The sequence below is a fragment of the Embleya hyalina genome, assembly GCF_003967355.1.
In the GTDB taxonomy this organism is placed as follows: domain Bacteria; phylum Actinomycetota; class Actinomycetes; order Streptomycetales; family Streptomycetaceae; genus Embleya; species Embleya hyalina.
Genome location: NZ_BIFH01000033.1, coordinates 114979 through 218614 on the forward strand (window position 1 = coordinate 114979; position 103636 = coordinate 218614).

Genomic DNA, 103636 nt, shown 5'->3' on the forward strand with positions numbered 1-103636 from the left:
CCCGCGTGCCGCCTGGGCGCGCTACGCGCTGGACGCGCCGCTGTTGTGCCTGCGCGGCGCCGCGGCGGCCGACTGGAACGCCCCGGAGGGGTTGACCTTCCGCTCCTGGCTGCGCGGTGTGCCCGGAGTGCGGCCACCCACCCTCGACGACCTCGACTACCACCTGACCACCCTCTTCCCGCCGGTACGCCCCCGCGGCTGGCTGGAGTTGCGGATGATCGACGCGCAATGCGGCGAGGACTGGATCGTGCCCGCCGCGATGGCCGCCACCCTTTTGGACGACCCGGTCGCGGCCGAGGCGGCCTGGGCGGCGACCGAGCCGCTGTGCGCCGACGGCGCGACCGTACCGACCGAGGCGGTCTGGCACCGCGCCGCCCGGCTCGGCCCCGCCGACCCGGTGCTCGGCAAGGCGATCCTCGCCTGCTTCGCCGCCACCGAGAACGCGCTGGCCGACGCCGACGCGCCCGGCCCGGTCCGTGCGGCCGTCGCCGAATTCACCCGGCGCTACGCCGAACGGGGCCGATGTCCCGCCGACGATCTGCTGGAAAGGACCTGTCGATGACGTCGCTGAAGCCATCGGAAACCCCGACATCCGCGAAATCGATAGCCCGGGCCGCGTTGGCACGGGCCCGGCGCCGGACGCTGGCCCTGACCGAGTGCCTGACCGACGAGGAACTGACCGCCCAGCACTCCCCGTTGATGTCGCCGCTGGTCTGGGACCTGGCGCACATCGGGAACCAGGAGGAGCTGTGGCTGGTCCGCCGGGCCGGCGGCCGCCCGGCGCTGCGCCCGGATCTGGACGCGCTGTACGACGCGTTCCGCCACCCTCGCGCGAACCGGCCGGCCCTGCCGCTGCTCGCGCCCGATCCGGCCCGGGACTACGTCGGCGAGGTGCGGGTCCGGGCGCTGGAGGTGCTGGAGGGCGCCGACTTCGACCCCGACGGTGATCCGCTCCTGGCGGAGGGATTCGTGTTCGGCATGCTCGCCCAGCACGAGCAGCAGCACGACGAGACCATGCTCGCCACCCACCAGCTGCGCGCCGGGCCGGCCGTCCTGGACGCCCCCGAACCGCCCGCCGCGCCGCCGGACGCGGCCGGGTTGCCGGGCGAAGTCCTGGTCGCGGCGGGGCCGTTCGAGATGGGCACCGATACCGACGGGTGGGCCCTGGACAACGAGCGGCCCGCGCACGTCGTCGAGGTGCCGGCGTATTGGTTGGACACCGTGCCGGTGACGAACGCGGCCTATCTGGAGTTCATCGCCGACGGCGGATACGACCGGGACGACTGCTGGGCCCCGGAGGGGCGCCGGCATCGGGACGAAGCCGGGCTCCGCGCACCGCTGTTCTGGTGGCGCGAGGGTGACACGTGGCTGCGCCGGCGGTTCGGCCGCACCGAGCCGGTGCCGCTCGACGAGCCGGTCGTGCACGTGTGCTGGTACGAGGCCGACGCCTACGCGCGCTGGGCCGGGCGGCGGTTGCCGAGCGAGGCCGAGTGGGAGAAGGCGGCCCGGCACGATCCGGCCGAGGGACGGTCGCGGCGGTATCCGTGGGGCGACGCCGCACCCACGCCCGAGCACGCCAACCTCGGCCAGCGGCATCTGCGTCCGGCGCCGGCCGGGGCGTATCCGGCGGGGGCCGCCCCGTCCGGGGCACGGCAGTTGCTCGGCGACGTCTGGGAGTGGACCGCCTCCGACTTCACCGCCTACCCCGGGTTCGCGGCGTTTCCCTATCGGGAGTATTCCGAGGTGTTCTTCGGGCCCGGACACAAGGTGCTGCGCGGCGGCGCGTTCGGCGTGGACGAGGTGGTCGCCCGGGGCACGTTCCGCAACTGGGACCTGCCGATCCGGCGGCAGATCTTCGCCGGATTCCGCACCGCGCGCGACGCGGCGCCCGGGGAGGCGGGCTGATGTGCCGTCACCTGGCCTATCTGGGGCCAAAGATCCCGCTGGCGTCGGTGCTGGTGGAGCCGACGCGCGGGCTGTACGAGCAGTCCTGGGCGCCGCGCCGGCAGCGGTACGGGACGGTCAACGTCGACGGGTTCGGCTTCGGCTGGTATCCCGACGCGGACCCGGAGACGGATCCGGCGGACGTCGAACCCGCCCGCTATCGGCGCGCGTTGCCGATCTGGGCCGACCCGAACCTGCCCGACCTGGCCCGGACCGTGCGCAGCGGCGCGTTCCTGGCCGCCGTGCGCAGCGCCACCGCCGGCACCAGCCAGGAGGAGGCGGCGGCCGCGCCGTATCGGGACGGCGCGTGGTTGTTCAGCCACAACGGCGCCGTCCCGGACTGGACCCGCCTGCCGACGGGGCCCGCGCTCGACCGGGCCGCCCTGCTGGAGATGGAGGCGCGCTGCGACTCGGCGCTGATCTGGGCCCTGCTCGCGCGCCGGCTCCGGCAGCGCGAGCCGGTCGGCGGCGCGCTGGTCGACGTGGTCCGGCGGATCGCCGAGGCGCGCCCGACGGCCCGGCTCAACCTCCTGCTCACCGACGGCCGGACCGTGTTCGCCACCCGATACGGGGACACCCTCTGGTACCGCACCGGTCCCGGCCGGGTCCTGGTCGCCTCCGAGCCCGACGAGCACCCGGACCCGACCTGGGGCGGGTGGCGGGAGGTACCCGACCACTCCCTGCTGATCGCCACCCGCGACGGCGTCCGCATCGCCCCGATCCGTCCCGTGCGACCCGTCGCCGCACGTCCGTCATCCGCACCACAGGAACGGCGTCCCATGAACAGCCGATTCACCCTCGACCACCGGCTGCCGGCCGACTACTTCGATACCACCCTGCGCGCCGACGTGCGCCTGGGCCTGACCGCGCCGAGCAAGTCGTTGCCGCCCAAGTGGTTCTACGACGCGCGCGGCAGCGAGTTGTTCGAGGAGATCACCCGGCTGCCCGAGTACTACCCGACCCGCGCCGAGCAGGAGATCCTGACCCGACGCGCCCCCGAGATCGCCGCGGCGACGCGGGCCCACTCGCTGATCGAATTGGGCTCGGGCTCGTCCCGCAAGACCCGACTGCTCCTGGACGCGCTCACCGCGGCCGGCACGCTGGAGCGCTATGTGCCGCTGGACGTGAGCGATTCGGCGCTGGTCCAGGCCGGTGAGGCGCTGTGCCGCGACTACCCGTCGCTGCGGGTGGCGGCCACGGTCACCGACTTCGAACAGGAACTCGCCCTGGCGGACGAGCCGGGACCGCGCCTGCTCAGCTTCCTGGGCAGCACGCTCGGCAACCTCGACCCCGCCCAGCGCACGGACTTCTACCGCATTCTGCGCCGCGCGCTGAGCGCCGACGACACCCTGCTGCTCGGGGTCGACCTGGTCAAGGACCCGGCCGTGCTGGTCGCCGCCTACGACGACGCCCGGGGCGTCACCGCCGAGTTCAACAAGAACGTCCTGCAGGTGCTCAACCGCGAACTCGACGCCGACTTCGACCCCGACGCCTACGACCACGTGGCGCTGTGGAACGCGGACGAGGAACGCATCGAGATGCACCTGCGCTCCAGGATCGACCAGACGGTCAAGATCCCGCCCCTGGACCTGTCCGTCGACTTCACCCGAGGCGAACACCTCCGCACCGAAATCTCCACCAAATTCCGCCGCGAGCCCCTCGAAGCCGAACTGGCCGAAGCCGGCTTCACCATCCGCCACTGGTGGACCGACCCCCAAAACCGCTTCGCCCTCCTCCTCGCCGTCCCGACCCGCTGATCCGGGCGACGCCGCCCGAGAACGCCGAGACGGACCGGACCCCGCCGGGGTCCGATCCGTCTCGGCGTCTCACCGATGCGGCGCTCAGTAGCTGGTGGCGACCGGTTCGCGGGTTTCGGCTTCTGCTTCCGGGGCGGGATCGGCGTGGTCGTCTCGGATGCGGAGGGCGAAGAGGGCCCTCGTCGTGGTGACGACCGTGAGGGCGGCGCCGAGCATGTGGGTGAGGACCATCCACTCGGGGAGGCCGTTGAAGTATTGGATGTAGCCGATCAGGCCCTGGGGGATCAGGACGGCGAGCAGCCACCACACGCGCGTTTGGGCGGCCTGCGGGGCGTCGGTGACGCGCAGGGCCAGGGCCAGGGCGACGGCCGCGCCCAGGAGCAGGAAGGCCAGGTCGGCGTGCAGCCAGGCGATCTGGTCGATGTCCACGTCGAAGCGCTTGGCCTTCAGGTCGCCCGCGTGCGGTCCGGAGCCGGTGACCACGGTGCCGATCACGATCAGCGCGCCCGCCAGGCCGAGGGTGCCGTAGCCGAACCAGCGGATCTCGGGGCGGACCGCGAACCGGGCCGGCGCGTCGCCCTCGCCGGAGCGTTCGTACAGCGCCACCGCCGACGCGATCAGCAACATCGACAGGAGCAGGTGGCTCGCCACCGCCATCGGGTGCAGGTCGGTGAGCACCGTGATGCCGCCGAGCAGGGCCTGGCCGACCACCGTGCCGATCTGGATCCAGGCCAGCGTGGTGATGTCCTTGCGGCGCACGGTCATCCGGTACGCCGCCACCACGCACGCCACCGCGATCGCGCCGACCACGTAGGTCAGCATGCGGTTGCCGAACTCGATGTACGCGTGGTGGCCGACCGCCTCGTGCGGCGTCCAGTTGCTGGTGTCGCTGTCGCATCGGGGCCAGGTGTCGCATCCCAGGCCCGAGTCGGTGAGTCGGACGAGACCGCCCGTGACGACGATGCCGATCTGCGCCACCAGGTTCGCGAGGAACACGCGGCGCGCGACGAGTGGGGAGACGGCCTGCAGACTCATGCGCGACATGCTACGTCGTGAACGAATTCACAAGCGCACCAGGGGTGTCGGTCGACGTGCGCCCCGACCCCGCCCCGGCCTCACTCCCAGCGGAAGAAGCGCGCCGCCGCACCCAGGCCCAAAACCGCCCAGACCGCCAGGATGGCCAGATCGCCCAGCGGCAACCCCGATCCGTCCCGGAGCACGTCGCGCAGCCCGTCCGACAGTGCCGAGATGGGCAGCAGCGCGAGCGTGTGCTCGACCCCGGAGGGGAACTTGTCCAGCGGCACGATCACCCCGCCGCCGAGCAGCAGCAGGATGAACACCAGATTCGCGCCCGCCAGGGTGGCCTCGGCCCGCAGCGTGCCGGCCATCAGCAGGCCGAGCCCGGAGAACGCCGCCGTGCCCAGGAGCAGCAGCAGGATCACCCACACGGGGTTCCCGTGCGGCGACCAGCCCAGGCCGAACGCGATCGCCGTGAGCAGCGCCACCTGGAGGATCTCCACCACCAGGACACACGCGGTCTTGGCCACCATCAGCCCCCACCGGGGCAGCGGGGTCGAGCCCAGCAGTTTGAGCACGCCGTAGCGCCGCTCGAACCCGGTCGCGATCGCCTGCCCGGTGAACGCGGTCGACAACACCGCCAGCGCGAGCAGCCCCGGCGCCAGGAAGTCCACCCGGTCGCCGTCCCCGGTGTCCACGAGGTCGGCTGAGCTGAACACCACCAGCAGCAGCGTCGGAATGATCACCGTCAGCAACAGCTGCTCGCCGTTGCGCAGCAACATCCGGGTCTCCAGCGCGCTCTGCGCCAGGATCATCCGACGCAGCGGCGCCGCCCCCGGCGCGGGCGTGAACGTCCCGCGCGCCTCGTCCCGCGTCGCCGCGGCCTTCGCCACCGCGCTCAACTCCGCAGCTCCCGTCCGGTCAGCTCCATGAAAACGTCCTCCAGGCTGCGCCGTTCCACCGTCAGCCGCTCCGGCATCACCCCGTGCTGCGCGCACCAGGAGGTGACCGTGGCGAGCAGTTGGGGGTCTATCTCGCCCTCGATCCGGTACGCGCCGCGCGAGACCTCGAACGCCTTGGCGCCCTCGGGCAGGGCGTTGAGCAGCGAACCCATGTCCAGACCGGGCGGGCCGGAGAAGCGCAGCGAGTTCTCCGCGCCGTCGTGGCACAGCGCCTCGGGCGAGCCGGACGCGATCACCCGGCCGCGGTCCACGATCGCCACCTCGTCGGCCAGCTTCTCGGCCTCGTCCATCAGGTGCGTGGTGAGCACCACGCTCACCCCGTCGGCGCGCAGCTCGCGCACCAGGTCCCACGTGGCGTGCCGGGCGTGCGGATCGAGGCCGGCGGTCGGCTCGTCCAGGAACACCAGTTCGGGGCGGCCGACCACGGCGAGCGCGAGCGCCAGGCGCTGCTGCTGGCCGCCGGACAGTCGGCGGTAGGTGGTCCGTCCGCACGAGCCCAGGCCCAGGCGTTCGATCAGCATCGCCACGTCCAGGGGGTGTGCGTGCAGTTTGGCGACGTGGCGCAACATCTCCTCGGCGCGCGCTCCCGAGTACACGCCCCCCGACTGCAACATCACCCCGATCCGTGGCCGCAACGCGGCGGCGTCGCGCACCGGGTCCAGGTCGAGCACCCGCACCTCGCCCGCGTCGGCGCGCCGGTAGCCCTCGCAGATCTCGATCGTGCTGGTCTTGCCGGCGCCGTTGGGGCCGAGCACCGCGGTGACCCGGCCGCGTTCGACGGTGAGCGAGAGCCCGTCCACGGCGGTCTTGTCGCCGTAGCGCTTGACCAGGCCCGTGAGCGCGACTGCCGGCGACGAGGAGTCCATGACGAGTCAGTCTAGAAAGCCCCGGGCACCCGCCGTGCCGGGGTCGGCGAGAACGGCCGGAACACCCTGGGACTGACGGATCGTCAGATGAATCCGCAGGTCGAACGCCATGCCGAGAGGGTGTGTGATGTTAGGTACACCTAAGTGATGGACTCCACGCGGACGCCGTTTGGCCTGGCGCGCTATTAACGCAACAATGGTGTTGTGGAAAACGCGCGGACGAGCGAAGAGGCACCGAGGCGGGCGACCGTCCCGGGTGCCGGCACGCCCGAACACGACGGCCACGAGGGCACCCGTCACCGGGTCACCCGATCGATCGTCGAACACGGTCCGTCCACCGCGGCGGACCTCGCCGAGCGGCTGGAGCTGACCCCGGCGGGCGTACGTCGCCACCTCGACGCACTGCTCGCCGAGGGTGTGCTGGTGGCCGGCGAGCAGCGCGTCTACGGGCGCCGGGGCCGGGGTCGTCCGGCCAAGCTGTTCGCGCTGACCGACGCCGGCCGCTCCGGTTTCCACCAGGAATACGACGAGCTGGCGGCCGAGGCGCTGAGCTTCGTGGCCGAACGGCTCGGCACCGAGGCGGTGGCAACTTTTGCCCGCGAGCGGCTTACCGCCCGCGAGGAGAGGTATCGTCCCTCGGTCGAGTCCGCGCCCACCGGGGAGCGGGCCCGAGCGCTGGCCGAGGCGCTGTCCGCCGACGGGTATGCCGCGAGTGCGCGGCCCGCACCCGGCGGAGAGCAGCTTTGCCAGCACCACTGTCCGGTGGCGCACGTCGCCGAGCGGTTCCCACAGCTCTGCGAGGCCGAGGCCGAGGTGTTCGCACGCCTTCTCGGCACGCACGTGCAACGGCTGGCGACCATCGCCCACGGCGACGGCGTCTGCACCACGCACGTTCCTGCTGTACAGGCTGAAACGGCCGGTCCGACCGGTCGCAGGACCGGCTCGTCCGGTCCGCCGGCCGCACCCTCTGTTTCGAAAACCAGCGAAGACCAGAATCCGCCGCGCCGGGGCCCTTCCCGTTCGCGGGAATCGACCGCCGCCGACCCGGCTTCCGGGAGGACTACTTCATGACCACCGACGCTCGCCCCGAGCTCGAGGGCCTGGGCACCTACGAGTACGGCTGGGCCGACTCGGACACCGCCGGCGCCTCCGCGCGCCGGGGCATCTCCGAGGAGGTCGTCGCCGACATCTCGGCGAAGAAGTCCGAGCCCGAGTGGATGTTGAAGCAGCGCATGAAGGGCCTCCGGCTCTTCGGCAAGAAGCCCATGCCGACGTGGGGCTCCGACCTCTCCGGCATCGACTTCGACAACATCAAGTACTTCGTCCGCTCCACGGAGAAGCAGGCCGCCTCGTGGGAGGACCTGCCCGAGGACATCAAGAACACCTACGACCGGCTCGGCATCCCGGAGGCGGAGAAGCAGCGCCTGGTCGCGGGCGTCGCCGCCCAGTACGAGTCCGAGGTCGTCTACCACCAGATCCGCGAGGACCTGGAGGAGCAGGGCGTCATCTTCCTGGACACCGACACCGGGCTGCGCGAGCACCCGGAGCTGTTCAAGGAATACTTCGGCTCGGTCATCCCGACCGGCGACAACAAGTTCTCCGCGCTGAACACCGCGGTGTGGTCGGGCGGCTCGTTCATCTACGTCCCGCCGGGCGTGCACGTGGAGATCCCGCTCCAGGCCTACTTCCGGATCAACACCGAGAACATGGGCCAGTTCGAGCGCACGCTGATCATCGCCGACGAGGGCTCCTACGTGCACTACGTCGAGGGCTGCACGGCGCCGATCTACAAGTCCGACTCGCTGCACTCGGCCGTGGTCGAGATCGTGGTCAAGAAGAACGCCCGGGTGCGCTACACGACCATCCAGAACTGGTCGAACAACGTGTACAACCTGGTGACCAAGCGCGCGGTGGCCCACGAGGGCGCCACGATGGAGTGGATCGACGGCAACATCGGTTCCAAGGTCACCATGAAGTACCCGGCCGTGTGGCTGCTCGGCGAGCACGCCAAGGGCGAGACGCTGTCGATCGCCTTCGCGGGCGAGGGCCAGCACCAGGACGCCGGTTCGAAGATGGTGCACTGCGCCCCGAACACCTCGTCCAACATCGTGTCCAAGTCGGTGGCGCGCGGCGGTGGCCGCACCTCCTACCGCGGCCTCGTGCAGATCGAGGAGGGCGCGCACGGCTCGACCTCGTCGGTCAAGTGCGACGCGCTGCTCGTGGACACGATCAGCCGCTCCGACACCTACCCGTACGTCGACGTCCGCGAGGACGACGTGTCGATGGGTCACGAGGCGACCGTCTCGAAGATCTCCGACGACCAGCTGTTCTACCTCATGAGCCGCGGCATGACCGAGGACGAGGCCATGGCGATGATCGTGCGCGGGTTCGTCGAGCCCATCGCGCGCGAGCTGCCCATGGAGTACGCCCTCGAGTTGAACCGCCTGATCGAGCTTCAGATGGAAGGGGCTGTGGGCTAGTCCATGGCTGCGAACACCAACACTCCCGGTAGCACCACCGCCGGATCGATCGCCGTGCGCGAGGCCGGGGCCGAGAACGTGCTCGCCGGCCCCGGCACCGGCCGCTCGGTCGCCCAGCCCGCCGACGCCCGCCAGGTCGCCGCCGCGTCCTACGACGTGGCCGACTTCGCCGTGCCGACCGGCCGCGAGGAGGACTGGCGGTTCACCCCGCTGGCCCGGCTGCGGGGTCTGCACGACGGCACCGCGGCCGCGGCCGAGCGCGGCGAGGTCACCGTCTCGGTGACCGCCCCCGAGGGCGTCACCGTCGAGACGGTCGACCGCTCCGACGCGCGCATCGGTCGGGCCGGCAAACCCGTCGACCGGGTCGCGGCCCAGGCGTACGGCTCGTTCGAGAAGGCCACCCTCGTCGTGGTCGGCAAGGACATCCAGCTCGCCGAGCCGATCGTGATCGACCTGCGCGGCGCCGGCGGCACCGCGTTCGGCCACGTCGCGATCGAGGTCCAGCGGTTCGCCGAGGCGACCGTGGTGCTCGACCACGCCGGCTCCACCACCTACGCGCAAAACGTCGAGTTCATCGTCGGCGACGGCGCGAAGCTCAAGGTCGTCTCGATCCAGGACTGGGACGCCGACTCGGTGCACGTGGGCGCGCACCTGGCCCGGGTGGGCCGCGACGCGTCCTTCACCTCCGTGGTGGTCACCCTCGGCGGCGACCTGGTCCGGCTGTTCCCGCGGGTGGTCTACGACGCCCCGGGCGGCGACGCCGAGCTGTACGGCGTGTACTTCGCCGATGCCGGCCAGCACCTCGAACACCGGTTGTTCGTCGACCACGACGTGCCGCAGTGCCGCAGCCTGGTCACCTACAAGGGGGCCCTGCAGGGCGCCGACGCGCACACCGTGTGGATCGGCGACGTGCTCATCCGCGCCGCCGCCGAGGGCACCGACACCTACGAGCTCAACCGCAACCTGGTGCTCACCGACGGCGCCCGCGCCGACTCGGTGCCCAACCTGGAGATCGAGACCGGCGAGATCGCCGGCGCCGGGCACGCCAGCGCGACCGGCCGCTTCGACGACGAGCAGCTGTTCTACCTCCAGTCGCGCGGCATCCCGGCCGACGAGGCCCGCCGCCTGGTGGTGCGCGGCTTCTTCGCCGAGGTGATCGCCCGGGTCGGCATCGCCGACCTCCAGGAGCGGCTGATGAAGCAGATCGAGGCGCGGCTCGAGGGCGGCGCCCGATGAGCTACCTCGAGGCCTGCGCGGAGGGCGACCTGCACGAGGACACACCGCTGCGCGTCGTGCTCGACGACGTCCCGGTGACCCTCGTGCGCACCGAGGGCGACGTGTACGCGATCAACGACGTGTGCTCGCACGCCAACGTCTCGCTGTCCGAGGGCGAGGTCGAGGACTGCACGATCGAGTGCTGGCTGCACGGCTCGCGCTTCGACCTGCGCACCGGTCGCCCCTCGGGCCCCCCGGCGAACCTGCCGGTCCCCGTATACCCCGTGAAGATCGACGGCGGCGCCGTCTACGTCGAAGTGAACCAGGAGTCCTGAGTCCGTTATGGCAACGCTTGAGATCCGCGACCTGCACGTCAGTGTGGACGCCGAGAACGGTCCGCGCGAGATCCTGCGCGGCGTCGACCTGACCGTGAAGCAGGGCGAGACCCACGCCATCATGGGCCCCAACGGCTCCGGCAAGTCGACCCTGGCGTACTCGGTCGCGGGGCACCCGAAGTATCGGGTCACCGGCGGCAGTGTGCTGCTCGACGGCGAGGACGTGCTGTCCATGACCGTCGACGAGCGGGCCCGCGCCGGCCTGTTCCTGGCCATGCAGTACCCCGTCGAGGTCGCCGGCGTCTCGGTGTCCAACTTCCTGCGCACCGCCGCCACCGCCACCCGCGGCGAGGCCCCCAAGCTGCGGCTGTGGGTCAAGGAGGTCAAGGAGGCCATGGAGCGCCTCCAGATGGACCCCGCCTTCGCCGAGCGCAACGTCAACGAGGGCTTCTCCGGCGGCGAGAAGAAGCGCCACGAGATCCTGCAGCTGGAGCTGCTGCGGCCGAAGATCGCGATCCTCGACGAGACCGACTCCGGTCTGGACGTCGACGCGCTGCGCGTGGTCTCCGAGGGCGTCAACCGTGTGCAGGCCACCGGGCAGATCGGCACCCTGCTGATCACCCACTACACCCGCATCCTGAAGTACATCAGGCCCGACCACGTGCACGTCTTCGCGGGCGGCCGGATCGTCGAGTCCGGCGGTGCCGAGCTCGCCGACAAGCTGGAGGACGAGGGCTACGAGGCGTACACCGGCAAGGGGGAGTCTGCATGACACTGCACCTGCCGGGGCTGCTCGACACGGATACGATCCGCAAGGATTTCCCGATCCTCGAACGGCTCCTGCACGACGACCGACCGCTCGTCTACCTCGACAACGCGGCGACGTCGCAGACCCCGCGTCAGGTGATCGACGCCATGACGCAGTACTACGCGAGCAGCAACGCGAACGTGCACCGCGGCGTGCACGTGCTGGCCGAGGAGGCCACCGCGCTGTACGAGGGCGCCCGGGACAAGGTCGCGGCGTTCATCAACGCGCCCAGCCGGGACGAGATCGTCTTCACCAAGAACTCCTCCGAGGCGATCAACCTCGTCGCGAACATGCTGACCTGGGCGGACGAGCCGTTCAAGGTGGGCGTGGGCGCCGACGTGGTGATCACCGAGATGGAGCACCACTCGAACATCGTGCCGTGGCAGCTGCTCGCGCAGCGCACCGGCGCCCAGCTCAAGTGGTTCGGGCTCACCGACGACGGCCGGCTCGACCTGTCGAACATCGAGCAGGTGATCACCGAGGAGACCAAGGTCGTCTCGGTGGTGCACACCTCGAACATCCTCGGCACGGTCAACGACCTGGACCCGATCGTGCGCCGCGCGCACGACGTCGGCGCCCTGGTCGTGGTCGACGCGTCGCAGGCCGCGCCGCACATGGTGCTCGACGTGCAGGCGCTCGGCGCCGACTTCGTCGCGTTCACCGGCCACAAGATGTGCGGCCCGACCGGGATCGGCGTGCTGTGGGGCCGGCTCGGTCTGTTGGAGGAGCTGCCGCCGTTCCTGGGCGGTGGCGAGATGATCGAGACGGTGACGATGAGCGCGTCCACGTACGCGCCCGCGCCGCACAAGTTCGAGGCCGGCACGCCGCCGATCGCGGAGGCGGTCGGGCTCGGTGCGGCCATCGACTACCTGTCGGCGATCGGCATGGACCGGATCGCCGCGCATGAGCACGCGATCACGGGATACGCGGTCGACGCGCTGAACGGCGTCGAGGGGCTGAAGATCATCGGCCCGGCCGACAACGTGGCACGCGCGGCGGCGATCTCCTTCACCTTCGGCGACATCCACCCGCACGACGTGGGCCAGGTGCTCGACGAACAGGGCATCGCGGTCCGGGTGGGGCACCACTGCGCACGTCCGGTCTGCCTGCGCTACGGCGTGCCGGCGACCACCCGCGCCTCGTTCTACCTGTACTCCACACCGGCCGAGGTCGACGCGCTCGTGGCCGGGCTGGAACATGTTCGTCGGTTCTTCGGCTGATACGGGGGGAGGCGAAGATGAAGCTTGACGAGATGTACCAGGAGATCATCCTGGATCACTACCGGCACCCCCACAACAAGGGGCTGCGGGATCCGTTCGACACCCAGGTCCACCACGTCAACCCGACCTGCGGGGACGAGGTCACACTGCGCGTGAAGCTGGACGGCGAGAAGGTGCTCGACGTCAGCTACGAGGGCCAGGGCTGTTCGATCAGCCAGGCCAGCGCGTCGGTGATGACCGACCTGGTGATCGGGCACACGATCGAGGACGCGATGCACGCCGGGGACGAGTTCCTGGCGCTGATGCAGTCCAAGGGTCAGGGCGAGCCGGACGAGGAAGTGCTCGAGGACGCCGTGGCGTTTGTCGGTGTGAGCAAGTATCCGGCGCGGGTGAAGTGCGCGCTCCTGGGGTGGATGGCCTTCAAGGACGCCACCGCGCAGGCGCTGCAGACGACGGAAGGGCAGAAATGACCGAGACTCAGGCGGCCGGCGTGGCCACGCCGGAGGACGTCACCGAGGCGATGTACGACGTCGTCGACCCCGAACTCGGGATCAACGTGGTCGACCTGGGCCTGGTGTACGGCGTGCACGTCGACGACGCGAACATCGCCACGATCGACATGACGCTGACCAGTGCGGCCTGTCCGCTCACGGACGTGATCGAGGACCAGACGCGGACCGCCACGGAGGGCATCGTGGCGGACATGCGGATCAACTGGGTCTGGATGCCGCCGTGGGGGCCGGACAAGATCACCGACGACGGCCGCGAACAGCTGCGGGCACTGGGGTTCAACCTGTAGCTCCCGAGCCGAGGCCCTCGGCCTCGAGCACCGGCCGGGCCGGGGGTCGCCGACCCCGGGGCGTGGGTCGGGGTGGCGCCGGTCGGGTTTTCGGCCGGCGCCGTTTCGTGTTATTGGCGGGGCTGGGAGACGCCCAGGAGTTCCAGGACGTCCGTGTCGCCTCGTTGTTGCAGGTGGTGCAGGACGGCCTTGAGGTCGATGCCCGGGTCCAGGCCGATTCTCGCGCCGAGGAGTTCGGGAAGGTTCACCTGCTCCGGGACCGGGTCCACGCCGGTGTGGCGTAGGGCCCTCGCCCAGCGGGGGAGGCGAACCGTGGCGTCGCCGCGGACCAGACGGGCCTCCAGGCGGCCCTGGTGGATCGACGAGATGAAGACCATGTCGCCCTCGTGCGCGGACAGGCCGGCCAGGATCGCGCGCAGGGACACCAGGTAGGGGGTGTCGGCCCAGCGCAGTGCGGCGGGGCCGTGGCCGTGGTGCAGCCGGACCTGGCCGCCCGGGGTGACGCCGAGGGATTGGGCGAACGCCGCCGGCACCTTGACCGGCTCGCCTTCGAGCATCGCGGTGGACACGTCCACCCGGAACGCCCACGCGCCGGTGTCCTCGCGGAAGCAGCCCGCGGCCCGGGACGGATCGCCGATCGGTGCCGGCCGCCCCTTCTGGGCCGGCCGCTCCAGGGTGTCCGCCGAGCGGGACAGCACCTGGCCGTTCTCCACCTGGAAGCCCTCCATGCGGGCGATCCAGGCGGCCTGCAGCGGCGGGCGGATGCCCATCGCGGTCAGGTCCCGCTCCAGCGCGGCCAGCGGTACCGGGCCGCGGGCGCAGGCGGCGTCCAGGGTGGCCTGGGTGCGGTCGGACAGCTCGCCCAGCGGCGCGCTCGACAACCAGCCGTCGACCGAGGTGTGCAGGCCGAGCAGGCCGCGCAGGACCTGCCAGACCTGGATCTCCAGACCCGGCACGGTCTCGGTGTGCTTGGGGTGCAGCGTGCGCAGTTCGGACACCGTGGTCAGGACGCCGAGCCGGTCCCGGACGAAGCTCAGGTGCACCCGGACCGGCGCGCCGTCGGAGCGGCCGATGCGCTCGTCCAGGTTGCGTCGCAGATCCCGCTCCAGGATCTTGACCTCGGCCGGTGACGTGCCGAACTCGGCGGCGAGCGCATCGAGTTCGCGCGGTTCGTCGGTGAACAGCCGGTCCCGGGCGAGTACTCGGCGGCGTGGCTCGCCTGCCGGGAACCAGGTCGCCAGGACGATGACGAGGTCGCCGCCGCCGGGCTCGCCGGCGCGCGACTGCGGCCGGTCGACGAGCATCGTGACGTCCTCGGCGGGCGCGGCGGGCAGCGTGCCGGGCACCATCTCGACGGTGGCCTCGGGGTCGGCCGCCTTCGCCTTCGTCCCCCGGTTGGTGTGCGGCACGGCGGACGGGTCCGGCGGCGCGGGTACGGACGGTACCTCCGCCGCGGTCGCGTCGGCCGGCGCGGGGGTCGGCGCGGAACGCGGCGGGTGGCTCGGTCGGGGCGGGATGCGCAGGCCCTCGGGGGTGCGCGACACGCCGGCCTCGCCGACCGCCGGGACCGCGCCGGCGGTGGGCGGCGGGACCTCGCCGAACGCGTCCCGGCCGCCGTCCTCGTTCGTTTCGGCCGTCCCGGCGCTGTCGGCGGGCGGCTCGGATCGGGTCGGCGGGGCGGTGCGCTTGCCCTTGCGGGTGAGTGCGGGGATCGGGACGTCGGCGACGGTCATCGGCGGCGTCTCGCCGAACGCGTCCACGCCGGGCGCCTCGTCGATCGTGGGCTCCTCCGCCGCCGGGACCGGGTGCGGCCGGCGGTCCTCGGAGGTGTCCGTGGTGCGGATCTTCGGCACCGGCCGGGCACCGGTCCGGGCGGCGGCCTCGGGGAGCGGTTCCTCGCGGGCCTCGGCGGCCGACTCGCGCTCGGGGCGCGGTGCCGCGACCGAGGGCAGGCTCGCCCGGGTGGTCGGCGGGACCTCCCCGTAGGCGTCCCGGCCCGAGTCGGACGCATCGTCGTCGTCGGAGTCGGCGACGTCGTCGTCGGGCGCCTCGTCGCCGGCCGGCCGCGGCTCGGTCGCGACGGGGGCCGGCGGCAGCGCGAGGGACGCGCGCAGCCCGGACGGTACCTGGGTGAGCAGCGCGGTCAACGCGGTCCGCACCTCGTCCGAGGCGTCCTCCAGGCCGACCACGGCCGCGGTCTCCAGGGTGACCTGCGCGAGCTGTGCCATCAGCGGTACGTCCGGCGCCTGCTCGGCCAGCCAGCGCACCACGGTGCCCAGTTCGGCGGTCAACGGCTCGGGCAGCTTGACCGGACGCAGTTCCTCGTCGTCCAGGTCGCCCCACTCGTCCGGGTTGTCCCAGTCGGCGTCCTCCGGGGGGATCACGATCGCCGCGGCGGGCGCCGGTTCCGGCTCGGGCTCGGGCTCGGGCTCGGGCAGTGCCGCGGCCGGGATCGGCTCGGGGGTCGGCTCCGGGTCGGCCGGCGCGGGCATCGCCGCCGCGCTCGCCGCCATGCCGGACGCGTCGAACAGCGCGTCCACGTCGACCGATTCGTCGTCCTGCGGCAGCAGTCCCAGGACCTCCTCGAACAGCCGGGCCACGAGCGGCCGTACGGTCGAGGTGCCGATCTGGGTCCAGTCGCCGACCTCGCGCACCGTCGTGGTGAGCAGGTCCGCCCAGTCGGGCGTACGCACCATCACGTTGGTCCGCGCGCCGTCGGGCCACTGGGACAGCCGGAAGCCGTTGCGCGCCAGCCAGGCTCCGGGCAGCAGGTCGCCCAGGCGCAGATGCCGAAGCTCGGTGTAGGCGAGATCGGCGAGCCGTCCCGGCAGTTCGTCCCGGCCGAAGGTGTCGGCGGCACGCACCACCGGCACGCTCATCCACCACGCCGCGGGCAGATCGTCGTGCTCGAGGTAGTCGGCGACGAGTTCGGGCGCGACGAAGCGCAGGGCGGGCACGAAATCGGCCAGAGTGGCCTGGAGCCGGGGCTGCATGCAGGTCCTCCGTGACGCGGTCGGTAACCCCGACGTTAGTACCCCGGCCGGAAAGGTTCACCGGCTCCGGTGTGCGGTGTGGTGCGTGACGCGGCACCTCGCCGCACCTCGCACCGGGAGCCGGTGGAACTCTCCGGTCGCGATCCCGACGGTCGGGTGGCGAGCCGGCACCGGGGGGTCCCGGGTCGTTGCCGTCTGTTTGCGGGACGAAACGGCGGTTCGGTTGGTTCCCCGAGCCGAGGTTCGAGCCGTGCGACGAGGGTCACGCGACGGCTTCGGGCCGGCGGCCCGGGGCGGCTGTCGTCGGGGATCGCTACCCCGCCGGTCCGGCCGGGAACCGCCCCTCGGGCGCTGGGCGACGTTTTCCACCACCATGCGCGCCGATCGAGCGCCGCCCGTGCGTCCATCGCCGGCCCGCGCCATGTTTCACCAGGGGGAAAGAAGTCGATCTCACCAACAGCGGAGACAAGGACGGCTAGTTTGGACAAAGGTCGCCGATGCCTCCGGCCGCCTCATCCGCGCCACCAGGGGAGACAGGGGGAGACGTGGGCGAAATCGCATCATCGCCGCGATTCGGGGAGTCTCCGGCCGGCCCGCTGTTGCTGTCGCTGCGTCTGTCGGCCACCGTCGAGGCCGTACCTCGCGCTCGACACGCGCTACGCGCGGTGCTTGCGGAGCGGGCTCCGCGCGCGCCCGTGGACACCCTCGAACTGCTGCTCTCCGAACTGGTGACCAACGCGGTCCAGCACTCGACGCGGGGGCGTACGGTCGCGGTCGCCGTGCTGCGTCGGGAGAACTCGATCCGGATCGCGGTGGTCGACGACGACACGGCGCTTCCCGAAGCGGGGGGCGCGGTGGACCTGCTGGACGAACACGGTCGTGGGTTGTTGCTGGTGGAGGCGATGGCCGAGGAGTGGGGGAGCTATCCGGTGCCGGACGGCAAGGTTGTCTGGTGTGACGTGAAGACGGTGGAGTGAGTCGGCTTCGGGTCGGTTGGCCGGGTCGGTCGGTTGGTCGAAGGTGGGCGAGGGCGTACCCGGGTGTGGGTGGGTCGAACCAATAACCGCAAAAAATGGCGCAATTGGCGTCTGCCGTGCACCCTGGCAGGAACGATTTCGATCGCCTGTACACGTGTGCAAGGAGGATCCGTTGCGCGAACAGACCATCGGGGAACACCTCGATCGACTGGCCAGTCCCGACGTCCGGGTGCGGGGATCGGCCGCGGCGCTCCAGGCCGCGCAGGCCGCCGCGCTGGTCGAGCGGGCCGCCGCACTCGCCCTGCACACCACCGACGCCGAGGAGACGATGCGGGCGGCGCGGGCCGAGGCGGGACGGATGCGGGAGCGGGCCATGCGGGCGGGCCAGGCGGCGCGGGAGATTTCGGATCAGTCTGCCTCGGCGCTGGATTCTGCCGAAGTGCCTTTGCGCGTGGCGGCGTTGGCGGCGGATCTGATCGGGCTCGCGGGTACGGTGCGGGATGGTGCGGATGACGATGTGCTTCCGTATCTGGCCGCGGCCGCGGCCAGTGCGCGGGCTGCGCTCGAGGCTTCCGCCGCGTGGGTGTCGTTGCTTGTCGCCGATGGCGGGGGGCGGGATGTGCGGGTTCGGATGGCGCGGCATCTTTCGGCTGTCGCCGATGCGGAGGAGATTGTGGATCGGGCTCGGGCCGCGGCCTGAGTTCGGCCTCAAACGCCGGCCGGGCTGGTTGGTGTTCGGCCGGCGTTGGGCGTTGGCTCGGCTGAGGTGGCCTCAAACGCCGGCCGGGCTGGAGTGTGTTTGGCGGGCGTCCGGTGTTGGTTTGGTTGGGGTGGCCTCAAACGCCGGCCGGGCTGGTTGATGTTCGGCCGGCGTTGGGCGTTGGCTCGGTTGGGGTGGCCTCGAGCGCCGGCCGGGCTGGAGTGTGTTTGGCGGGCGTTGGGCGTTGGGTTGGTTGGGGTGGCCTCGGGCGCCGGCCGGGCTGATATGTGGGGGTTGGGGTGGGTCAGAGTTGGGCTGTGAAGGTGTTGCATTTGGTGGGGTCGCCTGTGGTGTAGCCGGTGTGGAACCACTGTTGGCGTTGGGCGGCTGAGCCGTGGGTCCAGGTTTCGGGGGTTACTCGGCCCTGGAATTCCTGTTGGATGCGGTCGTCGCCCACCGCTGCCGCGGCGTCGAGGCCGTCGGCGATGTCCTGGGTGGTGAGGTTGGTGATCAGGGCTCCCGGGGGCGTGGTCGCGTGTTGGGCCCAGACGCCGGCGTAGCAGTCGGCCTGGAGTTCGAGGCGGACCGAGCCGCTCCGGGGGCCCTGGCGGTCGTTGCCGACCCTGGCCATCTGCCCGGTGAGGTCCTGGATGTGGTGGCCGTACTCGTGGGCCAGTACGTACGCCTCGGCGAACGGCCCGCCCCTGGCGCCGAACCTGGTGCGTAGTTCGTCGAAGAAGCCCAGGTCGATGTAGACCCTGCGGTCGCCGGGACAGTAGAAGGGGCCCACCGCCGAGGTGGCGCCGCCGCACGCGGTCGAGGTGCTGCCGGTGAAGAACCGGGTCGGCGCCGGCTTGTACGTCGCGCCCCGGCGCCGGTACTCGTTCGTCCAGTACGCCTGCACGCTGTTCACCACCCCGACGATGCGGCAGTCGTCGCGCGCGTTGGCGTCGGTGCCCTTGCGGCACGAGTCCCGGAGCGCCCGATTGTCCGCCGGGACGGCGCCGCCCCCGCCTCCGTCGCCGTCGGTCAGGCCGAGCCGGTTCGGGCTCAGGCCGAAGATCAGGCCGAGGACCACGACGATCAGGCCCGCCGCGCCGCCGCCCACCACGAGGCCGGGACGACGTGGCCCGCCGCCTCCCGAGCCGCGCTCGTCCTCGATCTGGGACGTGTCCAGATCCGCATCGTCGTCGAACCGCATCGCGCGACCGCCAAGGCAACAGGGAATAAACGTCGGGTGACGGATATCCCTTTTCACGGGTTTTATCGCGTCCGTCGCCTTCGTGCCGGGAGGATGCCCGGAAATTCGTTCCGACGGCTCCCGTAGACTCGTGGGCATGGTCGGTTTCCCTGGATATCCCCGCGAGCGGCCTTAGAGCGGTGCGGCTTCCCAGCGAGCCCCGCACGATCGTCCGTCTTCGTCAGTCCCCGACCGGGAGTCCAGTCCTTCATGATCAACGCAACCAACGTCGAACTGCGGGCCGGCGCCCGCATCCTCCTCGAGCCGGCCTCCTTCCGGGTCGCGGCCGGCGACCGGATCGGTCTGGTCGGCCGCAACGGCGCCGGAAAGACCACGCTCACCAAGACGCTGGCCGGGGAGACCCAGCCCGCGGCCGGGACCATCACCCGCACCGGCGAGGTCGGCTACCTGCCGCAGGACCCGCGCACCGGCGACCTGGACGTGCTGGCCCGGGACCGGATCCTGTCCGCGCGCGGCCTGGACGTCGCGCTCTCCGGGATGCGCGAGGCCGAGGGCCTGATGGCCAGCGCCAGCGGCGAGACCGCGGCGAAGGCGATGCGCCGGTATTCGCGCCTGGAGACCGAGTTCCTGACCAAGGGCGGCTACGCGGCCGAGGCCGAGGCGGCCACGATCGCGGCCAGCCTCGGGCTGCCGGACCGGATCCTGGGCCAGGAACTGCACACGCTCTCCGGTGGCCAGCGGCGCCGGGTCGAGCTGGCCCGGATCCTGTTCTCCGACGCCGACACGCTGCTCCTCGACGAGCCCACCAACCACCTCGACGCCGACTCCATCGGCTGGCTGCGCGACTTCCTCAAGACGTACAAGGGCGGCTTCATCGTGATCAGCCACGATGTCGGCCTGATGGAGGCGTGCGTCAACAAGGTGTTCTACCTGGACGCCAACCGCACCACGATCGACATCTACAACGTCGGCTGGAACGCCTACAAGCTCCAGCGCGAGACCGACGAGCGCCGCCGCAAGCGCGAGCGGGCCAACGCCGAGAAGAAGGCCGACCAACTCTTCTCGCAGGCCGACAAGATGCGCGCCAAGGCGACCAAGACGGTGGCCGCGCAGAACATGGCCCGCCGGGCCGAGAAGCTGCTCTCCGGCCTGGAGAGCGAGCGCAAGTCGGACAAGGTCGCCAAGCTGCGCTTCCCCAAGCCCGCCCCCTGCGGGAAGACCCCGCTGATGGCGACCGGGTTGTCCAAGTCGTACGGCTCGCTGGAGATCTTCACCGACGTCGACCTGGCCATCGACAAGGGCTCGCGCGTGGTCATCCTGGGCCTCAACGGCGCGGGCAAGACCACGCTGTTGCGGCTGCTCGGCGGTGTCGAGGACCCGGACACCGGCAAGATCGAGCCGGGCCACGGCCTGCAACTCGGTTACTACGCACAGGAACACGAGACGCTGGACCCGGAGCGCACGGTCCTGGAGAACATGCGCTCTTCCTCGCCCGACCTCGATCTGGTCGAGGTGCGCAAGGTGCTCGGCTCCTTCCTGTTCTCCGGCGACGACGTGGACAAGCCGGCCGGTGTGCTCTCCGGTGGCGAGAAGACCCGGCTCGCGCTCGCGACGCTGGTGGTCTCCAAGGCCAATGTGCTGCTCCTGGACGAGCCGACCAACAACCTCGACCCGGCCAGCCGCGCCGAGGTGTTGGACGCGCTGCGCACCTACGAGGGCGCCGTGGTGCTCGTCACCCACGACGAGGGCGCGGTGGAGGCGCTGCAGCCGGAGCGGATCATCCTGCTGCCGGACGGCGTCGAGGACCTGTGGAGCGAGGACTACGCCGACCTGGTCGCGCTCGCCTGATCGTTCGGACCACACCGCCCGACCTTCCGGGCGGTGTGGTCCGGGAGCCTCGAACGACCGACACCCCGTCGGGTTGCCTTCCTCGGCAACCCGGCGGGGTGATCGCTTTCGTCCCCCCGACGGGTTTTCCCCACGAAACCCTCACAAGGGGAAGCCATCCTTCCGGTCCGTACGTGACGCCGGTCACGAGGCCCGACGGCGACACAGAGCAAGGTCGTGAATCTCATGGGTGACCAGCGCCTTTGTCGGCGGACACAGGATTCGGTCAAGCATTCGGCAAAGGAAGGCGTGATTCCGCTCGGGTGATCTTTGTGTGCATGAGGCCACGCGCCGCGATGATCAAGCCATCGGGCCAGGTGGAATCACTGGCCTTGCCATGCCCCAGGGGTGATCATGGGATTCCAGAGCGCACTTCCTATGAGGAGGCACGTGTGGCCGAGACTCTGAAGAAGGGCAGCCGGGTGACCGGTGCCGCGCGCGAGCAGCTCGCGGCTGACCTCAAGAAGAAGTACGACTCCGGTGCCAGCATCCGCGCCCTCGCGGAGGAGACGGGCCGTTCCTACGGCTTCGTGCACCGGATGCTCAGCGAGTCGGGAGTGACCCTCCGCGGCAGGGGCGGGGCAACACGGGGCAAGGCCAAGACCGCCGCGTCGTCCTCGGCCTGAGACCGAGTCCCGGGGCAGTACGGCACCATCCGTCGAACGACCATGTGACCGACCGGTAACGTCGGACACGTGGTCGTTCGCCGGAAGCGACCCGAACACGGGAGGGACCGTGGACGTGGGCGCGAATCAGCTCGGTTCGAACGACAACACGAGTGACAACAGGGGCGGCACGGACAACAGCGGTCGCGGGGTCGGCGGTGCCGACAGCGCGGCAGGGCAGGGCCTTTCGGTCGTGATCGAAGGTGCGTTCGCGGTGGTGAGCCTCACCAACCCCGATCGGCGCAACGCGCAGACTCCCGCGCTCTGGCGCGCGCTCGCCGCGGTCGGCCGCGACCTGCCCGGTGATGTCCGGGCCGTGCTGTTGCGCGCGGAGGGCGTCTCGTTCTCCGCGGGCCTGGATCGACGGATGTTCCCGGGTGGCGGGGGCATCCCGGGGGAATCGGACCTCTCCACGCTGGCCGGGGCGAGCGACGACGAACTCGACGCCACCATCGCCTCGTTCCAGGAGGCGTTCACCTGGTGGCGACGCCCGGACCTGATCACGGTGGCCGCTGTGCAGGGGCATGCCGTGGGGGCCGGGTTCCAACTGGCGCTGGCCTGCGACCTGCGGGTGTGCGCCGACGACGCGCGGTTCTCGATGCGCGAGACCGCGCTCGGTTTGGTCCCGGACCTGGCCGGGACGAAACCGCTGACCGACCTGGTCGGCTATGCCCGGGCCCTGGAGATCTGCGTCACGGGCCGCTGGGTGGGGGCCGAGGAGGCGGTCTCGATGGGACTGGCCACCCTCGCGGTGCCGCGCGAGGAGTTGGACGGTGCCGCACGCGACCTGATCGCGGCACTCGTCGCCGCACCGCGCGACGCGGTGATCGAGACGAAGGCCCTGCTCGCGGGCGCCGCGACGCGTGGCTACGACGAACAGCGCGCCGCCGAACGCGCCGCGCAGGCCCGCCGCCTGCGGGACCTCGCGGGGACGGGGGAGTAGGCCCGGTGCGGCGGATCCCGGCGGACCCGCTTCATCGGGATCCGTCGGGCACGATCTGGTGAGACGCGCGTCACATCCGCTCCCGTCGGCGGTCGACGCGGCGCGCGCGGGCCCGGGACTAAGCGGGCCCCTGTCGGTGTTCCCGTGTACGAAGTACTGAGGTTGACTCAGGAATTTGTTCGAGCATTCGGTTCGGGCAGGCGACACGTACGGGATGTACGGGGAACGAGGCGGGATGAGTGGCGGCGGCCCGATGGGGATGAACCTGCGCTCCTACACGCGCGACGCGTCCGTGGTGGAGCGAAAACTCGCGCCCGGCACGGTGCGCCGGGTGGGCGAGTTCGCGAGACCGTTCGCGCGGCAGATCACCGCGTACCTGGTCCTGGTGGTGATCGGCGCGGTGTTGACCATCGTGCCGCCGCTGCTCGCGCAGCGGATCGTGGACCAGGGTGTACTGAAGGGCGACGGTCACCTGGTGACCGTGCTCGCGATCGTGGTGGCGGGCGTCGCGCTGCTCGCCGCCGGGTTCGGCCTGGCGGAGCGGTGGTACTCGGCTCGGATCGGCGAGGGTTCGATCTACGCGCTGCGCAGCAAGGTGTTCGCGCACGTGCAGCGCCAGCCGATCGCGTTCTTCACCCGGACCCAGACCGGCGCGCTGATCTCGCGCCTGAACAACGACGTGCTGTCCGCGCAGCGCGCGTTCACCTCGACCCTGGCGGGCGTGGTGTCCAATCTGGTCAGCCTGGTCCTGGTGGCCGGGACCATGTTCTACCTCGCCTGGCAGATCACCCTGGTCTCGCTGGTGCTGCTGCCGCTGTTCCTGCTGCCGGCCAAGTGGATCGGCCGCCGGTTGCAGGCGATGACCCGCGAACAGATGCAGTTGGACGCGGAGATGTCGACCGTGATGACCGAGCGGTTCAACGTCTCCGGCGCGACGCTGGCCAAGATCTTCGGCCGGCCCGAGGAGGAGGACGCGCTGTTCTCCGGGCGGGCCGCTCGGGTGCGCGACATCGGCATCCGGATCGCGTTGGTGAACCGGGTGTTCGCCACCGCGCTCACCCTGGTCGCCTCGCTCGCGACCGCGCTGGTGTACCTGATCGGCGGGCATCTCGCCGTGGACGGTCGGCTCACCGTGGGCACCCTGGTCGCGCTCACCGTGCTGCTGGGCCGGCTGTACGGGCCGCTGACCGCGCTGGCCAACGTGCGGGTGGACGTGATGACCGCGCTGGTCAGCTTCGAGCGGGTCTTCGAAGTCCTCGACCTGCCCGCGATGATCGCCGACAGACCGGACGCGAAGCCGCTGCCGGCGGACGCGGCGACGGTGGAGTTCGACGCGGTCGGCTTCGCCTACCCGGGCGCCGACGAGGTCTCGCTGGCCTCGCTCGAGAGTGTCGCGGTGCTCGATCGGCGGCGCTCCGAACCGGTGTTGCACGACGTGTCGTTCCGGGCCGAGCCGGGTCAACTGGTGGCCCTGGTCGGGCCGTCGGGCGCGGGCAAGACCACGATCACCTCGCTGGTCGGGCGGCTCTACGACGCGACCGAGGGGGCGGTACGCATCGGCGGACACGACGTGCGCGACGTCACCCTGGCCTCGGTGCGCGACACGGTCGGCGTGGTGACCCAGGACTCGCACATGTTCCACGACACGATCCGCGGCAACCTGCGCTACGCCAAGCCGGACGCGAGCGACGAGGAACTGTGGGCGGCGCTGCGCGCGGCGAACATCGGCGACCTGGTCGAGGGGCTGCCGGACCGCCTGGAGACCGTGGTCGGCGAGCGCGGACACCGGTTGTCCGGCGGGGAGAAGCAGCGTCTGGCGATCGCCCGGCTGCTGCTCAAGTCGCCGCGCGTGGTGGTGCTCGACGAGGCGACCGCGCACCTGGACTCGGAGTCGGAGGCGGCCGTGCAGCGCGCGTTGGCCACCGCCCTGGTCGGTCGTACCGCCCTGGTGATCGCCCACCGGCTGTCCACCGTGCGCGACGCGGACCTGATCCTGGTGGTGGACGACGGCCGGATCGCCGAACGCGGCACACACGCCGAGTTGCTGGCCCGGGACGGTCTGTACGCGGATCTGTATCACCGTCAGTTCCGGGACCGGGAAGAAGATCCGATCGATTCCGCGGTGCTCGCGAGTTGACCGACCGCAGCCCGGGGCGCCGGGTAGTGTGGTGATATTCCAAATGGTTGGCAAGAGGGGCTTTCCGGGTGCGTGTTCTCGTCGCCGGCGGCGGCATAGGTGGTCTTGCTGTGGCACTCAGCCTGCACGACGCGGGCATCACCGAGGTGACGGTGATCGACGCGGCACTGAGAATCCGGCCCCTGGGGCTCGGGATCAGCCTCCTGCCCCACGCGGTGCGCGAACTCGCCGAACTCGACCTCTACCATCCGATCGCCAACCTGGGCGTGCCGCTGTCCGGGGTGGCCTTCCCCGACCGCCGGGCGACCCGGGTGGTGCTGGCGCCGCGCGGGCAGCGGGCGGGCTTCCTGTGGCCGCATCTTTCCGTGCACCGGGGCGAGTTGCAGGTCGCGCTGCTGCGCGCGGTGTACCAACGCCTCGGTCGCGCGGCGGTGCGTACCGGGTCCCGGCTGACCGGGTTCGACCAGGACGACGACGGGGTGACCGCCTACTTCGCGGACGGCGAGGGGCGGCCCTGGCAGGAGCGGGCCGACGTGCTGATCGGCGCGGACGGGATCAACTCCGCGACCCGCGCGACGTTGTTGCCGCACGAGGGCGCGCCGATCGCCCAGCCGCGCATCCTGATGCGCGGCACCACACGCTGTGCGCCGTTCGCCGACGGGCACACCATGATCATGACCGCGCACGGCGAGGCGCGGTTCATGGCGCACCCGATCAAGCCGATCGATCCGCGCGACGGGTACACGCTCACCAACTGGCTCGCGGAGTTGCCCGATCGGCAGTCGGCGGGCGAACTCGGCGACACCGGCTGGAACGGCCCGGCGGACCTGCGCCGGCTGGCCCGGGTCTTCCGCGGCTGGAGCATCGCCGGGGCCGACATCGGGGCCATGGTCAAGTCGCCCACCGAGGCGTCCGGCTATCCGCTGGTGACCCGACCGCCGCTGGACCAGTGGTCGTTCGGCCGGGTCACCCTGCTCGGCGACGCGGCCCACCCGATGTATCCGTACGTGCTCGGCGGCGCGTCCGAGTCGATCGTCGACGCGCGGGTGCTGGCCCGCTCGCTGGGGTCGTACCGGGACCCGGTCGAGGCACTGGAGATGTACGAGCGGGCCCGGCTCCCGCTGAACAAGTGGCTGCAACTGATCGGCCACGGCCGGGTGCCGCGCGCCGAGGACGCGACCGGGCCGCTGACCGCCACCGAGGAGATCGGCGGCATCATCGGCGCCTACGGCCACCTGCCCGGACACGACCCGGCGGCGCTGAACGAGCGGCCGTCGTACGGCCTGGCGAAGGTCTGAGCGCGCGAGGCGCCGGGCTCACACCCCCGCGTCGGTGACCAGGACGTGCACCACCACACGTTGGTGGCCCGTGCGCTCGCGTACCTCCGCGGTGACCGCCGTGCGCACCGCGCGGGCCACGTCCAGGACGCGGTGGTCGGCCGCGGCGCGGAACTGCACGTCCACGTGCAGGACTCCGTCGAGCACGCGCGTGGTCACCCCCGGGACCCGGCCCGGGAGCAGGCCGCCCGAGACCCGGGCGACCGCGTCGAGCAGGCCCGGTTGCAGGTCCACCACCCCGGGGACGGCCAGCGCCGCGCCGCCGGCGGTGGTCCGGGCCAGGACGGACATCTCGCGGGACGCGCGCTGCGCCGGTTGTCTCATCGGTTCCCCTCCCGAGCGTCGGCGGCCGGTTCCAGGCCCACCACGTCCACGTCCACCTTCGCCACTTCCAGCCCCAGTCGCTCCGTCGCGGCCCGGCGCACCCGCTCGCGCAGCCGGTCGGCCAGCGCGTGGATCGGCTCGCCGTACGGCACACCGACCGACAACCGCACCGTCACCGGGCCCGGTACCGCCGCCCCCGCCCGGTTCTCGAACGGCCGGATCCGGCAACTGCGGGCCTGCACGCCGGGCTCGGCGTCGGCCGCCGCGCGCAGCGTGCGCGCCGCGGCGGTCTCGGTCAGCGTCAACTGCTCGTCCGGCTCGCCCAGCGGGAGCAGCCGACCGGTGTGCAACTCGGCCCGGACCAGGCGCATCACCCGGGTGCCCAGGTCGTCCGGCACCGGGACCGGCAACTCGGCCCACTCGCGGGTGACCTGGTCGAGGACCGAATGGTCGCGCAGCACCGCCTGGCACTCCGGACACGAGCGCTCGTGCTCGTCCAGCGCGTCCGCGGCGGCGTGTTCGAGCACCGACTCCGGTTCGCGCCCGCAGGGCAGCAGTTCCTCGTCCGGGTCGATGTCCGTCGGCTCGCCGAAGCCCGAGCCCGAGCCCGAGTCCGGGGTCGAGCCCGAGCCCCGGCCCGGCGGGGTGCCGCGGGTCCCCGCGAGCAGTTCCGCCGCGGACGGCAGCCGCAGCGCGTCCGGGGCGTCGCCCGTCTCGTCGGTCACGTCCACGGTCGCATCGCCTCCGCCAGGGTCTGTCGTGCTCGGAAGATCCTGCCCCGCACCGCGTTCGTCCCGATCCCCACGGCCGCCGCGATCTCGTCGTAGCTCTGGCCGTGCATCTCGCGCAGTACCCAGCAGGCCCGCTGCTCCTCGGTCAGTGTGGTCATCGCCTCCTGGAGTGCCTTCAGCGCCGCCGACCCCTCCGCCCGTCGCTCCGGATTGTCCGCCATCTGCTCTATCGCCCGATCGGGTACCTGGTCCAGGCCGACCGTGGGCCGCCGGGTCCGGGCGATGTTCAGGGCGCGGTTGGTGACGATGCGATACATCCAGGTGAGGAACGACGAGTCGGCGCGGAACCCGGGCAGTCGGCGCCACGCGCTGATGAACGCCTCCTGTACCGCGTCCTCCGCGTCGCCGGCGCTGCCCAGGATGCGCAGCGCGAGCGTGTACAGGGATCGCCCGTGCCGACGCATCAGCACCTCGAATGCCTCGGCGTCACCCTCTCGAGCCCGCACCACCAGGGTGCCCTCGTCGAGCTCGGCCTCGTCGGCCATCGGCTTTCCCTCCTCGTCCCAACCCGGCGACGGTACTGCGCCCGGGGTCGCAAGACGAGAACCGCCACCCCCACGGCGGGCCGCGCGTTCGGTACGTGCCCGCGACCGCCCCGGCGGGATAGCGTCGGATTCCGCGAAACATCCTCCGATCGGCGCGTGACGTTCGCCCGGTGTGTGTGTCGTACAGGTGTGGTGAACCCGGCAAGGGGCACCGATGACAGGCGGGACCGAGTGGGGTTCCGGTCGCAGGGTTCGGGCATTCGCAGGCAGTCGAGGAAGGAAGTGCGCCGATGGCGGACACAACGACCCAGGGCAAGACCGGCACGCAGACGCTCCAGAAGGACGAAGAGCGTTCGGTGGGCAACGGTGTTCGTTCCACGGAGGTCGTCAAGCTGGCCACCGACAAGGGACGCACGTCGATCGCGGACGGCGTGGTGGCCAAGATCGCGGGCATCGCGGCCCGGCAGATCCCGGGCGTGTACGCGCTCGGCGGCGGCGCGGCCCGGGCGTTCGGCGCGGTGCGTCAGCGCATCCCGGGGGGCAAGCCCAACGTGGCCCAGGGTGTCAGCGTCGAGGTGGGCGAGCGGCAGTGTGCCGTGGATCTCAACATCGTCGTGGATTACGGCGTGCCCATCGCCGAATTGGCGCAGGCCGTCCGGGAGAATGTCATCGACTCCGTCGAGCGGATGACCGCGCTCGAGGTGGTCGAAGTCAACATCGCGGTGGACGACATCCACATCGACTACGACGGCGACGACTCCAAGGAGCGCCAGCTTCAGTGACGCGTGCGCCCGGCGACGACGAGCGGCGGCAACTGCTGCGCGAATACCGGGAATTCATCCGTGCGAGTCATCCCGATCGTGGGGGTGACCCGGCGGAGTTCGTCGCCGGGCTCGAACGTTTCAGGGCGCTGATCGACGCGGCGGGACCACCCGCGCCGATCCGTTCGGGGGCCGCGGCGGAGACTACGGTCTACCGCCGCGGCCGCTTGCCGGGCCGGCTCTGGCGGCAGTTGACGGAGCGCCATCGGCGGCGCAACAACCCGCGTGTCGAGTAGCGGGCGGGTTGCGACACCGATGGAATCCGGACGGCTCCGCGGCAGGACACCTCCGCGGCATTCGGCCCGACAGGGGTCGGCAACTCGGCAACAACCAATGGTCGGTTCAGTGAGGAGTCGTTCGCCAATGACTACACCCATGGTCGGCCTGTTGGTCGGCATGGCCCTCGGCCTGGCCGCCGCGCTGGGCGGGTTCGGGGCCTTTCTCCTGGTCGCCGCCCTAGGGGTGGTCGGCTTTCTGGTCGGCCGCTTCCTGGACGGCGACCTGGATCTCGGCGAGCTGTTCAGCTCGCGCAATCGGCGCCGCTGATGCGCGCGGTACCGGCGGAGGGCCTGGCGCCGGCCGCGCACCGCGGAGTACTGCAGATCGGCGGACGGGTGGTGGAGAAGATCGCCGCCCGCGCGGCGCGTGAGGCCACCACCGAGGCCGCCCCGGACACCGTGCTGCGGGCCCCGAGGGCGGGCGCCACGATGCACCACGACCACGCGACGGTGAACCTCGACGTCGACGTGCCCTATCCCGGCCCGGTCGTCGAGATCGCCCGGACCATCCGGCAACGGGTGCGCGCCGACGTGGAGTACCTGACCGGGATGCCCGTGGTGCGGGTGGACGTGACGGTCGCCCGGTTGACCCGTGGGGGGCACGGCAAGAGGAGAGTGCAGTGAGCCTGGAGGCTTCGCCGGAGGCGCCGGCCGACGGCTCGACGGTCCCGGCGGCCGCCGACGACTGGGGCGACGGCGCGAAGGTGCGCCGGGCCTGGTCGACGCGGGGGTTGCCGGCCGCGCTGGTGGCGCTGCTCGTGGCCGGCATCGCGGGCACCGCGCTGTACATCGGCGTGACGGCCCGGATCGATCGGGCGCCGCGCTGGTCGCGCGACCTGTTGGAGCGGGCCCAGACGCACGTGTGGCGGGACGGCTGGACCATCGCCGCCGGGGCGATCGCCGCCGCGGTGGGCCTGTGGCTGATCGTGCTCGCGCTCACCCCCGGCCGGCGTTCGCTGCTGCGACTGCGCTCGCCCGGCGGCGCGATGACCGTCTACATGACCCGGCGTACCGCCGCCTCGTTCCTGCGGCACACCGCGCTGGCCTCCTCGGGCGTGTTGGACGCGCGGGTGCGGATGGGGCGGCGCAAGGCGGTACTGCGGGTGGACTACCACTTCCGCGATCCGGACGATCTGCACGACGAGTTGATCGAACGCCTCGAGGAACGCGCGAACGCGCTCACGCTGGCCCGGGTGCCGCGCGTGGACCTGCGCCTTCAGCCCGTGAGCGGGAGGTGAGGCGACGATGCGCACGGTCTGCAACCGGATCCTGCTGTTCCTGGCCGGGCTGGTCCTGATCGGCGGCGGGCTCGCCGTCGCCGCCCGCGGTCGGGGCTGGTACCCCGACCTGCTGCGCACCGCGGACAAGCCGTTCATCACCGCGAGTCAGGCCGAGCGGCTCACCGATCACGGCTGGTGGTGGTGGGTCGCCTTCGGCGTGCCGGGGTTGATCCTGGTGCTCGCGCTGTGGTGGCTGCTCGCCCAGGTGGGCCGGCGTCCGGTGCGGTCGGTGCGGGTGCACGACACGAGCGACCACGCCGGGGACGGTCCGTCGGGGCTCGGCACCGGGTTCGGCATGGTCGGCGACGAGGCGGACACGCTGACCGTCTCGGGCAACGCGTTGGCCGACGCGATCGAGGACGACCTGGCGTACGTGTCGGGCGTCGAGCACGTCACCGCGCATCTGGTGCGCCGGCGGCACGGGCCCACGCTGCGGGTGCTGGTCCGGGCCGAGCCGGGGGCCGAACCCCGCGAACTGCTCGGCGCGGTGCGCGACCGGGTGTTGCCCAACGCGCGCGAGGCGGTGGGCCTGGAGGCGCTGCCCACGGTGCTCACGCTGCGGACCAGCCGAGGGCTGCCGAAGCGACACCTGGACTGACCGGGGGCGCGGGCCGGGAACCTCATCCCGGCTCGCACCTCGCCTCGCGGGCCGCTTCCGGCCGATGCGCCTTCTTCGCTCGCGTGCCGCGTTCGGCGGGTGCGTGGTCCGGATTCGTGTGCCGCGTCGGTTCGGGGTGCCGGGTTGGGCCCGGGTTCCGCGTCGGGTCGGGGCGCCGTGTTCGGTCTGTGTGCCGCCCGGACTCGGACGTACGTGCCGGGGCGGCTCGTGTGTCGTCCTCGGCCGCCCGGCTTGCGGCGCCGCCTTCGGGCAGCGCCGCCGCCGGTTCGTGGGCTGCCTCCGGGCGGTGTGCCGTGCCGTGCCCGGCTTGTGTACCCGGCGGGCCGCAGGCCGGGGCGTGGACGCCGCGGCGCCGGCGCGTGTCGGGCACGGGGTCAGAGGGAGCGGGCCAGGCCGCCGTCGATCGGGATCAGCAGGCCGCTCAGGTAGGACGCCGCCGGGGAGAGGGCGAAGGCGGCCACTCGGCCGAACTCCTCCGGGGCGCCGTAGCGGCCCAGCGGGATGGCCTCGCTCTGCCGGGCCCGGGTGGCCTCCGCGTCGCCGCCGATGTCGTCCAGTTCGCGCACCCGGTCGGTGTCGATCCGGCCCGGCAGCAGGCCGAACACCCGGATGCCGCGCGGCCCCAGCTCGTCGGCGAGGGACTTGGCCACCCCGGCCAGGCCGGGCCGCAGGCCGTTGGAGATGCCCAGCCCGGGAACCGGCTGACGTGCCGACGAGGACAGCACGAAGCCGATCGCGCCGCCGGCCCGCAGCGCCGCCGAGGTGGCCCGGGCCAGCCGTACCGCGCCCAGGAAGACCGACTCGAACGACTCCCGCCACTGATCGTCGTCGACGCCGCCGATCGTGCCGGCCGGCGGCCCGCCCACGCTCACCAGCGCGCCGTCCAGCCGTTCGAAGCGGGCCAGCGCGGCGGCGACGAGGCGTTCGGCGGTGCCGCTGTCCCCGTTGTCGGCGGCGATGCCCAGCGCCCGCTCGGGACCGCCCAGCGCGGTGACGGCCTCCGTCGCGCGCTTTTCGTCCCGTCCGGAGACCACCACCCGGGCACCGTCGTCCACCAGCGCTCGGGCGGTGGCGAAGCCGAGGCCGCGGGTGCCGCCGGTGACCAGATACACACGATCGCGAAGTCCAAGATCCATGCCACCCATCCTGCCCGCTGCGGGCCCCGGAGCCGGGTAAATGACAGGTCGTCAGGTCGGCCGGGTCGCTACCCTCGGTGCCATGACCGAACAGATCGACCTCGTGCGGAAGTGGATCGCGGCGGCCGAGGACGGCGTCACCGTGCTGACCGGGGCGGGCATCTCGACCGACTCCGGGATCCCCGACTACCGGGGGCCGCAGGGCGTGTGGACCAAGGATCCCGACGCCGAGAAGTTGGTCACCTACAGCTACTACATGGCCGACGAGGACATCCGCCGCCGCTCGTGGCTGCTGCGCCGGGACAACCCCGCGCGACTGGCCGGGCCGAACGCCGGACACGCCGCGCTGGTCGCGCTGGAACGGGCCGGTCGGCTCAACGCCTTGATCACGCAGAACGTGGACGGGCTGCACCGGCGGGCCGGCACCTCCCCGGAGAAGATCGTCGAGCTGCACGGCACGATGTTCTACGTCCTGTGCACCGACTGCGACACGCGCACCACGCTGGACGCCGCCCTGGAGCGGGTCGAGATGGGCGAGGACGACCCGCGCTGCCTGCAGTGCGGCGGGATCCAGAAGACCGCGACGATCATGTTCGGGCAGGGGCTGGACCACGGGGTGCTGGAGCGGGCCGCGATCGCCGCGCAGATCGGTGATCTGTTCCTGGCCGTCGGCACCTCGCTCCAGGTGGAACCGGCCGCGTCGTTGTGCCGGGTGGCACGGGACTCGGGAGCCCGTCTGGTGATCGTCAACGCGGGGGAGACGCCCTACGACCCGATCGCGGACGCGGTGATCCGGGAGCCGATCGGCGAGGTGTTGCCGGAGCTGGTCGAGGGACTGTGAGCCGTGCGGGGGCCGGTCAGACCTTCGCGACTTCCTCGTGCTCGTCGGCCGGGTCGGCCTCGTCGAGCGCGGCCAGTTCGGCCTCCAGCTCCCGGGCCTCGCTCCGGATCAGCTTGACGAACATCGCGAGCAGCGCGAACGCGAAGATCCACCACTGCACCGCGTAGGCCAGGTGCGGGCCCAGGTCCTCGTCGTCCGGTTCCGGGATCAGCGCGGGGGCCTTGGCCGGCATCGGGGTCTGCTCGGTGAGTTCGACGTAGCCGCCGAACAGGGGGTGCGGCACCTTCGGGCCCAGTTCGAAGCCGGAGATCCGCAACACCTGGCCCTCGATCGCCGTCTGGCCGCGGATGCCGGAGTCCTTGCGGGTCTCGTCCGGGCGCAGCCGGCCGGTCACCGTGACCTGGCCGGTCGGCGCCGGCGGTACGTCGGGTCGGTCGGCGGCCTGCGGCGGGTTCTTCACCCAGCCGCGGTCGACCAGGAGGGTGCGCCCGTCGGCACCGACCAGCGGGGTGAGCACGTAGTAGCCGGGCACGCCGTCCTGGGACCGGTTGCGCACGAGCAGTTCGTGTTCGGTGTCGTACCTGCCGGTCAGCGTGACCCGGCGCCACTGGAGATCGCCCGGCAGCTTGCGGCCCACCGCGAGGATCTCCTCGGCGGGCACCGGCCTGCGGTCGATGTTGGCACTGATCAGATCGTTGTGCGCGACCTTGTTCTCGTGCCGGTGGAACTGCCAGAAGCCGAGCTCGACCATGATCGGGATCAGCACGACGACGAGCAGCGCCATCGCGATCCAGCGCGGGGTCAGCAGGAAGCGGTACACACCGGCACGGTACCCCTCGTCGTGCGCGCCGCGTTTCGCCGGGTCGGGGTCGGGGGCGCGGTTTCCGCCCCGCCCGGGGCGCGTCGCCGCGTCGGGTCGGCTCGGCGTGTGGTCCGGGCGCGTCGTGTGCGTCGCCCCGTCGCGCCGTGCGTGTCGCCCGGCGCGGGGTCGGCGGTGAAACGGGCGGGGTGTCCGGGTCGGCCGCCGGCCGGGGGTTCCCGCCGATAGGCTGCCCGCACGCCGTCTCCGGATGCCTCGCCCGCAGGCCCCGACGGGCCACGGTGCGGACGCGGCATCGCGCCGCCGGCTCGGGAGACATCCAGCCTCGGGAGTCACACAGCATGGAAGGTCCCTCGCGCGATCCCGTGCCCGGGCGACGCGGCACCGCCGGTCACTGGGTCGGACTCATCGGGATCGCCGTCGTCGCGTTCGCCTCGATCGGCATGCTGGGGTGGATCGCTCCGCTGGTGGCGGGAGTTCGCACCCGCCGGCGCTGGGACTGGGTGGTCCTCACGCTCAGCGTGGTGTTCCTGGTCCTGGCCTTCGTCTGTCTGATCGTGGGCAGCGAGACCGAGGACGAGAAGGCCGCGCGCGAGGCGGTGGGCGGGCCCGCGCCGCAGACGATCCTGGACGACGTCGGGGCGATCATGCTGCTCGTGCTGATGGTGGCCATGCCGGTCTGGTGGTGCGTGCGTTCGGCCCGATGGGCGCGCGCGATGCGGGGGCAACTGCCGCCGCCGCAGGCCGGATACGCGCCCTGGGCGGGGGCGCACGCGGGGATGGGTCTCCCGCCGCAGTCGTCGGCGCGGCCGTTGCCGCGACCGGTGGTGCCGGGCTACCCCCATCCCGGGCCGGCGGTACGCCCGCACATCGCGCCGTCCGCGCCCCCGCCGGTCGCCCCGCCCGCGGCCGGGCCGCCGCCCGCCGTCGACGATCCCGCCGCCCGGGCCCGGGCCCGGCTCCAGGGGCTCAGCGAACGGCTGCGCGAACAGGACGGCGGCAACCCCGGCGGGCCCCGATGAGTGCGCCGGGCCGGGTGATCGCGGGCCGCTACGAACTGTCCGCGGCGATTGGCCGAGGCGGCATGGGCCAGGTCTGGAAGGCGTACGACCGCACTCTCCAGCGCCGGGTCGCGGTCAAACTCCTGCGCACGGACCTCGTGGACACCGGCGGCGACCGCGGCGCGATGGAACGCCGCTTCCTGCGCGAGTGCCGGGTCACCGCCGGCATCGACCACCCGGGTCTGGTCACCGTGTTCGACGGCGGCGCGGACGAGGGCGAGTTGTACCTGGTGATGCAACTGCTCGACGGCTGCGACCTGGCCGACCTGATCGCCGAGCACCGACCGCTGCCGTGGGAGTGGGCGGTCGCGGTGGCCGCGCAGATCTGCTCGGTGCTGGCCGCGGTGCACGCGGTGCCCGTGGTGCACCGCGACCTGAAGCCGCGCAACGTGATGGTCCGCCGCGACGGCACGGTCAAGGTGCTCGACCTGGGCGTGGCCGCGGTGCTCGACCCGGAGTCGACCAAGCTCACCACGACCGGCGCGATGCCGGGTTCGCCCGCGTACATGGCGCCCGAACAGATGAACGGCGTCGTCGAGCCGCGCACCGACCTGTACGCGCTGGGCTGCCTGCTGTACGAAATGCTGGTCGGACGCGCGCCGTTCGCCGGGCCGACGATGGCCTCGGTGATGCTGGGGCACCTGAACACCGCACCCGAGCCGCCGAGCGCACGGCGTCCGGGGTTGCCCGCCGGCCTGGATCGGCTGGTCCTGGACCTGCTCGGCAAGCAGCCCGACCAGCGGCCGGCGAACGCGCAGGAGGTCTACCGGCGGCTGGCCCCGCTGCTGCCCGCGCCCACGGGCGACGCGAGCGCGGCGCTGGCCCCCACCGCGCCGATGGACCCGACCCGCCCGCTGCGCTTCCCGGCGGCGCCGCAACCGCTGCCGGGGGTGCCCGCGCCGGTGCACGCGCCGATCCCGGCCGCGCCGGCCGCGTCGTGGGGGATGAGCGCCGGGCCGGCCGCGTACCCGCCCAGGACGGATCCGGACTGGGCCGCGGTGCCCTCGGCCGCGCCGCCCACGCCGGATGTGGGCAGTGCGCTCGACGAGGCCAATCGGCTCCTCGGCGAGGGTGCGCTGACCCAGGCGGTGGACGTGCTCGGCGCCGCGCTGCCGGTGGCCGTCGCCCGGCACGGCGAGCACGATCCGCTCGTGTTGGGCCTGCGCCAGGCGCTCGCCGACACGCTGCTCGCGGACCGGCAGTTCCGCCGCGCGCTGCCGGAACTGCGATACATCGCGAGCGTGTTCGCGGCCACGGGCGGGCCGGCCGACGCGGAGGCGATGGAGTACGGCAGGCAGGTCGCCGCGTGCCTGGAGGAGTTGGGCGAACTGCCCGCCGCGCTCGGCGAGTACCGGCGCCTGCTCGACCTGCACCGCCGGGTGCCGGACGCCGACGTGTACCAGGGCTTCGACCTGCGCGAGCGCATCGGCCTGCTGCTCGCCGCGCTGGGCGACCCGTACCAATCGGAGAGCGTGCTGGTCCCGCTGCTCGCCGAACAGGAGCACCGGCTGGGGCCACGACACCCTCGCGTGGCCACGCTGCGGCAACACCTGGCCCGGATCCACGGCGCCTCGGGGTATCGCCGCCGCTGAACCGCCGCCGAGCCGCCCCGAGCCGCCGCGACGGGTCAGGCGGCCGCCGGTTCCACGTCCAGGACCACCTTGCCCGCGATGCGCCGGTCGAGGAGGGCCCGGGCGGCGTCGGCGACCCGCTCCCAGGAATCGCGCCGGTCCACCTCCGGGGCGAGCCGGCCCGCCGCCACGAGGTCCAGGAGGGTCGCCAGGTCCGGGCCGACCTCGTGGACGTCGCCGAACGTGCTCATGGTTTTGGCCGGCCCGATGGAGAACAGCGAGTACGGCGCGAACACCGCCGGTTCGTCGCAGGCCCAGCCGATGTTCTGCACACTCCCGCCCGGCGCGAGCAGTTCCCAGGCCGCGACCAGTTGCCGGCCGCCGACCGTGTCGAGGACGAGGTCCACCGGGCGGTCGATGCCGGCGAGGCCGACCACCACCTGGTGCGCGCCCAGTTCGGCCAGGCCGGCGGCGCGGGCCGGCGATCCGACCGAGGCGATCACGTGGGCGCCGCCCAGGGCCGCGAGTTGGACCGCGTAGCGGCCGACGCCGCCCGCCGCGCCGGTGATCAGTACCCGTCGGCCCAGGACGGAGCGGGAGCGCAGCGTGCGCAGCGCGGTGACGCCCGCCATCGGCAACGCGGCGGCGTCGGCGAGGTCGACCCCGGCGGGCACCTCGGCCACCGCGGTGGTGTCCACGGCCATGCGCTCGGCCCAGGCGCCGGCGCCGAACGCGGCGACCTCGGCTCCCACGGCCGGCCCGGTGCCGTCCGCCGCGGCCCGTACGACGACACCGGCGGCGTCGTAGCCGTGCACGGTCCCGGCGGGAAGGCGTCCGGCGAACGCCACCTCGCCGCGATTGAGCGAGATGTGCCGGACGGCGATCACGAGTTGACGCGGTGCCGGGTGGGGTTCCGGGGCCGTCCCGAGACGGAGTGATCCCGAAGCGTCGGGATCGACGACGAGCGCGTGCATGACCATGAGGCCCCCCTGAAGCCGTGCCGAGACACGAAAATATGCGGACTGTTGGTCCGGTTGTCTCACGGTAATATGCGGACCGACGGTCCGTCCAGTGGGGAGACGCCGATGACCGAACAGCGGACGCGGACCGAGCGCGCCGACGCGGCCCGCAATCGCCGGGCGGTGTTGTGCGCGACCGAGCGGCTCCTGGCCGAGGGCGGCGGGGACCACGTGTCGCTCGACCGGGTCGCCGCGCTTGCCGGAGTCGGGAAGGGCACCGTGTTCCGGCGCTTCGGCAACCGCGCCGGGCTGCTGCAGGCGCTGCTGGAGGAGCGGTCCCGGGAACTGCGCGACGCGGTCGGGAACGGCCCCCCGCCGCTGGGACCGGGCGCGCCCGCGCCGGAGCGCATGCTCGCCTTCCTCGACGGGCTCGGCGCGATCGCCGAGGGCAACGCCACCCTGTTGTCGGCACACGGACAGGCCTGCGCCGAGGACAGGTACGGCGATCCCAGCTACCGCTTCTGGCACCACCATCTGGCCGCCCTGTTCGCCGACGGCCGCCCCGATCTCGACGCCGACTTCCTGGCCCACGCCGTTCTCGCGCTCTTCGACGGCGACCTGATCCGCCACACGACCCCGCCCGACGACCCACGCCACTTCACCCGCTCCGTCCAGGAGTTGGCCATGGCACTGCTCCGCCGCGACTGACGGTCACCCGAAGTGCGAGGGTCGGGGCCCGTGCTCGGGGGTGGGCGCATATTTTCTGCCACTTGTCCGACATCGTGGTCTTCCGTAGCGGGCCGTCATGGGCGACCGTGGAGACATCGACGCGCGGAGGGGTGACGTGGCGATGGAGCTTCACGATGTGTCCCTGCCCTGGTTCCTGGTCGGTGTGGCCGGCGCGGTGTCGTCTCTGGCGCTGCCCTGGTTCCAGACCCGGACCTACCGTCGGGCGCGCGCGCTCGACTTCGACGAGTCGCGCTACGGCACCACGCCCGACACGGTCTTCCGGGTCCCGATCACACCGCTGAAGGTCTACGCGGAGCCGGTCGCGGCGCGGGAGGTGGGCCTGCCGCTGGGTGTGGCCGGTGCGGTGTTGTTCCTGGTCTTCGGGCTGTGGCCGTCGATGCTGACCTGGTCGGTGTGCGGTGGTGTGACGATTGTGCTCACCCCGGTGCGCCGCGCGCTGGGCCTGCGGGTGACCCACCGGATCGCGCGCGACGTGCAATTCCGCAACGGGCCGCTGCGCGATCGGGACGGCACGGTGATCGCCGAGCAGAGCCGGCCGCAGGTGGTGCGGACCTGGTATCGGCACGAGTACCGCGATCGGCCGCCGGGCGAGGACGACCTCTCGGTGGCGGTGCTCGGCAAGTTCTGGTGGCTTGCGGGACACCTGCTGTGCTGGCCGATCACCCTGCCGGGCACCCAGATCGTGCAGACCGCGATGTGCCAAAACCCGGCCTGGTCCCTTAGCCACGTGGGCGACGACGCGGGCGCGCCGTGGCTCGCCGATCTCGGCGAAGCACGAACCCCGCTACAACGCGACACCTCCGGAAAGGCTCGGCAGACCGCGCCGGACGGGTGACGGCCGCCGGGTGATCGGCGCCGCCTCGGGGCGCGGGCGGCCCCGGCAGCGGCCCGCGCGTTCCTCACCCCAGTAGGGACTCCACCAGCGCCCGGACCGACAGTACGAACAGCCGGTCGCCGTCGGTGACGTTGCTCAGGCTGTCCGCCAGTTCCGCGTCGTCCCGGGCCAGCTCCGCTCGCCACTCGTCCACCGCCGGCGGTTCGGCCGCGCTGTTCTCCAGGGCCCGCTCCAGCATCACGAAGCCGGCCACCTGGTACTGCACCGCCTGGACCGCCTCGCCCGCCCGCGCGCCCCGCAGGCCGGCCGCCGTCATCTCGTGCACCAGGGCCTTGCGGGCGGGGAGCATCATCAGTGACTCCAGGCCGCGCTCGCGGACCAGGCCGACCAGGTGCGGCCGCTCCAGGATCTTCCGCCGGGTCGATCGCGCGATCGACACCACCCGCTCGACCGGCGTGCTCCCGTCCACCGAGATCGCGCCCATCTCCGCGATCACCCGATCCACCAGTTGGTCGACCAGCACGTCGCGGTTGCCCACGTGCCAGTAGATCGAGGTGACCGCCACGCCCAACTCGGCGGCCAGTTTGCGCATGCTGAGGTTCTCGATACCGGATTCCATGACGAGACGCATGGCGGTGTCGAGCACGGTGTCTCGCGTGATCCTGTCCATCACGTCCCATTCTCGCGCCCCGGGCCGGTGACCCGATACACGGTCAACCGGGCCGCGGGTCTTTACCTCGCCGACCCACCGGTGTAACAGTGTTACAGAGCAACCGGCACCACCGCGCACGAGATCGCGACAACGGGGGTCGACGACCCGCGCGCAGCCCTCGCACGAGCACCGAGCACAGGCACGAGCACGAGCGGAAGAGGTGAGGTACGTGGCACGCATTCGGTACGGCGCCCGGCCGGCGGAGGCGCTGAAGAAGTCCTCCCGGGAACGATCCAGCCTTCCGGAGATCTGGTCCACGGGCGTGATGGCGATCTGGGAGACCGACCCCGAGGTGCTCGCGGCCGTACTGCCGCCGCCGCTGGTCCCCGCCGACCGGCCACTGGTCCGGGCGAACATCTCCGGCTGCGACATCAACGGCCACCCGCTCGGCGCGGGCGCGATCGCGGTGCGCTGCAAGCACGGCGACATCGAGGGCGACTACACGCTGACCATGCCGATGACCACCGAGCGGGCCGTGATCGGCGGCCGGGAGGTGTTCGGCGAGCCGAAGAAGCTGGCCGACGTCAAGGTCGAGCGCGACGGCGACTCCGTCGTGGCCACCGTGAACCGGATGGGCGTCACCTACATCGAGGTCCGCGGCACGGTCGGCGAGGAACTGCCGCTGCCCGAGCCCCGGCGGACGCTGAGCTTCTACTACAAGTTCCTGCCCGCCGTGGACGGCGACGGCTTCGACGCCGACCCGCTCCTGGTACACGTCACCCGCAACGAACGCACCCGCAGCGCACACGCCGTGACCGGCGAGGTGATCCTGCGCGACTCGGACTTCGACCCCGTCGCCGACCTCCCGGTCCGCAAGCTGATCTCGATCACGCTCAGCGAGCGCACCTCCGACCAGCAGGGCTTCGTCGCCGAACGGGTCAAGGCCGACCTGGTGCTGCCGTACATCCACCAGCGCTACGACGACGTGCAGCAGATCACCGACGACCCGCCGCCCGCCTCGAAGTAGCACCCCCGCAGGCACGGCAGCGACGACAACGACAAGGGAACGGGACACATGCTGCAGGAATTCGACGGCAGAGTCGCCGTCGTCACCGGCGCCGCGAGCGGCATCGGGCTCGCGATGGCCGAACGGTTCGCCGCCGAGGGCATGAAGGTCGTGCTCGGCGACATCGAGCGGGGCGCGCTGGACAAGGCCGTCGCGCGGATCACCGACGCGGGCGGGCGGGCGTTCGGACACGTGGTGGACGTGTCGGTGCGCGAATCCGTGTTCGCGCTGGCCGACGCCGCGTTCGAACACTTCGGCGCGGTGGACGTGTTGTGCAACAACGCGGGGATCGGGTCCGGCTCCGAGGGCAAGATGTGGGAGCACGACCCCAAGGACTGGGACTGGTGCTTCGCCGTCAACGTGTTCGGCGTCTTCAACGGCATCCAGGCGTTCGTTCCCAGGATGCTCGCGCAGGACACCCCCGGGCACATCGTCAACACCTCCTCCGGCGACGGCGGCATCGCCCCGCTGCCGAACGCGTCGGTGTACGCGAGCACCAAGGCCGCGGTGGTCACCATGACCGAGGCGCTGTACGCGCAACTCGGCCAGGTGCGGGCCAAGTTGGGTGCGTCCGTGCTGTTCCCGGGACCGAAAATGTTGCGTACCGGGCTGTGGGAGTCGTACCGCAACCGGCCCGAGCGCTTCGCCAAGTCGGTGCCGCGCAAGACGCCCTACAACACGCTCGACGCGTGGGAGAAGGCGATGCGCGACGCGGGGCGGGAGATCGAGTTCACCCCGGTCGAGTCGGTCGCCGCCGACGTGCTCGACGGCATCCGGGAGAACCGGTTCTGGATCCTGCCCGCGAGCGAGCACAGCGACGCACAGATCACCGCACGGTCGCGCAGCATGCTCGACCGCAGCAACCCCTCGTACCTCGAGACCTTCGTCCTGGACAAGTGAGCGACGATGACTGAGCAGACGACGACCGAGCACATCGCGCGGAGCGACACCGCCGAACTCACCACCCCCTACACGATCATCTCGTCGGACACCCACGCCGGGCTGCCCACCGAGCTGTATCGCGACTACCTCGCCACGAAGCACCACGCGGCGTTCGATCGGTTCATGTCCGAGCGCGAGGCGCAGCTCAAGGCGATCACCGATCTGGGCGTGCGCAACGAGGACTTCGCGGCGAACTGGTTCGAGACCAACGAGGAGGTGCTGCGCAGCGGTTGGGAAGTGGACCGGCGCGACCTGGAGTTGGACAAGGACGGCGTGGTCGGCGAGGTGATCTTCCCGGACGCCGACGCGGTCGAGTCGCGCACGTGTGTGCCGTTCGGCGCGGGCCTGGGCCTGTCCGGTGACCTCGATCCCGAACTGGGCCTGGCCGGCGCGCAGGCGCACAACCGCTGGCTGGCCGAACTGTGCAAGACCAGCCCGGAGCGGCGGCGCGGGGTCGCGCTGATCCCGATCACGGCCGCGTTGGACGACGTGCTCAAGGAGATCCGCCGGATCAAGGCCGACGGCCTGGGCGCGGTGATGATTCCGGCGATGTGGATGAACCAGACGCCGTACCACGACCGCAGGTACGACCCGGTGTGGGCGCTGTGCGAGGAACTGGAGCTCCCGGTGGTCACCCACTCGGGTCCGGCCGACCGCGAGGCGTACGGGAACCACCTGGGCATCTACGTCACCGAGGTCACCTGGTGGCCGTCGCGGCCGCTGTGGTTCCTGCTGTGGTCCGGCGTGTTCGAGCGGTTCCCGAGGTTGCGGTTCGGGGTGACCGAGGCGGGCTGCTGGTGGGTGGGCAACCTGCTGTGGTTCACCGACCGGCTGCTGCTCGGCTCGCGCGGCGCGGCCAAGTTGGCCGGGTTCGAGGAGATCAAGCTGCTTCCGAGCGAGTACTTCGACCGCAACTGCTTCATCGGCGCCTCCAACACCAAGCGCCGCGAGATCGGCATGCGCTACGAGATCGGCATCGGCAACATCTGCTGGGGTAACGATTTCCCGCATCCGGAAGGCACCTGGCCGGAGACGCTGAACATCCTGCGCAAGACGTTCTCCGACGTGCCGATCGCCGAGACGCGCGTGATGCTCGGCGAGGCGGTCGCGGACGTGTACGGCTTCGACCTGGCCGCGCTGAAGCCGCACGCCGAGCGGGTCGGGGTCACCCCCGCGACGCTCGGCCAGGTGAACGCGGACGGTTCGGCGAAGGACCTGACGACCAAGTGGGCCGCCGCCGCCGAGATCGGCCGGCACTGGCTCACCGGACACGACACGGGCGCCGCGATCAACCCGAACGCGCCGGCCCAGGAGGTCTGATCCCCGATGACCGAGCGCACCACCCCGCCCGCCGTCCCGGGCGGCCCCCCGTTCACCCACCTGCCCGAGCGATACACGGTGATCTCGGCCGACTGCCACGGCGGCGGCGAGATCCACGGCTATCGCGACTACCTGCCCGCCCGCCTGCACGCCGAGTTCGACGCGTGGGTGACCGGCTACGAGATCCCGTACCCGGACCTGAAGGGCGATCTGGGACCGCGCAACTGGGACTCCGATCGACGGCTGCGCGACCTGGAGGCGGACGGGGTGGTCGCGGAGGTGATCTTCCCGAACACCGTGCCGCCGTTCTTCCCCAAGCCGTCGTTGACGGACCAGCCGCCCGCCGCGAACGCCGGCGACCTGGCGCTGCGTTGGGAGGGGCTGAAGGCGCACAACCGCTGGATGGTCGACTTCTGCGCGGCGGCTCCCGGACGCCGCGCGGGCATCGTCCAGGTCATGCTGCACGACATCCCGGCGGCGGTGGAGGAGATCCGCTGGGCCAAGGAGGCGGGGCTCACCGGCGGCGTGTTGCTGCCCGGTACTCCGCCCGGCTCCGGCCTGGTGCCGATGTTCGACTACGCGCACTACGAGCCGCTGTGGCGGGTGTGCGAGGAGTTGGGCATGCCGCTCAACCACCACACCGGCTCGGCCGCGCCGCCGGCCGGGGACACCGACGTGGACAAGGTGGTGTTCCTGACCGAGGTGTCCTGGTGGGCGCACCGCGCGTTCACCCACCTGGTGGTCTCGGGCGCGATGGACCGCCACCCCGATCTCCAGTTCGTGTTCACCGAGCAGGGCACCGCCTGGATCCCGGAGGAGACCCGCCGGCTGGACTACTACTGGCACCGGATGAGCACCGCGGTCGGCTCCCAGGAGTACGAGTGGGGCAGCGAACTGGTCGGCCGGATGGCGCTCAAGCCCAGCGAGTACTGGGCCCGGCAGTGCCACGTCGGGGCCAGCTTCCAGCGTCCCGCCGAGGCCAGGCTGCGCTATCAGGTGGGCGTGGACCGGGTCATGTGGGGCAGCGACTACCCGCACAAGGAGGCCAGCCACCCGTTCAGTCGCGAGGCGCTCCAGCTCACCTACAACGGCATCGACCCGGTCGAGGTCGCGGCCATGGTCGGCGGCAACGCGGCGAAGCTGTACGGCTTCGACCTCGACGCGCTGGCCCCGATCGCGGCCCGGGTGGGCCCCAGGGTCGAGCAGGTCTGGGCACCGCTCGCGCCGGAGGACATCCCGGTCGGCGCGGACAAGTGCCCGGCGTTCGTCGGCGTGACCGGCGTCAAGCCGTAGCGGGGCCGGCGAGCGAGCCGTAGCCGGGCCACGACCGCACCGTGGGCGGGCCGGCACCGCGCCCGCCGGCGAGGCGCGGCCGGGCCCCTGCCGTGCCGGTGGTCGAGCGCGACCGCCTGCGCGGATCCCGTCGTCGGCGGGGTCGGAACCCCCGTTCCGGCCCCGCCGACACCGGCGCCGCGAGCGGTGTGACGCCTTGCACAGGGCTTCGCGCCGGCCGGCGGGCGATTTTTCCGGTGAATCGTGTCGGCACGGCCTAGAGTCCGAGCCATGACTCGACCGGACTGGGCTCCAGAGCACATCGACATCACGCGCGCCAGCGTCGCCCGCGTCTACGACTACGCGCTCGGCGGCGCGCACAACTTCGCGGTCGACCGCGAGGCCGCGGAACTGGTCACCCAGGCCATGCCCGAGTTGCGCGACGTGCTGCGCGGGAACCGGGTCTTCCTCACCCGTGCCGTCCACCACCTGTTGGACCTGGGCATCCGGCAGTTCCTCGATCTGGGCTCGGGCATCCCGACCGTGGGCAACGTGCACGAGATCGCGCACAAGGCCGACCCGGACGCGCGGGTGGTGTACGTGGACAACGACCCGGTCGCCGTCGCGCACAGCCAACTGCTGCTCGCGGACAACCCGAACGCGACCATGGTGGGCGCCGACCTGACCGATCCGGCCAAGGTGATCGACTCGCCCGAGGTGCGCAAGCTGATCGACTTCTCCCAGCCGGTCGGCGTGCTGATCGTGTCGGTGCTGCACTTCCTGCCGGACGAGGCGGACCCCGTCGGCGTGGTGCGCCAGTACATGGACGCCACCGTCCCCGGCAGCCACCTGGCCCTGTCGCACGCGCACCGCAGCGAGGAGCGCCCGGCCGGGATGGATCGCGCGCTCAGCGAGTACTCGTCCAACGTGCAGCAGATGCACGCCCGTTCGCACGACGGGATCCTGGCCGTCTTCGGCGACCTGGAACTGCTGCCCGCCCGCCTGGTCCCGGTCGACGTGTGGGGCCCCGAGGGCCGGCTCGGCGACCCGGTGGTGAAGCTGCCTCAGCTGGCGGGCGTCGCGGTCAAGGCCTGAGCGGCCGGCACCGGGTTGTAGAACTCGCGTTGGCCGACCACCAGACCGTCCCGGAAGGTCAACACCGCGATGTAGGTGTTGGCGTAGGGCCGGTCCGTGGTCCGGGCCCGACCCGTCCCGGTGAACTCGACGATCACGGTGTCCGGGTCCACGCACTCGTGGACCCGGGTCACCGTCAGGTTCAGCTCGAAGACGCCGAGCGCGATCGCGAGGTAGGTCTCCACCGCGGCCCGGCCCTCGATCCGCACCGGCGGCGCGGCGTAGGGGAATTCGAGCACGACGTCGGGGTGGTAGCAGGCCACCTGGGCGGCGCGGTCGCCCGCGCCGACGGCGGCGAGCAGCCGTTCGGCGACGCGGGTGTGGCGCGCGCGACGTGCCTCGGCCGGTTCGGTCGAATCCGTGGTCATGGCCGCACCCTGGCGCAGATCGGCCCGCGATGGAAGATCGCCCGCACGTGGAATCAGGCCGCGGCGGGTTCACCGTCCGTGACGGGCACCGCGTACGTCTCGGGCAGCAGGAGCAGGCACGTCGCGCTGACCGTCGCCGCGCCCGCCAGATAGGCCGCGACGCCCCACGGTGTGCCGTCGCCGCGGGCCAGTTCGGTGGCCACCATCGGGGTCAGCGCACCGCCGAGCACCCCGCCCAGGTTGTACGCGGTGGACGCGCCGGTACAGCGCACCCGCGGCTCGAACATCTCGGACAGGTAGGCCCCGACCACCGAGAACATCGCCATGAACGCGACCAGCGTGCCCAGACAGCCCAGGGTCATCCACATCGGCTCGCCGGTGGCCAGCAGGCCGAGCATCGGGAACGCCCACAGGCCCATCCCCGCACAGCCCACCAGGCACATCGGTTTGCGCCCGTACCGATCGCCCACCACGGCGAACAGCGGGGTGACCAGGGCCATCCCGGTCACCGCGATCATGATGCAGGCCAGCATCGTGGTGCGCCCGACCGTGGGCCGGTCGTCGGCGTACTGCAGGGACCAGGTGGTGGTCAGGTAGAAGCCCACGTAGCCGCAGGCCAGCGCGCCCGCGGTGAGCAGGACCAGGCGCCAGTGCCCGCGCAGGAGTTCGGCGACCGGACTCGGCGAGGTCTCGTTGTCGGCCACGAGCGCGCGAAACGCGGGCGTCTCCTCGACCGAGGCCCGCAGCATAAGCCCGCCGGCCGCGAGCACCCCGGCGAACAGGAACGGGACCCGCCACCCCCACGCGTGGAACTGCGCGTCGGTCAGCGACCCGGACAGGATCAACATCAGCCCGTTGGCGAGCAGGAATCCGAGCGAGGGGCCGGCCTGGGGGATCCCGGCCCACAGCGCCCGCCGCCCCGGCGGCGCGTGCTCGGCGGCCAGCAACACCGCGCCGCCCCACTCGCCGCCGACGCCGAAGCCCTGGCAGAACCGCAACACCACCAGCAGGATCGGCGCGGCCACGCCGATCCGGTCGTAGGTCGGCAGGAGCCCGACCAACACGGTGGCCACACCGGTCAGGACGAGCGACACCACCAGGACCGGCCGCCGCCCGCGCCGATCGCCCAGGCGCCCGAACACCACCGCACCGAGCGGGCGCGAGACGAATCCGACCGCGTAGGTCGCGAACGCCGCGAGGGTGCCGGCGATCGGCGAGAAGCCGGGAAAGAACAGCGGCCCGAGCACCAGGGCGGCGGCGGTGCCGTAGACGAAGAAGTCGTAGAACTCGATCGCGGTACCGGCGAAGGACGCCGCCGCGATCCGGACCATGGAGACATTTCGAGTCACACCCCGCCCAACGACCGGGTGGGATCATGGTCACCCGGGCGGCCGTCACCCGTCCGGCCGCGGCCTGCCGAGCCTTTCTCGACGACCCTCGCGGGATTCGTCCGTACCCGCTCCGGCGTCGGTCCGGTGATCCGCGTCGGTGTCGGGTGGAGGTTCGGGGTTGGCCCGCGGGTCCGCTACCGGGGGTGGGGGGCGGTTGGTCGTGGGGGTGGGCCGGCGAGGATGCGGCGCCAGGTCGAGGGGGACAGGGTGTCTTGGGAGTCCTGGTGGGTGATGCGGGCGAGGGTGTGTCCGGGGGCCGTGAGGGCGGTGGTGGCGGACCACAGGGCGCCGGGGATTCGGCGGGGTTCGTGGCGCAGGCTCAGGGACTCCTCCGCGGTGTCGCGGTAGGGCCGCAGGCGTAGTGCGATGCGGAGCATTTCCCGGGCGGCGTGGCGGCGGCCGGCTCGGGCGGCGGTCCACACGCCCGCGTGGGCCTGGCGGGTGCGGACGTCGGGGCGGCCCCACGGCATCGAGGGCGGCGTCTCGCCCCGGGAGACCGCGATCAGCGCGGCGACCAGGTCGGTGCCGCTCGCGGCGGCGTTGCCCGGCTCGGTCAGACAGGGGCGCACGTTCAGCCAGGCCGGCCCCGACGCGGTGCGCACGGCGTCCAGGGACAGGGCGCCGTGCCAGCCGAGGTGGCCGCCGAGCATTGCCACCTGTTCGCGGATGTCGGGCGCGACCACGCTGCGCCGCACCGCCGGACCGTGCAGATGCTCGTACGCGTGCACCGCGACCAGTCGGCCGTGCTCGAACACCGCCTGGGCGGACAGGACCGGACCCGCCGCGGGCTCCTGCACCAACACCCCGGCGCCGTCCACGAACGCGCCGTCGCGCTCCAACTCGTCGGCCAGGCGCAGCAGTTGTTCGCGCCGCTCGACCCGATGCGAGCCGAGCAGGGTCTTGATCCAGAGCGGCGGGTCGGCGACCTGGCGCAGTTCCTCGGCGGTGTGCACCACCACCGTCCCGGCCGGCTGCGGCATGCCGATCTCGGTCAGCGTGCTCGCCGCCGAGGCGCGGTCCGCGACGCGACGCAGCGCGGCGAACGACGGTACGGCCAAGGCCACTCCGTGCGCGGTGATCCGCTCCGGGGCCCGGGCCAGCACCGCGACGTGTTCGTCGGTGGGCAGCAGCACGTCGTACGGCTCGGCGCCGAGCACCGCCTCCGCCCGGGCCAGCCAGGCCCACGGATCCGTGCCGAAGGCGGGCACCTCGTACACCCTCGCGACCGACGGGGGGCGACCCGGGATCGGCCGACCGGGCGGCGCCAACACCGCCGGCTCGTGCCCGGATCGCCCGATCGCCACCGCGATCTGACGTGACGTCACCCCGAAGCCGTCCCCTAGCAGCACGCGCACGGGGGTCATCCTGGCACACCCGTCCGCCGTCGGAGCGGGCGGAATTCGTCGGCTCGGGCCCGCGTGCGGGGGTCTCGGGCGGAATAGGATGATGTGCATGTATCGCCGGGGTCGGATCACCGCGTCGACGTCGCCGATCGCGACGCTGCTCGTGCTGATCGGCCCGGGGCTGTTCGTGGACGGGGCGTTGCCCGCCCTGGTCGCCGTCGCGGTGACCGTCGTCCTCGCCCTGGCCGGCGCCGCCGCGGCGTGGGCGCCCTCCGCCGAGTGGGCGCGGGCGCGCGGCGCGGCGCTGCGCAGACGGGCCGACCGGTTGGCGTTCCTGCCCTCGCGCGATCCCGACGCGCCGGGTCGAGCACGGCCCCGAGCGCCGGGAACGGGCCCGGCGGCCCACCGCCGACCCGACCGCCTCGGCATCGCGTAGCGCCCCGCACCCGCGTTCGCTCTCGCTCCCGATCCCGGTCCGGTGACTTCGGCACGGCCGCCCGACGCATCCCGATTCCCGCGTCACGGAAGGCCCTTCCCATGTTCGGCATCCCTGTTCTCGGCGTCGCGCACGACGTCCTGCTCACCCTCGCCGACGCGCTCGCGCCGCTGCTCGGCACCGGCTCGGTGGCCGGCGCCGTGGTCGTGTTCACCGCGTGCGTCCGGCTCGTCATGGTCCCGTTGGGCTACGCCCAGGCCCGCGCCGAGGTGGCCCGCGCCCGGCTCGCCCCGCAGGTCGAGCGGCTGCGCCAGAGGTACGCCCGGGACCCGCGGCGACTCGCCCGCGAACTCGGCGCGCTGCACCGGCGATCCGGTATCTCGATGTTCGCCGGTGTACTGCCGGCCCTGGCCGGACTGCCATTCCTGTTCCTGACCTACCGACTCTTCGCCGGCGACCGCGATCTCCTGGGCCACACCCTCGTGGGCGCGCCGCTCGGCCTGCACCCGGTGGCCGGCCTCGGCGGGCCGCACACCCCCGTGCTGCTCGCCCTGATCGCGCTGATCGCGGGCGTGGCCCGGGTCGGGTACCGCCGGGCCGCCGCGGTGCCGAACACCCCCGCCCCGCTTCGGTGGATGCCCTTCGCCACGGTCCCGACCGCCGCGTTCGCCCCGCTCGCGGTCGGCCTGTACCTGCTCACGAGCACCGCGTGGACCACCGCCGAGCGGCCGTTGTTGCGCCGACTGGCGACGGCTCGTGCGGATCGCGTCGTACCCGGGCACTAGCGTTTCGGGCAGTGACGACGTGAATCTGATCCGCGATCGGAAAAGGGCACCCCATGGCAACGAACAAGTTCGGCGCGACCTGTGCCACGTGCACGACCTATGTCAAGGCCGGCGACGGGCTGTTGGTCCGCCGGGACGGCAAGTGGGTTACGTACTGCGCCGATTGCGGCGAGCCGAAGCCCGCCGCGCCGCCGCGCGGCAATCACGACGGCTGGCACCGTGGGCCGATGGCGGCGTTCGACGTGGAGACCTCCGGAATCGATCCGCTCTCCGATTTCATCGTCACCGCCGCCCTGGTGGACTCGACCGGTACCCGGCGGTCCTGGCTGATCGACCCGGGGGAGCGGGAGATTCCCGCCGAGGCGACCGCGATCCACGGGATCGACACCGCGCGCGCCCGGGCCGAGGGACGCCAACCCGCCCTGTGCCTGGCCGAGATCGGTGCGGCGATGGCCGAATACCTGGCCGCCGGCACCCCGATCGCGATCTACAACGCGCCGTTCGACCTGACCATCCTGCAGGCCGAGCTGCACCGCCACAACCTGCCGCAACTCCCTTACACGGCACCGATCATCGACCCGCTGGTGATCGACAAGCAGCTCGACCGCTACCGCAAGGGCAAGCGCACCCTCGCGGCCACCAGCGCGTTCTACGAGGTGGTGCTCACCGACGCGCACACCGCCGACGGCGACGCGCTGGCGTGCCTGCTGCTCGCCCAGGACCTGGGCGCGCGTTTCCCGGAGTTGGCCGCCGACTCGCTGCGCACGCTGCACGAGAAGCAGGTGCAGTGGTACGCCGAGCAGGCGGCCTCGCTGCAGAGCTACTTCGATCGGCGCAACCCCGACGGCGGCGGCGCGGTCGTCGACCCGAACTGGCCGGTGATTCCCGGCGGTCCGGACGGGCCGGGCTCGCCGAGCCTGCCGGGCACCACCGGTGGATCGAGCGCGTGGCGGGCGGCGGACGCGGAGCCGAGCCTGTCCGGGTCGAGCGCCTGGCGGCCGGAGGCGGGGGAGTAGCCGGCGGGTGCCACGAGCGGCCGGCACCGTGCGCTACGCCGCGGCCGGGGTGCGCAGCCGGCCGTCGATCAGTTCCACCGTCCGGTCCGCGTGCGGCAGGTGGCCGCGGTCGTGGGTGACCAGGACCGTGGCCGCGCCGCTCGTGCGGGTCAGCTCGGCGAGCAACGTCACGATCGCGGCGCCGCGTTCGTGGTCCAGCGCGCCGGTGGGTTCGTCGACCAGGAGCACGCTCGGTTCGTGCATCAGCGCCCGGGCGATGTTCACCCGCTGCCGCTGACCGCCGGAGAGCCGGTGCGGACGGTGCTGCGCCCGGTCCGCGAGGCCGACCCGGTCGAGCAGTTCGAGCGCCCGGGCGCGGGCCTTGCGCGCACTGCCGCCGGCCAGGTGCGCCATCACCTGAAGCTGCTCGACACACGTCAACGAGGCGAGCAGGTTCGGCTGCTGGAACACGATCCCGATGGTGTTCCGGCGCAACCGGGCCCGCTCGGCCGGCCGCAGGGCGACCGCGTCCAGGCCGGCGATCGACACGCGGCCCGCGTCCGGCGTGGTCAGCGTCGCGGCGACGGCGAGCAGGCTCGACTTGCCGGACCCCGACGGCCCGACCACGGCGGTCAGCGTCCCGGGCGGCACCGCCAGCGAGACCCGGTCCAGCGCGGTCAGCCGACCGTCGCCGTCGGGATAGGTGAGCGTCACGTCGGCGAGTTCCAGGCCGGGGGACGGGTGCATGGCGGGCCTCTCGGGCGTGGGGGAATCGGGCTGCGGGCTCGTCGCCGGACACCTCATCGGGTCCCGCCGAGCGCGGTGTGCGGGTCGACCGAGGTCACGCGACGCACGGCGAGCCCCGCGCCGACCATGCCGAGCAGGATCAACACCGCCCCCGGCAGGACCGTGGTCGAGGCGTCCACCACATAGGGCACCCCCGCCGGTGCGACCGCGCCGAACAGCGCGGCGACCCCGACGCCGACGGTGGTGCCCGCGAGCAGCACCACGAACGCCTGGCCGAGCGCGTCGCGCAGCAGGTAGCCGGTGGGCGCGCCGAGCGCCTTGAGCACCGCCACGTCGCCCGCCCGCTGGATGGTCCACACGGTGAAGAACGCGCCGACCACGAGCGCCGAGATGGCGAACAGGAACCCGCGCATCAGCTGCAGCGAGCCGTTCTCGGCGGTGTACGACCCGATCGCCTTCCGCGCGTCGCCGATCGAGGAGCTGCGGGTGCCGATCGCCCGGTCCGCCGCGCCGGTGTGCCCGCCGGCCAGGTCGAGCGCGATCACCGTCGCGTGCGGGCCGCCGCGCCGCGGTCCCGGGCGCAGCGGTTGCCAGTCGGCGAGGGTGGTCCAGGCGACCGGCGCGTGGCTGTACGAGGATCCCGACACCACGGCGGCGACGGTCAGCACGGTGTCCGCGCCGACGGTCAGCCGGTCGCCGACCCGCACGCGCAGCTCGTCGGCCAGATCGCGGGACAACACCACCGTTCCCGGGGCCAGCCCGTCCGGCGCCAGCGGCCCGCCCGGCTCCACGCCGAACGCCGCCGCGGCGGTGGTCCGCGTGCCGGCCCCGAGCCGGGTCGTCGCGATGCCGAGCGGCGACGCCGAACGCACCCCGGGCTGCTCGGCCCAGCGCCGCCACTGCGCCTGCTCCACGGTCGAGTCGGCGAACGAGACACCCTGTCCGGGGGCGGGCGCGGCGAACGCGAGCCGATCGGCCGGCAGCGCGTCGATCGCCGACGTATTGGCCCGCCCCAGCCCCACGGTCAGCCCGGACACCAGTCCGACCAGCGCGGTGACCAGCACCACGGTGACGATCATCAGGGCGAACCGCCCCCGGGCGAACACGAGATCCCGCAACGCTACGAACACACGCCAAGCCTGGTCGCCGGCCGCGTCCGCGTCATCGATCGGGTTGACCGCCCCCGGTCAAACTTTCGATCGATGGCGGCTCCACCCAGCCCGGTTAGCCTTGACCCGATATGTACGCCGGTATCCCGACCCCCGTCTCCGTGCCCCGCACGCTCCGTGCCTGTATGCACGCGCTGGTCGCGCTGCTGCTCGCGGTGGCCGCGCTGCGCGCCCTCGTCGGCACCGATGCCTCCGCGGTACGGACCGCGCTGATCCCGGTCGCCGCCGCGGTCACGGCCGCGGTGTACGCGGTGGGCAACCTGACCCCCTCGGTGGGGCCGTCGCGGCGGGCCTCGGTGTGCTGGCTCGGCGCGCTCACGCTGTCCTGGTGCGGGCTGTACGCGCTCACGGCGGAGGGGATCTGGTTCGCCTTCCCGCTGTTCTTCCTGGTTCCGCACCTGCTGCCCGTCCGGGTCGCGCTGCCCGTGGTGGGCGGGCTCGCGGTGATCGCCGTCGGGGGCTACGCGGCCCATCGCGGCGCGGTGTCGGTGGGCATGGTGCTCGGTCCGCTGCTGGGCGCGGCGGTCGCGGTGACCACCGTGCTCGGCTATCAGGCGCTGCACCGGGAGAGCGAGGCGCGGCGCCGCCTCGTGGAGGACGTGGTCGCGGCCCGGGCCTCGCTCGCGGCGGCGGAGCGGCACGCGGGGGTGCTGGCGGAGCGGGAGCGGCTGGCCCGGGAGATCCACGACACGCTCGCGCAGGGCTTCAGCAGCATCCAGTTGTTGCTGCGCGCGGCGGAGCGGGCGCTGCCGGCGGATCCGACGGCGGCCGATCGGCACGTACGGCTGGCGCGGGTCACCGCGACCGACAGCCTGGCCGAGGCGCGGCGGTTCGTCCGGGCGCTGGCGCCGCCGGAATTGGACGACTCCTCGCTGCCGGCGGCGCTGGAGCGGCTGTGCGCGCGGACGGCCGCCGAGGCGGACCTGGATGTGCGCTTCCATCGCACGGGGGAGGCGGCCGGGCTGCCGACGGCCGTCGAGGTGGCGCTGCTGCGGATCGCCCAGTCGGCGCTCGGGAACACGGTGCGGCACGCGGGCGCGTCCCGGGCCGAGGTGACGCTCAGCCACATGGAGGCGTCGGTGACGCTCGACGTGGTGGACGACGGACGCGGGTTCGATCCGGCCGCGCGCCCGATCGGGGCGGATCGGGGCGGGACCGCCGGCACCGGATTCGGGCTGGCGGCGATGCGGACCCGGGCGGCCGAACTGGGCGGGGCGCTGACGGTGGAGTCCGGCCCGGGTCAGGGGGCGGCGATCGCGGTGACGTTTCCGGTGCCGGCGGAGGCGGGCCCCGGTTCCGTCCCGGCGCATGCGGGAGAGGCGACCGGGACCGTCCCGGCGCCCGCCCGGGAGCGGTCGGGGACCCTGCCGGCGCGCGCGGACGGGGGCGCGCGGTGATTCGGCTGTTGCTGGCCGACGACCATCCCGTCGTGCGCGCCGGGCTGCGCGCGGTGCTGGCCGCGGAACCGGACTTCGAGGTGGTGGGCGAGGCGGACACCGCGGAGCGCGCGGTCGAGTTGGCCGGCTCCCTCGCGCCCGACGTGGTGCTGATGGACCTGCGCTTCGGCCCGGGCGCCATGCACGGGAACGCCGCCACGGCGGCCATCGCCGCGCTGCCCCGCGCTCCGCACGTCCTGGTGCTGACCACCTACGACACGGACGCGGACATCCTGGCCGCGGTCGAATCGGGCGCGCTGGGCTACCTGCTCAAGGACGCCCCGCCGGAGGAGTTGGCGGCGGCGGTACGGACGGCCGCGGCCGGCGAGTCGGCGCTCGCGCCCCGGATCGCGGGCCGACTGCTGAGCCGCCTGCGCCGGCCGGAACCGGTGTTGAGCCCGAGGGAGATCGAGGTATTGGGGCTGGTCGCGGAGGGGTTGTCGAACCTGGCGATCAGCAAGGCGCTGTTCCTGAGCCAGGCGACGGTCAAATCGCATCTGGTGCACATCTACGCGAAGCTCGAGGTCGATTCGCGCACGGCGGCCGTGGCCGCGGGGGTCAGGCGGGGACTGATCGAGCGGGAGTGAAGCCCGCCCCCGGACACGCCGCCGTTCGGCCGTGCGCGAGTGGGTGGGCCCTCGGCCTCGGCGTCGGTGGGTCCGGGGAGGTGGGGCCGGGGACGGGCAGGTCGTAGGGTCTCGGCATGACCGTGCTGCACGTGAAGGGCCGCGTTCTGGTCGGCCCCGAGGATGTCCGCGACGAGATGTGGGTGATCGGCGGGCGGATCACCTTCGAGCGGCCGACGTCGCTCGCCGTCGACGCCACGTTGGAAGGGTGGGTGCTGCCCGGCCTGGTCGACGCGCACTGCCATGTCGGGATCGACGCGCACGGCGCGGTCGACGCGCCGACCGCCGAGCGCCAGGCGATCACCGACCGGGACGCGGGCGCGCTGCTGCTGCGCGACGCGGGCTCGGCCGCCGACACCCGCTGGATCGACGGCCGCGAGGACCTGCCCCGACTGATCCGCGCGGGGCGGCACCTGGCGCGGCCCAAGCGCTACATCCGCAACTACGCGCACGAGATCGAGCCGGGTGACCTGACCGCGTTCGTGATCCGGGAGGCTCGGCGCGGCGACGGCTGGGTCAAGCTGGTCGGGGACTGGATCGACCGGGACACCGGGGACCTGGCGCCGCTGTGGCCCAAGGACGCGCTCCAGGAGGCGATCGCCGCCGCGCACGCCGAGGGCGCCCGGGTCACCGCGCACTGCTTCGCCGAGAACTCGCTCCCGGACCTGGTGGAGGCGGGCATCGACTGCATCGAACACGCCACCGGATTGACCGAGGACCTGATTCCGCTGTTCGCCGAGCGGGGCGTGGCGATCGTGCCGACCCTGGTCAACATCGCCACCTTTCCCGGGATCGCCGATCAGGCGGGCGCCAAGTTCCCGACCTACGCCGCGCACATGCGCGCGCTGCACGCCAACCGGTATGCCACGGTGCGGGCCGCCTACGACGCGGGTATCCCGATCTTCGTGGGCACCGACGCGGGCGGGTCGTTGCCGCACGGCCTGGTCGCCGACGAGGTCGCGGAGCTGGTCGCGGCCGGCATTCCGGCCCACGACGCGCTGTCCGCCGCGTGCTGGTCCGCCCGCCGCTGGCTCGGCCGGGACGCGATCGCCGAGGGCGCGTCGGCCGACTTGGTGGTGTATTTGGCCGATCCGCGAGCCGACGTGGGTGTGTTGGCCGACCCGCGCGCGGTGGTGTTGCGGGGCACGGTGATGCCGCGCTGACGCACCACGACAGCCCCCTCGACACCGCGAAACACCGCCGGGCTCGGCGCGGGCGACCGGGGCGTGATCCCCGCGGGACCGCCGATCGTGGCCGAAATCCGCCCCCGCGCGGGGCCGGCGGAGTGACCCGGCGACACTCCGCCCCCGCCCGGTCGTTGAACGCCGTGTCCGTCGACGTGGTTCGACGGGCGCGGCGTCGGGGCGTGGGACCTCGGGGCCGGCGCAGCGAAAGGCAGCCCCCGTGCGAGGTTCGGCCCTGATCGCCCCCAACCCCGATCCGCACCACCGCCGTCCGTTCGGCATGGTGCCCCTGCCCTACCCGGTGACCGAGGCCCTCGGCCCCATCCCCGGCGCACCGCTCGGCCCTCCGCCAAAGACCGTGCTCGACCCACCGGAGCCCTGGTTCGGCGCCGACGGGCGTTGACGGCGCTCCGGGCTCACGGTTTGTACGGCAGGGACGGTACGTCGAAGCAGTTCGTCGTCATGTCCGGCACCTGGGCGATCCAGCCGCCCGGGGCGCCGTCCTGCCAGCGGGCCACGTCGAAGCAGGTGCGGGTGGGCGCGGCGACCCGGTCGACCGGTTCGGCCTTGAAGTCGACCGGGATCAGCAGGCCGTGCGCGTCGTAGCCCTCGGGGCGGTTGACGAAACCCTCGACGCAGGCCCGGGTGACCTTCGCGCCGCACGAGGCGATCGCGTCGGTGAGCCACATCGCCGAGGCCCAGCCCTCCAGCTCCCACTGGGAGAGCTTGTCCTCGCGGTCGGGGAAGTACTTCTTCATCGCGGCCCGGAACTCGGCCACCGCGGGTTGCCCGATGTCCGTGTAGCCGCGGCTGTTGCCGGTCGCGTAGATGCTGTTGCGGCAGGTCGGGGACGCCTTGAAGTCCTCGCCGACGCGCGCGTTCCAGTTCTGGACGTTGGTCACCTTGGCGGTCACCCGCAGGTCGTTGCCGTCCATCGCCTTGCACAGTTCGACGTTGCCGCGCGTGTCCACCGCGTCGAAGACGATGTCGACGCCCTTGGCGCGCATGTCCACCACCGCGGCGGCGAAGTTCGGCAGCGCGAAGTCGACCTGCTTTTCGACGACCGTGTAGCCCTCGGCGCGCAGCCCGTCGGCGACGGTCTGCGCGTAGCGCGCGGAGTCGGCCTGGTTGTACGACACCACGGCGGCGGTGCGGGCGCCGAGCTTCTCCTTGAAGTAGCGGTAGACCTCGGTGCTCGCGTACATCCGGCCGTCCCAGCCCACCTTGCCGTCGCGCGGCGCGCGCGATCCGTAGATCGAGTACAGGTGCGGGTACGTCTCGTACGCGGTCCCGATCGGCTGTCCGCCGACGTCGGGCACACCCTTGTCGCTGACGTACCGAGCGGCGTTGTAGCTGTAGACGCTGTTGCCCGCGAAGGCGAACACCTTGTCGTCCTCGACCAGTCGGCGGGCGCAGCGCTGGTTGGCCACGCCGTAGCCGTTGTCGTCGCAGGCGGACACCTTCACCCGGCGCCCGTTCACCCCGCCGCGCTCGTCGAGCGCCTTGAAGTAGGCCTGGGCGCCGTACATCGGCCCGGAGAAGGTCTCGTTGCCGAGCACCCCCTGGACGGTGTCGATCATGCCCACGGTGATCTCGGTGGGCGTGACGCCCACATCGGACGCGGTGTTGGTGTTCGGCGCCGCGGCGGACGCGGGCGCCGGACCACGATCCTCGCGGAAGTCGCGCTCCGGCAGCCGCGAACCGCACCCGGTCAGTGCGGCGACCGCGCACAACACGCCGGACAGCACCAGGGCCACCGAGGCGCACGGCATGCGCCGTCCGTGGATACGACGATGCATGCGTGCTCCTCGGTGACCCGGGGCCGGCGGCCGACCCGCCCGTGCGGAGTGGGGCGTCAGGCCGTCGGGCAACCCGGGGCGACGGTGCCCGGCTTGAGCGCGCCGACCAGCGTGCAGACGGTGCCCAGGCTGACCTTCCAGGTGCCGTCCTGCTTGACCGCCTTGCCGTTCTGGCCGGGCAGCGCCGGGGCGCCGGCGAGCAGGATGTCGAACGTGACCGCCGCGGTGTCGCCGTCGATCTTCACCGCGGTGGTCTTGGAGGTGACCGACTTGGCCAGCGGGTCGTTGGCGAGCGTCTCGACGAGCGCGCCCATCTTGTCCGCGTTCTCCAGGACCGCCTTGCGCGCGTCGAGCGGCTGGGCGTTGTCGAACAGCTTGTCCCAGTTGTCGGCGACCTTCTTCTCCTCGCCGGTCAACGTGGTCGAGCCGCCGGCCGCGGGGGCGCCGGTGCCGCCGGCCGAGGCGGCGGGCGAGCCGGCCGCGGTGGTCCCCGGCGCGGCCGGCGTGCTCGGCTGGCCGGCGGCCGGCGCGCTCGCCGACTGCGACGCCTTGCTGTCCTTCTTGTCGTCCTTGTCGTCGCTGCTACACCCGGACATCACCAGCACCGCCACCAGTGGCAGGGCCAGCAGCGCACGGCGCGCGCCCTTGCGCCGACCCGCACCGGTGCCGTTCCGCTCGGCCCGCTCGTTGATCAAGTCCACGCTCACGTGCGTTCACCACCCGTTCCGCCGGTCGCCCGGCGTCCTGTCGCTGTTGATGTAGCCAGGTAGTACCTGGGTTACCGGCAAGTCATGTTGCCATGCGCGACTCGGTATCCAATCGTGTTCCGGGCCGTATGACCAGATCCCGGCGAACTACGCTGAGGCAGCGATACGCAATCGGGCGGATTCGACGGGTGGACCATATGGCAGGTTCGACGAACTCGGCAGGTTCCACGGGAAAGGCGAACTCCCTTTCCGAAAGACAGCGTACGGCGGCCGCGCCGTCGGCCATCGAGGGTTTGCGGCGGTTGGCGCGTACGCACGGCGGCTGGCTCGTCGGGCTGTGCGGGGCGCTGTTGTGCGCGGTGGGGTGGTACGGCGTGTCGGGTGAACGGTACGAGGCGCGCCAACTGCCCTACCTGGCTTCGGCCACCATTCCCGGCGCGGCGCTGATCGTCGCCGGCGCGGTACTCGTGGTCGGGACCCGGCGCGGGACGGCGGAGGCCGCCGGGACGAGCGTGGAGAACGCGGAGTTGCGGCGGATGATGGGCCGGTTGTACGAGCTGCTGGTCGAGCCGGAGCCGACCGACGCGGCGGCCGGGGCGGGCGCCGGGGCGGCGTGGGTGACGGTCCCGGGCGGGGCGCGCTATCACCGGAGCGGGTGCTCGCTGGTGCGGGGCAAGGACGGGGTGGCGCCGGTGGGCGCGACGGCGGTGCGGGACCGGGATCTGCGGCCGTGCCGGTTGTGTGATCCCGGGACCGACGGGCCGAGCGCGCCCGGCGCCGACGGCTGAGCGCCGTGCTCACCGTCGAACTGGCGCTCGCCGGCCTGGGCGTGGGCGCGATCGCGGCGCTCGCGGCGGTCGGGATGATCACCTCCTACCGGGCCACCGGCGTGTTCAACCTGTCCTTCGGCGCGCTCGCGATGATCGTGGCCTACCTCGTCTGGCAGCAGGTGCGCGTGTGGGGCTGGCCGCTGTGGGCGGCGGTGCTGCTCGACGTGGGCGTGGTGGCGCCGGCGCTCGGCCTGGTCCTGGAGCGCTTCGTCTTTCGCGGACTGCATCGCGAGGGGGCCGGTCCGGCCCGGATGCTGGTCGCCTCGCTGGGCGTGTTCGTGCTCCTGGTCGGCGCGGCCACGCTGGCCTGGGGTACCCAGGCCCGCCTCGACCCGCCCTCGATCGTGCCGGCGGGCAGCGTCGGCCTGCCCGGCGACACGTCGGTGGCCAAGGGGACGCTGGTCGAACTGGGCGTGGTGGCCGCGGTCGCCGTCCTGGTCGCCGTCGTTACCCGGTTCACCCGCTTCGGTGTGCGGCTGCGCGCGGTGGTGGACCGGCGGGCCCTGGCCGAGTTGTCCGGGGTGCCGGCCGATCGCGTCGCCGCGACCGGATGGGCCTTCGGGTCGATGCTGGCGGGGCTGACCGGCGTGTTGCTCGCGCCGCACCTGCGGCTGGATCCGTACGGACTGACCCTGCTCGTCCTGGAGACCATCGGCGTCGCGGTGGTGGCCCGGCTGGCCAGTCTGCCGGTGGCGATCCTGGCGGCGCTCGCGATCGGGGTGGGGCAGAGCGAGTTGTCCCGGCTCGAACCCGACTCGTGGGAGCTGATCCAGGCGCTCCAGGCGAACCTGTTCGTGGTGGTGATGCTGGTCGCGCTCCTGGTACTGCCCCGCATGGTCGAGGTCGGCGGCCCCGACCCGGCGCGCGCGGTCGGTGCCCGGATAGGGACCGGGCACGGGGAGAGCGCGCCGGTGGGCTGGTGGGTGCCGTTCGTCGCGGTCGCCGCGGCGCCGCTCGCGCTGGGCGCGGAACATCTGCGGGTCGCGCAGCAGGTGCCGGCGATGGCGATCGTGTTCGTGTCGCTGGTGATGCTCACCGGATACGCCGGCCAGATCTCGCTCGGCCAGGCCGGTTTCGCCGGACTCGGCGCGTTGTTCGCGGCGCAGCTGGCCAGTCGGGACGTCCCGGCCCTGCTCGCGCTGTTCCTGGCCGCGTTCCTGGTGGTGCCCGTGGGCCTGCTGACCGGGTGGCCGGCGATCCGGCGGCGCGGGCTGACCCTGGCGCTGACCACCTTCGCGGTGGCCGCGGTGGTCAGCCGGTTCGTCTTCGCCCAGCCGCGCTTCACCACCGGCCTCACGCTCGACCACCCGTGGCCGTTCGACGGTGAACGCTCCTTCTACGCCCTGGAGTTGCTCTGCCTCGTGCTGGTCCTGCTGGTGGTTCGCCGGCTGCATGTGAGCCGGCTCGGCCGGATGCTGGTCGCGGTCCGCGACCACGAGCGCGGCGCGGCGGCGGCCGGCGTGGACGTCGCCTCGGCCAAGGTCTTCGTCTTCGCGGTCGGCGCCGGCGTGGCCGGGCTCGGCGGCGCGCTGCTCGGGATGGGCGGGCGGGCCTTCGACGCGGCGGCCTTCGATCCGGTGCTCGGCCTGGTCTGGTTCGCCGCGGTGGTGGTGTTCGGCGTGGACAGCGCGGCCGGCGCGGTGTTGGCCGCCGGCCTGGTGGTGGCCCTCGACGCGGCCACCACGGCCGGGATGTCCACGATCGTGATCGGCGGCCTGGCGGTGCTGCTGTCCCGGATGCCCGGCGGCGTCCCGGCGACCCTGCTGCGCCTGGCCGCGGGGCCGGCGCCCGTGCCCGCCGCGCCGCCCCCGCCGGTCCGGCTCGGCCCGCTGGGTCGCACGCTGCGCGAGCGGGTGCGCGCCGGCCGGGCGGAGGTGGGCGGGTGAGCGCGCTGCGGGCCGAGGGGGTGGTCCGCCGGTTCGGTGGGCTGCGCGCCGTGGACGGGGTCGACCTGACCGTGCCGTCGGGCGTGGTGACGGCGCTGATCGGGCCGAACGGGGCGGGAAAGAGCACCCTGTTCGACTGCCTGGCGGGTGGGCGGGTCGACGCCGGACGGGTCCACCTGGGCGCGCGCGACGTGACCCGGCTGCCCGCGCATCGGCGGGCCCGGCTCGGGCTGGCCCGGACGTTCCAGGCGGTGTCGGTCTTCCCCGGTCTGACGGTGGTGGACAACCTGCGGGTGGCCGCGGAGAACCGGTTTGGATCCTCCGCTCCGGCCCGCCTGCTCGGTCTGCCGGATCCCGCCCGGGGACGGACCCGGGACGCGGTGGAGGCGGCCCTGGACCGGCTCGCGCTCACCGAACACGCGGACACCCCGGCCGGCGAACTCCCGGCCGGGATACTGCGGATGGTCGAACTGGCCCGCGCGCTCGCGGCGTCCCCGTCGGTACTGCTCCTGGACGAGCCGGCCAGCGGGCTCGACGACGCGCAGACCGAGCGGCTGCGCCGCGAACTGCGCGCGCTGGCCGCCGACGGCCTGGCGATCCTGCTGGTCGAACACGACATGGACCTGGTGTTCGGGGTGGCCGACACGGTGCACGTGATGGCCGCGGGCCGGATCGTGGCGGCCGGCACGCCGGACGAGATCCGGCGCGACGCGCGGGCCCGGGAGGTGTACCTCTGATGCCGATCACCCTGTCGGTCGACGGACTTCGGGTCCGGCACGGCCCGATCGAGGCGCTGCACGGCGTCGACCTGGACTTCCCCGCCGGCGCCGTCACCGCCCTGGTCGGCCGCAACGGCTCGGGCCGCAGCACGCTCCTCGACACGCTGGCCGGACTGGTCCGGCCCACCGCCGGGACCATCACCTGGAACGGTGTGGACATCACCGCCTGGCCCGCCGACCGCCGGGCCCGCGCCGGCCTGACCCTGATCCCGGAGCGGGGCGGGGTGTTCGCCGGCCTGAGCGTGGCCGACAACCTGCGCCTGTTCGCCGACGGCCGCGACGTGGCGCCGGCCCTGACCGCGTTCCCGGTGCTGGCCGATCGGCGCAGGCAGCGGGCCGGCACGCTCTCCGGCGGCGAACAGCAGATGCTCGCGGTGAGCAGGGCCCTGCTCACCCCCGCCAAACTCCTGCTCCTGGACGAACTCAGCCAGGGCCTGGCCCCCCGCGTGGCGGCCCACCTGTACGACGTGGTGGCCGGCCTGGCCACGGCCGAACGCACGGTGATCCTGGTCGAACAACACACGGGCGAGGCCCTGCGCCGCGCCGAGGTCGTCTACGCCCTCAGCCGGGGCACCGTCACCTTCAGAGGCGACCCGACCGAATACGAGACCCACCCGGACGGCGCCCACCGCACGTAGCGGTGGGCGCCGATCCGGCTTCGACGCCCGAGGCGCCGCGAACGCGACGCGCGCGGAAGCCGTCGGCTTCCGCGCGCGTGGGTCGGGCGTGGGTCAGTCGGCGTCCAGGGCGCTGGGGAGGCGGGCCGGACAGCCGTTGGTGTACGAGGCGTTGTACTCGAAGTGCCATTCCTCGTTGTCGTACATCCGGCACCAGCCGTACTTGCTGCCCTTGGCCTGGAGCCAGGCCTGGGCGTTGGCCGGGTAGATGTCCACCGCGACGCCCTGGACGTGCATCGACTTCTCCGGCGGCAGCACCCAGTGCAGCGCCGCCTCGCGGGAGCCGACCTCGGCGATCTTCTCGTCCAGGAGCCTCTGCTGGTGTGCCCAGCCGCGTTTGCCGGAGTTCAGGTTCAGCTTGATGCCCTCGGCCGCCATCGCCTGGTCGATCCTCTTCCACGCGGCGTACGCGGCCGGGGTGAGCGCCTTCGGGTCCTTCGGCGCGTCCTTGTCGTTGGCGGGCGCCTTGGCGGTGCTCGACGCGGACGATTTCGGCGGCTTGGTCGTCGCCGACTTGCTCGATGCCGGGGAGCCGGTGGAGGGTGCGTTCGTGGGGGCCGTCTGGGTGTTCGGGACCTGTTCGGGGTTCGGCGTCACCTGCGCGCCCACCGAGTCGGCCCGGTCCTTCTTGTCGTCGTCGCCACCGCCGAGGAACAACACCGCGCCGACCCCGGCCCCGCCGAGTATCAGCGCGCCCGCCAGGCTCCAGGCGACCAGCTTGCCGCGCCGGCGCCGCGCGGGCTCCGGTTCGTCCGCGGGGGCCGGTCGGGGCGGCTCGGCGATCGGCGCGGCCGAGCCGACGGGCGGCTGCTCACGCGTGTACCAGTCGGCCGGGACCGGCGTGGTCTCCGCGTCGAACCTGCCCGGTGTACCGGGTATGCCGGGCGGCTGCGATCCGGGTGGACCGGCCGCGTGCCCCGAGCCCGAGCTGTGCTGTTCCCACGAGGTGTCCAGAAAGTGCGCTCCGTCGGGTGTGCCCCCTTCGTCGGGCTGTGGTTCTCCGCTGCCCGCTGCGTGTCTCACTGGTGAAGCCTCCTCGTAGTGAGCCTGGATCCTCTCGCGGATCACGCGCGCCGAGCGAGCCACGGTTGTTCCGACGTGTGTGGGATACACCACTGCAACCGTTCCGGCGTCCGGCTCGTAGCCTGGGGAGCACCGGTCGGAGCAACCCGCGTAACCTGGGAAGCTTGCCGCAAGGAGAAGGCCGCATGGAGAAGAGGGGTCGAAGGTGAGCACGCACCACCGCACCGGAGGACTCGTCGACGGTTTCGGTCGCGTGGCGACCGATCTGCGGGTGTCGCTGACCGACCGCTGCAACCTGCGGTGCACGTACTGCATGCCCGAAGAGGGGCTGGACTGGCTGGCCAAACCCGAGCTGCTGACCGGCGAGGAGATCTCCCGCCTGGTCCGGATCGCGGTGACCACGCTCGGTGTGCGCGAGGTCCGCTTCACCGGCGGCGAGCCGCTGCTGCGCCGCGAGCTGGTCGACATCGTCCGCGAGGCCGCCGCCCTGGAACCGCGCCCGACGTTGTCCGTGACCACCAACGGGATCGGCCTGGCCCGCCTGGCGCCCACACTGCGCGAGGTCGGCCTGGACCGGGTCAACGTCTCGCTGGACACCCTCGATCCGGCCCGCTTCAAGGCGATGACCCGGCGCGACCGGCACGCCGACGTGCTGGCCGGGCTGGCCGCCGCGGTGGAAGCCGGGCTCGGCCCGGTCAAGGTCAACACCGTGCTGATGCGCGGGGTGAACGACGACGAGGCCGCCGCGCTGCTCGCGTGGTGCCTGGAACGCGGCTACGAGCTGCGCTTCATCGAGCAGATGCCGCTGGACGCGCAGCACGGCTGGCAGCGCTCGGAGATGATCACCGCCGGGGAGATCCTGACCGCGCTGCGCGCCGCGTTCCGGCTCGACCCCGAGTCCGGGCGCGGCAGCGACCCCGCCGAGCGCTGGCTCGTGGACGGCGGCCCGGGCACGGTGGGCGTGATCGGCTCGGTCACCCGCCCGTTCTGCGAGGCGTGCGACCGGACCCGGCTGACCGCCGACGGGCAGATCCGCAATTGCCTGTTCGCGCGCGAGGAGTCCGATTTGCGCGCGGCGTTGCGCGGCGGCGCGGACGACGCGGAGATCGCCGACCGCTGGCGCGCCGCGATGTGGACGAAGAAGGCCGGCGCGGGCATCGACGACCCGGAGTTCCTCCAGCCCGATCGACCGATGTCGGCGATCGGCGGCTGACCCACCGGCACCGCCGGACGCATCCGAACCGGAGAACCCGTCCGGCACACCCGGCCCACGCGTACCCTCCGGCAACCCCCGGGCCGCACACGGCGGTTCGGGGTGGCGTGCGGCCCGCTCCCGGGACGCCCCTCAGGACTGTTCGCGCGCCGATCCGCCCGGGGACTCCGGCTCGTGCCAATCGGCGAACGCCACGGTGTCCTTGAGGAATCCGCGAATCCCCAGAAACTCGGCCAAATGCTCCCGGTGCTCGTCACAGGCGAGCCACGTCTTGCGCCGTTCCGGGGTGTGCAGCTTGGGGTTGTTCCAGGCCAGAACCCACCGGGCGTCGGCACGGCAACCCTTCGCCGAACAGATCGGTCGACCGGGATCGGCGGGGGTGGGAAACATGCCCACCAGTGTCGCAGACGAGGCCGTTCACCCCGCCGCGGTACCCGTCACCAGGAACTGACCCTGTGTCAGGCGCCAACCGGAGCGCTGCTCTCAGTAAGCAACGGGCTGGTGCGGTATCGCCGTGCGGATCCATCCGCGGACCGGCGAAAGACCCCGGACACGGGCGATGCCGGGCAGCCACGGGGGGAGCCGCCCGGCATCGCGTCGGTCGCTCCGACGGGGGATACGGAGCACGTTTCGAAGTATGGCACGTCCGGCCGGCGGTTGAAGCACCAACCCGCGTAGCGCTTGCCGCTAATTTTTGACGCTGTGCGAAGGGGCACCCTTCGGGTCACCGAAGTGGCCCCGATCGGCACCCCCGGGGTCACCGTGTGTATCCGAATTCATGTGCGACAAAAGGTCGGTCGGTTCCGCGCCGGCCGCCGGCGGGGTCCCGACGGTGGTCGTCCACGAGTCCTCGGAGTGCGTGTGCAACGTCTCCCGCTCGGCGCTCGTGAGCACCGCGCCGGGCGGCGGCTCCAGCGCCTTGGGCGGCCGAGGGGGTACGAACTGCGCCTGCACCGGCGCGTTCGAGGTGGGCTCGCGACCCGCGTTGGCCAGCACCACCGCGATGTAGGGCAGGAACAGCGCGCCGGCGACCAAAATCCACCGCCACGGCGACGGGGTGAACACCGCCGCCACGAAGCACACGGTGCGGATCGACATCGAGATCACGTACCGGCGTTGGCGCCCGGCCACGTCCTCGGTCAGTCCCTTGCGCGCACCACTGATCTGGTACACCGAGCCCTTGGTGTTTTTCACGGTCCCACCGTCTCCGCCCATGTGACCACACACTCGTCCGCATCCTCACGGTACGCCCGTGTGTGCCCCGGACCGAGGCCGGGGGCGGGAGCTTTGCCGTGAGCTGACCCGAGTGGGGGATGCGCCGATCCGGTCAGTCGCGCCGGTCCAGATACTCCGGCGGCACCGCCGGGGCCAGCCAGACGCCGTTGTCCGAGCGACGGAACGTGTGCCCGTCGGCGACCATGCGCTCGGCCCGCACCGCGAACACCACCGGCCGACCGCGCCGCGCGCCCACCCGGCGCGCCGTCTCGACGTCGACGGACAGGTGCACGTCGTGCCGATCCATCGGCCGCAGCCCCTCGACCAGGATCGCGGCCACGCTCCGGGGGTTCGTCCCGTGGAAGAGCACGGCGGGCGGCGTCGCCTCGACCAGCCCCAGGTCCACCGCGACGGTGTGCCCCTGACTGGCCCGGATCCGGGTGCCGTCCGCCGAGAACGCGAATCGCCGCTTGTCGTTCTCCGCGACCACCCGTTCGAGTTGCGCGCGCGACAACCCCACCCCGCGCGCGGCACAGGCCGCGAGCAGCACGTCCACCTCGACCCACCCGGCCTCGTCCAGGACGATCCCGAGCCGCTCGGGCTGATGCCGCAGATGCCGGGAGAGATACTTCGAAATCTTGACGATGTTCATGATGAACCCCAACAAAACCACGAAGCCCCACCCGAGCACACCGAGTTTTCTCGGACAGGCCGACGCCGGGCGAGCCCACCAGAGCCCGCCCGGCGTCCGGGAAAACCACAACCGTCCCCGACCCGCGACCGCCTTCGCGGACCGAGCCGAACATCCGGCCCGTCCGGCGCTCGAGGACCCGCCCGACCGGCTACTGCGCCCGACTCGGCGACGACATGTTGAAGTCGCGCACCCGCAAGGCCGGCATCGCCGCACGCGTGAACCAGTCACCCCACTCGCGCGGATACGTACGCTCGGTCCGCCCCGCCTCGACCGCCCGCCCCAACACGTCCACCGGCGACTCGTTGAATCGGAAGTTGTTCACCGCCCCGACCACCTCGCCACCCTCCACCAGGTACACCCCGTCCCGGGTCAACCCGGTGAGCAGCAGCGTCTGCGGATCCACCTCGCGGATGTACCAGAGGCACGTCAGCAGCAGCCCGCGCTCGGTCGACGCGACCATCTCCGCCAACGTCGGCCCGCCGGTCGGCGCGTCCAGGATCAGGTTGTCGATCTCCGGCGCGACCGCCAGCCCGGTCAGCTCGGCGGTGTGCCGATTGGACCCCAGCGCGGTCAGCACGCCGTCGGTGACCCAGTCGGTGCGCTCCAGCGGCAGCCCGTTGTCGAACACCGACGCCGTGTCGCTCGACGCGTGCGCGATGGTGAACGGCGCGCTCTCCAGGCCCGGGTGGTTCGGGTCGCTGTACAGGGTCAGCGGCAGCTCGGTGAGCCGGTCGCCGACCCGCGTGCCGCCACCCGGCCTGCTGAAGACCGTACGGCCCTCGTGCGCGTCGCGGGCGCCGCCCTGCCAGTACATGTAGACCATCAGGTCCGCGACCGCCGACGGCGGCAGCAGGGTCTCGTAGCGGCCCGCCGGCAGGTCGATCGTGCGGGTCGCCCAGGACAGCCGCTCGGCGAGGTCCGCGTCCAGCGCCGCCAGGTCCACGTCCCGGAAGTCGCGGGTCGGCGTGCCGCCCCACGCGGACCGGGTCAGGTCGCCCGACTTGGCGTTCAACTCGACGTGCCCGGTGGGCTGGTCGTGCCGGCGCCGCAGCCCGGCGGAGGTGCCCACGTAGCTGGAGGTCAGCTGGTGCGAGGCGAACCCGTACAGCAGCCGGTCCGCCTCCCGGGCCCGACCGAACGCGGCGCCCAGCTCCGGCGCGAAGTCCGCGAACACGCCGATGGAGGTCTGCGCCGGCGCCTCGGTGAAGCCGTCGTCCGGGCCGCCCGAGGCCCCCAGGAGCGGTCGCGCGTCCTCGGCCGGACCCGCCTCGCGGGCCGCCGCCTCCGCGGCCCGTACCAGGCCCTCCAGCCGATCCACCGTCACGCCGCTGCGCGAGACCGTCCCGGACGCGGTGCCCTCCGTGCCCGCGACCGTGGCCACCACGGTCACCCGCCGGCCCCGCGTCTCGCCGTTGGTGGTCAGCGCGTTGCCCGCCCAGCGCAGGTTCGCCGCCGAGGTCTCCTCGGCGATCACCACGCAGCCGTCCGCCTTCGACAGCGCCAGCGCCCGCTCGACCGTCTCGTCCGGCCGCGTCACCACGGTCTGCCCGCCGCTCATCGACCCGCCTCCTGAACCGTGTTGAGGACCTTCACGCCGCGGAACAGCGCCGACGGACACCCGTGGCTGACCGCCGCGACCTGCCCGGGCTGCGCCTTGCCGCAGTTGAAGGCGCCGCCGAGGACGTAGGTACCGGGGCCGCCGACCGCCTCCATCGAGCCCCAGAAGTCGGTCGTGGTGGCCTGGTAGGCGAAGTCCTTGACCTGCCCGACGATCCGGCCGTCCTCGATCAGGTAGGCCCGCTGGCCGGTGAACTGGAAGTTGTACCGCTGCATGTCGATCGACCACGACTTGTCGCCGACGATGTACAGGCCGCGGTGCACCCGGCCGATCAGTTCGGCGGTGGACAGGTCGTCCGTGCCGGGCCGGAGCGAGACGTTGGCCATGCGCTGCACCGGGACGTGCCCGGGGGAGTCGGCGAAGGCGCAGCCGTTGGACCGGCCGAGCCCCTGCATCAGCGCCATCCGCCGGTCCAGCTGATAGCCGGTCAGCACGCCGTCGGTGACCAGGTCCCAGCTCTGCGTCGCCACGCCCTCGTCGTCGAAGCCGATCGTGGCCAGGCCGTGTTGCACGGTGCGGTCGCCGGTCACGTGCATCACCGGCGAGCCGTACTTGAGCTTGTTCAGCCGGTCGAAGGTGGCGAACGAGGTGCCCGCGTAGGCGGCCTCGTAGCCGAGCGCGCGGTCCAGTTCGGTGGCGTGCCCGATCGACTCGTGGATGGTCAGCCACAGGTTGCTCGGGTCGATCACCAGGTCGTACTCGCCGGCCTCGACGCTCGGCGCCTTCACCCGTTCGGCGAGCAGGCCCGGCAGCGACGCCAACTCCTCGTCCCAGTCCCAGCCCACGCCCTTGACGTACTCCCAGCCCCGACCGACCGGCGGCGCGATGGTGCGCATCGTCTCGTAGGCGCCCGACTCGCGGTCCACCGCGATCACGGTCAGCTGGGGGTGTATCCGCACCCGCTGCTGCGTGGTCGTGGTGCCGGCCGAGTCGGCGTAGAACTTGTTCTCCTGGACCACCATGCAGGTGGCGTCCACGTGGTCCACGCCGTCGGCGGCGAGCAGTTCCCGGCTCCACCTCGCCAACAGGCCGATCCGCTCGGCCTCGGGCACGTCGAACGGGTTGATCCGGTACGCCGAGATCCAGGTCTCGTCGGCGTGTACCGGCTCCTCCGCCAGCGCCACCGTCTCGCCCGCGCCGGCCGCCTCGCTCACCGAGCGGGACACGCGCGCGACCGCGACCGCCTGCTCGGCGACGTACGCCGCCGCCTCGGGGGTCAGATCCACGCCCGCCGCGAAGCCCCACGCCCCGTCGTGCACGACCCGGACGGCGAAGCCCACGTCGGTGGTGTCCACGGACGAGTCGGTCCGCCCGTCGCGCAGCCGGAAGGACGCGTCTCGTACGCGCTCGAAGCGGAAGTCCGCGTGTTCGGCGCCCAGTTCCCCGGCTCGGGACAGGGCCGCGGCGGCCAGTTCCCGAAGGGGATAGGCGAGGAACGTCGGATCGATCTCGTTGGGCACCCATTCCTCCATACGTTCGGCCTGTCGGCTCGCGTCGTTCAGTCAACCAGACACGCCGTCGCCGGCATTCCGGTCTCCCGGAAGGACCGGTCGTGTGCTCGGACGGGTCTTGCGCCCGGGCAACCGGAACGAAACATGCCGCGGGCAGGCCGGCCGGATTCCGCCGGTGCCCGATCGATGGAGGTGATCGTTCCGTTTTCCGTCGATCTTGTCGGGTTCCCACAACGAACCGTCCGGGGACGCTGTCCCGGACCGGATTCCCCTTACCCCGGGGTAGCCCGATAGCGTCATCGTGACGCGAGTCGAGGTCCGCCCGGGCGGCCCCGGACGTGCGCGAGCACGGCCGAGGACGGTCGAGGAACAGTCGGCGATATTCGGGGACATCCCGGAGCATCCCAGAACAGAGGAGTGATCCGTTGAGCCGGTCCGTACTGGTCACGGGAGGAAACCGGGGCATCGGCCTGGCCATCGCCCGGGCCTTCGCCGCCGACGGCGACAAGGTCGCGATCACGTATCGCTCCGGTGAGCCCCCGGAGGGGCTGCTCGGCGTGCGGTGCGACATCACCGACGGCGAGCAGGTCGAGCAGGCGTTCAAGGAGATCGAGGCCGCGCACGGCCCGGTCGAGGTGCTGATCGCCAACGCCGGCATCACCCGGGACACGCTCCTGCTCCGGATGAGCGAGGAGGACTTCACCAGCGTCGTCGACACCAACCTCACCGGCACGTTCCGCGTGGTCAAGCGGGCGAGCAAGGGCATGTTGCGGGCCCGCAAGGGACGCATCGTGCTGATCTCGTCGGTGGTCGGGCTGTCCGGTTCGCCCGGCCAGGCCAACTACGCGGCCTCCAAGGCCGGCCTGGTCGGCTTCGCCCGTTCCGTCGCCCGCGAGCTGGGCTCGCGCAACATCACCACGAACGTGGTGGCGCCGGGCTTCGTGGACACCGCGATGACCGAGGTGCTGGGCGAGGAGCGCAAGGCGCAGATCCTCAAGGAGATCCCGCTGGCGCGCTACGCCGACGTGGACGAGGTGGCCGGCGTGGTCAGGTTCCTCACCTCCGACGCCGCGTCGTACATCACCGGAGCCGTCATCCCTGTGGACGGCGGACTTGGAATGGGGCACTGAACTCATGGGCGACCTGCTTGCGGGCAAGCGCATTCTCGTCACCGGCGTCATCACCGACGCCTCTCTCGGCTTCCACGTCGCCAAGCGGGCCCAGGAGGAGGGCGCCGAGGTCGTACTGACCGGATTCGGCCGGCTCTCGCTGGTCAACCGCATCGCGAACCGACTGCCGAAGCCGGCCCCGGTGATCGAGCTGGACGTGACGAACGCCGAACATCTCGCGGCGCTCGCGGACAACGTGCGCGCGCACGTGCCGGCCCTGGACGGCGTCGTGCACTCGATCGCGTTCGGCCCGAAGGACGCCCTCGGCGGCAACTTCCTCAACACCGAGTGGCCCGACGTGGCCACCGCGGTGGAGGTCTCGGCGTACTCGCTGAAGTCGCTGACGATGGCCTGCCTGCCGCTCCTGGAGGCGAACGAGGGGCGCGGCGGCTCGGTCGTCGGCCTCGACTTCGACGCGCAGGTGGCGTGGCCGGGCTACGACTGGATGGGTGTGGCCAAGGCCGCGCTCGAGTCGACCTCGCGCTACCTGGCCAAGTACCTGGGCGAGAAGAACATCCGGGTCAACCTGATCTCCTCGGGCCCGGTCAAGACGATGGCCGCGAACAGCATCCCGGGCTTCGAGAAGTTCGAGGGCGTCTGGAACGAGAAGGCCCCGCTGGGCTGGGACCTGCGCGACTCGGACCCGGCCGCGCGGGGTGTGTGCGCGCTGCTGTCCGACTGGTTCCCGAAGACCACGGGAGAGGTCGTCCACGTCGACGGCGGCCTGCACGCGATCGGCGCCTGACCGCGCTTGGCGCGGCCCCCTCGTTGCCGCGCCGCGCGCGGGGCGACCGCGCCGCCGGGCGGCGGCTTCGGGGAAGCGGCCGAGGCGTCCACAGCCCGATCACCCGGCCGACGGGTCGGGGGGTCGGGCCGTGTCGTCGTGGGTCACGGAGCCGAGTGGGCACGCCGACGGCATCCGGCCGACGGCGCGGGCGCGGCCTCGATCGCGCACGTCGCGGCCCGGGGGGTGGGCGAGGGACCGCTCAACCGGTCGCGGCGGCGATCGTCGCCGCGATGCCGATCAGGACCGTGATCAGCAGCATGATGCCCAGGATGCCGCCGAGTTGTCTGGCGGAGGACTTGTTCGGGTCCGGCGGTGCCAGCACCGTCTGCCGGATCCCGTCGTCGCCGGACTCGGCGGCCTTGCGGGCCAGGATCTCGTTGCGCGCGTCGGACCGCGCGACTTCCTCCGCGTGCGTGCGCTCCTCGCGGGCCTTGCGGGCCGCCATCGCCCGCTCGTACCGCGCCTTCGAGGATTCGCCGGATGTAGCAGCCATGCGGACGAGTTTCGCAGACCGGCACCACCGAGCCGGCGGAGGGTGAGCCCGGCGCCCGGTTCGCCGCCCGCCTCCGGGTCGGGCACCGGCAGCCGGCTCGACGTGCGCCCCGGCACCCGGCGGACCGTGCGTTCGAATCCCCGCCTCGGGAACTCCGGCCGGCCGTCCGGGCGTTGTACACACGTGTGGGTCCCCTGCACGAGCGATGCCTCCCTCGGAAGATCGTTTCGGTATCGCCGCAGGTCACAGGGGGGTACGGGGAACGTTCCCCTTACACGTATCCCGGTATGCCCCGAGTGATCACGATGCCCCTCCTTCTCAGGGGTGGGGCCAGCCCTACTACGCAGGGGTGTCTGCCCCCCACCCAAGACACCGGTCCGCAGGATGTGGGGCCCGGTCGCCCGCCAATAGCGTTTCCGTGTCGAGGAAAACCTTCGGCAGCGGAGAACATAGGAGCGGGGACCATGGCATCCAGGCGCAATTTGGCCGCCTCGATCGGTGGCTGGAGTGCACAGCATCGGAAAACGGCGGTATTCGGGTGGCTGCTGTTCGTGGTCCTCGCCGTGGTGATCGGCGGTATGAGCGGGACGGACAAGATCACCGACGCCGAGCGCGGTGTGGGGGAGTCGGGTCGCGCGGCACGCATCATCGACGACGCCGGCATCAGTGAGCCCGCCGGCGAGATGATCCTGGTGCGCAGCGACAAGCTCGTCGCGCAGGACCCGAAGTTCCGTGCCGCCGTGGACGACGTGATCAACCGCGTCAACGCCACGCAGATCAAGGACAAGGGCCCCGCCACCCAGCACATGCGCTCTCCGTACGCCGGACAGGGCGGCATCTCCTCCGACAGTCGCTCGGCGCTGATCCAGTTCGACATGGCCGGGGACAGCGAGAAGGCCGTCGACAACATCCAGCCGGTCCTGGACGCGGTGGCCGCGGCCCGCGGCGCGCACCCCGACGTGGCCATCGAGCAGTTCGGCGACGCCAGCGGCGACAAGTGGTTCAAGGACACCATCGCCAAGGACTTCACCCGCGCCGAATGGACCGCCGTCCCGCTCGCGCTCGGCATCCTGCTCGTCGCGTTCGGCGCCGTGGTCGCCGCCCTGCTGCCGGTGGCCCTCGCGCTCACCGCGTTCATCGCCGCGGGCGGCCTGCTGGCGCTGAGCAGCCACCTGATGCCGGTGGGCGACAACGCGCAGTCGGTGATGTTGCTGATCGGCCTGGCCGTCGGCGTCGACTACTGCATGTTCTACCTGCGCCGGGAGCGGGAGGAGCGGGCCAAGGGCCGCGACCCCGAGACCGCGCTGCGGATCGCGGCCGCCACCTCCGGCCGGTCCGTGCTCATCTCCGGCATCACCGTGATCGTCGCGATGGCCGGCATGCTGCTCTCCGGTCTGAGCGAGTTCGAGTCGATGGCCTCCGCGACCATCCTGGTCGTGCTCACCGCGGTGCTCGGTTCGCTCACCGTGCTGCCCGCGCTGCTGTCGATGCTCGGCGACAAGGTGGACTTCGGCAAGATCCCCGGGCTGGCCAAGATGCGTCGCCCCACCGGCGGCAGCAAGGTCTGGGGCAAGATCCTGGGCGTGGTGCTCACCCGTCCCCGGGCCACCGCGGTGCTCGCCGGCGGTCTGCTGATCGCGCTGACCATCCCGGTGGTGGGCATGAAGACCGCCCAACTGCCGCTCGACAAGGAACTGCCCACCGACCTGTCCATCGTGCAGACCTACCAGCACATCGAGAAGGCGTTCCCCGGCGGCCCGGCGCCCGCCCAGGTCGTGGTCAAGACCAAGAACCCCGACGACCCCAAGCTCCTCGCGGCCTTCGAGGACTTCCGCCGCGCCGCGGTCGCCACCGGCAAGATGCACGAGCCGATCGAGGTCGAGCGCCAGGGCACCACGAACATCTTCAAGATCTCCGTACCGCTCGCCGGCGGCGGCCTCGACAAGACCAGCAACGACGCGCTGGCCACACTGCGGGACAAGGTCGTCCCGGAGACCCTGGACAAGGTCGACGGCGTCCAGGACGCCCCGGTCACCGGCAACACCGCGGGCAACAAGGACTTCAACGACAAGCTCGGCGCGGCCCGGCTGCCGATCTTCGCCTTCGTGCTCGGCTTCGCGTTCCTGCTCATGCTGGTGTCGTTCCGCTCGATCGCCATCGCGGCCACCGCGATCGTGCTCAACCTGCTGTCGGTGGGCGCGGCGTACGGCGTGATGACGCTGGTCTTCCAGCACGGCTACGGCGACTTCCTGATCGGCACCGACGCACCGGGGGCGGTCGTCTCCTGGATCCCGATGTTCCTGTTCGTGATCCTGTTCGGGCTGTCGATGGACTACCACGTGTTCGTGGTCTCCCGGATCCGTGAGGCCTACGACAAGGGCATGGACACCAAGGAAGCCGTGTCGCACGGGATTCGCACCACCGCCGGTGTGGTGACCAGCGCGGCGACGATCATGGTCGCGGTGTTCGCGGTCTTCGGCACCCTGTCGATGCAGTCGATGAAGCAGTTCGGTGTCGGCCTGGCGGTGGCGGTCCTGCTCGACGCCACGATCATCCGCGGTCTGCTGCTGCCGGCCGTGATGAGCCTGCTCGGCGACCACAACTGGTACCTGCCGCGCTGGCTGAACTGGCTGCCGCAGATGGACCACGGCGACGAGGCGGTCGACGTGCCGGCCCCGGCCGGCGAGCCGGTTCCGGCCTACGCCTCGGCGAACGGCTACGCGGCGCCCGGCTACGAGCCGGTGTACCCGGGGACCGGATACGACGAGAACGTGTCCTCCTCGCGGCGGATCCCCCGCCCGCCGGCCGGCTGACCCGAAGTCGGGTCACCACCGGCACCACGCCGGCGGTGACCCGACCACCCGCCACCTCCGCCGAAAGCACGGGTCGGGACCGGATACTCGGTCCCGACCCGTCGTGCGTGTCGGCGCCACCCGCCCGATTCGGCCGGCGCGGAAAACGGAAGCACCGACCCGCAGTGCACAACGGCCGATGTCTGAGAGGCTGAACCCATGGCATCCCACCGACAGCGCAATCTTGTGGTGATGAGGCACGCGAAGGCCGAGTGGCCCGACGGGCCGGACCACGAGCGACCCCTCGCCGAACGCGGCCGCAAGGACGCCGCCGAGACCGGGCACCGGCTGCTCGCCGGCGGCATCACCCCGGATCTGGTGGTGTGCTCCCCGGCGGTGCGCACCCGCGAGACCTGGCGGCTGCTCGGCAAGGTCTACGACCACAAGCCGCACACCGTCTACGACGAGCGGGTCTACGAGGCGAGCGCGCAGGCGCTCCTGTACCTCGTGCAGGAGACCCCCGACGAGGTCGACACGCTGCTGCTGATCGGGCACAACCCGGGAGTGGCCACGCTGGTCAACGCGTTGGCCGGCAGCGGTGAGGACGACACGCTCGTGCGGCTGCGGGAGAAGTACCCGACCTCGGCGGTGGCCGTACTCAGCCTGCACACCCCCTGGTCCGACCTCCAGGAACGCTCGGCCCACCTGACCAGATTCACCACCCCGGCCGGCTGACCACCGATTCCCGCGAGCACGTCGACCAACGCCGGACCGGCCACAGCCGGTCCGGCGCGAATCCGGTCGGTTCGGCGCGAATCCAGCCCGTCCGGCGTTTGAGTACAAGCTTTTCAGCCCGTCCGGCGTTTGAGGACGGCCGACCCGGCTCGGGGAGACCCGGGCACGCGGTCGGCCCCGAGCCGGTCGGCCGTACGGCGCTACGCGTCGGCCGCGTCGGCCGCCTCGATCTCGTCCCGCGCGACCCCGAGCAGGAACAACACGGTGTCCAGAAACGGCACGTTGACCGCCGTGTCCGCGGCCTCCCGAACCACCGGCTTCGCGTTGAACGCCACCCCGAGCCCCGCGGCGTTGAGCATGTCCAGGTCGTTCGCACCGTCACCGATCGCGACGGTGGCCGTCAACGGCACCCCCGCGTCCGCCGCGAAGCCGCGCAACAGCCGCGCCTTGCCCGCCCGGTCGACGATCTCGCCGACCACCCGCCCGGTGAGCTTGCCGTCGACCACCTCGAGGGTGTTCGCCGCGCTGTAGTCCAGCCCCAGCTTCTCCACCAGCGCGTCGGTGACCTGGGTGAATCCACCCGAGACGATGCCGACCTTGTAGCCGAGCCGCTTCAGCGTCCGCACCAGCGTGCGTGCCCCGCGCGTGAGGACGACCTGCTCGCGCACCCTGTCGATGGCGCTCTCGTCCAGCCCCGCGAGCAGCGCCACCCGGGCCCGCAGCGACTCGGCGAAGTCCAGCTCGCCCCGCATCGCGGCGGCGGTGACCTCGGCCACCTCGTCCAGACAGCCCGCATGCTCGGCGAGCAGTTCGATCACCTCGCCCTGGATCAGGGTCGAGTCGACGTCCATCACGATCAGCCGCTTGGCCCGGCGCCGCAGCCCGGACGGCTGGACCGCGATGTCCACCCCGCGCTCGGCGGCCTCGACGGCCAGTTCGAGCCGCAGCTTGTCGGTCTCCACGCCGGAGACCTGGAGCTCGATGGCGGTCACCGGATACTTGGCGAGTCGGAAGATCCGGTCGATGTTGGCGCCGGTGTTCGCGATCCGGTGCGCTATCCCGGCGAACGCGTCCGGCTCCAGCGGGTGGCCGAGCACGGTGACGTGCGAGCGGCCCTCGCCGCGCGGGCGGTTGTCGCCGACGCCGGACAGGATCTCCGCCTCCAGGCGCTCGCCGTCCGCCCAGCGGTGTACGCCGGCCCGCAGTCGGCCCTCGTCGGTCGGCGTGGTGATCAGGACGCACAGCGTGAGCCGGCCCCGGGTGACGGTCTGCTCGACGTCGACGACCTCGACGGTGTGGCCGGCCAGGACATCGAAAAGGCTCGCCGTCACCCCCGGTCGGTCCTTGCCGAAGATCTTGACGAGAAGAGTGCGCGGCGCATTCATGATGCTTCACGGTACCGGCCGTTCGAGATCGACCGCCGCACCGGTCCACACTGCGAACAGCCGACGAATCGCCGGGCGGGCCGGATTCACCCAGGCCAGGGGCCCGATCGGGTCGGTCCCTGCGGGTCGGGCGGGGGCGGCGGGCGGTGCGTGGGGTCGGGTCTGTTCGAGTACGGCGGCGGTCCGGGCGGCGCGGGTGGGCCGGGCGCGGGCGGCCGGGCCGAGGCGGGGCGCGGCGGGGGATACGGGGCGGGCCGGCCCGCCGGGTCGGGCGCACCCGGGTGCCGCGGCGCGGGCGGCGCCGTGTGGAGGGGGCGCGGCGGGCCGGCGGCGAGCGGCGCGGCGTCCGTCCGCCGATAGCGCACCCAGTCCGCGAGCGCGCCGCCGATGAAGCCGGCACACGCGCCCCACAGCAGCCCGAGCAGCACCGTCCACAAGTAGTCGGCGTGCAGCGATACCGACGCGCCGGGCGAGACCACCCCGCCGAACACCGACACCGCGACCTTGAGCTGAAGCCGCATCAGACAGGCGATCACCAGCAGCCCGCCGGCCAGCGCCACCGCGAACCGCCACGCGTGCTGGTGCGGGCGCACCGACGCGGGCGCGCGCAGCGCCATCAGGGTCCCGCCGAACAGCAGGAGCAGCGCGGAGAACAGCGGTACGAACCACGCCCGCGAGTCCAACTCGGCCAATCGGTCGATCCGGATCGGCAGACCGTCCCCCGCGGAGGCCTTGACCAGCTTGCCCAGCGGCCCGGGCAGACCGAACGAGAAGCCGCCGCCGGTCGGGTCGGTCGTGGTCGCCTTCCACGGGATGCCCAGGCCGAGCGAGGCGAGCAGCCAGACCGCGTTGGGCAGCGCGAAGAACATGCCGCCGATCATGCGCTTCGGCGCGGGCGCGGCGGCGGCCACGAACGGCGTACCCACCACGCCCGCGACCACCGCGGCGATCAGCACCGCCAGCACCCCGGCCACCGGGGGACGCAGCACCGCCCGATGCCGCAGCCACTTCACCGGCAGCGGCCCGCGCACGGACACCCCGACGGCGACGACCAGGGTGATCAGCAGCCACAACGCGCCGAAGGCGAGCGTGCCGGTCACGTCGGTCTCGAACCGGGCCGCGGCGCCCAGGCCGAGGACGTTCGTCAGATCCTGCGCCTTGGCGCCGCCGACCCGGGAGACGAACTGCTCGATGGGCAGCGTGTGTTCGCCCGTCGTCGCCACCACGCCGAGCGCGGCCGCGGTGAACACCAGCACCCGCACCCCGTGCAGGACCAGGTCCAACGCGCCGATCACCAGCCGGTGTCGCAGCGGACGCAGGAACAACCAGCCGAGCACCAGCGCGCCGATCAGGCCGATGCCGAGCAGCATGATGTCGACCTTGCCGCTGCCCTGCGCGAGCGAGACGTCACCGGTGAGTCGGCCGAGGACGTCGTCGCCCGTACCGCCTTTCTCGGTGCCCTTCAGATCGACTGTGCCACCGACCGCCAGCGCGACCACCGCCGCGACCAGCGCCGGCATCGTGCCCGAGCCCAGGTCGTCGGCGCCGAGCAGCCACAACCCGAGCCACGCGGCGGCGGCCATCGCGCCGAACGCCGCGAGCACCGCGCCGAACGCGTGCAGCCAGGGCGCGACACCGCCCCAGGAGGCGGGACCGGCCGTCGGCCGGGCGGGGGGCGGTGCGTTGTGCTGCTGCTGGTTCCAGGCCACGACCGCTCCTGTCACGTGCGACCCGACCGCCGGTCGAGCGGGACAAACTCGACTATCGAGCGCCCCGAGTCACACGTCAACGGATTCCCCCGGACTCCCCCCACATGCCACCCGCACGCCCCCGCGACCGCGCCGGCGACGACACGCCGGCGCCCGCGCTCCAACGGATCGGGGAGGCGGAAGGAGAAGTTGATGTCGGAATCGTCCTTCGGAGTGGTTCACGGTGCTTCCGGACGAGAAAGCCTGCCCGGGAAGCCCCCGCGTCCCTACACTCTCGAAGGGTGGGGGACAGCTATACGCCAGAAGGACCGGCAGTGCCGCACCTGACCGTCGGCACCAGCGCCGGTGCGCCCGTGATCCTCGATCCCGGGCGCGAACACGTCGTCGGTCGCGATCCGTCCTGCGCGATCGTGCTCGACGACCGCCGGGTGAGCCGACGGCACGCGATCCTGCGCGTCGGTCCCGACGGCTGGGAGTTCGTCGACGGCAACAGCGTCAACGGCTCGTGGATGCGCGGCAATCGAGTGCACCGCGTGGTCGTCGGCCGAGGCTGCGAGGTGCTGCTCGGCGACCCGGACGACGGCGATCCGCTGCGCCTCGCACCGGAGACGACCGCCACCGAGCCGGCGCCGCCGCGCCTCGCGCGACACGACCACGTACAGATCCCCGAACCGCCCGGTCGCGGCGAACCACCCCCGCGCCGCGCCAAGTCGCCGTACACCCCCGAGTCGCCGTCGATCCCCGAGCCGCCCTCCGTCCCCGAGCCGCCGCGCCGAGTCCCGGACCGGCCGAACCCGTTGGAGCGCGCGCACATCGGCGCCGGGCCCGCCGTCGACCCGCGCCCGAGCGTGGACCGGCAGCCCAGCATGGTCATCCCGCTCCCGGTCCGCACGCTGCGCATCGGCCGCGCGCTGGACAACGACCTGGTCCTCACCGACCTGATGGTCTCCCGCCACCACGCCGAGTTGCGCACCACACCCGGCGGCCGGCGCGAAATCGTCGACCTGGGCAGCCACAACGGCACGTTCCTCAACGGCCAACCGATCGAGCGGGCGCTGCTCGGCGAGGCCGATCTGGTCGGCATCGGGCACGCCACCTTCCGTCTCGACGGCCAGGAACTGCGCGAGTTCATCGACACCGGCGAGGTGTCCCTCGAGGTGCAGAACCTCACCGTCAAGGCCGGCAAGCGGGTCCTGCTCGACAACGTCTCCTTCCCGCTCGCCGAACGCAACCTGCTCGCCATCGTCGGCGGTTCCGGCGCGGGCAAGTCCACCCTGCTCGGCGCGCTCACCGGCAGTCGGCGCGCGGCCAGCGGCAAGATCCTCTACGACGGCCGCGACCTGTACGCGAACAACGCCGAACTGCGCCAGCGCATCGGCCTGGTGCCGCAGGACGACATCCTGCACGCCCAACTCACCGCGCGCACCGCGCTGCGCTACGCCGCGCAACTGCGCTTCCCCGAGGACACCGAGGCGGCCGAGCGCGAGCGCCGGGTGGAGGAGGTGATCGGCGAACTGAGCCTGGACAAGGTGCCGCGCGGGGCCGCCTCGCCGTACGCCGACACCAAGGTCAGCAGCCTCTCCGGCGGCCAGCGCAAGCGGGTCAGCGTCGCCGTCGAACTGCTCACCAAACCGTCCGTGTTGTTCCTCGACGAGCCCACCTCCGGCCTGGACGAGGGCCTGGAGCGCTCGGTGATGGAGAAGCTGCGCGAACTCGCCGACGACGGCCGTACGGTCATCGTGGTCACCCACAGCACCCGGAGCCTGAACGTCTGCGACCGCGTGCTCGTGCTCGCGCCCGGCGGTCGGATCGCCTTCTTCGGCCCGCCCGACGAGGCGCTGCCGTTCTTCGGCAAGGGCGACTGGCCCGAGGTCTTCACCATGTTCGACGACGAGCCCGACCGCGATTACGAAGGCCCGTTCCGTCGCTCGGAGTTGTACGGCAGGTACATAGAGGTCGGCCGGGACCGCGCGCACGCCGAACAGGGCGAACGGCCGCAGGCGAAGCCGCCCAAACCGCAGGGCTGGTTCTCCCAACTGACCACGCTGTCCCGGCGCTACCTCGCGGTGATCGCCTCCGACCGCAAATACCTGGCGCTGCTGGCCATAGCGCCGCTGTTCCTGGGCATGCTCTGCCGGGTCATCCCGGGCAAGCTGGTCAGTCCGGCGGGGGCGCCGCCGGGGTCGAACCAGGAGGCGACCACCAAGCTGCTCGTGCTGTTCGTGATCAGCGGCCTGATGGGCACCGCGACGGCGGTCAACGAGTTGATCAAGGAACGCGCGATCTACCGCCGCGAGCGCAGCGCCGGCCTCTCGGTCTCGGCCTACCTCGGCTCGAAGATCCTGGTGCTCGGCCTGATCTCCGCGATCCAGGGCGCGGTGCTCACCGCCGTCGCGCTGGTCGGCGTGAAGCTGCCCGCCAAGGGCGTCGTGCTCAGCCCGGCGATCGTCGAGATCGGCATCGCGGTGGTGTTGTCCGCGATCGCGGCGATGGCGGTGGGGCTGGTGGTCTCCGCCTCGATCGGCAGCGCCGAGTTGGCGATGCCGCTGCTCGTGGTGATCGCGATCGTGCAGGTGGTGCTGTGCGGCGGCCTGTTCCCGCTCAACGGCAAGGCCGGCATCGAGCAGATCGCCTGGCTGGCCCCGGCCCGCTGGGCCTTCGCCGCGTCGGGCAGCACGATAGACCTCGCCACCCAACTGCCGCTCAAACCGGGGGAGTCCCCGGATCCGCTGTGGAAGCACGAGCCGGCCGTCTGGTATCGCAACATCGGCATCCTGGTCGGCCAGATCGCGATATACGGGACGATCGCGCTGCTCATGCTGCGCCGCCTCGACCCGAAGACGCGACGCCGGCGCGGCAGGTAGCACGCTCCGGCGGCGTTCGGGTCCTCACGGACGCACGGCGGCCAGGATCGTGGTCGTCAACACCTCGGGCGCGGCCTCGGCGGTGAGCCTGCCCGCCTGTACCTCGGCCGCCGCCGCGTGGACCAGGCTGTAGAGCACGGTCACCAGCCAGTCGGCGGGCAGGTCCGCCCGGATCGTCCCGGCCGTCCGCCCGTCGAGCAGCAACCGCCGGATCGGGCCCAGGAGGCGCTCGTGCCGCTCGCGCATCCGGTCCGGGGTCAGCGTCGCCGACACGGCGGCGAACAGCGTCGAGTGCCGGTCGAGGATGCGCCACGAGGAGCGGATCAGCCGGGCCGGCGCGACGTCGGCCGGCGCGGTGTCGGCGGCCTCGCCTGCGCGGTGATCGCCGCGGCGGCGGCCGCGGCGTCGGCCGTACTGCTGCCGCGCGATCGTCCGGATCCGGATCAGGCCCGGGCGATGGCGCACTGAGGAGGACCGGCCGCGCGGGAGGCGGGTCGAACCGCTCAGGCGCGGTCCGGCTCCAGCGCCGCGCCGTACGCGGCGACCATCGCTCGTCGGCACGCCCGCTCCAGCGGGGCCAACGCGAGCAGGCGCGCGGATATCTCGGCCGCGCTGACCGCCCCGCCGTCCTCGCCGCTCGCCACCCGCACCACGGTGTGGATCCGGCGTGCCTGGTCCAGCACCCGCCCGGCCCGGCCCGGATGGCCCGGCGCGATCCGGGTGTCCGAATCCTTGCGGTACAGCCCGGCCAGCGCGCGCTGCGCGGCCGGTCCGCCGCCGGCCACGTCCAGCCGGGTCAGGTCCTCGATCGTGTCCCGCATCGCCTCGGCCAACTCGCGCTCGGCCTCGGCCAGGAACGGGCCGGGCGCGGGCCGGTCGGCCACCTCGAACATGGTCCAGGCCACCCGTACCGTCGCGTCGTCGGCCGTGCCGTGCCGGGTCACCGAGGGCACCAGACCGTAGGCCACACCCGGCGCGCCGACGGTGATCGCCGCCTCGCCCGCGTCGAGCGCGAGGTCGTTGAAGGCGGGCGGCCCCGGCAGCGCGAGCGGATCGCCGGCCACCGGCAGCGCCAGCCGCAGCCCGCGCACCCCCGACGCGCGCAGCCGCCCGAGCGCGAGCGACAGACCGACCGGCCCGGACTCGCCGGGTACGCCCGACACCCGATGCGGCTCGTCGGTACCGACGATCTCGGTCACCGCGTCGTCCGGCGGAACGTGCCCGGCCAGCAGGGCATTGCCCCATGCGACGAGAAGTCCGGAGCGGGGTTCGGCATGCATGCGGACAAGCGTAAGGGTGCTCACACGGGTGCTCACAACGCTCCCGGACAGGACCGGAGGTGGTTCGGTGTCATAGGTTTCTCCCGGACCGGGTGCAACAACGCGGGACCACGGAGCGAGGCGGTGATCCCACACAAGGGGATGCCGTCCGGCGGCGTAGCGCACGATGGGGAGCTGGCAGGGATGAGCGACGTTCTCGAACTGGTTGACGTATCGGTGGTGCGCGACGGTCGCCCTCTGGTGGACCAGGTGACCTGGTCGGTCGCGGAAGGCGAGCGCTGGATCGTCGTCGGACCCAACGGCGCGGGCAAGACCACGATGCTGCAACTTGCGTCCACCTACCTGTTCCCGACCTCCGGCACGGTCGCCGTACTGGGCGAGAAGCTGGGCTCGGTGGACGTGTTCGAGCTGCGTCCGCGCGTGGGCATGGCGTCCGCCGCGCTGACCGACAAACTGCCGCGGCGCGAGCGGGTTCTGGACATCGTGCTGACCGCCGCCTACGGGATGACCGCCAAGTGGCACGAGCGCTACGACGCCGAGGACGAGCAGCGCGCCCGGCGGCTGCTCGACCATCTCGGCATGGCCGCATACGTGGACCGCACGTTCGGCACGCTGTCCGAGGGCGAGCGCAAGCGGGTACAGATCGCCCGCGCGCTGATGACCGACCCCGAACTGCTGCTGCTCGACGAGCCGGCCGCGGGGCTCGACCTGGGCGGACGCGAGGACCTGGTGCGTCGGCTCGGCGCGTTGGCGGCCGACCCGTACGCGCCCTCGATGATCCTCGTGAGCCACCACGTCGAGGAGATCCCGCCGGGCTTCACCCACATTCTGATGATCCGTCAGGGGCAGGTGCTCGCGGCCGGTCCGATCGCCGAGACCCTGAACTCGCGCAACCTGTCGCACTGTTTCGGTCTGCCGCTGATCGTCGAGCAGCAGTACGGGCGTTGGTCGGCGCGCGGGCTGCCGATGCCGGAGGCCCCGGAGGCGCACTGACTCGGCACGCGGCCGATCCCACGCGGGGCGTCGGTCGTTCGTCCACGCCGATCATTGGTCCGAGAACACCCTCCTGATCCGTGCGCCCACGATCTACGATGAAGACGTGGACGCATGGATGTGGTGGCTCATCGCGGTCGGGGCGTTCGGCATTTTCGGCGTGCTCACCTCCTTCGTGGAGATGGGCATGCTCGCGGTGGCCGCGATCGCGGCCACGATCGCGGCGGCGGCCGGTGGCAACTTCCTGGTCCAGTCGGTGGTGTTCGCGGTCGTCTCGATCGTGCTGCTCGCTTTCGTGCGACCGGTCGTGGTCCGACACAACAACACGCCCGGGACCCGGACCGGGATCGACGCGCTCAAGGGCGCCAGCGCCGTGGTGCTGGAGCGGGTGGACGAGCACGGCGGCCGGATCAAGCTCAACGGCGAGGTCTGGTCGGCCCGCACGCTGGACACCACGGCCGTGTTCGAGCCCGGAGCCCAGGTGGACGTCGCGGACATCGACGGCGCCACCGCCGTGGTGATGTGACGATCCCATCGGTTGCGCCGACCGTGTTGACGTCCCACGCCGGCCCGCGAACCCCTAGGCTCGAACCAGCCTCGAAATTCGCAGGCAGCCGCAGGCACGCAGGACCTCGGGAGAGATCGTGAAGGCCACCGCCGTCATCGTTCTGGTCGTACTCGTACTGCTGGTGGTCGTCGCCCTGGTCAAGACGGTCAAGGTGATCCCCCAGGCGAGCGCCGCCATCGTGGAGCGTTTCGGGCGCTACACCCGCACTCTGCACGCCGGACTCAACATCCTCGTGCCGTTCATCGACCGGATCCGGCAGATGATCGACCTGCGCGAACAGGTCGTCCCGTTCCCGCCGCAACCGGTGATCACAGAGGACAACCTGGTCGTCCAGATCGACACCGTCATCTACTTCCAGGTCACCGACCCGCGCGCGGCCACCTACGAGATCGCCAACTACATCCAGGCGATCGAGCAGCTGACCATCACCACGCTGCGCAACATCATCGGTGGCATGGACCTCGAACAGACGCTCACCTCGCGCGAGGAGATCAACGCGGGTCTGCGCGGCGTACTCGACGAGGCGACCGGACGCTGGGGTATCCGGGTCAACCGGGTCGAGCTCAAGGCGATCGAGCCGCCGCCCTCCATCCAGGACTCGATGGAGAAGCAGATGCGCGCCGAGCGGGACAAGCGCGCGGCGATCCTGACCGCCGAGGGCCACCAGCGCTCGCAGGTGCTCACCGCCGAGGGCGACAAGGAAGCCGCCGTGCTGCGCGCCGAGGGTGAGCGGCAGGCCGCGGTGATCCGCGCCGAGGGCGAGGCGCGCGCGATCGAGACCGTCTTCGAGGCGATCCACGCGGGCGAGGTCGACAACAAGCTGCTGGCCTACCAATACCTCCAGATGTTGCCGAGGATCGCCGAGGGCAGCTCGAACAAGCTGTGGATCCTGCCCAGCGAGGTCACCCGCGCGCTGGAGGGCATCGGCGACGCGGTCGGCAACCTGTCGCCGAACGGTTCCGGCCCGGCACACCGCGTGCCGCGGTTGCCGCTCGAGGAGGAGCCGGCCTGGCCCGGTTCGGCCACACCCTCCGCCGGCCCGCCGTCCCCGATCGGGCCGATCTCCGGCCCGCCCGCCCCGGTACGCAAGCAGCCGGCCGGGAACGGAGCCCCGTCGGCGCCGCGCCCGCCCGCCGAGCCGCCGACCGTCCCGGCCCCGCCGATCGACCCGCCGCGTCGTGGCGGCGCGCCCGCCGGCGACGTGGAGCCGCCGCACATCGAGCGTGGCCACCGCCCACCGCGCTGAGGCCGCACCGCCTGCTGCGATGATCGTCGCGTCACGGCCACGGGGGACCGGCGCAGTCCTCCCGGCGCCACGGTCATCGCGGCGAAGCGGGTGGGCACGATGGGCATGAGCTGGTGGGAAGCACTGGCGATCTTCGCCGCGGGCATCGCGGCCGGCGGGATCAACACGGTGGTCGGATCCGGCACCCTGATCACCTTCCCCGTGCTGCTCGGCTTCGGCTACTCGCCGGTGACCGCGAACGTGTCGAACACCATCGGCCTGGTCCCCGGCTCGATCAGCGGCGCCATCGGCTACCGCCGCGAACTCGCCGGCCAGCGCCCGCGCCTGCTCCGTCTGGGCCTGGCCTCCCTGCTCGGCGGCATCACCGGCGCGATCCTGCTGCTCACGCTGCCGGCGGGGGCGTTCAAGGCGATCGTCCCGGTCCTGATCGTGATCGCCCTGGTGCTGGTGGTCCTGCAACCCCGCCTGGCCCGGAGCCTCGCCGCCCGCCGCGCCGAGAACGGCACATCCGGGGAGGGCCCGCGCCACGGCGGCCCGCTGCTGTGGGTGGCCGTCTTCGCCACCGGCATCTACGGCGGCTACTTCGGCGCCGCCCAGGGGGTGTTGCTGCTCGCCCTGTTCGGCGTGTTCATCGCCGAGAACCTCCAGCGGATGAACGCGGTCAAGAACGTACTCGCCGCCGTCGTCAACGGCGTCGCGGCCATCCTGTTCATGGTCGTCGCCGACGTCGCGTGGTGGGTGGTCCTGCTGATCGCCCTGGGCTCGGTGATCGGCGGCCAGATAGGCGCCAAGGTCGGCCGCAAGCTCCCGCCGACGGTCCTTCGGGCGGTGATCGTGGTGGTCGGCTCGGTGGCGGTGATCCGGCTGCTGCTGTAGCGGGAGGCCCGGACCGACGGCGGGAGCGGGCCGCTCGCGCGCGGGGGCGGTCGAAGACGTCGGTGTCGATGCCGGGGGTCATGGTGCACGGCCCCTTCGTCGTGCTCTCTTGTGGTTACTCGGGAACTGTAGGAGAGTGAGTGCTGACCTGGAAGAACGCACTTTTCGGTGACTGGGGAACCAGATGGGGACCAAGCAGCAACTCGTGGGCCTGCCCGAGGACGCGGACCTGCGACGCGCGGACTCCCTGGCACGGGAGATCTTCTCCGACGTCGCCAACAAGTGGGCGCTGCTGATCATCGAGGCGTTGGGCGAGCGCACGCTGCGCTTCAGCGAGCTGCGCGCGGAGGTGGAGGGCATCAGCCACAAGATGCTCACCCAGAACCTGCGCATGCTGGAACGCAATGGCCTGCTCGACCGGAAGGTGTATCCGACCGTGCCGCCACGGGTCGAGTACACCCTCACCGAGCCGGGCCGCGGCCTGCGCGCCACCGTCGACGCGATGTGCGGCTGGACGCACCGAAACCTGAGCCACATCGAGAACGCGCGCGGCCGCTTCGACGCGTGACGCGTCGGGCGGCGCCATGACCGCGCGGCGCGGGCGTCGGGCGGCGCGGGACGGGGCCCGGGCATCGATCGGGCGCGATGCCGGTACGTGTGCGCCCGGAACGCCTGTGTGCGGTCGTTCGGCGTGGTGACCGGCCGCCGCTCCCGGGCCGGCCGATCCGCATGCCGGGTCGTGTGCACGCCGATCGTCCGCGTGTGGATGGATTCGCGTCGCGGACGGGCGTCGCCGACGGGCGGTGCTGCGCGGGCCGGTCGTGTGTGCCCCGATCCATCCGTGCGCGGACGGCCTGCGCGTCGACCGATCACCGTTCCGTCGCCGACGGAGGTCCACGGCCGAGCCGGTCGTGTGCGCCATGGTCGCGGGTCACGCGCCACGGCCCGCTGCGCGCGGATGGGTTGCCTCGCGGCCGGCTCGGCGCCGATGATCCGTTGTCGGTGCCGCGCGCACTCCACCGCCTGTGGGGTCCGCGTGCCTTCACCCGCCGGCCCCGGGCCACCGCGTGCGTGGGCGAAGGGCCGTGAAACGATGCGCGGATGCCCGCGACCCCACCTTCGACCCACACCGCCCTCGGCCTGGCCCTGGGCGTCGGCCTCGATCTCGCGTTCGGTGATCCGCAGCGCGGCCATCCCGTGGCCGGCTTCGGGATCCTCGCCGGGCGGGTGGAGCGGGCCATGCACGGCGACAGCCGGGCGCGCGGCGTCGCCTACAGCGCGCTGTGCGTCGGGGCCACCACCGCGCTCGCGCTGGGGGTGCGTCGGGCCGTCGCGGGCCGGCCCGCGGCCACCGTCCTGGCCACCGCCGGCTGCACCTGGGCCGTGCTCGGTGGCACCACCCTGCGCCGCGAGGCCCGGGCGATCGCCGCACCGCTGGTGGCCGGCGACCGGACCGCCGCCAGGGACGCGCTGCCGCGCCTGGTGGGACGCGACCCGAGCCGGCTGGACGACAAGGGCATCGCTCGGGCCGTGGTCGAGTCGGTGGCGGAGAACACGTCCGACGCGGTGGTGGCGCCGTTGTTCTGGGGCGCGGTCGCGGGCATCCCGGGCCTGCTCGGCTACCGCGCGATCAACACCCTGGACGCGATGGTCGGCCACCACACCCCGCGCCACGAGAACTTCGGCTGGGCCTCGGCCCGCCTGGACGACGCCGCCAATTGGCCGGCCGCGCGACTCACCGGGCTGCTCACCGTGGCGGCGGCCCCCGTGGTCGGCGGCGATCGAGCCCGTGCGTGGGCCGTGTTGCGGCGGGACGGCGGCAGCCACCCCAGCCCCAACGCGGGCCGCTGCGAGGCGTCCGCCGCCGGCGCGCTGGATGTCACGCTCGGCGGCCGGAACGTCTATGCCGGCCGTACCGAGGACCGGCCCCGGCTCGGCGACGGCCCACCCCCCGTCCCCGCCGACATAGCGCGCGCCAACCGCCTCTCGGCGACGGTCGGCCTGGCCGCCGCCGCCCTGGCCGTGGGCGCGGTGGCCGCCCGCGCCGCGGTCGCCGCCCGCGCGGCGCGCCGCACCGGCAGGGCGGTCCGATGAGCGTGCGGTTTCGTGAGCGGGTACCAACCAGGCGTCGTGGACGCCGTGTTCGGGAGGTGAAGCGGTGAACGGCGCGCTTTTGGTGGCCGGGACCACCTCCGACGCCGGGAAGAGCGTCGTGGTGGCCGGGCTGTGTCGGCGGCTGGCCCGCGAGGGGGTCAAGGTCGCGCCGTTCAAGGCGCAGAACATGTCGCTCAACTCGATGGTCACCGCCGACGGCGCGGAGATCGGTCGCGCCCAGGCGATGCAGGCGGCGGCGGCGCGGATCGAGCCGGAGGCGGTGATGAATCCGGTACTGCTCAAGCCCGGCGGCCTGATGAGCAGTCAGGTGGTACTCCTCGGCAAGCCGATCGCCGAGGTCGGGGCGCTGAACTACCGTGATCTGAAGCCGCGTCTGTTCGAGGCGGTACTGGACTCGCTGGCCGATCTGCGGGCGCGTCACGACGTCGTGGTGTGCGAGGGGGCGGGCAGTCCGACCGAGATCAACCTGCGCGATCGCGACATCACCAACATGGGACTGGCCCGGGCCGCCCGGTTGCCGGTCCTCGTGGTCGGCGACATCGATCGCGGCGGCATCTTCGCGTCCTTCTTCGGTACCCTCGCCCTGCTCTCGCGCGAAGACCAGGAACTGGTCTGCGGGTTCGTGATCAACAAGTTTCGCGGCGACGCGCGCCTGCTGGATCCGGCGCTGACCCGGATGCGCGAACTCACCGGACGCCCGGTCATGGGCGTGCTGCCCTTCCTCGGCGGCCTGTGGCTGGACGTCGAGGACTCGCTCGCCCTGGACGCCGACCGGGGCACGGCCGAACCACCGCTCGGCCCGGACGTCCTGCGCGTCGCGGTGGTGCGACTGCCCCGGATCAGCAACTTCACCGACATCGACGCGCTTTCCGTCGAGCCCGGCGTGGTGGTGCGCTTCGTGAGCACGCCCGGCGAGATCGCCGACGCCGACCTGGTGGTGCTGCCCGGCACCCGGGCGACCGTCGCCGACCTGGGTTGGCTGCGCGAACGCGGCCTGGACACCGCGCTGGCCCGGCGAGCCGCCGAGGGGCGGCCGATCCTGGGCATCTGCGGCGGCTACCAGATGCTCGGGCGCGAGATCGACGACGACGTGGAGAGCCGCGCGGGGACGGTGCCGGGTCTGGGTCTGCTGCCGGTCCGAGTACGCTTCGCCGCCGACAAGACCCTGGCCCGGCCGCGTGGTTACGCCGACGGATCGCCGGTGACCGCGTACGAGATCCACCACGGCGTGGTCGACGTCGAGGGAGGCGAGCCGCTGTTCACCGACGCCGACGGCGGTGCCCTGGACGGTTGCCGAGTCGGCGAAATCACCGGCACGTTGTGGCACGGCGCCCTGGAGAACGACGCCTTCCGCCGCACGTTCCTGTCCCGAACCGCCACCCGATCCGGCCGCCGCTTCGTCGTCTCCCCGAACACCTCCTTCGAAGCCGCCCGCCAGTCCCGCCTCGACGCCCTGGGCGATCTGATCGCCGACCACCTGGACAACGCCGCGGTCGACCACCTGATCACCCGAGGCCCCACCCCGGCCCTGCCGTTCGTCCCCCCGGGCGCCTGAGCGCCCGGCATCCACCGGCCGGGGCCCGCGGCACGCGGGGCTCCCGGCGCGCTCGCCCCGTTCGCCGCCGGCCGTGGGGAAATACCCCGGACGGGATCTCCGTCGATCGTCGATGATGGGCTCGGGGGTCCGGCGCGGACGGGGTGGAGAGATCGGGGGGCTGTGATGCGGGTTTTGTTGGCCGGGGACACGCACGGGAACGCCGGGCACATGCGTCGTGTGCTCGATGTCGCCGCCGAGCTCGACGTGGATCTGGTGTTCCAGCTCGGCGACTTCGGCTACTGGGAGCACGAGCCGTCCGGCGTCCGGTATCTGGACGCGGTCAATCGCTCGGCCCGCTCGTGTGGTGTCGACGTCTACTTCCTGGACGGAAACCACGACAAGTCCTCGCTGCTGATGGAGTCCTACGGCGACGACCGGGACGAGCAGGGGTTCGTGATCGTGCGCCCCCGGGTGCGCTACGCGCCGCGCGGGCATCGTTGGTCCTGGCGCGGGACGAACTTCCTCGCCTTCGGCGGCGCGTTGTCGCTGGATCGGGAGCGCCGGTTGGCCGAGGAGCGGCGGCGGTACGAGAAGGCGCTGCGCAAGGAGGGCTTTCGGGTCGGCGCGGGTCGCCCGCCCACCGCGGTGCCGACCCACGCCGGCAGCCTGTGGTTCCCGGAGGAGGAGGGTACGGACGCCGACGTGGACACGATCCTGACCGACCCCTCGCCGGTGGACGTCCTGCTCACCCACGACAAACCGCTGCGGGCCGCACCCGAGTTCAACCGCAAGAGCGAACCACGCTGCCTGCCGAACCAGGCCCGGATCCAGCGCCTGGTGGACGCCTACCGGCCCGCCGTCGCCGCGCACGGCCACCTGCACTTCCGGTACACCGAGGAACTGGCCCACCCCGACGGCTCGGTGACGCGCGTCGAGGGTGTGGCCGCCGACCCGATGGCGTCCCACGACGTCCCCGGCTACCGGGTCGCCGATTCGTGGCTGCTCCTCGACCCGGCCGCGTCGCCCTCGCCGGCCGACGCCGATCCCGACACGGTGGAAGCGACCACCGGCTCCCGGCCTGCCGCCGGCGCCGAGCGTATTGCCTCGACGAAGCGGGGGAGGGTGGATAACCTCGGCGCGCACACATGATCGAATCACCGAGCCGAATCGAGCCGGTCCGATGCGGGCCGATGCGGGCGGCCTCCGGACGGGTGATGTACGAGAGGGACCACGTGTCCGACACCCCCACCGCCGACGCGCCCACCGAGGCCGCGCGTCGGCGTCGCCGCGCACCGCTCCTGGTGGTCGGCGGAATCGTTACGGCAGCGCTCGTGGCCGGCGCCCTGACGATCGGCGGCGCCTTCGACGGCGACGGCGACTCCGCGGCCCCGACCGCGCACGAACGCCCCGCCGACGGCACCCCGCCGCCCGCGACCTCCGAAACCCCGGAACCGCCCTCCACCGTCACCCGCATCACCCGCGCCGACGTCAAGGCCCTCACCGACGCCCGCACCCGGGCGCTCCGGGACGGCGACGCGAGCGCGTTCGTGTCCGGGATCGACCCGGCGAACACGGAACTGCTGTCCGGGCAACGGCGGTTGCTCGCCAACCTGCGGCTTTTCCCGTTCGCCGGGGCCGAGTTCCTGCCGCCGACGAGCCTGGACGTGGTGCAAGCGGCGGACGCGGGCGCGTACTCGCACGACATGGTGATCGTGTTCTCCCACCAACTCGACGGAATCGACAGCGAGCCGGTCGCCGAGACCTACACCTGGACGCTGAGCCGGGCCTCGATCGACGCGCCCGTGCGGATCACCAAGATCGTCGGGAGCAACGCGACGTCGAATCCGACCCGGCCGATCAGGTATCCGGCCGCGTGGGACGGCGACGAAGTCGCCGTGGTCGAACGCGAACACATCCTGCTCGCGGTCGCCGCCACGGACCGGGACCGGGCCGCGGCGTGGGCCGATCGCGCCGAACTCGCGGCGAAGCGCAACGCCGAGGCGTGGCACGGGCCGGCGATCACCCCCAGGCGGTTCGCGGTCTTCGTACCGACGAAGCGGGAGACGGTCCGCGGCGTGCTCGGCGGCCTGACGGGCTCCTGCGAACTCGTCACGCCCGCCCGGCCCGGCGGCGGAAGCATGTCGCCCGTCGGCGCCCGGGTCACCTTCGACGGCGCCGATACCGCGTTCGCGTCCTCGACGAACCCGGACACCGGCATCGGCCTGATCCGCCGGGAACTGGCCCAGGCCATGGTGGCGCAGTTCGCGCAATCGTCGTTGATCGGCGGCGGCGGCCGTTCGCGCTGGGTCTCCGAGGGCTTCGCGTACTACCTCGCCGGCGACGACGGATTCCGGAACGCGGCCCGGGCCGAGCTGCGGGCCGGCCGGTTCAGTGGCAAACTCCCCGTCGACACCGATCTGTTGCCGAATGTGAAGGGTGATCAGGCCGCCGGGGCGGGCTTCCACGTCAGCATGCTGACGATCCGGTACCTCGCCGAGAAGTACGGCGCGGCCGAGGCGGACGGGTTCGTGGTCGCGATGTACGCGAACCCCGCGTCGCTCGACGCCGCGATCAAGGCGGCGAGCGGGCTGGAGCGCGCTGCGTTCGAGGCCGGATGGGCGGACTACGTACGGGCCGAGATCGGCGGTTGACCCGCGGCGGCTACCGCGCGTGACCGTACCGGGCCCCACTGCCGAGGCTGTCCGGGCACGTGGATAGCCTCGGCGAACACATGATCGGATCGCCGATCCGGGGCCGGGGGCGGAATCATCGGACCGGCGGTCCAGGGGAGGACTGGCATGTCCGACATGCCCAACATCGCCGACGGCGTGACACACCCGCCGCGCGGCACCACGACAGCAGACCACGAACAGCCGTCCACGGGGTGGGACATGGGCACGAACGAGGACGCACGGGAAAACCCGGACCGTTCGACGGAGGAGCAAGCACCCATACCTCCCCACGCGCCGGCAACCGCGGCCACACCCACGGGCGCGCCGGCGACCGCCGCCGCGCCCGTTCCCATACCCGCCGACCAACCCGCGCCCGGCGCGGAGGCAACCATCGGGCGGGTGCCCGAAAACGCGGCGCCGGCGCCCGCCGGCGCGGGCGGTACGCCTCCGGTACCCGTCACTTCGCCCGACCCGGATCCGGTCCCGCCCGCCGCCGCGCCGGCGGGCGCACCCGCACTCCCCGGCGAGCCCGCACCCGTACTCGCCGCCGCGCCGGGGACCGGGTCCGCCGGTGCCACCGTGCCCGCCGACGAGTTCGCGCCCATACCCGGCGACGGACCCGCGCCCGCGCCCGCATCCGCGACCGGCGAGGAGGTGGCCGGGCGGCCGGTCGAGGACGTGGTGCCGGTGATCGGCGGCGCGGCGCCCACACACCCGGTGCCCGTCGCCTCGTTCGACTCGGCCCCGCCGACGACCGCGCCGGCGTCCGCCGTCGCGACAGCCGCCGGCCCCCCGCCCCTCGACGCCGACGCCGCCCCCACCGGCAACGCCTCGGGAGCGATACCGCCCACCCCCGAGGCGCCCCCCTTCCCGGCGCCCGCCGGCCCCTACGGGCCCCTCCCCTTCCTGCCCGCTCCCGACCGGCAGCGGCGCGACGCCCGCCGTCACCTCCTGGCCGCGGCCGGTGGGGTGCTCGCGATCCTCGCCCTGCTCGCCTCCCTCGCCGCCGGCGGCGTGTTCGACCCCACCACGACCCCGACCGCCGCGCCGTTCGCCGAGGAGGAGGCCGCCGGCGGCTCGGCCAAGGCCGGGGACAAGCCCCAGGTCACCCGGATCGCCGCCGCCGACCTGGCCGGCCTGGCCGACAGCCGTACCCAGGCCCTGAAGTCGGGGAACGTCGACGGCTTCGTCGCCGGAATCGACCCGGCCGCACCCGAACTCGCCACCGCGCAACGCCGGTTGTTCGCGAACCTGCGGCTGTTCCCGTTCACCAGCGTCGAGTTCCGGCCGTCCACCGCGACCGTCGAGCCCGCGAACGACGCCGGCCCGCTCACCCGCGACGTCAACGTCGTCTTCGCCCACCAGATCACCGGCGTCGACAGCGAGCCGATCGCCGAGCGCTACACCTGGACCGTCTCGCGCGCGTCCGTCGGCGCCCCGCTGCTGATCACCAAGATCGTCGGCGGCTCGACCCGCGGCGGCGGCAACGCCTTCCCCGCCCCCTGGGACGAGGACGCACTCGCGGTGATCGAACGCCCGCACGTCCTGCTCGCCGTCCCGGCCGGGAACAAGGCCAAGGCCGCCGCCTGGGCCGACCGGGCCGAGAGCGCGCTGAAGAAGAACCTGGCGGTGTGGAAGGGCCCGGCGATCACCCCGCAGCGCTACGTCATCTACGTCACGCCCGACCACGAGACCTTCATCCGCGCACTGTCGGGCAACGACCTGCCCAACGTCACCGGCGTGTGCCGCACCATGCCGCCCGCGCGCCCCACGATGGGCCGCGACCAACCGATGGCCGGCAGCCGGATCACCCTGGACGGCTCGGACGAGATGTTCGCCAAGAACGACGGCGAGCAGCAGACACACCTGATCCGGCACGAACTCGGCCACGCGATGGTCGCCGAGTTCGAGCGCGGCGGCGAGGGGCCGCCGCTGTGGGTCTCGGAAGGCTTCGCCGAATACCTCGCCTGGACCGACCTCTCGCTGTCCGAATGGTTCCAGCCGACCGCGCGCGAGCAGGTCCGCGCGGGCAAGTTCTCGGGCAAGTTGCCCACCGACGCCGACGTCAACTCGCCCGACGCCAAGACCTCGATGGTCGCCTACCACTACAGCATGCTGACGATCCGCTACATCGCGGAGAAGTACGGCGTCGCCAAGGCCGACGAGTTCGTCGTCGCGGTGTACAAGGATCCGACCCCGGCCGCGATCGACGCCGCGCTCAAGGAGGCCACCGGTCTGGACCGGGACACCTTCGAAAGCAACTGGGCCAAGTACGTCAAGGCCAAGGTGGGCAACTGACGTGCACCCCCAGGACCCCCCGAACCCTCGAGACGAACAGGCCCCCCGGATCCTCCCGGCCCCCCACGACCCGTACGGGCCGTGGCCGAACGCCGTCGAACCCCGCCGCTCCCGACCGTGGGCGATCTGCGTCGCCCTGCTCGGCGCGCTGGTCTCGCTGGCCTTCCTGATCGGTACGACCGCGGTCGCCGGCCGACCCGCCGGCCTGGACAGCGCCGACCGCCTGCTCGGCGCCGAAGATCCGACCCACGCCGGCCCGCCCCCGGCGCCCGCCCCGGCCGCCGACTCCGCGCGCGGGCCCGGCCCCGGCGCCCCGACGACCGAGGACACGTGGCCCTCGGACCGGATCGACACACGCGTGTTCTTCCGCCTCCAAGCGCTCGCCGACACCCGCACGGCCGCCTTCGAACAGGGCGACGAGGCGGCCTTCCTCGCCCCCGTCGACCAGCAGGACCGGGCCCTCGTCGACGGCCAGCGGCGGCTCTTCGGCAACCTGCGCAAGATCCCGTTCGACGCCGCCCGCTGGGTCGCCCGCGGCGGCGACAGGAAGGTGGTCACCGCCGACGGCTCCGCCCCGGGGCGGGCCGGCACCCCCGCCGCCTGGCCGGTGACGATCAGCGTGAACGTGGCCTTCGAGCACACGATCACCGGCGTCGACGTGGGCCGCGTCCCGGAGACCTACACCTGGAAGGCGCGCTGCGCCGACCCCACCGACCGCTGCACGCTGATCGGCCTGGACGGCGCCGCCGACGCGGACACCAACGGCGGGTTCGCCGGCTACCCGGCCGCCTGGGACCTGTGGGACCTCCAGGTCGAACGCCGCACGCACGTCGTGGTGATGGGCCCGAAGCAGAACGCGAGCGCGCTGCGCCGGAACGCGGACCTGGCCGAGCAGGCCGCCGTGTACACGCTCGGCGCCTGGAAGGGCGGCGCCGGCACCTCGCCCGGCTTTGCCCTCGTGCTGACCTCGTCCCGAACCTCCTTCGGCAAGCTCTACAGCAGCAGCGAGATCCAGGACTGGGCGGCGGGATACGCGTTGTCCATGCCCGGCACCGACCGGTTCGTCGGCGGGGTCCGCATGGTCGTGGACGACGAACAACTCGCCGGCGACGCGGCGTTCGCGCCGATCCTGCTGCGGCACGAGATGACCCACGCCCTGATCGCCCCGCTGGCCCGGCCGGGCGTCACCACGACCCTGCCCACCTGGCTGGCCGAGGGCTTCGCCGACTGGCAGGCCGAGGCCGACCGACCGCTCGCGCGCGAGATCACCACGAACATCCGCGCGCTGATCGACCGGGGCGGGTTCACCGGCGCGCTGCCCGCCGACGAGGACTTCGACACCGCCGACGAGGACCGGGTCGAAAACGCCTACAACCTGGCCCACCTGATGGTGCGATACCTGGCCCGGACGTACGGCGCGGAGCGCGTCTGCGCCTTCTTCACCGATGCCCTGGCCGGCCGACACGCCGACATCGACGAGACACTGACCGCGAGCTTCGGCCCGTCCCCGGATCGCCTGCGCGCCGACTGGGCGGCCTGGGTCCGCAAAACGGTCTGACGGGGCCGCGACGAAGGCCGGGCCCGAACGCCGGAAGCCGCCGGGGGAACCAACCCCCGACGGCTTCCGCACACTCGCCCCGACTCCCAAGCCCGAAGCCCCGGATTCCCGGCGCTCGACCCGTGCGCCCGATCAGGCCCCCATCGCCAGCGCCGGCGGCCGCACCGGCTCGGCCAGCCACTGCGCGCCCTCGACGCTCGCCACGCCGAACGCGAGCACCAGGGCCCGGGTCGCCGACGGCTCGTACGGCTGGAACAACAGCCGCATCCCGGCCTCCGCCGGCGTCCGCGCCGCCTTGCGCTGGTTGTCGCTCCCGCACGCGGCGACGGTATTCAGCCACGAGTCGGCCCCACCGCGGGAACGAGGCAGCACGTGGTCCACCGTGGTCGCGCGCCCACCGCAGTACGCGCAGCGCCGGTTGTCCCGAAGCAGCACACCCCGGCGCGACCACGCGGCCTGTTGTCGGAACGGCACCCGAACGAACTTGAGCAACCTGATCACCCGGGGCAGCGGGATCTCCACGGTCGCGGCCCGTACCACCCGGCCGGGATCGACATGCTCGACGACCGCCTTCTCCTGCAGTACCAACACGAGCGCGCGCTTGAACGACACCGTCGCCAGCGGCTGATACGTCGCGTTCAGCACCAACGTCTCCCGCATGCGACCTCCCCTCACCTGGTCGACGAGGGGACGAGCGAGCACATTCGAACGCGCACCGAACCGACCGGGCGCGATCACGCGCTCAGCTTTGGGGCGGTGCCGCGACGCTCATGCGCACCCTTCGACTCGACGAACCGTCAGTACGGACAACTCGACCACTGTGCCGTTCGGGCGATCATCGGGACAACGCAATTACCGGACGAGATTCCGCTTTCACACGGTCGGACGCGGCTCAGCGGGCGTACGTGGACACCAGCACGGCGCGCGCGAGGGTGTGCGCGAACAGGTTGAACCCCACGAACGCGGGCGTCGCCGTCTCGTCCACGCCGAGCTCGGCCACGTCCAGCGCGTGCACCGTGAAGACGTACCGGTGCGGGTAGTGGCCCTCCGGCGGCGCCGCGCCCACGTAGCCCGGGCCACCGGTGTCGTTGCGCACGTGGAACGCGCCGGCCGGCAGCGCCTTGCCGTCACTCGCGCCCGCGCCGCTCGCCAGTTCGGTCACCGTCGCCGGGACGTCGACCACCACCCAATGCCAGAAGCCGCTGTGGGTGGGCGCGTCCGGATCGAAGCAGGTCACGGCGAAGCTCTTGGTGCCGGTCGGGAAGCCGGACCAGGACAACTGCGGCGAGAGGTCTTCGCCGCCCGCACCCATGACGCCGCTGACCTGTGCGGTCGGCAGAACCCGTCCGTCCGTCAGATCCGCACTCGTGAGCGTGAAGGTGGGCTTCGCGGGCAGGTACTCGTACGGCAACGGCGGCTTGGTGGGCTCGGACACGCGAGACTCCGAATCGTGCGCACCGGCGCCCGGCCGGCTGCCGAACGCCTCGTTCGGACGAGCCTATTCTCACCGTCCGCGAAACCGGCGAAGATCGCGTAGGTATCCTCGCGCCAACAGGGGGCAACAGGGGGGAGGCATCCGGCGTGACCGAGCCGAGGCACGAAACCGGCGACGCCACCGACGACGCCTCATCCGCCACACCCACCGACCCGCCCGTCGGGGCGGAGCCGACCACGGGCGCCGAGCCGGCCTCCCGCGCCGAGCCGGCCCCGCCCGCGGAGCCGGGGGACGGGACGGCGGATGGCGGGGGCGCGGATCGACCGAGCACGGACGATCCCGCCGAAGACCGTGCGCCCGCGGACGGTGTCACGGCGGAGGATCGCGGGATCTCCGAATTCGCCGCGATACCCGGCAGCCGAATATCGAACCAGGGGTCCCCGGCCGAGACACCTCCGGCCGAGGCATCCCCGCCTGACGCTCCCGTGTCGGCCACCGCCATACCCGCCGCCGTACCCCCGGCCTCCGCACCGCTCCACCCCGCGGCCCCGGCCCGTCCCCGCTCCGCCGTCCGTCGCCTCGCCGCCCCCCTGCTCGCGCTCGCGCTGGCCCTCGCCGCGCTGATCGCCTTCGGCGTCACCCTCGGCGGACCGGGCAGCGCCAAGCCCCACGCCGCCGACGGCGCGCTCGGCGCCCCGCGCCCCGGCACCGCCACGCCGATGGCCCCCGCGCACGGGCCGACCATCGCCACGGCGGACATCCAGGCCATCGCCGACCGGCGCACCGCGGCGATCCTGGCCCAGGACGAACCCGCGTTCACCGTCGACCTCGACCCGGACGTCCCCGACCTGGTCGGCGGCCAACAGCGGCTGCTCCGCAACCTGGCCCTGGTGTCCTTCGACCAGATCGGATATCGCGTCGAGACCGTGCAGACGATGCCCGCGATCGACGACCGGATCACCGCCTACGTGGACGTCTCCTTCGACCACCGCATCTCCCGCGCCGACACCGCCACCGTCGGCGAGGGCTACCGCTGGACCGTCGTCCGGGACGCCCCCGGCGCGCCGTTGCGGATCACGGGCGTGGACGGCACCCCCTACGAAGGGGCCGGCTACGCCTACGCCCGCGACTATCCCGCCCCCTGGGACCACGCCGACCTGACCGTGGTCCGTCGCGAACACGTGGTGGTCCTCGCCGGCCCGGCCACCGCCCGGGGCGCCGACCGCCTCGCCGACGCCGCCGAGGAGGCCGCGCGCGCCGACATCGACACGTGGGCCGACGGCGGCCCGTCCGGCACCGCCCCCGGGTTCGTGATCGTCCCCGTCGCCGACCGCGACACGTTCTACCGGCTCTACGGCGGCCGCACCGGCGAACACGGCGAGGAATCCGGCCTCACCTACGCCCTGCGCACCATCGGCCCGGACGGCAAGGGCCACTTCGGCGGCTCGCGGATAGTCCTGGACACCACGTCGGGCTGGTTCACCTCGCCCAACCCGCGCCGACTCGGCGAACTGCTGCGGCACGAGATGGCACACGCCCTGGTCACCCCGCTGCGCAACGAGGTGCCGAACCAGGACCAACCCGTCTGGGTCGTCGAGGGTTTCGCCGACTGGCTGTCCCTGCGCGGACACACCCTGCTCGGCACCGACGAGCTGTACGAGGCCAGGACCTACATCGCCGGCAACCGCTTCACCGGCAAGCTGCCCACGGACAACGAGCTGTACCAGGCCGACACCGTCGGCAACGCCGCCGCGTACGAGCTGGCGCACCTGGCCATCCGCCGGATCGAGGAAATCGGCGGCACCCAGGCCGTGTACGGCTTCGTCACCGCCGTCTACGCCGACCCGGCCCCCGCGGCCGTGGACGCCGCGCTCGACCGGGCCACCGGCCTGCCCCGAGCCGAGTTCGAGGCGGACTGGGCGGCCCGGGTACACGCCCTCCTGGACGCCTGACCCGGCCCGGCACCCGCTCACCCGATCCGGAACCCGGTACCGCCCCGGCCCGCGACGCCTAGAACCAGCCCCGACGCTGCCCCAGTTCCTGGAACCAGCCGTGCAGGTAGGCGTGCCAATCGGTCTGGTGCGCGCCCGCGTGCTCGACGGTGAAGCGCCGGATCGCGTCGCTCCCACCCGAGAGCGCGCCACCCTTCTTGTCGATCTCCAGGATCACTTCGGTCCGGTGCTCACCGGATACGAAGGTCAGTTCCACCTCGTTGATCCCGCGCGCGTACGCCTGCGGCGGGGTGAACTCGATCTCCTGATAGAACGGCAGCCGCTGATCGGTGCCCCGAATGTGCCCCAGTTCGAGGTCGGCGGCCCGGAAGTGGAAGCCCAGGTTCCCGAACGCGTCCAGGATCAACGCCTGTGCCGGAAACGCGCCCACCGCGACCGGGTCCAGGTCGCCCTTGTCGATCGCGCGGTCGATGGCCAACTCGGTGCGCACCCCGACGGTGGTACCGCGCAGGGGCACCCCCCGGAACGTGGTCAGCGGCGCCTCCCACGGCACCGGCAGCCGGAAGTCCAGGTCGTGCGCGGCGCCCTCGCGCAGTGTGAACGCGCCGCCGACCTGCTGCCGACCGAACTCCACGTTGCGCCGCTGCTCGCCGTCCTGGGTCTCCACCTCGACCACGGCCTGGAAGCCGACGAACAGTCCCTCGATCTCCTGGTCGACCTTGCCGCCCAGGATCCGGATCCGACCCTCGACCACGCCGCCGGGCGTGGTCTCGGCCGCGTGCAGCTCGGTCTCCACCGAGGCACCGCCCGCGCCCATGCTCGCCATCAGCTTCTTGAAAACCATCGGGTCTCCTCCCCTTCCCACACGACCTCCGCCGTGCGGAATCGTTACGCCGGGCCATTCCATCACGCACGACCGGCCGTAAGCTGGCTCCCCATGCGTGCTCCCACCGCCGCCGCGGGCCCCACCGCTCCGCTGCCACGCTCGTTCTTCGACCGCCCGGTCCTCGCCGTCGCCGCCGACCTGCTCGGCCGCACCGTGGTCCACGAGACCGAGGCGGGCCCGGTCGAACTGCGGCTGACCGAGGTCGAGGCGTACGACGGCGCCAACGACCCCGGCTCCCACGCCTTCCGCGGCCGAACCGCCCGCAACGCGACGATGTTCGGCCCGCCGGGACACCTGTACGTGTACTTCACCTACGGCATGCACTACTGCGCGAACCTGGTCTGCGGCCCACCCGGCCGCGCCTCCGGGGTATTGCTGCGCGGCGGCGAGATCACCACCGGCCTCGCGCTGGCCCGCGCCCGCCGCCCGACCTCCCGCAAGGACACCGACCTCGCCGGCGGCCCCGCCCGCCTCGCCACGGCCCTGGCCTTCGACCGCACCCAGGACGGCGTCGACGTCTGCGACCCGGCCGGCCCGGTCCGCGTCCTGTACGGCACCCCGCCCCCGCGCACCGCGATCCGCACCGGCCCGCGCACCGGCGTCGGCGGCGGCGGAGCGACCCAGCCCTGGCGCTTCCACATCGCCGGCGACCCGACGGTCAGCCCGTACCGGGCCCACCAGCCCCGCAAGCGCACCACGAAGCCCGCCGAGCCGTCCGCCGCGGGCGATGCGGCGCAAAGCGGTTGGCGTCGAGGGCGGAGCGTCGGGCACCCTGGCACCACCGGTCGCACCACCGACCCGCACCATTGACCCACACCACTCCACCTACCGAGGAGACCAGGCACTGTGACGGACATCGTCGACGAGCTGCGGTGGCGGGGCCTGCTGGCCCAGACCACCGACGAGGACGCGCTCAAGAAGGCGTTCGCGGACGGTCCCGTCACGGCGTATTGCGGGTTCGACCCGACCGCGGCCAGCCTGCACGTCGGGCACCTCACCCAGGTGCTCACGCTGCGCCGGCTCCAGCTCTTCGGCCACCGCCCGATCGCCCTGGTCGGCGGTGCCACCGGACTGATCGGCGACCCCAAGCCGTCGGCCGAACGCGCGATGAACGAGGTCACCACCGTCGTGGGCTGGACCGACCGGATCCGCGGCCAGCTCTCCGCGTTCCTCGACTTCGAGGGCGACGAGCCGAACACCGCGGTGATGGCGAACAACCACGACTGGATCTCGCAGTTGAGCATCGTCGAGTACCTGCGCGACGTGGGCAAGCACTTCAGCGTCAACCAGATGCTCGCGCGCGAGACGGTGAAGTCCCGGCTCGCCGGCGAGGGGATGAGCTACACCGAGTTCAGCTACGTGCTGCTCCAGTCCTACGACTTCGTCGAGCTGTACCGACGGCACGGCTGCACGCTGCAGATCGGCGGCAGCGACCAGTGGGGCAACATCACCGCCGGCCTGGACCTGATCCGACGGATCACCGGCAACGAACCGCACGGCCAGGCGCACGCGCTGACCACGAACCTGCTCACCAAGGCCGACGGCACCAAGTTCGGCAAGACCGAGGGCGGCACGGTCTGGCTCGACCCCGAGCTGACCACGCCGTACGCCTTCTACCAGTTCTGGCTCGGCGCGGACGACCGCGACGTGTCGCGCTACCTGCGTACGTTCAGCTTCCGCTCGCGCGAGGAGATCGAGGGCCTGGAGCGAGACGGCGAGGAACGCCCCGCCGCCCGCATCGGCCAACGCGCGCTCGCCGAGGAGTTGACCACGATGGTCCACGGCGTCGAACAGTGCGCCGCGGTCGTCGAGGCGAGCAAGGCGCTGTTCGGCCAGGGCGACCTGACCGCGCTCGACGAGCCCACACTGCGCTCGGCCGTGGCGGAACTCCCCGGCGCACGGCTCTCCGAGGGCCCGACCGTGGTCGACGCCCTGGTGGCCACCGGCCTCGCCCCCAGCAAGGGCGGCGCTCGGCGCACCATCAAGGAGGGTGGCGCCTACCTCAACAACGTGAAGGTGGCCGACGAGGACGCGGTGATCGGCGCGACCGACCTGCTGCACGGTCGCTGGGCCCTCCTGCGCCGCGGCAAGCGCAACCTCGCAGCGGCGGAGATCACCGCCTGACACACGGCAGTTGATGGTTCACCAGCTGTTCGCTCGGAAGACGCGTCAAGCCGGTTCCCGACCCGTTCCACTGGGTATAGGGGATCGGCTTGACCCGTCCAAGAGGGTGGTTTAAACTCGTACGAGTCGCTACTTCGGGAGATCCGGACAGGCGCGCCCCCAACACCGGCGCGATGGCCGATCCCACCGCGACTCATACCCCAAACGATCGATCCGGCCACGGACAGCCTTCGGCTGCGCCGTGCCTGTGGTGTCTCCATGGGTGTGAACCAGCAGCACCAGTGATCGAGACAGTCCTTGTGAAACACGCGGAATTTGATCATCCAAATTCCGGGGGTTTTATTTGTGCTGCCATTTATTACTGGAAATCACATTCCGTGAATGTGGTTCGGAAATACCGCCGAAACCTGCTAAGGTTGAGGCATCGAGCACCGGAGAGATCCGGAGCAAGACGCGCGGCTCGCAAGTCGCCGGCACCGCAGGATTGATCAAGCGGGGTCGGTGGAGGCGGGAAAACGGGTCTGCTAAGCTCGCCGGGCCGGAAGCGGAGAAACGAAAGTTTCGAAAGCGGAAGGCAGCGGGAACGGACG

The 103636-nt window shown here is 72.4% G+C and carries 96 protein-coding genes and 3 pseudogenes (1 of these 99 cut by a window edge); 66 read left to right on the forward strand and 33 right to left on the reverse strand.

Annotated elements, in window-relative coordinates; all coding sequences use genetic code 11:
- The 4 genes and pseudogenes from egtA to egtD all read left to right on the forward strand — a co-directional run.
- Positions 1 to 562, forward strand: the final stretch of a protein-coding gene (gene egtA / locus EMA17_RS35645; protein ID WP_126641315.1) for an ergothioneine biosynthesis glutamate--cysteine ligase EgtA. 689 nt of this gene lie to the left of the window's left edge; 562 of the gene's 1251 nt are visible here — the last part of the coding sequence; the start codon falls outside the window, past its left edge; it ends in the stop codon at positions 560 to 562.
- Positions 559 to 1905 (forward strand): ergothioneine biosynthesis protein EgtB, encoded by a 1347-nt coding sequence (gene egtB / locus EMA17_RS35650; RefSeq protein ID WP_126641316.1) that lies wholly within the window; start codon positions 559 to 561, stop codon positions 1903 to 1905. The genes egtA and egtB overlap by 4 nt, the downstream gene beginning before the upstream one ends.
- Positions 1905 to 2606: pseudogene (egtC, locus tag EMA17_RS54595) on the forward strand (ergothioneine biosynthesis protein EgtC); the annotation flags it as partial. The gene egtB and the pseudogene egtC, both read left to right, overlap by 1 nt.
- Before the next feature lie 117 nt (positions 2607 to 2723).
- On the forward strand, positions 2724 to 3701 hold the full coding sequence (gene egtD / locus EMA17_RS54600; protein ID WP_246127126.1) for an L-histidine N(alpha)-methyltransferase: 978 nt from the start codon (positions 2724 to 2726) through the stop codon (positions 3699 to 3701).
- Positions 3702 to 3785: 84 nt separating this feature from the next.
- On the opposite strand, the gene EMA17_RS35660 is transcribed toward egtD, so the two are convergent.
- From EMA17_RS35660 to EMA17_RS35670, 3 genes are all read right to left on the reverse strand, one after another.
- Positions 3786 to 4736 (reverse strand): COX15/CtaA family protein, encoded by a 951-nt coding sequence (locus tag EMA17_RS35660; RefSeq protein ID WP_160161684.1) that lies wholly within the window; start codon positions 4734 to 4736, stop codon positions 3786 to 3788.
- Positions 4737 to 4816: 80 nt separating this feature from the next.
- A complete protein-coding gene (locus tag EMA17_RS35665; protein ID WP_126641407.1) occupies positions 4817 to 5533 on the reverse strand; it encodes an ABC transporter permease in 717 nt (238 codons plus the stop codon).
- Positions 5534 to 5616: 83 nt separating this feature from the next.
- A complete protein-coding gene (locus EMA17_RS35670) occupies positions 5617 to 6546 on the reverse strand; it encodes an ABC transporter ATP-binding protein (protein ID WP_126641319.1) in 930 nt (309 codons plus the stop codon).
- A 204-nt stretch (positions 6547 to 6750) separates the two neighbouring features.
- On the opposite strand from EMA17_RS35670, the gene EMA17_RS35675 reads away from it, so the two are divergent.
- The 8 genes from EMA17_RS35675 to EMA17_RS35710 are packed head-to-tail and all read left to right on the forward strand — an operon-like array spanning position 6751 to position 13403.
- A complete protein-coding gene (locus EMA17_RS35675; protein WP_126641320.1) occupies positions 6751 to 7617 on the forward strand; it encodes a helix-turn-helix transcriptional regulator in 867 nt (288 codons plus the stop codon).
- A complete protein-coding gene (gene sufB, locus EMA17_RS35680; protein WP_078977698.1) occupies positions 7614 to 9026 on the forward strand; it encodes a Fe-S cluster assembly protein SufB in 1413 nt (470 codons plus the stop codon). The genes EMA17_RS35675 and sufB overlap by 4 nt, the downstream gene beginning before the upstream one ends.
- Positions 9027 to 9029: 3 nt before the next feature.
- A complete protein-coding gene (gene sufD, locus EMA17_RS35685) occupies positions 9030 to 10262 on the forward strand; it encodes a Fe-S cluster assembly protein SufD (RefSeq protein WP_174861487.1) in 1233 nt (410 codons plus the stop codon).
- Positions 10259 to 10576 carry a non-heme iron oxygenase ferredoxin subunit gene (locus EMA17_RS35690; protein ID WP_126641321.1) on the forward strand — a complete coding sequence of 106 codons (318 nt, stop codon included), beginning with the start codon at positions 10259 to 10261 and terminating at the stop codon, positions 10574 to 10576. The genes sufD and EMA17_RS35690 overlap by 4 nt, the downstream gene beginning before the upstream one ends.
- 7 nt (positions 10577 to 10583) lie before the next feature.
- Complete coding sequence (gene sufC / locus EMA17_RS35695; RefSeq protein WP_126641322.1) at positions 10584 to 11348, forward strand: Fe-S cluster assembly ATPase SufC; 765 nt, start codon at positions 10584 to 10586, stop codon at positions 11346 to 11348.
- A complete protein-coding gene (locus EMA17_RS35700) occupies positions 11345 to 12604 on the forward strand; it encodes a cysteine desulfurase (RefSeq protein WP_126641323.1) in 1260 nt (419 codons plus the stop codon). Before sufC ends, EMA17_RS35700 begins: the two co-directional genes overlap by 4 nt.
- Positions 12605 to 12621: 17 nt before the next feature.
- Positions 12622 to 13074, forward strand: a complete 453-nt coding sequence (gene sufU / locus EMA17_RS35705) for a Fe-S cluster assembly sulfur transfer protein SufU (protein WP_126641324.1) — start codon at positions 12622 to 12624, stop codon at positions 13072 to 13074.
- Entirely contained in the window at positions 13071 to 13403 is a 333-nt protein-coding gene (locus EMA17_RS35710) for a metal-sulfur cluster assembly factor (protein WP_078977703.1), read from the forward strand. Before sufU ends, EMA17_RS35710 begins: the two co-directional genes overlap by 4 nt.
- 110 nt (positions 13404 to 13513) lie before the next feature.
- On the opposite strand, the gene EMA17_RS52120 is transcribed toward EMA17_RS35710, so the two are convergent.
- Entirely contained in the window at positions 13514 to 16396 is a 2883-nt protein-coding gene (locus EMA17_RS52120; RefSeq protein WP_160161685.1) for a hypothetical protein, read from the reverse strand.
- A 545-nt stretch (positions 16397 to 16941) separates the two neighbouring features.
- Between EMA17_RS52120 and EMA17_RS35720 the strand changes: the two genes are divergently transcribed.
- Together EMA17_RS35720 and EMA17_RS52125 are read left to right on the forward strand one after the other, a co-directional pair.
- Entirely contained in the window at positions 16942 to 17373 is a 432-nt protein-coding gene (locus EMA17_RS35720) for an ATP-binding protein (RefSeq protein ID WP_160161686.1), read from the forward strand.
- A gap of 172 nt (positions 17374 to 17545) precedes the next feature.
- Positions 17546 to 18073: a hypothetical protein gene (locus EMA17_RS52125; RefSeq protein ID WP_160161687.1), complete on the forward strand. Its 528-nt coding sequence runs from the start codon at positions 17546 to 17548 to the stop codon at positions 18071 to 18073.
- A gap of 304 nt (positions 18074 to 18377) precedes the next feature.
- Here EMA17_RS52125 and ypfJ read toward each other — a convergent pair whose 3' ends face one another.
- Entirely contained in the window at positions 18378 to 19274 is an 897-nt protein-coding gene (gene ypfJ / locus EMA17_RS35730) for a KPN_02809 family neutral zinc metallopeptidase (protein ID WP_126641327.1), read from the reverse strand.
- A 249-nt stretch (positions 19275 to 19523) separates the two neighbouring features.
- On the opposite strand from ypfJ, the gene EMA17_RS35735 reads away from it, so the two are divergent.
- From EMA17_RS35735 to EMA17_RS35755, 5 genes are all read left to right on the forward strand, one after another.
- Positions 19524 to 21122, forward strand: a complete 1599-nt coding sequence (locus tag EMA17_RS35735; RefSeq protein WP_126641328.1) for an ABC-F family ATP-binding cassette domain-containing protein — start codon at positions 19524 to 19526, stop codon at positions 21120 to 21122.
- 431 nt (positions 21123 to 21553) lie between these two features.
- Entirely contained in the window at positions 21554 to 21787 is a 234-nt protein-coding gene (locus EMA17_RS35740) for a helix-turn-helix domain-containing protein (protein ID WP_020553538.1), read from the forward strand.
- A 232-nt stretch (positions 21788 to 22019) separates the two neighbouring features.
- Positions 22020 to 22769, forward strand: coding sequence for an enoyl-CoA hydratase/isomerase family protein (locus EMA17_RS35745; protein WP_170222325.1), 750 nt, complete (start codon positions 22020 to 22022; stop codon positions 22767 to 22769).
- 235 nt (positions 22770 to 23004) lie between these two features.
- Entirely contained in the window at positions 23005 to 24906 is a 1902-nt protein-coding gene (locus tag EMA17_RS35750) for an ABC transporter ATP-binding protein (protein WP_126641330.1), read from the forward strand.
- Positions 24907 to 24974: 68 nt separating this feature from the next.
- Entirely contained in the window at positions 24975 to 26204 is a 1230-nt protein-coding gene (locus EMA17_RS35755; protein WP_160161688.1) for an FAD-dependent monooxygenase, read from the forward strand.
- An 18-nt stretch (positions 26205 to 26222) separates the two neighbouring features.
- Here the strand turns inward: EMA17_RS35755 and EMA17_RS55565 are convergent, their stop codons facing one another.
- Genes EMA17_RS55565 through EMA17_RS35770 form a run of 3 tightly spaced genes read right to left on the reverse strand, consistent with a single transcriptional unit; the run spans position 26223 to position 27843 of the window.
- A complete protein-coding gene (locus EMA17_RS55565) occupies positions 26223 to 26567 on the reverse strand; it encodes an Asp23/Gls24 family envelope stress response protein (protein WP_126641332.1) in 345 nt (114 codons plus the stop codon).
- The gene (locus tag EMA17_RS35765) at positions 26564 to 27298 is read right to left on the reverse strand and encodes an Asp23/Gls24 family envelope stress response protein (protein WP_126641333.1); all 735 of its coding nucleotides are present in this window, start codon (positions 27296 to 27298) and stop codon (positions 26564 to 26566) included. Before EMA17_RS35765 ends, EMA17_RS55565 begins: the two co-directional genes overlap by 4 nt.
- A complete protein-coding gene (locus EMA17_RS35770; RefSeq protein ID WP_078977714.1) occupies positions 27289 to 27843 on the reverse strand; it encodes an RNA polymerase sigma factor in 555 nt (184 codons plus the stop codon). The genes EMA17_RS35765 and EMA17_RS35770 overlap by 10 nt, the downstream gene beginning before the upstream one ends.
- 290 nt (positions 27844 to 28133) lie before the next feature.
- On the opposite strand from EMA17_RS35770, the gene EMA17_RS35775 reads away from it, so the two are divergent.
- The 6 genes from EMA17_RS35775 (at position 28134) to EMA17_RS35800 (ending at position 30820) form a co-directional block, all read left to right on the forward strand.
- Positions 28134 to 28625 (forward strand): Asp23/Gls24 family envelope stress response protein, encoded by a 492-nt coding sequence (locus EMA17_RS35775; RefSeq protein WP_126641334.1) that lies wholly within the window; start codon positions 28134 to 28136, stop codon positions 28623 to 28625.
- On the forward strand, positions 28622 to 28900 hold the full coding sequence (locus EMA17_RS35780) for a hypothetical protein (RefSeq protein ID WP_126641335.1): 279 nt from the start codon (positions 28622 to 28624) through the stop codon (positions 28898 to 28900). Before EMA17_RS35775 ends, EMA17_RS35780 begins: the two co-directional genes overlap by 4 nt.
- A 127-nt stretch (positions 28901 to 29027) precedes the next feature.
- Entirely contained in the window at positions 29028 to 29210 is a 183-nt protein-coding gene (locus EMA17_RS35785) for a hypothetical protein (RefSeq protein ID WP_078977717.1), read from the forward strand.
- Positions 29210 to 29566 (forward strand): Asp23/Gls24 family envelope stress response protein, encoded by a 357-nt coding sequence (locus EMA17_RS35790; RefSeq protein ID WP_126641336.1) that lies wholly within the window; start codon positions 29210 to 29212, stop codon positions 29564 to 29566. Before EMA17_RS35785 ends, EMA17_RS35790 begins: the two co-directional genes overlap by 1 nt.
- On the forward strand, positions 29563 to 30180 hold the full coding sequence (locus tag EMA17_RS35795) for a DUF6286 domain-containing protein (RefSeq protein WP_126641337.1): 618 nt from the start codon (positions 29563 to 29565) through the stop codon (positions 30178 to 30180). Before EMA17_RS35790 ends, EMA17_RS35795 begins: the two co-directional genes overlap by 4 nt.
- A gap of 7 nt (positions 30181 to 30187) precedes the next feature.
- Positions 30188 to 30820, forward strand: a complete 633-nt coding sequence (locus EMA17_RS35800; RefSeq protein ID WP_126641338.1) for a hypothetical protein — start codon at positions 30188 to 30190, stop codon at positions 30818 to 30820.
- 395 nt (positions 30821 to 31215) lie between these two features.
- Here EMA17_RS35800 and EMA17_RS35805 read toward each other — a convergent pair whose 3' ends face one another.
- Complete coding sequence (locus EMA17_RS35805; RefSeq protein ID WP_126641339.1) at positions 31216 to 31977, reverse strand: SDR family oxidoreductase; 762 nt, start codon at positions 31975 to 31977, stop codon at positions 31216 to 31218.
- Positions 31978 to 32059: 82 nt separating this feature from the next.
- Between EMA17_RS35805 and EMA17_RS35810 the strand changes: the two genes are divergently transcribed.
- Positions 32060 to 32818 carry an SIR2 family NAD-dependent protein deacylase gene (locus tag EMA17_RS35810; protein WP_126641340.1) on the forward strand — a complete coding sequence of 253 codons (759 nt, stop codon included), beginning with the start codon at positions 32060 to 32062 and terminating at the stop codon, positions 32816 to 32818.
- A 16-nt stretch (positions 32819 to 32834) separates the two neighbouring features.
- Here EMA17_RS35810 and EMA17_RS35815 read toward each other — a convergent pair whose 3' ends face one another.
- A complete protein-coding gene (locus EMA17_RS35815) occupies positions 32835 to 33638 on the reverse strand; it encodes an SURF1 family cytochrome oxidase biogenesis protein (protein ID WP_246127116.1) in 804 nt (267 codons plus the stop codon).
- Between the two features lie 341 nt (positions 33639 to 33979).
- Here EMA17_RS35815 and EMA17_RS35820 point away from each other — a divergent pair, with 341 nt between their 5' ends.
- Complete coding sequence (locus EMA17_RS35820; protein WP_126641341.1) at positions 33980 to 34660, forward strand: hypothetical protein; 681 nt, start codon at positions 33980 to 33982, stop codon at positions 34658 to 34660.
- On the forward strand, positions 34657 to 36291 hold the full coding sequence (locus tag EMA17_RS35825; RefSeq protein ID WP_281290568.1) for a serine/threonine-protein kinase: 1635 nt from the start codon (positions 34657 to 34659) through the stop codon (positions 36289 to 36291). The genes EMA17_RS35820 and EMA17_RS35825 overlap by 4 nt, the downstream gene beginning before the upstream one ends.
- Before the next feature lie 35 nt (positions 36292 to 36326).
- On the opposite strand, the gene EMA17_RS35830 is transcribed toward EMA17_RS35825, so the two are convergent.
- A complete protein-coding gene (locus tag EMA17_RS35830; protein ID WP_126641342.1) occupies positions 36327 to 37157 on the reverse strand; it encodes a zinc-binding dehydrogenase in 831 nt (276 codons plus the stop codon).
- Between the two features lie 198 nt (positions 37158 to 37355).
- On the opposite strand from EMA17_RS35830, the gene EMA17_RS35835 reads away from it, so the two are divergent.
- Together EMA17_RS35835 and EMA17_RS35840 are read left to right on the forward strand one after the other, a co-directional pair.
- Positions 37356 to 37937 (forward strand): TetR/AcrR family transcriptional regulator, encoded by a 582-nt coding sequence (locus EMA17_RS35835; RefSeq protein WP_126641343.1) that lies wholly within the window; start codon positions 37356 to 37358, stop codon positions 37935 to 37937.
- 142 nt (positions 37938 to 38079) lie between these two features.
- Positions 38080 to 38814, forward strand: a complete 735-nt coding sequence (locus EMA17_RS35840; protein WP_126641344.1) for a hypothetical protein — start codon at positions 38080 to 38082, stop codon at positions 38812 to 38814.
- Between the two features lie 64 nt (positions 38815 to 38878).
- Here the strand turns inward: EMA17_RS35840 and EMA17_RS35845 are convergent, their stop codons facing one another.
- Positions 38879 to 39484, reverse strand: coding sequence for a TetR/AcrR family transcriptional regulator (locus tag EMA17_RS35845; RefSeq protein WP_126641345.1), 606 nt, complete (start codon positions 39482 to 39484; stop codon positions 38879 to 38881).
- Positions 39485 to 39695: 211 nt separating this feature from the next.
- Between EMA17_RS35845 and EMA17_RS35850 the strand changes: the two genes are divergently transcribed.
- From EMA17_RS35850 to EMA17_RS35870, 5 genes are all read left to right on the forward strand, one after another.
- Positions 39696 to 40493: an acetoacetate decarboxylase family protein gene (locus EMA17_RS35850; RefSeq protein WP_126641346.1), complete on the forward strand. Its 798-nt coding sequence runs from the start codon at positions 39696 to 39698 to the stop codon at positions 40491 to 40493.
- 48 nt (positions 40494 to 40541) lie between these two features.
- Positions 40542 to 41432 carry an SDR family NAD(P)-dependent oxidoreductase gene (locus tag EMA17_RS35855; protein ID WP_371863094.1) on the forward strand — a complete coding sequence of 297 codons (891 nt, stop codon included), beginning with the start codon at positions 40542 to 40544 and terminating at the stop codon, positions 41430 to 41432.
- A 6-nt stretch (positions 41433 to 41438) separates the two neighbouring features.
- Positions 41439 to 42794, forward strand: coding sequence for an amidohydrolase family protein (locus EMA17_RS35860; RefSeq protein ID WP_126641347.1), 1356 nt, complete (start codon positions 41439 to 41441; stop codon positions 42792 to 42794).
- A gap of 6 nt (positions 42795 to 42800) precedes the next feature.
- Positions 42801 to 44087 (forward strand): amidohydrolase family protein, encoded by a 1287-nt coding sequence (locus EMA17_RS35865; protein ID WP_246127117.1) that lies wholly within the window; start codon positions 42801 to 42803, stop codon positions 44085 to 44087.
- A 270-nt stretch (positions 44088 to 44357) separates the two neighbouring features.
- A complete protein-coding gene (locus EMA17_RS35870) occupies positions 44358 to 45161 on the forward strand; it encodes an SAM-dependent methyltransferase (RefSeq protein WP_126641348.1) in 804 nt (267 codons plus the stop codon).
- Here EMA17_RS35870 and EMA17_RS35875 read toward each other — a convergent pair.
- From EMA17_RS35875 to EMA17_RS35885, 3 genes are all read right to left on the reverse strand, one after another.
- Entirely contained in the window at positions 45131 to 45568 is a 438-nt protein-coding gene (locus EMA17_RS35875; RefSeq protein WP_126641349.1) for a nuclear transport factor 2 family protein, read from the reverse strand. The two genes, EMA17_RS35870 and EMA17_RS35875, sit on opposite strands and share 31 nt — an antisense overlap.
- 53 nt (positions 45569 to 45621) lie before the next feature.
- Positions 45622 to 46899: an MFS transporter gene (locus EMA17_RS35880; protein WP_126641350.1), complete on the reverse strand. Its 1278-nt coding sequence runs from the start codon at positions 46897 to 46899 to the stop codon at positions 45622 to 45624.
- A 194-nt stretch (positions 46900 to 47093) separates the two neighbouring features.
- A complete protein-coding gene (locus EMA17_RS35885) occupies positions 47094 to 48314 on the reverse strand; it encodes an ATP-grasp domain-containing protein (protein WP_126641351.1) in 1221 nt (406 codons plus the stop codon).
- Positions 48315 to 48411: 97 nt separating this feature from the next.
- On the opposite strand from EMA17_RS35885, the gene EMA17_RS35890 reads away from it, so the two are divergent.
- The 3 genes from EMA17_RS35890 (at position 48412) to EMA17_RS35900 (ending at position 50539) form a co-directional block, all read left to right on the forward strand.
- A complete protein-coding gene (locus tag EMA17_RS35890; protein WP_126641352.1) occupies positions 48412 to 48738 on the forward strand; it encodes a DUF6412 domain-containing protein in 327 nt (108 codons plus the stop codon).
- Between the two features lie 101 nt (positions 48739 to 48839).
- Positions 48840 to 49523, forward strand: coding sequence for a YidC/Oxa1 family membrane protein insertase (locus EMA17_RS35895; protein ID WP_126641353.1), 684 nt, complete (start codon positions 48840 to 48842; stop codon positions 49521 to 49523).
- Between the two features lie 53 nt (positions 49524 to 49576).
- Entirely contained in the window at positions 49577 to 50539 is a 963-nt protein-coding gene (locus tag EMA17_RS35900) for an exonuclease domain-containing protein (protein ID WP_126641354.1), read from the forward strand.
- A 33-nt stretch (positions 50540 to 50572) separates the two neighbouring features.
- Here the strand turns inward: EMA17_RS35900 and EMA17_RS35905 are convergent, their stop codons facing one another.
- Both EMA17_RS35905 and EMA17_RS35910 read right to left on the reverse strand, forming a co-directional pair.
- Positions 50573 to 51265, reverse strand: a complete 693-nt coding sequence (locus tag EMA17_RS35905; RefSeq protein WP_126641355.1) for an ABC transporter ATP-binding protein — start codon at positions 51263 to 51265, stop codon at positions 50573 to 50575.
- 53 nt (positions 51266 to 51318) lie between these two features.
- Positions 51319 to 52395, reverse strand: coding sequence for an ABC transporter permease (locus EMA17_RS35910; RefSeq protein ID WP_126641356.1), 1077 nt, complete (start codon positions 52393 to 52395; stop codon positions 51319 to 51321).
- Positions 52396 to 52559: 164 nt separating this feature from the next.
- Between EMA17_RS35910 and EMA17_RS35915 the strand changes: the two genes are divergently transcribed.
- From EMA17_RS35915 to EMA17_RS35930, 4 genes are all read left to right on the forward strand, one after another.
- Positions 52560 to 53831 carry a sensor histidine kinase gene (locus tag EMA17_RS35915; RefSeq protein WP_126641413.1) on the forward strand — a complete coding sequence of 424 codons (1272 nt, stop codon included), beginning with the start codon at positions 52560 to 52562 and terminating at the stop codon, positions 53829 to 53831.
- The gene (locus EMA17_RS35920) at positions 53828 to 54457 is read left to right on the forward strand and encodes a response regulator (protein ID WP_126641357.1); all 630 of its coding nucleotides are present in this window, start codon (positions 53828 to 53830) and stop codon (positions 54455 to 54457) included. The genes EMA17_RS35915 and EMA17_RS35920 overlap by 4 nt, the downstream gene beginning before the upstream one ends.
- Before the next feature lie 116 nt (positions 54458 to 54573).
- On the forward strand, positions 54574 to 55659 hold the full coding sequence (locus EMA17_RS35925) for an amidohydrolase family protein (RefSeq protein WP_126641358.1): 1086 nt from the start codon (positions 54574 to 54576) through the stop codon (positions 55657 to 55659).
- Positions 55660 to 55900: 241 nt separating this feature from the next.
- Positions 55901 to 56083 carry a hypothetical protein gene (locus EMA17_RS35930; protein ID WP_126641359.1) on the forward strand — a complete coding sequence of 61 codons (183 nt, stop codon included), beginning with the start codon at positions 55901 to 55903 and terminating at the stop codon, positions 56081 to 56083.
- Positions 56084 to 56096: 13 nt separating this feature from the next.
- On the opposite strand, the gene EMA17_RS35935 is transcribed toward EMA17_RS35930, so the two are convergent.
- Positions 56097 to 57479 (reverse strand): ABC transporter substrate-binding protein, encoded by a 1383-nt coding sequence (locus tag EMA17_RS35935; protein WP_246127118.1) that lies wholly within the window; start codon positions 57477 to 57479, stop codon positions 56097 to 56099.
- 56 nt (positions 57480 to 57535) lie between these two features.
- Positions 57536 to 58186, reverse strand: coding sequence for an MTB12 C-terminal domain-containing protein (locus tag EMA17_RS35940; RefSeq protein ID WP_126641360.1), 651 nt, complete (start codon positions 58184 to 58186; stop codon positions 57536 to 57538).
- Between the two features lie 302 nt (positions 58187 to 58488).
- Here EMA17_RS35940 and EMA17_RS35945 point away from each other — a divergent pair, with 302 nt between their 5' ends.
- Genes EMA17_RS35945 through EMA17_RS35960 form a run of 4 tightly spaced genes read left to right on the forward strand, consistent with a single transcriptional unit; the run spans position 58489 to position 62319 of the window.
- Positions 58489 to 58974: a hypothetical protein gene (locus EMA17_RS35945; RefSeq protein WP_246127119.1), complete on the forward strand. Its 486-nt coding sequence runs from the start codon at positions 58489 to 58491 to the stop codon at positions 58972 to 58974.
- Between the two features lie 5 nt (positions 58975 to 58979).
- A complete protein-coding gene (locus tag EMA17_RS35950) occupies positions 58980 to 60902 on the forward strand; it encodes an ABC transporter permease subunit (RefSeq protein ID WP_126641361.1) in 1923 nt (640 codons plus the stop codon).
- Positions 60899 to 61639: an ABC transporter ATP-binding protein gene (locus tag EMA17_RS35955; RefSeq protein ID WP_126641362.1), complete on the forward strand. Its 741-nt coding sequence runs from the start codon at positions 60899 to 60901 to the stop codon at positions 61637 to 61639. The genes EMA17_RS35950 and EMA17_RS35955 overlap by 4 nt, the downstream gene beginning before the upstream one ends.
- Complete coding sequence (locus EMA17_RS35960; RefSeq protein WP_126641363.1) at positions 61639 to 62319, forward strand: ABC transporter ATP-binding protein; 681 nt, start codon at positions 61639 to 61641, stop codon at positions 62317 to 62319. Before EMA17_RS35955 ends, EMA17_RS35960 begins: the two co-directional genes overlap by 1 nt.
- A gap of 93 nt (positions 62320 to 62412) precedes the next feature.
- Here the strand turns inward: EMA17_RS35960 and EMA17_RS35965 are convergent, their stop codons facing one another.
- Positions 62413 to 63381, reverse strand: coding sequence for a D-alanyl-D-alanine carboxypeptidase family protein (locus EMA17_RS35965; protein WP_160161689.1), 969 nt, complete (start codon positions 63379 to 63381; stop codon positions 62413 to 62415).
- Positions 63382 to 63586: 205 nt separating this feature from the next.
- Between EMA17_RS35965 and moaA the strand changes: the two genes are divergently transcribed.
- The gene (gene moaA / locus EMA17_RS35970; RefSeq protein WP_126641365.1) at positions 63587 to 64594 is read left to right on the forward strand and encodes a GTP 3',8-cyclase MoaA; all 1008 of its coding nucleotides are present in this window, start codon (positions 63587 to 63589) and stop codon (positions 64592 to 64594) included.
- 132 nt (positions 64595 to 64726) lie between these two features.
- Here the strand turns inward: moaA and EMA17_RS35975 are convergent, their stop codons facing one another.
- The 5 genes from EMA17_RS35975 to EMA17_RS35995 all read right to left on the reverse strand — a co-directional run bounded on the left by EMA17_RS35975 (position 64727) and on the right by EMA17_RS35995 (position 69581).
- Positions 64727 to 64984 carry a hypothetical protein gene (locus tag EMA17_RS35975; protein WP_126641366.1) on the reverse strand — a complete coding sequence of 86 codons (258 nt, stop codon included), beginning with the start codon at positions 64982 to 64984 and terminating at the stop codon, positions 64727 to 64729.
- 297 nt (positions 64985 to 65281) lie between these two features.
- Positions 65282 to 65788, reverse strand: coding sequence for a DUF3099 domain-containing protein (locus tag EMA17_RS55840; protein ID WP_307721583.1), 507 nt, complete (start codon positions 65786 to 65788; stop codon positions 65282 to 65284).
- 133 nt (positions 65789 to 65921) lie between these two features.
- Complete coding sequence (locus EMA17_RS35985; RefSeq protein WP_126641368.1) at positions 65922 to 66461, reverse strand: RNA 2'-phosphotransferase; 540 nt, start codon at positions 66459 to 66461, stop codon at positions 65922 to 65924.
- Positions 66462 to 66651: 190 nt separating this feature from the next.
- The gene (locus tag EMA17_RS35990) at positions 66652 to 68061 is read right to left on the reverse strand and encodes a metallopeptidase TldD-related protein (protein ID WP_126641369.1); all 1410 of its coding nucleotides are present in this window, start codon (positions 68059 to 68061) and stop codon (positions 66652 to 66654) included.
- Positions 68058 to 69581, reverse strand: coding sequence for a TldD/PmbA family protein (locus EMA17_RS35995; protein WP_218043177.1), 1524 nt, complete (start codon positions 69579 to 69581; stop codon positions 68058 to 68060). The genes EMA17_RS35990 and EMA17_RS35995 overlap by 4 nt, the downstream gene beginning before the upstream one ends.
- Before the next feature lie 416 nt (positions 69582 to 69997).
- On the opposite strand from EMA17_RS35995, the gene fabG reads away from it, so the two are divergent.
- Both fabG and fabI read left to right on the forward strand, forming a co-directional pair.
- A complete protein-coding gene (gene fabG / locus EMA17_RS36000) occupies positions 69998 to 70702 on the forward strand; it encodes a 3-oxoacyl-[acyl-carrier-protein] reductase (RefSeq protein WP_126641371.1) in 705 nt (234 codons plus the stop codon).
- 4 nt (positions 70703 to 70706) lie between these two features.
- Positions 70707 to 71486 carry an enoyl-ACP reductase FabI gene (fabI, locus tag EMA17_RS36005; protein WP_126641372.1) on the forward strand — a complete coding sequence of 260 codons (780 nt, stop codon included), beginning with the start codon at positions 70707 to 70709 and terminating at the stop codon, positions 71484 to 71486.
- A gap of 241 nt (positions 71487 to 71727) precedes the next feature.
- Here fabI and EMA17_RS36010 read toward each other — a convergent pair whose 3' ends face one another.
- Entirely contained in the window at positions 71728 to 72021 is a 294-nt protein-coding gene (locus tag EMA17_RS36010) for a hypothetical protein (RefSeq protein WP_126641373.1), read from the reverse strand.
- 464 nt (positions 72022 to 72485) lie between these two features.
- Between EMA17_RS36010 and EMA17_RS36015 the strand changes: the two genes are divergently transcribed.
- Both EMA17_RS36015 and EMA17_RS36020 read left to right on the forward strand, forming a co-directional pair.
- Entirely contained in the window at positions 72486 to 74834 is a 2349-nt protein-coding gene (locus tag EMA17_RS36015; RefSeq protein WP_126641374.1) for an MMPL family transporter, read from the forward strand.
- A 198-nt stretch (positions 74835 to 75032) separates the two neighbouring features.
- Complete coding sequence (locus tag EMA17_RS36020; RefSeq protein WP_371863095.1) at positions 75033 to 75548, forward strand: SixA phosphatase family protein; 516 nt, start codon at positions 75033 to 75035, stop codon at positions 75546 to 75548.
- Positions 75549 to 75748: 200 nt separating this feature from the next.
- On the opposite strand, the gene serB is transcribed toward EMA17_RS36020, so the two are convergent.
- Positions 75749 to 76933, reverse strand: a complete 1185-nt coding sequence (serB, locus tag EMA17_RS36025) for a phosphoserine phosphatase SerB (protein ID WP_126641375.1) — start codon at positions 76931 to 76933, stop codon at positions 75749 to 75751.
- Between the two features lie 86 nt (positions 76934 to 77019).
- A complete protein-coding gene (locus EMA17_RS36030) occupies positions 77020 to 78642 on the reverse strand; it encodes a streptophobe family protein (RefSeq protein WP_126641376.1) in 1623 nt (540 codons plus the stop codon).
- 314 nt (positions 78643 to 78956) lie between these two features.
- On the opposite strand from EMA17_RS36030, the gene EMA17_RS36035 reads away from it, so the two are divergent.
- Positions 78957 to 81506 (forward strand): FHA domain-containing protein, encoded by a 2550-nt coding sequence (locus EMA17_RS36035; RefSeq protein ID WP_126641377.1) that lies wholly within the window; start codon positions 78957 to 78959, stop codon positions 81504 to 81506.
- Positions 81507 to 81530: 24 nt separating this feature from the next.
- Here EMA17_RS36035 and EMA17_RS36040 read toward each other — a convergent pair whose 3' ends face one another.
- Complete coding sequence (locus EMA17_RS36040) at positions 81531 to 81971, reverse strand: hypothetical protein (RefSeq protein ID WP_126641378.1); 441 nt, start codon at positions 81969 to 81971, stop codon at positions 81531 to 81533.
- Between the two features lie 38 nt (positions 81972 to 82009).
- Complete coding sequence (locus EMA17_RS36045) at positions 82010 to 82786, reverse strand: Rv1486c family protein (RefSeq protein ID WP_126641379.1); 777 nt, start codon at positions 82784 to 82786, stop codon at positions 82010 to 82012.
- 183 nt (positions 82787 to 82969) lie between these two features.
- Between EMA17_RS36045 and EMA17_RS36050 the strand changes: the two genes are divergently transcribed.
- From EMA17_RS36050 to EMA17_RS36100, 11 genes and pseudogenes are all read left to right on the forward strand, one after another.
- On the forward strand, positions 82970 to 83779 hold the full coding sequence (locus EMA17_RS36050; protein ID WP_126641380.1) for an ABC transporter ATP-binding protein: 810 nt from the start codon (positions 82970 to 82972) through the stop codon (positions 83777 to 83779).
- Between the two features lie 118 nt (positions 83780 to 83897).
- Positions 83898 to 84305, forward strand: coding sequence for an NfeD family protein (locus tag EMA17_RS36055; protein ID WP_126641417.1), 408 nt, complete (start codon positions 83898 to 83900; stop codon positions 84303 to 84305).
- 118 nt (positions 84306 to 84423) lie between these two features.
- Positions 84424 to 85338: pseudogene (locus tag EMA17_RS36060) on the forward strand (SPFH domain-containing protein); the annotation flags it as partial.
- 360 nt (positions 85339 to 85698) lie between these two features.
- The gene (locus EMA17_RS36065) at positions 85699 to 86469 is read left to right on the forward strand and encodes a sulfite exporter TauE/SafE family protein (RefSeq protein ID WP_126641382.1); all 771 of its coding nucleotides are present in this window, start codon (positions 85699 to 85701) and stop codon (positions 86467 to 86469) included.
- Between the two features lie 184 nt (positions 86470 to 86653).
- A complete protein-coding gene (locus EMA17_RS36070) occupies positions 86654 to 87037 on the forward strand; it encodes a winged helix-turn-helix transcriptional regulator (protein ID WP_126641383.1) in 384 nt (127 codons plus the stop codon).
- A 533-nt stretch (positions 87038 to 87570) separates the two neighbouring features.
- On the forward strand, positions 87571 to 88563 hold the full coding sequence (locus EMA17_RS36075) for a cobalamin biosynthesis protein (RefSeq protein ID WP_126641384.1): 993 nt from the start codon (positions 87571 to 87573) through the stop codon (positions 88561 to 88563).
- Positions 88564 to 88627: 64 nt separating this feature from the next.
- Positions 88628 to 90139: a cobyric acid synthase gene (locus EMA17_RS36080; RefSeq protein ID WP_126641385.1), complete on the forward strand. Its 1512-nt coding sequence runs from the start codon at positions 88628 to 88630 to the stop codon at positions 90137 to 90139.
- Between the two features lie 165 nt (positions 90140 to 90304).
- The gene (locus EMA17_RS36085) at positions 90305 to 91270 is read left to right on the forward strand and encodes a metallophosphoesterase family protein (protein ID WP_126641386.1); all 966 of its coding nucleotides are present in this window, start codon (positions 90305 to 90307) and stop codon (positions 91268 to 91270) included.
- A gap of 65 nt (positions 91271 to 91335) precedes the next feature.
- The gene (locus tag EMA17_RS36090) at positions 91336 to 92772 is read left to right on the forward strand and encodes a hypothetical protein (protein WP_126641387.1); all 1437 of its coding nucleotides are present in this window, start codon (positions 91336 to 91338) and stop codon (positions 92770 to 92772) included.
- A 147-nt stretch (positions 92773 to 92919) separates the two neighbouring features.
- Positions 92920 to 95091, forward strand: a complete 2172-nt coding sequence (locus EMA17_RS36095) for a gluzincin family metallopeptidase (RefSeq protein WP_126641388.1) — start codon at positions 92920 to 92922, stop codon at positions 95089 to 95091.
- A gap of 1 nt (position 95092) precedes the next feature.
- Positions 95093 to 96649 (forward strand): peptidase MA family metallohydrolase, encoded by a 1557-nt coding sequence (locus tag EMA17_RS36100; protein WP_126641389.1) that lies wholly within the window; start codon positions 95093 to 95095, stop codon positions 96647 to 96649.
- A gap of 132 nt (positions 96650 to 96781) precedes the next feature.
- Here the strand turns inward: EMA17_RS36100 and EMA17_RS36105 are convergent, their stop codons facing one another.
- Both EMA17_RS36105 and EMA17_RS36110 read right to left on the reverse strand, forming a co-directional pair.
- Positions 96782 to 97309 (reverse strand): HNH endonuclease, encoded by a 528-nt coding sequence (locus EMA17_RS36105; protein ID WP_126641390.1) that lies wholly within the window; start codon positions 97307 to 97309, stop codon positions 96782 to 96784.
- Between the two features lie 232 nt (positions 97310 to 97541).
- Positions 97542 to 98084: a YbhB/YbcL family Raf kinase inhibitor-like protein gene (locus EMA17_RS36110; RefSeq protein ID WP_126641391.1), complete on the reverse strand. Its 543-nt coding sequence runs from the start codon at positions 98082 to 98084 to the stop codon at positions 97542 to 97544.
- Positions 98085 to 98569: 485 nt separating this feature from the next.
- Between EMA17_RS36110 and EMA17_RS36115 the strand changes: the two genes are divergently transcribed.
- Positions 98570 to 100036 carry a hypothetical protein gene (locus EMA17_RS36115; RefSeq protein WP_126641392.1) on the forward strand — a complete coding sequence of 489 codons (1467 nt, stop codon included), beginning with the start codon at positions 98570 to 98572 and terminating at the stop codon, positions 100034 to 100036.
- A 58-nt stretch (positions 100037 to 100094) separates the two neighbouring features.
- Here the strand turns inward: EMA17_RS36115 and EMA17_RS36120 are convergent, their stop codons facing one another.
- Positions 100095 to 100880: a sporulation protein gene (locus EMA17_RS36120; RefSeq protein ID WP_126641393.1), complete on the reverse strand. Its 786-nt coding sequence runs from the start codon at positions 100878 to 100880 to the stop codon at positions 100095 to 100097.
- Positions 100881 to 100973: 93 nt separating this feature from the next.
- Between EMA17_RS36120 and EMA17_RS36125 the strand changes: the two are divergent.
- Together EMA17_RS36125 and tyrS are read left to right on the forward strand one after the other, a co-directional pair.
- A pseudogene (locus EMA17_RS36125) lies at positions 100974 to 101621 on the forward strand (DNA-3-methyladenine glycosylase); the annotation flags it as partial.
- Positions 101622 to 101768: 147 nt separating this feature from the next.
- Positions 101769 to 103046, forward strand: coding sequence for a tyrosine--tRNA ligase (gene tyrS / locus EMA17_RS36130; RefSeq protein ID WP_126641394.1), 1278 nt, complete (start codon positions 101769 to 101771; stop codon positions 103044 to 103046).
- Positions 103047 to 103636 lie beyond the last annotated feature (590 nt).

What these genes read in the sequence shown, in the direction of transcription:
- egtB (WP_126641316.1), top strand. Translation starts at nt 559, where the DNA reads ATGACGTCGCTGAAGCCATCGGAAACCCCGACATCCGCGAAATCGATA.
- egtD (WP_246127126.1), top strand. Translation starts at nt 2,724, where the DNA reads ATGAACAGCCGATTCACCCTCGACCACCGGCTGCCGGCCGACTACTTC.
- EMA17_RS35660 (WP_160161684.1), bottom strand. Translation starts at nt 4,736, where the DNA reads ATGAGTCTGCAGGCCGTCTCCCCACTCGTCGCGCGCCGCGTGTTCCTC.
- EMA17_RS35665 (WP_126641407.1), bottom strand. Translation starts at nt 5,533, where the DNA reads ATGATCCTGGCGCAGAGCGCGCTGGAGACCCGGATGTTGCTGCGCAAC.
- EMA17_RS35670 (WP_126641319.1), bottom strand. Translation starts at nt 6,546, where the DNA reads ATGGACTCCTCGTCGCCGGCAGTCGCGCTCACGGGCCTGGTCAAGCGC.
- sufB (WP_078977698.1), top strand. Translation starts at nt 7,614, where the DNA reads ATGACCACCGACGCTCGCCCCGAGCTCGAGGGCCTGGGCACCTACGAG.
- sufD (WP_174861487.1), top strand. Translation starts at nt 9,030, where the DNA reads ATGGCTGCGAACACCAACACTCCCGGTAGCACCACCGCCGGATCGATC.
- EMA17_RS35690 (WP_126641321.1), top strand. Translation starts at nt 10,259, where the DNA reads ATGAGCTACCTCGAGGCCTGCGCGGAGGGCGACCTGCACGAGGACACA.
- sufC (WP_126641322.1), top strand. Translation starts at nt 10,584, where the DNA reads ATGGCAACGCTTGAGATCCGCGACCTGCACGTCAGTGTGGACGCCGAG.
- EMA17_RS35700 (WP_126641323.1), top strand. Translation starts at nt 11,345, where the DNA reads ATGACACTGCACCTGCCGGGGCTGCTCGACACGGATACGATCCGCAAG.
- sufU (WP_126641324.1), top strand. Translation starts at nt 12,622, where the DNA reads ATGAAGCTTGACGAGATGTACCAGGAGATCATCCTGGATCACTACCGG.
- EMA17_RS35710 (WP_078977703.1), top strand. Translation starts at nt 13,071, where the DNA reads ATGACCGAGACTCAGGCGGCCGGCGTGGCCACGCCGGAGGACGTCACC.
- EMA17_RS52120 (WP_160161685.1), bottom strand. Translation starts at nt 16,396, where the DNA reads ATGCAGCCCCGGCTCCAGGCCACTCTGGCCGATTTCGTGCCCGCCCTG.
- ypfJ (WP_126641327.1), bottom strand. Translation starts at nt 19,274, where the DNA reads ATGCGGTTCGACGACGATGCGGATCTGGACACGTCCCAGATCGAGGAC.
- EMA17_RS35735 (WP_126641328.1), top strand. Translation starts at nt 19,524, where the DNA reads ATGATCAACGCAACCAACGTCGAACTGCGGGCCGGCGCCCGCATCCTC.
- EMA17_RS35750 (WP_126641330.1), top strand. Translation starts at nt 23,005, where the DNA reads ATGAGTGGCGGCGGCCCGATGGGGATGAACCTGCGCTCCTACACGCGC.
- EMA17_RS55565 (WP_126641332.1), bottom strand. Translation starts at nt 26,567, where the DNA reads ATGAGACAACCGGCGCAGCGCGCGTCCCGCGAGATGTCCGTCCTGGCC.
- EMA17_RS35770 (WP_078977714.1), bottom strand. Translation starts at nt 27,843, where the DNA reads ATGGCCGACGAGGCCGAGCTCGACGAGGGCACCCTGGTGGTGCGGGCT.
- EMA17_RS35775 (WP_126641334.1), top strand. Translation starts at nt 28,134, where the DNA reads ATGGCGGACACAACGACCCAGGGCAAGACCGGCACGCAGACGCTCCAG.
- EMA17_RS35785 (WP_078977717.1), top strand. Translation starts at nt 29,028, where the DNA reads ATGACTACACCCATGGTCGGCCTGTTGGTCGGCATGGCCCTCGGCCTG.
- EMA17_RS35790 (WP_126641336.1), top strand. Translation starts at nt 29,210, where the DNA reads ATGCGCGCGGTACCGGCGGAGGGCCTGGCGCCGGCCGCGCACCGCGGA.
- EMA17_RS35800 (WP_126641338.1), top strand. Translation starts at nt 30,188, where the DNA reads ATGCGCACGGTCTGCAACCGGATCCTGCTGTTCCTGGCCGGGCTGGTC.
- EMA17_RS35805 (WP_126641339.1), bottom strand. Translation starts at nt 31,977, where the DNA reads ATGGATCTTGGACTTCGCGATCGTGTGTATCTGGTCACCGGCGGCACC.
- EMA17_RS35810 (WP_126641340.1), top strand. Translation starts at nt 32,060, where the DNA reads ATGACCGAACAGATCGACCTCGTGCGGAAGTGGATCGCGGCGGCCGAG.
- EMA17_RS35820 (WP_126641341.1), top strand. Translation starts at nt 33,980, where the DNA reads ATGGAAGGTCCCTCGCGCGATCCCGTGCCCGGGCGACGCGGCACCGCC.
- EMA17_RS35825 (WP_281290568.1), top strand. Translation starts at nt 34,657, where the DNA reads ATGAGTGCGCCGGGCCGGGTGATCGCGGGCCGCTACGAACTGTCCGCG.
- EMA17_RS35835 (WP_126641343.1), top strand. Translation starts at nt 37,356, where the DNA reads ATGACCGAACAGCGGACGCGGACCGAGCGCGCCGACGCGGCCCGCAAT.
- EMA17_RS35840 (WP_126641344.1), top strand. Translation starts at nt 38,080, where the DNA reads ATGGAGCTTCACGATGTGTCCCTGCCCTGGTTCCTGGTCGGTGTGGCC.
- EMA17_RS35845 (WP_126641345.1), bottom strand. Translation starts at nt 39,484, where the DNA reads ATGGACAGGATCACGCGAGACACCGTGCTCGACACCGCCATGCGTCTC.
- EMA17_RS35855 (WP_371863094.1), top strand. Translation starts at nt 40,542, where the DNA reads ATGCTGCAGGAATTCGACGGCAGAGTCGCCGTCGTCACCGGCGCCGCG.
- EMA17_RS35860 (WP_126641347.1), top strand. Translation starts at nt 41,439, where the DNA reads ATGACTGAGCAGACGACGACCGAGCACATCGCGCGGAGCGACACCGCC.
- EMA17_RS35865 (WP_246127117.1), top strand. Translation starts at nt 42,801, where the DNA reads ATGACCGAGCGCACCACCCCGCCCGCCGTCCCGGGCGGCCCCCCGTTC.
- EMA17_RS35870 (WP_126641348.1), top strand. Translation starts at nt 44,358, where the DNA reads ATGACTCGACCGGACTGGGCTCCAGAGCACATCGACATCACGCGCGCC.
- EMA17_RS35875 (WP_126641349.1), bottom strand. Translation starts at nt 45,568, where the DNA reads ATGACCACGGATTCGACCGAACCGGCCGAGGCACGTCGCGCGCGCCAC.
- EMA17_RS35880 (WP_126641350.1), bottom strand. Translation starts at nt 46,899, where the DNA reads ATGGTCCGGATCGCGGCGGCGTCCTTCGCCGGTACCGCGATCGAGTTC.
- EMA17_RS35890 (WP_126641352.1), top strand. Translation starts at nt 48,412, where the DNA reads ATGTATCGCCGGGGTCGGATCACCGCGTCGACGTCGCCGATCGCGACG.
- EMA17_RS35895 (WP_126641353.1), top strand. Translation starts at nt 48,840, where the DNA reads ATGTTCGGCATCCCTGTTCTCGGCGTCGCGCACGACGTCCTGCTCACC.
- EMA17_RS35900 (WP_126641354.1), top strand. Translation starts at nt 49,577, where the DNA reads ATGGCAACGAACAAGTTCGGCGCGACCTGTGCCACGTGCACGACCTAT.
- EMA17_RS35905 (WP_126641355.1), bottom strand. Translation starts at nt 51,265, where the DNA reads ATGCACCCGTCCCCCGGCCTGGAACTCGCCGACGTGACGCTCACCTAT.
- EMA17_RS35915 (WP_126641413.1), top strand. Translation starts at nt 52,560, where the DNA reads ATGCACGCGCTGGTCGCGCTGCTGCTCGCGGTGGCCGCGCTGCGCGCC.
- EMA17_RS35925 (WP_126641358.1), top strand. Translation starts at nt 54,574, where the DNA reads ATGACCGTGCTGCACGTGAAGGGCCGCGTTCTGGTCGGCCCCGAGGAT.
- EMA17_RS35935 (WP_246127118.1), bottom strand. Translation starts at nt 57,479, where the DNA reads ATGCATCGTCGTATCCACGGACGGCGCATGCCGTGCGCCTCGGTGGCC.
- EMA17_RS35960 (WP_126641363.1), top strand. Translation starts at nt 61,639, where the DNA reads ATGCCGATCACCCTGTCGGTCGACGGACTTCGGGTCCGGCACGGCCCG.
- EMA17_RS35975 (WP_126641366.1), bottom strand. Translation starts at nt 64,984, where the DNA reads ATGTTTCCCACCCCCGCCGATCCCGGTCGACCGATCTGTTCGGCGAAG.
- EMA17_RS35985 (WP_126641368.1), bottom strand. Translation starts at nt 66,461, where the DNA reads ATGAACATCGTCAAGATTTCGAAGTATCTCTCCCGGCATCTGCGGCAT.
- EMA17_RS35990 (WP_126641369.1), bottom strand. Translation starts at nt 68,061, where the DNA reads ATGAGCGGCGGGCAGACCGTGGTGACGCGGCCGGACGAGACGGTCGAG.
- fabI (WP_126641372.1), top strand. Translation starts at nt 70,707, where the DNA reads ATGGGCGACCTGCTTGCGGGCAAGCGCATTCTCGTCACCGGCGTCATC.
- EMA17_RS36010 (WP_126641373.1), bottom strand. Translation starts at nt 72,021, where the DNA reads ATGGCTGCTACATCCGGCGAATCCTCGAAGGCGCGGTACGAGCGGGCG.
- EMA17_RS36015 (WP_126641374.1), top strand. Translation starts at nt 72,486, where the DNA reads ATGGCATCCAGGCGCAATTTGGCCGCCTCGATCGGTGGCTGGAGTGCA.
- EMA17_RS36020 (WP_371863095.1), top strand. Translation starts at nt 75,033, where the DNA reads ATGGCATCCCACCGACAGCGCAATCTTGTGGTGATGAGGCACGCGAAG.
- serB (WP_126641375.1), bottom strand. Translation starts at nt 76,933, where the DNA reads ATGAATGCGCCGCGCACTCTTCTCGTCAAGATCTTCGGCAAGGACCGA.
- EMA17_RS36045 (WP_126641379.1), bottom strand. Translation starts at nt 82,786, where the DNA reads ATGCATGCCGAACCCCGCTCCGGACTTCTCGTCGCATGGGGCAATGCC.
- EMA17_RS36050 (WP_126641380.1), top strand. Translation starts at nt 82,970, where the DNA reads ATGAGCGACGTTCTCGAACTGGTTGACGTATCGGTGGTGCGCGACGGT.
- EMA17_RS36055 (WP_126641417.1), top strand. Translation starts at nt 83,898, where the DNA reads ATGTGGTGGCTCATCGCGGTCGGGGCGTTCGGCATTTTCGGCGTGCTC.
- EMA17_RS36065 (WP_126641382.1), top strand. Translation starts at nt 85,699, where the DNA reads ATGAGCTGGTGGGAAGCACTGGCGATCTTCGCCGCGGGCATCGCGGCC.
- EMA17_RS36070 (WP_126641383.1), top strand. Translation starts at nt 86,654, where the DNA reads ATGGGGACCAAGCAGCAACTCGTGGGCCTGCCCGAGGACGCGGACCTG.
- EMA17_RS36075 (WP_126641384.1), top strand. Translation starts at nt 87,571, where the DNA reads ATGCCCGCGACCCCACCTTCGACCCACACCGCCCTCGGCCTGGCCCTG.
- EMA17_RS36085 (WP_126641386.1), top strand. Translation starts at nt 90,305, where the DNA reads ATGCGGGTTTTGTTGGCCGGGGACACGCACGGGAACGCCGGGCACATG.
- EMA17_RS36090 (WP_126641387.1), top strand. Translation starts at nt 91,336, where the DNA reads ATGTACGAGAGGGACCACGTGTCCGACACCCCCACCGCCGACGCGCCC.
- EMA17_RS36095 (WP_126641388.1), top strand. Translation starts at nt 92,920, where the DNA reads ATGTCCGACATGCCCAACATCGCCGACGGCGTGACACACCCGCCGCGC.
- EMA17_RS36105 (WP_126641390.1), bottom strand. Translation starts at nt 97,309, where the DNA reads ATGCGGGAGACGTTGGTGCTGAACGCGACGTATCAGCCGCTGGCGACG.
- EMA17_RS36120 (WP_126641393.1), bottom strand. Translation starts at nt 100,880, where the DNA reads ATGGTTTTCAAGAAGCTGATGGCGAGCATGGGCGCGGGCGGTGCCTCG.